Annotated in this window: 110 protein-coding genes and 1 riboswitch (2 of these 111 cut by a window edge); of the genes, 52 read left to right on the top strand and 58 right to left on the bottom strand. The window is 60.2% G+C overall.

Going from position 1 to position 112,866, the window contains the following annotated elements:
• Positions 1–968, bottom strand: partial view of a DUF2868 domain-containing protein gene (locus tag K0F88_RS10605; RefSeq protein ID WP_219095037.1) — the 5' portion only. The gene continues 412 nt to the left of window position 1, outside the view; only the first 968 of its 1,380 coding nucleotides appear in the window; its start codon is at positions 966–968; its stop codon lies off the left edge, out of view.
• A gap of 85 nt (positions 969–1,053) precedes the next feature.
• Between K0F88_RS10605 and K0F88_RS10610 the strand changes: the two genes are divergently transcribed.
• Positions 1,054–1,566 (top strand): dihydrofolate reductase, encoded by a 513-nt coding sequence (locus K0F88_RS10610; protein ID WP_219095038.1) that lies wholly within the window; start codon positions 1,054–1,056, stop codon positions 1,564–1,566.
• Between the two features lie 120 nt (positions 1,567–1,686).
• Here the strand turns inward: K0F88_RS10610 and K0F88_RS10615 are convergent, their stop codons facing one another.
• The gene (locus tag K0F88_RS10615; protein ID WP_219095039.1) at positions 1,687–3,078 is read right to left on the bottom strand and encodes an L-cystine transporter; all 1,392 of its coding nucleotides are present in this window, start codon (positions 3,076–3,078) and stop codon (positions 1,687–1,689) included.
• Between the two features lie 242 nt (positions 3,079–3,320).
• Here K0F88_RS10615 and K0F88_RS10620 point away from each other — a divergent pair, with 242 nt between their 5' ends.
• Positions 3,321–4,376 (top strand): haloacid dehalogenase-like hydrolase, encoded by a 1,056-nt coding sequence (locus tag K0F88_RS10620; protein WP_219095040.1) that lies wholly within the window; start codon positions 3,321–3,323, stop codon positions 4,374–4,376.
• A gap of 186 nt (positions 4,377–4,562) precedes the next feature.
• Here K0F88_RS10620 and ilvD read toward each other — a convergent pair whose 3' ends face one another.
• The 5 genes from ilvD to K0F88_RS10645 all read right to left on the bottom strand — a co-directional run bounded on the left by ilvD (position 4,563) and on the right by K0F88_RS10645 (position 11,537).
• The gene (gene ilvD, locus K0F88_RS10625) at positions 4,563–6,404 is read right to left on the bottom strand and encodes a dihydroxy-acid dehydratase (protein WP_219095041.1); all 1,842 of its coding nucleotides are present in this window, start codon (positions 6,402–6,404) and stop codon (positions 4,563–4,565) included.
• A gap of 258 nt (positions 6,405–6,662) precedes the next feature.
• Complete coding sequence (locus K0F88_RS10630) at positions 6,663–7,868, bottom strand: MFS transporter (RefSeq protein WP_094470152.1); 1,206 nt, start codon at positions 7,866–7,868, stop codon at positions 6,663–6,665.
• Positions 7,861–8,838 (bottom strand): diiron oxygenase, encoded by a 978-nt coding sequence (locus tag K0F88_RS10635; protein WP_094470153.1) that lies wholly within the window; start codon positions 8,836–8,838, stop codon positions 7,861–7,863. Before K0F88_RS10635 ends, K0F88_RS10630 begins: the two co-directional genes overlap by 8 nt.
• Positions 8,835–9,914: a SagB family peptide dehydrogenase gene (locus K0F88_RS10640; protein WP_094470154.1), complete on the bottom strand. Its 1,080-nt coding sequence runs from the start codon at positions 9,912–9,914 to the stop codon at positions 8,835–8,837. The genes K0F88_RS10635 and K0F88_RS10640 overlap by 4 nt, the downstream gene beginning before the upstream one ends.
• Before the next feature lie 426 nt (positions 9,915–10,340).
• Positions 10,341–11,537 (bottom strand): class I SAM-dependent rRNA methyltransferase, encoded by a 1,197-nt coding sequence (locus tag K0F88_RS10645; RefSeq protein WP_003195152.1) that lies wholly within the window; start codon positions 11,535–11,537, stop codon positions 10,341–10,343.
• A gap of 312 nt (positions 11,538–11,849) precedes the next feature.
• Here K0F88_RS10645 and K0F88_RS10650 point away from each other — a divergent pair, with 312 nt between their 5' ends.
• Genes K0F88_RS10650 through K0F88_RS10660 form a run of 3 tightly spaced genes read left to right on the top strand, consistent with a single transcriptional unit; the run spans position 11,850 to position 13,907 of the window.
• A complete protein-coding gene (locus tag K0F88_RS10650) occupies positions 11,850–12,665 on the top strand; it encodes an HDOD domain-containing protein (RefSeq protein ID WP_219095113.1) in 816 nt (271 codons plus the stop codon).
• 45 nt (positions 12,666–12,710) lie between these two features.
• Positions 12,711–13,523, top strand: a complete 813-nt coding sequence (gene mutM / locus K0F88_RS10655) for a bifunctional DNA-formamidopyrimidine glycosylase/DNA-(apurinic or apyrimidinic site) lyase (protein WP_017341303.1) — start codon at positions 12,711–12,713, stop codon at positions 13,521–13,523.
• 54 nt (positions 13,524–13,577) lie between these two features.
• The gene (locus K0F88_RS10660) at positions 13,578–13,907 is read left to right on the top strand and encodes a multidrug transporter (RefSeq protein ID WP_094470158.1); all 330 of its coding nucleotides are present in this window, start codon (positions 13,578–13,580) and stop codon (positions 13,905–13,907) included.
• A gap of 128 nt (positions 13,908–14,035) precedes the next feature.
• Here K0F88_RS10660 and K0F88_RS10665 read toward each other — a convergent pair whose 3' ends face one another.
• The 5 genes from K0F88_RS10665 to K0F88_RS10685 all read right to left on the bottom strand — a co-directional run bounded on the left by K0F88_RS10665 (position 14,036) and on the right by K0F88_RS10685 (position 18,734).
• Positions 14,036–14,287, bottom strand: a complete 252-nt coding sequence (locus tag K0F88_RS10665) for a YfhL family 4Fe-4S dicluster ferredoxin (protein ID WP_048722619.1) — start codon at positions 14,285–14,287, stop codon at positions 14,036–14,038.
• 102 nt (positions 14,288–14,389) lie between these two features.
• Complete coding sequence (gene coaD / locus K0F88_RS10670; RefSeq protein ID WP_007945531.1) at positions 14,390–14,869, bottom strand: pantetheine-phosphate adenylyltransferase; 480 nt, start codon at positions 14,867–14,869, stop codon at positions 14,390–14,392.
• 115 nt (positions 14,870–14,984) lie between these two features.
• Positions 14,985–16,580: a GMC family oxidoreductase gene (locus K0F88_RS10675; protein ID WP_219095042.1), complete on the bottom strand. Its 1,596-nt coding sequence runs from the start codon at positions 16,578–16,580 to the stop codon at positions 14,985–14,987.
• A 150-nt stretch (positions 16,581–16,730) separates the two neighbouring features.
• The gene (locus K0F88_RS10680; protein WP_219095043.1) at positions 16,731–17,276 is read right to left on the bottom strand and encodes a twin-arginine translocation pathway signal protein; all 546 of its coding nucleotides are present in this window, start codon (positions 17,274–17,276) and stop codon (positions 16,731–16,733) included.
• Positions 17,277–17,303: 27 nt separating this feature from the next.
• Positions 17,304–18,734, bottom strand: a complete 1,431-nt coding sequence (locus K0F88_RS10685; protein WP_219095044.1) for a coniferyl aldehyde dehydrogenase — start codon at positions 18,732–18,734, stop codon at positions 17,304–17,306.
• 147 nt (positions 18,735–18,881) lie between these two features.
• Between K0F88_RS10685 and K0F88_RS10690 the strand changes: the two genes are divergently transcribed.
• Positions 18,882–19,553, top strand: coding sequence for a TetR/AcrR family transcriptional regulator (locus K0F88_RS10690; RefSeq protein WP_219095045.1), 672 nt, complete (start codon positions 18,882–18,884; stop codon positions 19,551–19,553).
• Positions 19,554–19,586: 33 nt separating this feature from the next.
• Positions 19,587–20,441 carry a sulfurtransferase gene (locus K0F88_RS10695; RefSeq protein WP_219095046.1) on the top strand — a complete coding sequence of 285 codons (855 nt, stop codon included), beginning with the start codon at positions 19,587–19,589 and terminating at the stop codon, positions 20,439–20,441.
• 116 nt (positions 20,442–20,557) lie between these two features.
• On the opposite strand, the gene K0F88_RS10700 is transcribed toward K0F88_RS10695, so the two are convergent.
• The 5 genes from K0F88_RS10700 to K0F88_RS10720 are packed head-to-tail and all read right to left on the bottom strand — an operon-like array spanning position 20,558 to position 25,896.
• Positions 20,558–21,388: an AraC family transcriptional regulator gene (locus tag K0F88_RS10700; protein WP_094470163.1), complete on the bottom strand. Its 831-nt coding sequence runs from the start codon at positions 21,386–21,388 to the stop codon at positions 20,558–20,560.
• A gap of 3 nt (positions 21,389–21,391) precedes the next feature.
• On the bottom strand, positions 21,392–22,390 hold the full coding sequence (locus K0F88_RS10705; RefSeq protein ID WP_094470164.1) for a hydrolase: 999 nt from the start codon (positions 22,388–22,390) through the stop codon (positions 21,392–21,394).
• Between the two features lie 56 nt (positions 22,391–22,446).
• Positions 22,447–23,058 (bottom strand): 16S rRNA (guanine(966)-N(2))-methyltransferase RsmD, encoded by a 612-nt coding sequence (gene rsmD / locus K0F88_RS10710; protein WP_219095047.1) that lies wholly within the window; start codon positions 23,056–23,058, stop codon positions 22,447–22,449.
• Positions 23,058–24,548 (bottom strand): pitrilysin family protein, encoded by a 1,491-nt coding sequence (locus tag K0F88_RS10715; RefSeq protein ID WP_219095048.1) that lies wholly within the window; start codon positions 24,546–24,548, stop codon positions 23,058–23,060. Before K0F88_RS10715 ends, rsmD begins: the two co-directional genes overlap by 1 nt.
• Positions 24,541–25,896, bottom strand: coding sequence for a pitrilysin family protein (locus K0F88_RS10720; protein ID WP_219095049.1), 1,356 nt, complete (start codon positions 25,894–25,896; stop codon positions 24,541–24,543). Before K0F88_RS10720 ends, K0F88_RS10715 begins: the two co-directional genes overlap by 8 nt.
• A gap of 344 nt (positions 25,897–26,240) precedes the next feature.
• On the opposite strand from K0F88_RS10720, the gene ftsY reads away from it, so the two are divergent.
• The 4 genes from ftsY to rpoH all read left to right on the top strand — a co-directional run bounded on the left by ftsY (position 26,241) and on the right by rpoH (position 30,395).
• Entirely contained in the window at positions 26,241–27,740 is a 1,500-nt protein-coding gene (gene ftsY / locus K0F88_RS10725; RefSeq protein ID WP_219095050.1) for a signal recognition particle-docking protein FtsY, read from the top strand.
• Positions 27,737–28,408, top strand: a complete 672-nt coding sequence (ftsE, locus tag K0F88_RS10730) for a cell division ATP-binding protein FtsE (RefSeq protein ID WP_010466809.1) — start codon at positions 27,737–27,739, stop codon at positions 28,406–28,408. The genes ftsY and ftsE overlap by 4 nt, the downstream gene beginning before the upstream one ends.
• The gene (gene ftsX, locus K0F88_RS10735; protein ID WP_219095051.1) at positions 28,405–29,427 is read left to right on the top strand and encodes a permease-like cell division protein FtsX; all 1,023 of its coding nucleotides are present in this window, start codon (positions 28,405–28,407) and stop codon (positions 29,425–29,427) included. Before ftsE ends, ftsX begins: the two co-directional genes overlap by 4 nt.
• A 113-nt stretch (positions 29,428–29,540) precedes the next feature.
• Positions 29,541–30,395: an RNA polymerase sigma factor RpoH gene (gene rpoH / locus K0F88_RS10740; protein WP_007897890.1), complete on the top strand. Its 855-nt coding sequence runs from the start codon at positions 29,541–29,543 to the stop codon at positions 30,393–30,395.
• A 140-nt stretch (positions 30,396–30,535) separates the two neighbouring features.
• On the opposite strand, the gene mtgA is transcribed toward rpoH, so the two are convergent.
• Positions 30,536–31,258, bottom strand: coding sequence for a monofunctional biosynthetic peptidoglycan transglycosylase (mtgA, locus tag K0F88_RS10745; protein WP_219095052.1), 723 nt, complete (start codon positions 31,256–31,258; stop codon positions 30,536–30,538).
• 74 nt (positions 31,259–31,332) lie between these two features.
• Here mtgA and K0F88_RS10750 point away from each other — a divergent pair, with 74 nt between their 5' ends.
• From K0F88_RS10750 to trmB, 4 genes are all read left to right on the top strand, one after another.
• On the top strand, positions 31,333–31,704 hold the full coding sequence (locus tag K0F88_RS10750) for a DUF423 domain-containing protein (protein WP_094470174.1): 372 nt from the start codon (positions 31,333–31,335) through the stop codon (positions 31,702–31,704).
• 90 nt (positions 31,705–31,794) lie between these two features.
• Positions 31,795–31,995, top strand: coding sequence for a sulfur carrier protein ThiS (thiS, locus tag K0F88_RS10755; RefSeq protein ID WP_008026157.1), 201 nt, complete (start codon positions 31,795–31,797; stop codon positions 31,993–31,995).
• A gap of 60 nt (positions 31,996–32,055) precedes the next feature.
• Entirely contained in the window at positions 32,056–32,850 is a 795-nt protein-coding gene (locus K0F88_RS10760) for a thiazole synthase (RefSeq protein ID WP_008068101.1), read from the top strand.
• Positions 32,851–32,859: 9 nt separating this feature from the next.
• Complete coding sequence (trmB, locus tag K0F88_RS10765) at positions 32,860–33,585, top strand: tRNA (guanosine(46)-N7)-methyltransferase TrmB (RefSeq protein ID WP_083375541.1); 726 nt, start codon at positions 32,860–32,862, stop codon at positions 33,583–33,585.
• Between the two features lie 65 nt (positions 33,586–33,650).
• Here the strand turns inward: trmB and K0F88_RS10770 are convergent, their stop codons facing one another.
• The 10 genes from K0F88_RS10770 to K0F88_RS10815 all read right to left on the bottom strand — a co-directional run bounded on the left by K0F88_RS10770 (position 33,651) and on the right by K0F88_RS10815 (position 40,651).
• Positions 33,651–33,974 (bottom strand): DUF3392 domain-containing protein, encoded by a 324-nt coding sequence (locus tag K0F88_RS10770; RefSeq protein ID WP_131061120.1) that lies wholly within the window; start codon positions 33,972–33,974, stop codon positions 33,651–33,653.
• 22 nt (positions 33,975–33,996) lie between these two features.
• Positions 33,997–35,202 carry a radical SAM family heme chaperone HemW gene (gene hemW, locus K0F88_RS10775; RefSeq protein ID WP_257605227.1) on the bottom strand — a complete coding sequence of 402 codons (1,206 nt, stop codon included), beginning with the start codon at positions 35,200–35,202 and terminating at the stop codon, positions 33,997–33,999.
• Entirely contained in the window at positions 35,199–35,795 is a 597-nt protein-coding gene (gene rdgB, locus K0F88_RS10780; RefSeq protein ID WP_219095053.1) for an RdgB/HAM1 family non-canonical purine NTP pyrophosphatase, read from the bottom strand. Before rdgB ends, hemW begins: the two co-directional genes overlap by 4 nt.
• A complete protein-coding gene (locus tag K0F88_RS10785) occupies positions 35,792–36,226 on the bottom strand; it encodes a DUF4426 domain-containing protein (protein ID WP_094470180.1) in 435 nt (144 codons plus the stop codon). The genes rdgB and K0F88_RS10785 overlap by 4 nt, the downstream gene beginning before the upstream one ends.
• A gap of 26 nt (positions 36,227–36,252) precedes the next feature.
• Positions 36,253–36,873 (bottom strand): methionine biosynthesis protein MetW, encoded by a 621-nt coding sequence (metW, locus tag K0F88_RS10790; RefSeq protein ID WP_010466828.1) that lies wholly within the window; start codon positions 36,871–36,873, stop codon positions 36,253–36,255.
• A gap of 7 nt (positions 36,874–36,880) precedes the next feature.
• Positions 36,881–38,020 (bottom strand): homoserine O-acetyltransferase, encoded by a 1,140-nt coding sequence (locus K0F88_RS10795; RefSeq protein WP_219095054.1) that lies wholly within the window; start codon positions 38,018–38,020, stop codon positions 36,881–36,883.
• A gap of 183 nt (positions 38,021–38,203) precedes the next feature.
• Positions 38,204–38,500: a DUF167 domain-containing protein gene (locus tag K0F88_RS10800; protein ID WP_094470183.1), complete on the bottom strand. Its 297-nt coding sequence runs from the start codon at positions 38,498–38,500 to the stop codon at positions 38,204–38,206.
• A complete protein-coding gene (locus K0F88_RS10805) occupies positions 38,500–39,087 on the bottom strand; it encodes a YggT family protein (RefSeq protein WP_010466835.1) in 588 nt (195 codons plus the stop codon). Before K0F88_RS10805 ends, K0F88_RS10800 begins: the two co-directional genes overlap by 1 nt.
• Positions 39,088–39,111: 24 nt before the next feature.
• Positions 39,112–39,930, bottom strand: a complete 819-nt coding sequence (gene proC / locus K0F88_RS10810; protein WP_219095055.1) for a pyrroline-5-carboxylate reductase — start codon at positions 39,928–39,930, stop codon at positions 39,112–39,114.
• A 34-nt stretch (positions 39,931–39,964) separates the two neighbouring features.
• Positions 39,965–40,651 (bottom strand): YggS family pyridoxal phosphate-dependent enzyme, encoded by a 687-nt coding sequence (locus K0F88_RS10815; RefSeq protein WP_219095056.1) that lies wholly within the window; start codon positions 40,649–40,651, stop codon positions 39,965–39,967.
• 56 nt (positions 40,652–40,707) lie between these two features.
• Here K0F88_RS10815 and K0F88_RS10820 point away from each other — a divergent pair, with 56 nt between their 5' ends.
• Positions 40,708–41,742: a type IV pilus twitching motility protein PilT gene (locus K0F88_RS10820; RefSeq protein ID WP_094470186.1), complete on the top strand. Its 1,035-nt coding sequence runs from the start codon at positions 40,708–40,710 to the stop codon at positions 41,740–41,742.
• A gap of 139 nt (positions 41,743–41,881) precedes the next feature.
• On the opposite strand, the gene K0F88_RS10825 is transcribed toward K0F88_RS10820, so the two are convergent.
• The gene (locus K0F88_RS10825) at positions 41,882–42,499 is read right to left on the bottom strand and encodes a C40 family peptidase (RefSeq protein WP_219095057.1); all 618 of its coding nucleotides are present in this window, start codon (positions 42,497–42,499) and stop codon (positions 41,882–41,884) included.
• Between the two features lie 249 nt (positions 42,500–42,748).
• Here K0F88_RS10825 and K0F88_RS10830 point away from each other — a divergent pair, with 249 nt between their 5' ends.
• The gene (locus K0F88_RS10830; RefSeq protein WP_219095058.1) at positions 42,749–43,180 is read left to right on the top strand and encodes an NINE protein; all 432 of its coding nucleotides are present in this window, start codon (positions 42,749–42,751) and stop codon (positions 43,178–43,180) included.
• Between the two features lie 109 nt (positions 43,181–43,289).
• Here K0F88_RS10830 and K0F88_RS10835 read toward each other — a convergent pair whose 3' ends face one another.
• The 7 genes from K0F88_RS10835 to gshB all read right to left on the bottom strand — a co-directional run bounded on the left by K0F88_RS10835 (position 43,290) and on the right by gshB (position 49,309).
• Positions 43,290–44,561, bottom strand: coding sequence for a dihydroorotase (locus K0F88_RS10835; protein ID WP_219095059.1), 1,272 nt, complete (start codon positions 44,559–44,561; stop codon positions 43,290–43,292).
• Positions 44,558–45,577, bottom strand: a complete 1,020-nt coding sequence (locus K0F88_RS10840; RefSeq protein WP_219095060.1) for an aspartate carbamoyltransferase catalytic subunit — start codon at positions 45,575–45,577, stop codon at positions 44,558–44,560. The genes K0F88_RS10835 and K0F88_RS10840 overlap by 4 nt, the downstream gene beginning before the upstream one ends.
• 27 nt (positions 45,578–45,604) lie before the next feature.
• The gene (pyrR, locus tag K0F88_RS10845; RefSeq protein ID WP_219095061.1) at positions 45,605–46,108 is read right to left on the bottom strand and encodes a bifunctional pyr operon transcriptional regulator/uracil phosphoribosyltransferase PyrR; all 504 of its coding nucleotides are present in this window, start codon (positions 46,106–46,108) and stop codon (positions 45,605–45,607) included.
• 80 nt (positions 46,109–46,188) lie between these two features.
• The gene (ruvX, locus tag K0F88_RS10850; RefSeq protein WP_219095062.1) at positions 46,189–46,626 is read right to left on the bottom strand and encodes a Holliday junction resolvase RuvX; all 438 of its coding nucleotides are present in this window, start codon (positions 46,624–46,626) and stop codon (positions 46,189–46,191) included.
• A complete protein-coding gene (locus K0F88_RS10855; RefSeq protein ID WP_077747229.1) occupies positions 46,626–47,198 on the bottom strand; it encodes a YqgE/AlgH family protein in 573 nt (190 codons plus the stop codon). Before K0F88_RS10855 ends, ruvX begins: the two co-directional genes overlap by 1 nt.
• 180 nt (positions 47,199–47,378) lie before the next feature.
• The gene (locus tag K0F88_RS10860; RefSeq protein WP_219095063.1) at positions 47,379–48,278 is read right to left on the bottom strand and encodes an energy transducer TonB; all 900 of its coding nucleotides are present in this window, start codon (positions 48,276–48,278) and stop codon (positions 47,379–47,381) included.
• Between the two features lie 77 nt (positions 48,279–48,355).
• The gene (gene gshB, locus K0F88_RS10865) at positions 48,356–49,309 is read right to left on the bottom strand and encodes a glutathione synthase (protein WP_219095064.1); all 954 of its coding nucleotides are present in this window, start codon (positions 49,307–49,309) and stop codon (positions 48,356–48,358) included.
• 234 nt (positions 49,310–49,543) lie between these two features.
• On the opposite strand from gshB, the gene pilG reads away from it, so the two are divergent.
• The 6 genes from pilG to K0F88_RS10895 all read left to right on the top strand — a co-directional run bounded on the left by pilG (position 49,544) and on the right by K0F88_RS10895 (position 59,524).
• Entirely contained in the window at positions 49,544–49,948 is a 405-nt protein-coding gene (pilG, locus tag K0F88_RS10870; RefSeq protein ID WP_219095115.1) for a twitching motility response regulator PilG, read from the top strand.
• A 57-nt stretch (positions 49,949–50,005) separates the two neighbouring features.
• Entirely contained in the window at positions 50,006–50,371 is a 366-nt protein-coding gene (gene pilH / locus K0F88_RS10875; RefSeq protein ID WP_027926574.1) for a twitching motility response regulator PilH, read from the top strand.
• Positions 50,372–50,381: 10 nt separating this feature from the next.
• Positions 50,382–50,921 carry a chemotaxis protein CheW gene (locus K0F88_RS10880; RefSeq protein WP_094470197.1) on the top strand — a complete coding sequence of 180 codons (540 nt, stop codon included), beginning with the start codon at positions 50,382–50,384 and terminating at the stop codon, positions 50,919–50,921.
• 143 nt (positions 50,922–51,064) lie between these two features.
• Positions 51,065–53,122, top strand: a complete 2,058-nt coding sequence (locus tag K0F88_RS10885; protein WP_219095065.1) for a methyl-accepting chemotaxis protein — start codon at positions 51,065–51,067, stop codon at positions 53,120–53,122.
• A gap of 53 nt (positions 53,123–53,175) precedes the next feature.
• Positions 53,176–59,076 carry an Hpt domain-containing protein gene (locus K0F88_RS10890; RefSeq protein ID WP_219095066.1) on the top strand — a complete coding sequence of 1,967 codons (5,901 nt, stop codon included), beginning with the start codon at positions 53,176–53,178 and terminating at the stop codon, positions 59,074–59,076.
• Complete coding sequence (locus K0F88_RS10895; RefSeq protein WP_094470200.1) at positions 59,069–59,524, top strand: chemotaxis protein CheW; 456 nt, start codon at positions 59,069–59,071, stop codon at positions 59,522–59,524. The genes K0F88_RS10890 and K0F88_RS10895 overlap by 8 nt, the downstream gene beginning before the upstream one ends.
• Before the next feature lie 112 nt (positions 59,525–59,636).
• Here K0F88_RS10895 and K0F88_RS10900 read toward each other — a convergent pair whose 3' ends face one another.
• Positions 59,637–60,020: a DUF6124 family protein gene (locus K0F88_RS10900; protein ID WP_219095067.1), complete on the bottom strand. Its 384-nt coding sequence runs from the start codon at positions 60,018–60,020 to the stop codon at positions 59,637–59,639.
• 782 nt (positions 60,021–60,802) lie between these two features.
• Between K0F88_RS10900 and mdcA the strand changes: the two genes are divergently transcribed.
• From mdcA to madM, 9 genes are all read left to right on the top strand, one after another.
• Positions 60,803–62,473, top strand: coding sequence for a malonate decarboxylase subunit alpha (gene mdcA / locus K0F88_RS10905; protein ID WP_010466882.1), 1,671 nt, complete (start codon positions 60,803–60,805; stop codon positions 62,471–62,473).
• Positions 62,473–63,330 (top strand): triphosphoribosyl-dephospho-CoA synthase, encoded by an 858-nt coding sequence (locus K0F88_RS10910; RefSeq protein ID WP_219095068.1) that lies wholly within the window; start codon positions 62,473–62,475, stop codon positions 63,328–63,330. Before mdcA ends, K0F88_RS10910 begins: the two co-directional genes overlap by 1 nt.
• On the top strand, positions 63,330–63,629 hold the full coding sequence (locus K0F88_RS10915) for a malonate decarboxylase subunit delta (RefSeq protein WP_008026217.1): 300 nt from the start codon (positions 63,330–63,332) through the stop codon (positions 63,627–63,629). The genes K0F88_RS10910 and K0F88_RS10915 overlap by 1 nt, the downstream gene beginning before the upstream one ends.
• Positions 63,622–64,473: a biotin-independent malonate decarboxylase subunit beta gene (locus tag K0F88_RS10920; RefSeq protein WP_219095069.1), complete on the top strand. Its 852-nt coding sequence runs from the start codon at positions 63,622–63,624 to the stop codon at positions 64,471–64,473. Before K0F88_RS10915 ends, K0F88_RS10920 begins: the two co-directional genes overlap by 8 nt.
• A complete protein-coding gene (gene mdcE / locus K0F88_RS10925) occupies positions 64,470–65,273 on the top strand; it encodes a biotin-independent malonate decarboxylase subunit gamma (protein ID WP_094470205.1) in 804 nt (267 codons plus the stop codon). Before K0F88_RS10920 ends, mdcE begins: the two co-directional genes overlap by 4 nt.
• Complete coding sequence (locus K0F88_RS10930; protein WP_094470206.1) at positions 65,267–65,878, top strand: malonate decarboxylase holo-ACP synthase; 612 nt, start codon at positions 65,267–65,269, stop codon at positions 65,876–65,878. The genes mdcE and K0F88_RS10930 overlap by 7 nt, the downstream gene beginning before the upstream one ends.
• Positions 65,875–66,786: a malonate decarboxylase subunit epsilon gene (mdcH, locus tag K0F88_RS10935; protein WP_094470207.1), complete on the top strand. Its 912-nt coding sequence runs from the start codon at positions 65,875–65,877 to the stop codon at positions 66,784–66,786. Before K0F88_RS10930 ends, mdcH begins: the two co-directional genes overlap by 4 nt.
• A gap of 64 nt (positions 66,787–66,850) precedes the next feature.
• Complete coding sequence (gene madL, locus K0F88_RS10940; RefSeq protein WP_219095070.1) at positions 66,851–67,267, top strand: malonate transporter subunit MadL; 417 nt, start codon at positions 66,851–66,853, stop codon at positions 67,265–67,267.
• A 1-nt stretch (position 67,268) separates the two neighbouring features.
• Complete coding sequence (gene madM, locus K0F88_RS10945; RefSeq protein WP_095127101.1) at positions 67,269–68,033, top strand: malonate transporter subunit MadM; 765 nt, start codon at positions 67,269–67,271, stop codon at positions 68,031–68,033.
• 183 nt (positions 68,034–68,216) lie between these two features.
• Here madM and K0F88_RS10950 read toward each other — a convergent pair whose 3' ends face one another.
• Positions 68,217–69,137: a LysR substrate-binding domain-containing protein gene (locus K0F88_RS10950; RefSeq protein WP_219095071.1), complete on the bottom strand. Its 921-nt coding sequence runs from the start codon at positions 69,135–69,137 to the stop codon at positions 68,217–68,219.
• Positions 69,138–69,266: 129 nt separating this feature from the next.
• Between K0F88_RS10950 and K0F88_RS10955 the strand changes: the two genes are divergently transcribed.
• On the top strand, positions 69,267–69,884 hold the full coding sequence (locus tag K0F88_RS10955; RefSeq protein ID WP_219095072.1) for a hemolysin III family protein: 618 nt from the start codon (positions 69,267–69,269) through the stop codon (positions 69,882–69,884).
• A 110-nt stretch (positions 69,885–69,994) separates the two neighbouring features.
• Here K0F88_RS10955 and K0F88_RS10960 read toward each other — a convergent pair whose 3' ends face one another.
• A complete protein-coding gene (locus tag K0F88_RS10960; protein ID WP_219095073.1) occupies positions 69,995–70,714 on the bottom strand; it encodes a 16S rRNA (uracil(1498)-N(3))-methyltransferase in 720 nt (239 codons plus the stop codon).
• Between the two features lie 92 nt (positions 70,715–70,806).
• Positions 70,807–72,213: an adenosylmethionine--8-amino-7-oxononanoate transaminase gene (locus tag K0F88_RS10965; RefSeq protein ID WP_219095074.1), complete on the bottom strand. Its 1,407-nt coding sequence runs from the start codon at positions 72,211–72,213 to the stop codon at positions 70,807–70,809.
• A gap of 222 nt (positions 72,214–72,435) precedes the next feature.
• Here K0F88_RS10965 and K0F88_RS10970 point away from each other — a divergent pair, with 222 nt between their 5' ends.
• From K0F88_RS10970 to K0F88_RS10980, 3 genes are all read left to right on the top strand, one after another.
• Complete coding sequence (locus tag K0F88_RS10970) at positions 72,436–74,196, top strand: flavin monoamine oxidase family protein (RefSeq protein WP_094470216.1); 1,761 nt, start codon at positions 72,436–72,438, stop codon at positions 74,194–74,196.
• A 265-nt stretch (positions 74,197–74,461) separates the two neighbouring features.
• Positions 74,462–75,013 (top strand): cytochrome b, encoded by a 552-nt coding sequence (locus K0F88_RS10975; protein ID WP_219095075.1) that lies wholly within the window; start codon positions 74,462–74,464, stop codon positions 75,011–75,013.
• Between the two features lie 32 nt (positions 75,014–75,045).
• Entirely contained in the window at positions 75,046–75,630 is a 585-nt protein-coding gene (locus tag K0F88_RS10980) for a YceI family protein (protein WP_219095076.1), read from the top strand.
• Between the two features lie 249 nt (positions 75,631–75,879).
• Here the strand turns inward: K0F88_RS10980 and K0F88_RS10985 are convergent, their stop codons facing one another.
• The 5 genes from K0F88_RS10985 to ahcY all read right to left on the bottom strand — a co-directional run bounded on the left by K0F88_RS10985 (position 75,880) and on the right by ahcY (position 82,469).
• Complete coding sequence (locus tag K0F88_RS10985) at positions 75,880–77,757, bottom strand: DEAD/DEAH box helicase (protein WP_219095077.1); 1,878 nt, start codon at positions 77,755–77,757, stop codon at positions 75,880–75,882.
• A 222-nt stretch (positions 77,758–77,979) separates the two neighbouring features.
• Entirely contained in the window at positions 77,980–78,783 is an 804-nt protein-coding gene (locus K0F88_RS10990; RefSeq protein ID WP_219095078.1) for an ABC transporter substrate-binding protein, read from the bottom strand.
• Positions 78,784–78,870: 87 nt separating this feature from the next.
• On the bottom strand, positions 78,871–79,953 hold the full coding sequence (locus K0F88_RS10995) for a hypothetical protein (protein WP_219095079.1): 1,083 nt from the start codon (positions 79,951–79,953) through the stop codon (positions 78,871–78,873).
• Between the two features lie 78 nt (positions 79,954–80,031).
• Complete coding sequence (gene metF / locus K0F88_RS11000) at positions 80,032–80,877, bottom strand: methylenetetrahydrofolate reductase [NAD(P)H] (RefSeq protein WP_219095080.1); 846 nt, start codon at positions 80,875–80,877, stop codon at positions 80,032–80,034.
• Between the two features lie 182 nt (positions 80,878–81,059).
• Entirely contained in the window at positions 81,060–82,469 is a 1,410-nt protein-coding gene (ahcY, locus tag K0F88_RS11005) for an adenosylhomocysteinase (RefSeq protein WP_219095081.1), read from the bottom strand.
• 23 nt (positions 82,470–82,492) lie between these two features.
• A riboswitch (S-adenosyl-L-homocysteine riboswitch) is annotated at positions 82,493–82,595 on the bottom strand.
• A gap of 198 nt (positions 82,596–82,793) precedes the next feature.
• On the opposite strand from ahcY, the gene K0F88_RS11010 reads away from it, so the two are divergent.
• A complete protein-coding gene (locus tag K0F88_RS11010; protein ID WP_219095082.1) occupies positions 82,794–83,198 on the top strand; it encodes a hotdog domain-containing protein in 405 nt (134 codons plus the stop codon).
• Positions 83,199–83,426: 228 nt separating this feature from the next.
• Entirely contained in the window at positions 83,427–84,314 is an 888-nt protein-coding gene (locus K0F88_RS11015) for a formate/nitrite transporter family protein (protein WP_219095083.1), read from the top strand.
• Between the two features lie 19 nt (positions 84,315–84,333).
• Here the strand turns inward: K0F88_RS11015 and K0F88_RS11020 are convergent, their stop codons facing one another.
• Entirely contained in the window at positions 84,334–85,503 is a 1,170-nt protein-coding gene (locus K0F88_RS11020) for an MFS transporter (protein WP_094470226.1), read from the bottom strand.
• 304 nt (positions 85,504–85,807) lie between these two features.
• Here K0F88_RS11020 and K0F88_RS11025 point away from each other — a divergent pair, with 304 nt between their 5' ends.
• Both K0F88_RS11025 and K0F88_RS11030 read left to right on the top strand, forming a co-directional pair.
• Positions 85,808–86,641 (top strand): EamA family transporter, encoded by an 834-nt coding sequence (locus K0F88_RS11025; RefSeq protein WP_094470227.1) that lies wholly within the window; start codon positions 85,808–85,810, stop codon positions 86,639–86,641.
• A gap of 40 nt (positions 86,642–86,681) precedes the next feature.
• Positions 86,682–87,065, top strand: coding sequence for an MAPEG family protein (locus tag K0F88_RS11030; protein ID WP_219095084.1), 384 nt, complete (start codon positions 86,682–86,684; stop codon positions 87,063–87,065).
• 116 nt (positions 87,066–87,181) lie between these two features.
• Here K0F88_RS11030 and K0F88_RS11035 read toward each other — a convergent pair whose 3' ends face one another.
• Positions 87,182–88,366 (bottom strand): murein transglycosylase A, encoded by a 1,185-nt coding sequence (locus tag K0F88_RS11035; protein WP_219095085.1) that lies wholly within the window; start codon positions 88,364–88,366, stop codon positions 87,182–87,184.
• Positions 88,367–88,494: 128 nt separating this feature from the next.
• On the opposite strand from K0F88_RS11035, the gene K0F88_RS11040 reads away from it, so the two are divergent.
• Positions 88,495–88,944, top strand: a complete 450-nt coding sequence (locus tag K0F88_RS11040) for a cytochrome c (protein WP_219095086.1) — start codon at positions 88,495–88,497, stop codon at positions 88,942–88,944.
• A 42-nt stretch (positions 88,945–88,986) separates the two neighbouring features.
• Here K0F88_RS11040 and K0F88_RS11045 read toward each other — a convergent pair whose 3' ends face one another.
• The 4 genes from K0F88_RS11045 to K0F88_RS11060 form a co-directional block, all read right to left on the bottom strand.
• Positions 88,987–89,382 carry a DUF1090 domain-containing protein gene (locus K0F88_RS11045; protein ID WP_219095087.1) on the bottom strand — a complete coding sequence of 132 codons (396 nt, stop codon included), beginning with the start codon at positions 89,380–89,382 and terminating at the stop codon, positions 88,987–88,989.
• 96 nt (positions 89,383–89,478) lie between these two features.
• Positions 89,479–91,152 (bottom strand): NAD-dependent DNA ligase LigB, encoded by a 1,674-nt coding sequence (ligB, locus tag K0F88_RS11050; RefSeq protein WP_094470232.1) that lies wholly within the window; start codon positions 91,150–91,152, stop codon positions 89,479–89,481.
• Between the two features lie 181 nt (positions 91,153–91,333).
• Positions 91,334–92,524 (bottom strand): methionine adenosyltransferase, encoded by a 1,191-nt coding sequence (gene metK / locus K0F88_RS11055; RefSeq protein WP_010466931.1) that lies wholly within the window; start codon positions 92,522–92,524, stop codon positions 91,334–91,336.
• An 18-nt stretch (positions 92,525–92,542) separates the two neighbouring features.
• Positions 92,543–93,538 (bottom strand): metalloregulator ArsR/SmtB family transcription factor, encoded by a 996-nt coding sequence (locus K0F88_RS11060; RefSeq protein ID WP_219095088.1) that lies wholly within the window; start codon positions 93,536–93,538, stop codon positions 92,543–92,545.
• Positions 93,539–93,811: 273 nt separating this feature from the next.
• On the opposite strand from K0F88_RS11060, the gene tkt reads away from it, so the two are divergent.
• From tkt to fba, 6 genes are all read left to right on the top strand, one after another.
• Complete coding sequence (tkt, locus tag K0F88_RS11065) at positions 93,812–95,809, top strand: transketolase (RefSeq protein WP_219095089.1); 1,998 nt, start codon at positions 93,812–93,814, stop codon at positions 95,807–95,809.
• A gap of 150 nt (positions 95,810–95,959) precedes the next feature.
• Entirely contained in the window at positions 95,960–97,024 is a 1,065-nt protein-coding gene (epd, locus tag K0F88_RS11070; RefSeq protein ID WP_219095090.1) for an erythrose-4-phosphate dehydrogenase, read from the top strand.
• A gap of 17 nt (positions 97,025–97,041) precedes the next feature.
• A complete protein-coding gene (locus K0F88_RS11075) occupies positions 97,042–98,205 on the top strand; it encodes a phosphoglycerate kinase (protein WP_077747250.1) in 1,164 nt (387 codons plus the stop codon).
• 34 nt (positions 98,206–98,239) lie between these two features.
• Positions 98,240–98,461 (top strand): hypothetical protein, encoded by a 222-nt coding sequence (locus K0F88_RS11080; protein WP_010466937.1) that lies wholly within the window; start codon positions 98,240–98,242, stop codon positions 98,459–98,461.
• Positions 98,462–98,517: 56 nt separating this feature from the next.
• Positions 98,518–98,850: an MliC family protein gene (locus tag K0F88_RS11085; RefSeq protein ID WP_094470238.1), complete on the top strand. Its 333-nt coding sequence runs from the start codon at positions 98,518–98,520 to the stop codon at positions 98,848–98,850.
• Positions 98,851–99,100: 250 nt separating this feature from the next.
• Positions 99,101–100,165 carry a class II fructose-bisphosphate aldolase gene (gene fba / locus K0F88_RS11090; protein WP_219095091.1) on the top strand — a complete coding sequence of 355 codons (1,065 nt, stop codon included), beginning with the start codon at positions 99,101–99,103 and terminating at the stop codon, positions 100,163–100,165.
• Between the two features lie 493 nt (positions 100,166–100,658).
• On the opposite strand, the gene K0F88_RS11095 is transcribed toward fba, so the two are convergent.
• On the bottom strand, positions 100,659–101,015 hold the full coding sequence (locus tag K0F88_RS11095; RefSeq protein ID WP_219095092.1) for a hypothetical protein: 357 nt from the start codon (positions 101,013–101,015) through the stop codon (positions 100,659–100,661).
• A 416-nt stretch (positions 101,016–101,431) separates the two neighbouring features.
• On the opposite strand from K0F88_RS11095, the gene K0F88_RS11100 reads away from it, so the two are divergent.
• Positions 101,432–101,671: a ubiquitin-like protein gene (locus K0F88_RS11100; RefSeq protein WP_219095093.1), complete on the top strand. Its 240-nt coding sequence runs from the start codon at positions 101,432–101,434 to the stop codon at positions 101,669–101,671.
• Between the two features lie 128 nt (positions 101,672–101,799).
• Here K0F88_RS11100 and K0F88_RS11105 read toward each other — a convergent pair whose 3' ends face one another.
• A complete protein-coding gene (locus K0F88_RS11105) occupies positions 101,800–102,093 on the bottom strand; it encodes a fructose-bisphosphate aldolase (RefSeq protein ID WP_219095094.1) in 294 nt (97 codons plus the stop codon).
• Between the two features lie 592 nt (positions 102,094–102,685).
• Positions 102,686–103,354, bottom strand: a complete 669-nt coding sequence (locus tag K0F88_RS11110; RefSeq protein WP_094470242.1) for a polysaccharide lyase family 7 protein — start codon at positions 103,352–103,354, stop codon at positions 102,686–102,688.
• Positions 103,355–103,677: 323 nt separating this feature from the next.
• Between K0F88_RS11110 and K0F88_RS11115 the strand changes: the two genes are divergently transcribed.
• The 3 genes from K0F88_RS11115 to K0F88_RS11125 are packed head-to-tail and all read left to right on the top strand — an operon-like array spanning position 103,678 to position 106,649.
• Positions 103,678–105,801: a bifunctional diguanylate cyclase/phosphodiesterase gene (locus K0F88_RS11115; protein WP_219095095.1), complete on the top strand. Its 2,124-nt coding sequence runs from the start codon at positions 103,678–103,680 to the stop codon at positions 105,799–105,801.
• A 46-nt stretch (positions 105,802–105,847) separates the two neighbouring features.
• Positions 105,848–106,339 carry a M48 family metallopeptidase gene (locus K0F88_RS11120; protein WP_219095096.1) on the top strand — a complete coding sequence of 164 codons (492 nt, stop codon included), beginning with the start codon at positions 105,848–105,850 and terminating at the stop codon, positions 106,337–106,339.
• Positions 106,340–106,352: 13 nt separating this feature from the next.
• On the top strand, positions 106,353–106,649 hold the full coding sequence (locus K0F88_RS11125) for a helix-turn-helix domain-containing protein (RefSeq protein WP_090178776.1): 297 nt from the start codon (positions 106,353–106,355) through the stop codon (positions 106,647–106,649).
• A 126-nt stretch (positions 106,650–106,775) separates the two neighbouring features.
• On the opposite strand, the gene K0F88_RS11130 is transcribed toward K0F88_RS11125, so the two are convergent.
• Positions 106,776–107,228 carry a GNAT family N-acetyltransferase gene (locus K0F88_RS11130; RefSeq protein ID WP_094470245.1) on the bottom strand — a complete coding sequence of 151 codons (453 nt, stop codon included), beginning with the start codon at positions 107,226–107,228 and terminating at the stop codon, positions 106,776–106,778.
• 257 nt (positions 107,229–107,485) lie between these two features.
• On the opposite strand from K0F88_RS11130, the gene K0F88_RS11135 reads away from it, so the two are divergent.
• Entirely contained in the window at positions 107,486–108,223 is a 738-nt protein-coding gene (locus K0F88_RS11135) for an ABC transporter substrate-binding protein (RefSeq protein ID WP_094470246.1), read from the top strand.
• A gap of 42 nt (positions 108,224–108,265) precedes the next feature.
• On the opposite strand, the gene yccS is transcribed toward K0F88_RS11135, so the two are convergent.
• The 3 genes from yccS to dbpA form a co-directional block, all read right to left on the bottom strand.
• Positions 108,266–110,449, bottom strand: coding sequence for a YccS family putative transporter (yccS, locus tag K0F88_RS11140; RefSeq protein ID WP_219095097.1), 2,184 nt, complete (start codon positions 110,447–110,449; stop codon positions 108,266–108,268).
• Between the two features lie 232 nt (positions 110,450–110,681).
• Positions 110,682–111,860, bottom strand: a complete 1,179-nt coding sequence (locus K0F88_RS11145; RefSeq protein WP_219095098.1) for an NAD(P)/FAD-dependent oxidoreductase — start codon at positions 111,858–111,860, stop codon at positions 110,682–110,684.
• 160 nt (positions 111,861–112,020) lie between these two features.
• Positions 112,021–112,866, bottom strand: the 3' portion of a protein-coding gene (gene dbpA / locus K0F88_RS11150) for an ATP-dependent RNA helicase DbpA (RefSeq protein WP_229801809.1). It continues 492 nt past the right edge of the window; the window shows 846 of its 1,338 coding nt (coding positions 493–1,338); the start codon falls outside the window, past its right edge; it ends in the stop codon at positions 112,021–112,023.

Here is a 112,866-nt window from a genome sequence, read left to right on the forward strand (position 1 = left end):
TGCAGTTGCGCAGGTGCGGCATCACTGATGCCGAGGCGTTCGCTGGTGGGCATCAGGCGTTCGCGCAATTGGGCGTAACCGGGCAGGTTCAAATCCAGGCGCAAAGCGGCTTGGCCGGAGGTCCAGCGCCAGCGGCAGAACAGCACCAGCACCAGACGCGGCAACACGCCGTAGACCAGCAACACGCCCACCAGCCATGCGGCCCAGGCCTGACGAGCGCTTTCGATGTTCAGCGCGGCATCGCCACTGGCGCGGATCATCTCCACGCTGGGCACGCTGAAACCGAGCAGGGCTGGCAGGGCGCCTAGGGCCTGGGTCATGGCGACGAAGGTGTCGCCACGCAGAATGGTGGTTTCCCAGACAAAGCCGTAGCGTCGGGTTGCCATCAGCATCAGCACGATAACCAGCGCACTGAGCAACGCCAGCAACCACAAGCCGTTGACCAGCACGCCGATCGCCCAGCGATTGAGTTTGCGTCGCTGCAGTAACAGCAGGAGGGCGGGTGCCAGTTGCGCGGCTTTGGCATCGCGAGCAAGTTTTTCGCTGAGCCACAGCCACAAACGCCCAAGGCTGGCACCGTGTTCACCGGCAAACACCAGCCCCAATGCCCAGCTCAACAGCAGAATCAGATTGAGCCCCAGCAGACTGCCCAGGGCCCAGAACACATTTACCGGGGTCTGGCCGTCACCCAGTGCGGCAAACGCAAGACCAGCGCCGCTGACGACGGCGAGCACCGCCATCACGATCAGCGCCAGTCGCGCGCCTTGCAGCCAGTGTTTGAGGGCGTCGGCCAAACCATCGCGCTCGGCCAGCCACACGGCCCGGCGCTGAATGCGCATCGGCAGATCGCCGCCGGCGCTGCGGGCCAGTCGGTTGGCTTCCAGATCATCCAGGGGGCCGGCGTGTTCTTCACGCAGGCGCACCGTCTCGGTCAGCCAGAGGTTTTGCAGTGGAGTCAGTTCAGTCACGCGGCATCCCGTCGCTCAAATGAGCTGTGAGCATAACCGCTGTGGCGCTTATCGGGGTACGGGAGGCTCTGGTATCCTCGCTGGCATGACTAAATCACTCCCCCTCAGCCTGATCGCAGCCCTCGGTGAAAACCGTGTGATCGGCGTCGACAACAGCATGCCCTGGCACTTGCCGGGGGACTTCAAATACTTCAAGGCCACCACCCTCGGCAAGCCGATCATCATGGGGCGCAAGACCTGGGACTCCCTCGGTCGTCCGCTGCCGGGCCGCTTGAACATCGTGGTCAGCCGTCAGGCGGATCTGCTGCTGGAAGGTGCGGAGGTTTATCCGTCGCTGGAGGCCGCCGTGGTTCGCGCGCAGGAATGGGCGAAGGAGCAGGGCGTCGATGAGGTGATGCTGATTGGCGGCGCGCAGTTGTATGCGCAAGGGCTGGCGCAGGCGGATCGGTTGTATCTGACCCGAGTGGCGTTGAGCCCGGACGGGGATGCGTGGTTTCCGGAGTTTGATGTGGGGCAGTGGAAACTGGTGTCGAACATTGAGAATCCGGCTGTGGATGATAAGCCGGCGTACAACTTCGAAGTCTGGGAAAAAGCCTAAAAGCATCGCGGGCAAGCCCGCTCCCACAGTGGTCGAGGTGAAACACAAATTATGTGAACACCTGCGATCCCTGTGGGAGCGGGCTTGCCCGCGATGAGGCCCGCGCAGACAATTACAGTCTTAAGCGTGCGCCAACTCCGCATGCTCATCGGCATCCAGCAGTTCTTTATCCGTCTGCTGCATGATCTGGCTGGTAATCGCCCCGGCCGTGATCGAACCACTCACGTTCAACGCCGTGCGGCCCATATCGATCAGCGGCTCAACCGAAATCAGCAACGCCACCAATGACACCGGCAAACCCATCGCCGGCAGCACGATCAGCGCGGCAAACGTCGCACCACCCCCCACGCCCGCCACGCCGGCCGAACTCAAGGTCACAATCGCCACCAGCGTTGCGATCCACAACGGGTCCAGCGGATTGATGCCGACCGTGGGCGCCACCATCACCGCCAACATCGCCGGGTACAAACCGGCACAGCCGTTCTGGCCAATGGTCGCGCCGAACGACGCGGCGAAACTGGCGATGGATTGCGGGATGCCCAAGCGGCTGGTCTGCGCTTCGATGCTCAGTGGAATCGTCGCCGCGCTGGAGCGGCTGGTGAAGGCAAACGTCAGCACCGGCCAGATCTTGCGGAAGAACCGCAGCGGGTTGATCCCGGCCGCCGACACTAGCAGGCCATGAACCACAAACATCAGGCCCAGGCCGATGTAGGAAATCACCACGAAACTGCCGAGCTTGATGATGTCTTGCAGGTTGGAACCGGCGACCACTTTGGTCATCAGCGCCAATACGCCGTAGGGGGTCAGCTTCATCACCAGACGCACCAGACGCATCACCCAGGCTTGCAGGGTGTCGATGGCGTTGATCACTTTCTGACCTTTCTCGACATCGTCCTTGAGCAGTTGCAGCGCCGCGACACCGAGGAACGCTGCGAAGATCACCACGCTGATGATCGACGTCGGCTTGGCGCGGGCGAGGTCGGCGAACGGGTTTTGCGGAATGAACGACAGCAGCAGCTGCGGCACATTCAGGTCGGCGACCTTGCCCGCGTAGTCGTTCTGGATGGTTTGCAGACGGGCCATTTCCTGGGTGCCGGCGACCAGGCCTTCGGCGGTCAGGCCGAACAGGTTGGTCAAGCCGATACCGATCAGCGCCGCGATGGCGGTGGTGAACAGCAGCGTGCCGATGGTCAGGAAGCTGATCTTGCCCAACGACGACGCGTTGTGCAGACGCGCCACGGCGCTGAGGATCGAGGCGAACACCAGCGGGATGACGATCATTTGCAACAACTGCACGTAACCGTTGCCCACCAGATCGAACCAGCCGATCGAGGCTTTCAGCACTGGGTTGCCGGCACCGTAAATCGTGTGCAAAGCGACACCAAACACCACGCCCGACACCAGCGCGAGCAGGACTTTTTTAGCTAAGCTCCACGTCGTGTGACGGGTTTGCGCCAAGCCAAAGAGCAGGGCGAGGAATACCAGCAGATTGAGGATCAGCGGCAGATTCATGTGAACTCCGAAAGTGACTTGTGCCAGCCACCTTCCGGGGCAGCTGCGGATCGCGAAGCCTAACAGCTTGATTTCCAATGAATTAATATCAAAAAAGTCTGATAACTGTCGTTTTTGGAATAAGCCGGTGTCGCTGTCGGGGATGCACTTGGCGCGAAAGGGACGCGAGCGGTCGCTGGCAGGCGAGAGCTGTCACACTTATTTGTTAGCGTCGATATCTTTGGATCAGGGAGAAACCGCCGATGAAACTCGCACCGAAATTTCTCGCAGCAGCACTCTGTCTTGGCCTCGCCGGTCAGGTCTTCGCCACGGATTTGAAACACTGGCCAGCCGATCAGGCCAAGGCGCTGGACGCGATGATTGCGGCCAACGCCAACAAAGGTAACTACGCGGTGTTCGACATGGACAACACCAGTTACCGCTACGACCTCGAAGAGTCGTTGCTGCCGTACATGGAAAGCAAAGGCCTGATCACCCGCGAGAAACTCGACCCCTCCCTGAAACTGATCCCGTTCAAGGACACCGCCGACCATAAGGAAAGCCTGTTCAGCTACTATTATCGCCTCTGCGAAATCGACGACATGGTGTGCTATCCATGGGTCGCGCAAGTGTTCTCCGGTTTCACCCTCCAGGAACTCAAAGGCTACGTCGATGAGCTGATGGCCTTGGGCAAGCCAGTGCCGGCGACCTATTACGAAGGCGATGTGGTCAAGAACCTCGACGTCAACCCGCCGAAAATCTTCACCGGTCAGAAAGAGCTCTACAACAAGCTGATGGAGAACGGCATCGAGGTCTACGTGATGACCGCCGCCTCCGAAGAGCTGGTGCGCATGGTCGCTTCCGATCCGAAGTACGGCTACAACGTCAAACCGCAAAACGTCATTGGCGTGAGCTTGCTGCTCAAGGACCCCAAGTCTGGCGAACTGACCACGGCGCGCAAGCAAATCACCGCGGGCAAGTATGACGAGAAGGCCAACCTCGGCCTCGAACTGACCCCGTACCTGTGGACCCCGGCGACCTGGATGGCGGGCAAGCAAGCGGCGATCCTGACCTACATCGATGAATGGAAAAAACCGGTGCTCGTGGGCGGCGACACCCCGAGCAGCGACGGTTTCATGCTGTTCCACAGCGTCGACGTGGCCAAGGGCGGCATCCACTTGTGGGTCAACCGCAAGGACAAATACATGACCCAGATTAACGGCATGATGGCCAAGCACGCAGCGGCCCAGGCCAAGGAAGGGTTGCCGGTGACGGCGGACAAGAACTGGGTGATCGTCAAGCCTGAAGAGATTCAGTAAGCACCGAAGATCCAATGTAGGTGCGAGCCTTCTCGCGAAGACGGTGGGTCATTCAGCATTGATGTTGACTGACCCGGCGCTTTCGCGAGCAGGCTCGCTCCCACAGTTGATCTCCATTGGCTGAGGGATTTTGGTCAAAAAAATGCCCCGCACTTGGCGGGGCATTTTTTGTTCGGCAGTTAAGGTTTACAACCCGTCGAGCATCGCCTTGTTACGCACAGCACCCTTGTCGGCGCTGGTTGCCAGCAGGGCGTAAGCCTTCAGTGCAGTGGTCACCTTGCGTGGACGTTTTTCCACAGGCTTCCAGCCTTTCTGATCCTGCTCGGCACGGCGGCCGGCCATTTCTTCGTCGCTGATCAACAGGTTGATCGAGCGGTTCGGAATGTCGATCAGCACCTTGTCGCCATCCTGCACCAGACCAATCGCGCCGCCCGCAGCGGCTTCCGGCGAAGCGTGGCCGATGGACAGGCCCGAGGTGCCGCCGGAGAAACGGCCGTCGGTGAGCAGGGCGCAGGCTTTGCCCAGGCCCTTGGATTTCAGGTACGACGTCGGATAGAGCATTTCCTGCATGCCCGGGCCGCCTTTCGGGCCTTCGTAACGGATGATCACAATGTCGCCGGCCTTCACTTCGTCGGCGAGGATGCCGCGAACGGCGCTGTCCTGGCTTTCGAAGATCTTCGCGTTGCCTTCGAAGACGTGGATCGACTCGTCGACGCCTGCGGTTTTCACCACACAGCCGTCCAATGCGATGTTGCCGTAGAGAACGGCCAGGCCGCCTTCTTTCGAGTAAGCGTGCTCGACACTGCGGATGCAGCCGTTCTCACGGTCATCGTCCAGTGTTTCCCAGCGGGTCGACTGGCTGAACGCGGTTTGCGTCGGAATGCCTGCAGGACCGGCCTTGAAGAAGTGATGCACGGCTTCGTCGTCGGTCTGGGTGATGTCCCACTTGGCGATGCCTTCGGCCAGGGTCTTGCTGTGCACGGTCGGCAGGTCGGTGTGCAACAGACCGCCACGGGACAGCGAGCCGAGGATACTGAAGATCCCGCCGGCACGGTGTACGTCTTCCATGTGGTACTTCTGGATGTTCGGCGCGACTTTGCACAGTTGCGGCACGTGACGGGAGAGACGGTCGATATCGCGCAGGTCGAAATCGATCTCGGCTTCCTGGGCGGCGGCCAGCAAGTGCAGGATGGTGTTGGTGGAACCGCCCATGGCGATGTCCAGCGTCATGGCGTTTTCGAACGCCTTGAAGTTGGCGATGTTGCGTGGCAATACCGATTCGTCGTTCTCGCCGTAATAACGTTTGCACAGCTCGACGATGGTGCGGCCAGCCTGCAGGAACAGCTGTTCGCGATCGCTGTGAGTGGCCAGGGTCGAACCGTTGCCCGGCAATGCCAGGCCCAGGGCTTCAACCAGGCAGTTCATCGAGTTGGCGGTGAACATGCCGGAGCACGAGCCGCAGGTCGGGCAGGCGCTGCGCTCGTACTCAGCGACTTTCTCGTCAGAAGCGCTGGAGTCGGCGGCGATGACCATCGCGTCGACGAGGTCGAGACCGTGGCTGGCCAATTTGGTCTTGCCGGCTTCCATCGGGCCGCCGGAAACGAAGATCACCGGGATGTTCAGGCGCAGGGCGGCCATCAGCATGCCAGGGGTGATCTTGTCGCAGTTGGAGATGCAGACGATGGCGTCGGCGCAGTGGGCGTTGACCATGTATTCGACGGAGTCGGCGATGATCTCGCGGCTCGGCAGCGAATAGAGCATGCCGTCGTGGCCCATGGCGATGCCGTCATCCACGGCAATGGTGTTGAATTCTTTTGCCACACCGCCGGCGCGTTCGATTTCGCGGGCGACCAGCTGGCCGAGGTCCTTGAGGTGGACGTGGCCCGGTACGAATTGGGTGAACGAGTTGGAAATGGCGATGATCGGCTTTTTGAAGTCGTCATCTTTCATCCCCGTGGCGCGCCACAGTGCGCGGGCGCCGGCCATGTTGCGGCCGTGGGTGGACGTTTTCGAGCGGTAATCAGGCATGAAGCACTCCGGGCGGCTAATCAGGTATCAAAAGGGAAGTGAGCTTCTATTGACGTCTGGAGCACCCAGAAATGGCCGTGTGTCCGGAAGTTGCCGATAACTTTGCGGGATCGCCGCGCGCTTCAGCTTGAGCTCATAAACCCGCCGGGGGATGACTGGCGATGAATGTCGCGATTCTACACGGCTGGCGTCAGGAGGGAATGCCGGGAAGCGTTGATCCGGCGCTGGCGCAACGTGCGGGATGACGACTGGCAGGTTTCAGCCCGTCTTCAGCGCCAGATGCCGTCGTGTAATCAAGACATTCAGGCCAAGACCCGTGGCACTCAAGGACAGGAAACACAGGGCAAGCGCCGTGGTCAGGTCTTCGGAAGCGAGGTTGATCACCACGCTGATCACACCGCCGCACATGAAAATAAGCACGCCGCCGACCGAGGTCGAGGTTCCGGCATTCTGTGGGTAGAGACTCATGGCTTTGGAGTTGGCGATGGGCCTGGCAATGGTGGTGCCCGCCGTACAGATCAGCATGGGTATCAGCACCGCTGCCGCAGAGAGCCCGAACTGATCCGCCAACCACAGCATGACCAGCCCTGACAAAGCGATCAGGCCCAGGCCAATGACTATTTGCGTGTTGGCCTGCAGGTGCCGGTGCAGAGCGCTGGCGACAATCCCGCCAAACACATAGGCCACGCCATACAGCAACAACGCCCAGGCAAATGCGTAAGGCGACAACGCCAGCCGCTCCATGAAAATGATCGGTGAAATGACGATGAACGAAAAATGGCAGGCAAAGGCCAAGGCTGAAATCAACCAATACCCCATGAATCGTATATCCGAACACAGCCGCCAATAAGCGCTGAAAAAACGTTCATGTGCGGTGGTATGAAGGTGAGGGTTTTCCCTGAGCAGAAAAAAGGCTTTAAACCAGACAATGATGGCCAGGCTGATAAACACATAAAAGCTGCCCTGCCAGCCTAGCTGTAATTGCAACCACGTCCCTAGCAGCGGCGAAATGGAAATGAACACCCCGCCGCCGGTCACCATCCAGATTCTGATTCGCTCCTGCTCCTTGCCGACGAACAGATCCTGAACCAGTGCCTGTGACAGGACAAAGGACCCGCAACCAACGGCCTGGACCACCCGGAAGAACAAAAACCAGCTGTATTCGCTGGACACCACACACCCTGTGGCTCCGACCACCGCAATCGCGATACCGGCCAGCAGTAGTTTTTTGCGCCCCCACAAGTCTGACAAGGGGCCGACCAACACCACGGACAACGCCAGGCCAATGGCGAACACGCTAACGGACAGGGCGATGTCGGACGGTGAGGTCCGAAAGTAGTCAGAAAGATCGGGAAAGGAGGGGAGCACCACATCCAGGGGAAAGACGCCGAGCAGCGTCATGGTCATCAACAGAATGACCATGGCACGTTGTTCGCCCCGGGCTACCTGTTTTCCGTCATTCATCGAGCAGCCCTGCCCTGGAGAACAGTTGCCGATTGGCAGGCAGATCGAAGAACCCCGCTTTTTTCATTGCATTGAGCGTCGCCCCTGCACCCGACCGGGCGCGCAGGCGCTGTGCTTGCTCGCCGGTCAAATCACCCAGGATCTGCGCGACAGACGCTTCACTCAGGCCGGCACTGCGCAGGCTTTCGCCAAGCCAGCGTTCATCGACTTCAAAGAAAAGCAGCAGGATTTCCAGGAGCGACCTGGCGGTGAATGTGCGTTGGCCGCAACTCAATTGCAGCCACAGATAATGGAACACTTCGCAAAAGTAGCGACTGTGCCGTGCCTCGTCGGCCAGGTGGTCCCTGAGCATTTCCTGAACGCTGCTCACCAGCGTGTCGCGGCAAACGTCGAGCAGTTCCTTGGCGATGATCGTCTCCGAAACGAAGCCGACGAGAATCCACGCCAGTGCTTTGTGCTTGTCCGGCGTGCGGTCGAGCAGGGCGTTCAGCCGGGCGATCCGCTGGGGCAGGACCGGGCGTTCAGTCATGCCGTAAATATCGGCAATCTGCTCGGCGAGGCTGTTGGAGAACAGCGCGTGATAAGCCTCATCGGTGTAGAGCTGCAGCGCGGCGGTTTTCATCCGTGGGGGGATGGAAACCCCCAGTTCGTTGTGCACGATGGTTTCCACGGAGCGGTTGACGATCCGGTGTTCGAGCAGGGTGGTGTAGTCGAGGAAATACACCAGATGGTTGGCGGACAGACGATGAGCGACTGCTCTGCCGGCTGCTTTGATTGCCGGATGATTCAGGTAAGGCAGAAACTCCGGCGCAAACCAGTGGCGGGTTTCCAGTTGCCGTTTCAGGTCCGGTGGCAATTGGTAGGTGTGTTCGCTGACCCGCACCGAGGCTCGGGTGTTCCAGTCTCCAAGGGTGAAGCGATGGGCCCATGAGGCTGGGGTTGACGCAGGGTCGATGAGGGGCTCGCTCATTGTTCCGCCCCCCGATTGCTCAGCAGCGCTTTCAACTCCTTGCACATCACTTGCCCGTCGCTCTGGCCGCAGCCGACAAAGAACAACGGTTGCTCTGCGCTGTTCTCAAGTCCAAGCAGCGCTTCGACCCGATCATCTGTCAATGCACCGGTCAGCCAGGTGTTCAATCCCAGCGAGGTGGCCGCCAGTTGAAAGGTCTGGGAAATATGGCCGGCCTCGACGTAGGCCATTCGGTACGCCCGCGAGTGTTCATATTTCCACCACAGCTTGTCGAATCGGCTGGTGATGAACAGGCCTGCGGGCAGGTTATTGATGAAGTGTTGACCACTCATCAGTTGTCCCAAGGGTTGGGAAGGCAGCGGATTAACCAGACTCAGTGAGTGCCCGGTGGGGTGATAGGCGTAGACACCGGGTGGCAGGCCGCTGACGTTTTGCACCAGCAAAAAGCCTTCGCAGGCATTCAGTCCGCCACCGGACGGGCTGCTGCGCCGGGCGCCGAGGCCTTCGACGATGCTTTCGTCGACGTCGTTTTCGCGCTCATGCAGATAGCCGAGGGACAGGTACAGCAACGTACTGACGGCCTCGAGGGAAACGGCTTCACCCGTGAAGGTGCGGCAGGTTTTCCGATTGACCAAGGCGTTTGCCAGGGAGCCTTCCGGCAGGCAGGAAGGTTTTGGCAGGGTAATCAGCTCGCATCCCAGGCGTTCCGAGCGCCTGGCTTTCGGTGAAGGCGTGCTCAGTACGTCGGTGCAATGATCAAGGTATTGTTTTGACCATTCATTAATGTTTTGCGGAATGTGTTCGCAAGGAATGTTCTTGGTGCCGATATGGAATATCTTCGACAGTTCGTCCCAGCCCCACTCGGTAATATCTGTTATTGCCGTTGTCAGTATTCCAGCACCCAGTAGCTGAGTGTCAATGGTATTGAGTTCGTTGAACTTTTCGGGATTGTCGATAAGTTCGGCCAGTCGAGTGGAATACTTCAGGTTCAGTTCAAACTGCTTGTGGTTTTTGTAATCCCAGACTATTTGGCCGGGCGTGCGAGGAAGTATGAATAAATGAGGGCTGATCTGCATGATGGGGGGTTCGCTCTGGGCAATGCCATAGAAAACGCTGGGTAGCCGGCACTCCCCAGCGTCTCATTTACTTAGCGGGCTTTAGGGGCAACCAGAAAAGCCAGATTGGCGATGCTGTTAGCTTCCAGAGTAATTGCTTTCATTTTGAACTCCTTGTAATTGAAAGTAAGTGTCACTTCGTGGTGACACGCTCAATCATAGAGTGTAATGAGCGCTTATCAAGGCGATATTGGGTAGGAAACTTCCAGTAATTTCGTCAGATCGATCTTGGTTATGAACAAGTTTTGTCAGTCAAATGTTAAATAGTGAAAGGCGCAGCGAAACGTCCTGCAAGTCCGTAGGATCGCAAGTGTAGGAAGTTTGAGCGGAATTCAATAACAGATAATAAAACGGGGAGCCATCTGGCTCCCCGTCAAACCGGTGTCATCAGCTGTTTGGCAGCAACCGGCAGGTGATGCTCTTGATGTAGCGGGTTTCGGCGATGGCCGGGTGGACCGGGTGATCCGGGCCCTGACCGCCACGCTCGAGCATCTGGATGTTGCGATCCAGGTGGCGGGCGCTGGTCAGCAGGATGTTCTGCAGATCGTCTTCCGGCAGGTGCATCGAGCACGACGCGCTGACCAGGATGCCGTCCTTGCTGAGCAGGCGCATGGCTTGTTCGTTCAGGCGACGGTAGGCACCTTCACCATTCTTCATGTCTTTCTTGCGCTTGATGAAGGCGGGCGGATCGGCAACGATCACGTCGAAGCGTTCTTCGCTGGCTTTTAGCTCTTTGAGGGCTTCGAACACGTCTCCTTCGATGCAGGTCATTTTCTCGGCGAATCCGTTCAGCGCGGCGTTGCGCTCGACGCCGTCGAGGGCGAAGGCCGACGCATCGACGCAGAACACTTCACTGGCGCCGAACGCGGCCGCTTGCACACCCCAGCCGCCGATGTAGCTGTACAGATCCAGCACGCGTTTGCCTTTGGCATAAGGCGCCAGGCGGGCGCGGTTCATGCGGTGGTCGTAGAACCAGCCGGTTTTCTGACCCTGGATGACCGGTGCTTCGAACTTCACGCCGTTTTCTTCCAGTGCCACCCATTCCGGTACCAGGCCGAACACGGTTTCGACATAACGGTTGAGGCCTTCGGCATCACGGGCCGCGGAGTCATTCTTGAACAGAATGCCGCTTGGCTTGAGCACTTGGGTCAGCGCGGCGATCACGTCTTCTTTATGGGCTTCCATGGTCGCCGAAGCGATCTGCACCACGAGGATGTCGCCAAAGCGGTCGACCACCAGACCTGGCAGCAGGTCGGAGTCGCCGTACACCAGGCGATAGAACGGCTTGTCGAACAGGCGATCGCGCAGGGACAGCGCAACGTTCAGACGGTGAACCAGCAGCGACTTGTCCAGCGGCAACTTGATGTCGCGCGACAGCAGACGGGCGCAGATCAGGTTGTTCGGGCTCATGGCCACGATGCCCAGCGTCTTGCCGCCGGCGGCTTCGAGGATCGCCTGGTCGCCGGCTTGAAAACCGTGCAAAGGGGTCGCCGCTACATCGATTTCGTTGCTGTAGACCCACAAGTGGCCGTTTCGCAGGCGACGGTCGGCGTTGGCTTTGAGGCGCAGGCTAGGCAGGGACATGACGTCGCTCCGGAAAAAAGAGCGGGAGTATAGCGTGTTGAGTGTGGTGGCGGGCCGGGCGAGCGATGAAACGCTGATGACGCCATCGCGAGCAGGCTCGCTCCCACAGGGTTAGCGCATGACTTGTAAGAGCGAGGCTTGCCCGCGAAAGCGATTTCGAATGCTATGCAGAAATGAAACTTTCGCCAATGTGTCGGCCGGTGTGTCGGATCCAACTTTTAGAAGCTAGAATCTGCGCCTGGCCCAGAGTGTGTACTTATGTCCCAAGAGCTGACTTCCGAACAGATTCAACAGTCCCTGCAAGGCATCAGTGTGCCTGCCCAGCCGCAAATCATGGTGGATTTGCAGATGGAGCAGTACATGCCCGACCCGGATCTGGAAGTGATCGCAAAGCTGATCTCCCAGGACCCGGGACTCTCTGGCGCTCTGCTGAAGATCGTCAACTCGCCGTATTACGGCTTGAGCAACAAGATCGCCTCGATCCAGCGTGCGGTGAACTTGCTGGGCAGCCGCTCGATCATCAACCTGATCAATGCGCAGTCGATCAAGGGCGAGATGAACGACGACACCATCGTCACCCTGAACCGGTTCTGGGATACGGCTCAGGACGTGGCGATGACCTGCCTGACGCTGGCCAAGCGCATCGGCGCCCAGGCCGGCGACGAAGCGTATGCACTGGGGCTGTTCCACGACTGCGGCGTGCCGCTGATGCTGCAACGCTTCCCCAACTACATGACCGTTCTGGAAGAGGCTTACGCTAACGCCAGTGCCGAATGCCGGGTGGTCGACACCGAGAACCGGGTGTTCAACACCAACCACGCGGTGGTTGGTTATTACACGGCCAAGTCGTGGCGCCTGCCGGAGCATGTGACCGCCGCGATCGCCAATCACCACAATGCCCTGGCGATCTTCAGCGATGAATCGTCGCGCAACGCCCAGCTCAAGAACCTGCTGGCGATCCTGAAGATGGCCGAGCACATTTGTGCGTCTTACCGGGTGTTGGGTAATCAGACCGAAGACCATGAGTGGAACAGCATCGGGCATCTGGTGCTCGATTATGTCGGCCTCTCGGACTACGACTTCGAGACCCTCAAGCAAACGATTCGTGACCTCAGGACTCACCACTGAGCATCAGCGGCTTCATTTATTCGAGAACCCTGATGCGAGAACACCATGCCTGAACTGCCGGAAGTCGAAACCACTCGCCGCGGGATTGCGCCACACCTGGAAGGCCAGCGCGTCAGCCGGGTGATCGTGCGTGACCGTCGCTTGCGCTGGCCGATTCCTGAAGACCTCGATGTGCGCCTGTCGGGCCAGCGTATCGTGCTGGTGGAACGCCGCGCCAAGTACCTGCTGATCAATGCCGAAGTGGGCACGCTGATCAGCCATTTGGGCATGTCGGGCAATCTTCGGTTGGTGGAAGTCGGTATGCCGGCGGCCAAGCATGAGCATGTGGACATCGAACTCGAGTCCGGCCTGGCCCTGCGCTATACCGACCCGCGCCGGTTTGGCGCGATGCTCTGGAGCCTCGACCCGCTCAACCACGAACTGCTGATCCGCCTGGGGCCGGAGCCGTTGACCGACCTGTTTGATGGCGAGCGTCTGTTCCAGCAGTCTCGGGGGAGATCCATGGCGGTCAAGCCGTTCATCATGGATAACGCGGTGGTGGTCGGCGTCGGCAATATCTACGCGACCGAAGCGCTGTTCGCCGCCGGCATCGACCCGCGTCGCGAGGCCAAGAGCATTTCCCGGGCACGCTATTTGAAGCTGGCGATCGAGATCAAACGCATTCTGGCTGCCGCTATCGAGCGTGGCGGTACGACGTTGCGGGACTTTATCGGCGGCGACGGTCAGCCGGGGTATTTCCAGCAGGAATTGTTCGTCTACGGCCGGGGCAGTCAACCGTGCAAAGTCTGTGGCACCGAGCTGCGGGAAGTGAAGCTGGGGCAGCGCGCCAGCGTCTTTTGCCCACGCTGCCAGAGCTGAGACGTCCGACGGTCTATAGTCAGTGTTCTCACTGCCTAGCCGAAGGACCGTGCCATGAATTCGTTTCGAACCCTTGTTGTTGCGCTGCTGCTGAGCGTCGGTGCGCCAGCGCTGGCGGCAAGCAGCGGCAGCGGCAGCGGTGACCCGCGCTACACCATCCAGAATCCCCCGGCCTACGCCATGCTCGGCGACTTGCTGATCGCCCGACCCTTGCTGGTCGTGGCGACGGTGATCGGTGCCGGGGCGTTTGTGGTGTCGTTGCCGTTCACTGCCTTGGGCGGCGGTATTGGCGATGCAGGACAGGCGCTGGTGGTTGATCCGGCGAGGGCTGCGTTTGTGCGGTGCCTGGGGTGTATCGGGGAGGGGTTTGAGCAGCGGGAGTGAAGTCAGTTACTTCTTCGATGTACCTGATGGCTTCATCGCGAGCAAGCTCGCTCCCACATTAGACCGCGATCAACTGTGGGAGCGAGCTGCTCGCGATGAGGCCGGCACAGACGCTGCAACGACCAGACTCAAGCCTTGCCGGTAATAACCCGATACTTCGCCATCAACTGCTCTTCAGTCTCCGGATGCGCTTCATCCAGCGGAATGCAATCCACCGGGCACACCTGCTGGCACTGAGGTTCGTCGTAGTGGCCAACGCACTGCGTGCACAGGTTCGGGTCGATCACGTAGATCTCTTCGCCTTGGGAAATGGCGGCGTTCGGGCACTCGGGTTCGCAGACGTCGCAGTTGATGCAATCGTCGGTGATGATCAGGGACATGCTAACTCCAGCCGGGGCGGAAGGCCCGGGCGCAATAAACCAATGCGCGCAATTGTGCCGCATTGGCGCCCGCAGTGCACGCGGGCGCCGCTTGAGCGGTCGTTACTTCTTGAAGCGTTCGGTGAGGGCATCCGCCACCGCAGGGTGGACGAACTTGGTGATATCGCCGCCCAACGCTGCGATTTCACGGACCAGTGTCGAGGAAATGAACGAATAACGCTCGGACGGGGTAAGAAACAGACTTTCCACATCCGGCGCCAGTTGGCGGTTCATGTTGGCCAGCTGGAATTCGTATTCGAAGTCCGACACCGCGCGCAAACCACGCAGGAACACGTTGGCGTTCTTCTCTTTGGCGAAATGCGCGAGCAGCGTCGAGAAGCCGACGACTTCTACGTTCGGCAAATGTTTAGTGACCTCGCGGGCCAGCTCCACTCGTTGTTCCAGGGGAAACAACGGGTTTTTCTTCGGGCTGGCAGCGACGGCGATGATCACATGATCGAACAGGCGCGCGGCGCGTTCGACCAAGTCGCCATGGCCCTTGGTAATAGGGTCGAAGGTACCTGGGTACAACACTCGGTTCATCGCGTCGTCCTGGCGGGAGTCCGTTGGGGAGTCGGATGGTATCGCAGCCTTCCCGGTCGGCCAAGTCGCCTGTTGGGTAAGAAAGCACTATAGACGATTGGAATATTCTCCGTTTTCATGGGTTTTTCAAACGTTCGGCCAGCGAAGTCGCCAGTTGCGCCGTCAACCCGTAGACCGATAATTGCGGGTTTGCGCCAATGCTGGTGGGGAACAGCGAGCCATCGTGGATCGACAGATTGCTGATCTGGTGATGCCGGCCAAGGCTGTCGGTCACGGCGTTTTTCGAGTCTTCACCCATGGCACAACCGCCCATCACATGAGCACTGCCCAGGCGGGTGCGATACAACTCAAGGCTCAAACCGTCGATCAACGTGCGCGCTTCGGCCAGGGTTTTCACGTAGCGCGCGTCGGCGTGCATCGGCATCACCGCGTTGGCGCCGCCGGCGAACTGGATCTCGGCCATGCTGTGAAAGGCCCGGCGCAAGCCGTCCCAGGCATAAGGTGAAACCTGATAGTCGAGCACCGGCGTGTTGTCGCCGCGCAATTCGACACTGCCGCCGGGGCTGTCCGGATGGAAGCCGTCGCGCAACAACGCCAGCATCGCGTGGGTGTGGGGCAGATTTTCCATGTGCCCGGCGTTTTCCTTGCCGAAACCGCCGAGCAGGGTGGAGGCCAGCGCCGGGTGCAGCGGCGGCACCTCCAGTTTGTAGGACATCTTGCCGGTGGTCCCGTCCTGCCATTGGAAGTGGTCGGAATAGATCGACTGCGGCGCACCGTAGAACGGGTTGATCACCTCATCGAACAGCCCTGCGGACATGTTTACCAGGTGCAGGAACGTGCGTTTGCCCAGCCGCTGGTGCGGATCGGGCGCTTCCGAGCGCAGGAGCAGCGCCGGGCTGTTGATCCCTCCGCCCGCCAGCACGTAATGCCGCGCCTTGACCGTGATCGTGCGCCCGGTTGGCGCCACGCAACGGTCGTCCATCGCCACACATTGCAGGCCCGTGACCTTGCCGTCCTTGATCGAAAGTTTTTCGGCGCGGGCCAGGTACAGCAGCTCACCGCCTTTTTCCAGGGTCGCGGGAATGGTCGTGACCATCATCGACTGCTTGGCGTTGGTCGGGCAGCCCATGCCGCAATAGCCAAGGTTCCAGCACCCGCGCACGTTGCGCGGGATCACATGCCAGGTGTAGCCGAGTTGCTCGCAGCCTTTGCGGATCACATCGTTGTTGGCGTTGGGTGGCACCAACCACGGCGCGACGCCCAGGCGTTGTTCCATTTTCTCGAACCACGGCGCCATCTCGGCCGGGCTGTGGCCTTTGACGTCATGCTCCTTGGCCCAATGCTCGAGCGTCGGCTCGGGTGTGCGAAAGCTCGATGTCCAGTTGATCAGCGTGGTGCCGCCCACTGCCCGGCCCTGGAGGATGGTGATCGCGCCATCCTTGCTCATCCGACCGATGCCCTCCTGATAGAGGCTGGTGTAGGCCTGATCTTCGAGCATCTTGAAGTCGCTGCTGGTCTTGAGCGGACCTTCTTCGATCAGCAACACCTTGTAACCGGCGGCGCTGAGGATTTCCGCGGTGGTCCCGCCACCCGCGCCGCTGCCGATGATCGCCACGTCCGCTTCGAGGGTCAGGTCCTGGGTCAGTTGCGAGCCGTCGTAGGTTTTCCAGCCTCGGGCCATGCCTTCGCGAAACGGGTCGGGTACGGGCATTCTCAGGTTCTCTTATTGTTTTGGATTCGGTTGTGACGCATCTGACGCCTTCGCGGGCAAGCCCGCTCCCACAGGTTTTGAGGTGGGCCAACCTTATGTGAGCGACTCGAAAGTGGGAGCGTGGCTGCCCGCGATAGGGTCGACTCAGTCTTAAACGGTGGGCGGCCCCGGATACCCGCAATGCACCCACGATTCCGCGCGGGTGTACCACGCCATCATCACCAGTTGCAGCAACGAGCTGTGCCCCATGCGTAACAGGCTCAACGAACTGTTTTCCCAGCGATCGAGAAAGTGCCGGATCTCATCGGCACTGGCGTTTTCCCAGCTGCCCCAGATCCCGGTCAGCGGCCCGCGGGTCACCGCCATACTCAGCACATCGAACAATTGCTGAGTGAGCTTGAGCATTTCCGGTGACAGGTGATTCAGGCTGTTATCCAGGCAGTGCAGGGTTTCATCGACTGCCGTCGGCATCTTCCCGGCCGCCACGGCGCCTTCGAGCATCACCGGGATCAGCGCCCGCAGAAACAGCAAATCGCCGCTGCGCAGAATCGCGAAACCACTGGCCGGGATGCTCGATGAGCAACCGCTGAGGCTCGCGCCCAATCCGGCCGTGGCCAGAAACGCACTCGCGCCGAGGCTGAATTTAAGCAGGCCGCGCCGTGACAGCGCGGGTGTATCGGACAGGCTTGGGCTCATTATTGTTATTACCCGACGGTGCGATTGTTAGCGGATAAACAGCTTCTGGATCAGTTTCTGAATGGATTTTCCATAGGGCGGGTAAATCAGTTTCGCCGCGTTGAAGCGTTGCTTGATCAGCACGCCTTTGGCCTTGCTGAAGGTCAGGAAACCTTCGTGGCCGTGGTAATGGCCCATGCCCGACGCGCCGATGCCACCGAACGGCATATCATCTTGGGCAACGTGTAGCAGTGTGTCGTTGAGGCACACGCCACCGGAATGGGTTTCGTGGAGTACGCGATTTTGTTCGCGCTTGTCGTAGCCGAAGTAATACAGCGCCAGCGGACGAGGTCGTTGATTGATGTAGGCAAACGCCTGATCGAGATCCTTGTACGGAACGATCGGCAGCAGCGGGCCGAAAATTTCGTCCTGCATCACGGTCATGTCGTCGCTGACGTTGAGCAGCACGCTATGACCCATGCGCCGGCCCTGCCCCTGATCGAACAGCGGAATCAGCAGCGCGCCCTTGCTGGTGGCGTCGCTGACGTAGTTATTGAGTCGCGCCAGTTGCCGGTCATTGATGATTGCCGTGTAGTCCGGGTTGTCGGTCAGTGTCGGATAAAACCCGCGCACCGCGTGGCGATAGGCTTCGACGAAAGCGCCGATACGATCTTCCGGCACCAGCACGTAGTCCGGGGCCACGCAGGTTTGCCCGGCATTGAGCGTCTTGCCGAATGCGATGCGTTCGGCGGCGTCCTTGAGCGGCACGTCGAGGGACACGATGGCCGGGGATTTGCCGCCCAGCTCAAGGGTCACCGGCGTCAGGTTCTCGGCCGCCGCGCGCATCACGTGTTTGCCGATGCTGGTGGCGCCGGTGAACAGCAGGTGATCGAAACGCAGTCGGGAGAACGCGACACCGATATCAGCTTCGCCCAGCACCACGCAGACCAGGTCTTGCGGGAAGATCCGGCCGAGCAACGCCTTGAGCAGCAAACCGGTCGCGGGGGTCGACTCACTCAGTTTGAGCATCACCCGATTGCCCGCCGACAACGCACCCACCAGCGGGCCTATGGCCAGATACAGCGGGTAGTTCCACGGCACGATCACGCCGACTACGCCTAGGGGTTGGTAAACCACTTTCGCCGAAGCCGGCTGAAACGCGATACCGACCTTACGCCGCGAGGCTTTCATCCAGCCTTTGAGGTGCTGACTGGCGTAATGAATACCGTGCAGGCTGGGCATCAGTTCGGCGAGCAGGGTTTCATCGGCGCTGCGGTGGCTGAAATCCTGGCTGATCGCCTCGATCAAGGCCAGACGTTCATTGCTCAGCAGGTCGCGCAGGGCTTTGAGCCATTGCTGACGCTGGGCGGCCGGTGGCATCGGGTTGGCCGCATACGCCGCACGCTGCGCATCGAACAGGGCCTGGAGTTCCTCCAGCGGCTGTTGCAGGTTCTGCAGATAAGCGATGTCGGCGGTCATGATCGGCTCCGGTTTTTATTGTAATGAGGCACTTTTTAGAGTCTATGCTCTAGAAAGTCAAATGACATCCTGGTGCAGCTTTGTTTTATCCACTCGCCGATAGGTCGTAAGATGCCCGCCAACGCACTCTGAATTAAAGCTCAAGCCATGGCCCCTCGGATCAAAACCAGCGAGCGCATCGTGCAGAACAGCCTGGAGCTGTTTAATCAACAGGGCGAGCGCAGCATCAGCACTAACCACATTGCTGCCCACATGGAGATTTCTCCGGGCAACTTGTACTACCACTTCCCCAACAAGCAGGCGATCATCGCCGTGCTGTTCAGTGAGTACGAAAGCCTGGTGGACAGCTTCCTGCGCCCGCCCCAGGGCCGAGCGTCCACGGTGGAAGACAAACGCTTCTACCTTCAGGAACTGCTGGCGGCGATGTGGCGCTACCGGTTTCTGCATCGCGATCTTGAGCATTTGCTCGACAGCGATCCCGAACTGGCCGCCCGTTATCGGCGCTTCTCCCAGCGCTGCCTGATCCATGGCACCCACATCTACGCCGCCTTCGTCGACGCCGGCATCCTGCAAATGGACAAAGTCCAGATCGAATCCCTGACGCTCAATGCCTGGATTATCCTCACGTCCTGGGTGCGTTTCCTGTGCACCACACGGGAAAACTCCAATCACCTGAGCGAGCAGGCGATCAAGCGCGGGGTGTATCAGGTGCTGGTGCTTGAGGCCGGTTTCGTCACGGAACAGTCTCGCGACGCGGTCAACGCGCTGTACGAAGAGTTTTACGTGCCACTGGCCCAGGCGCTGGAAGAAGTGCAGTAGGATTCTAGACCGACTTAATCACAGGAGCCCGTTATGCCCATTGCGCAACTGATCAGCCCGCAAGCGTTGGACCTGAAAAAGGATGCACCTGGGCTGGTGATTCTGGATTGTCGTTTTGCCCTCGAAGACCCGGACTACGGCCAGCGCAGCTATGCCGAAGGGCATATCGCCGGGTCGAGCTTTGCCGATCTTGAGCGTGATTTGAGCGGGGCAGTCGTCAAGGGCGTGACCGGGCGCCATCCGCTGCCTGAACCTGAAGACTTGATCGAGCGCCTGCAAGCCTGGGGCATCAATGCCGACAGCGAAGTGGTTTTGTATGATGACGGCCCCGGTGCCTACGCGGCGCGGGCCTGGTGGTTGCTGGCCTGGCTGGGCAAGCGTGACGGCGTGTTTATTCTGGATGGCGGGCTCAAGGCCTGGCATGCGGCCGGGTTGCCGCTGAGTCTGGATGCGTGCGACATCAAGCGTGGCACCTTCAGCGGGACGGCGGACGACGCGCTGATCTTGAGCGCCGAACAGCTCCAGCAGCGTCTCGGCCAACCCGCGCTGACCTTGCTCGATGCTCGCGCCTTGCCGCGTTTCAAAGGCGAAGTCGAACCGATCGACCCGGTTGCCGGGCACATCCCCGGTGCGCAGTGCGCAGCCTTTACCGAGAACCTGGGCAGTGACGGGCGTTTCCTGCCGGCCGAGCAGCTCAAGCAACGCTTTGCCGCGAAACTCGGTGACCGTTCGCCAACTGATCTGGTGGCGTATTGCGGTTCCGGCGTGACGGCGTGCCATAACCTGTTCGCACTGTGCCTGGCGGGTTATCCGTTGGGCTCGTTGTACGCCGGGTCGTGGAGCGAGTGGATCAACGATCCCGCACACGGCATCGCAACCGGCGAATAAACAACTATCCCCTGTGGGAGCGAGCTTGCTCGCGATGACGGACTGTCAGTCAACATCATTGTTGAGTCTGATGGCCTCATCGCGAGCAAGCTCGCTCCCACAGGGTTATGGGGGTTTCAGAATTGCCGCGCACTGCGATACGCCCCTGGCCCAACCCCGTAAACCTGCTTGAACTGCCGACTCAGATGGCTCTGGTCGGCAAACCCCAACTGCATCGCGACTTCCAGCGGCAAACATCCGTTCTGTAACAGCGCCCTTGCCTGCGCGATGCGTTGCTGCATCAACCAGGTATGCGGCGGCATGCCCGTGGCGCGGCGAAAGACCCGGGCGAAGTGGAACGGTGACAGGTTGACCCGTGCCGCCAGTTCTTCCAGCGAGGGCGGTGCCGCCAATTGTGCTTGCAGCACATCCTTGGCCAGCGTCACCGCGCGGTGCTCCTTGCCGGGTTTGCCGGCGATCGGCACGGCGGCATGACGTTGCAGCAGTAACAGCATCATCTCGCGCCAGACCGTTTGCTGTTGCAGGGCGGTGGATGGACTTTCCAGCAAGCGATGCAGTTGGCAGAAACCCGTCACCAGATCCGGGTCACGATACAACGTCGCGCCAAACCCCGGCAGGTTATTGGTCGGCAGCTCAAGTTCGTCGAGCAGCGACAGAATCTGCCCGCTGTCCGGATAAAACGCACGGTACATCCAGCCATCCTCCGTGCCTTTGTGGCCGGTGTGCAGTTCATCAGGATTGATCAACACCAGCGTGCCGCTGCCGGCCAGGTGTTCGGCACCGCGATAGCGATAACGCTGGGCGCCGGCCATGATCATGCCGATCACATAACCGTCATGCACATGGGGCGCGAAACGATGTTCGATGTAGCGCGCCGACAATAACTCGACGCCGGCCAATGGCGCCGTTTGCCAGAAGCGGATCGACTCGCCCTGATCGGCGTCCATGGTTTACCCGCGACCCACAGCGCTCAACCACTGCGGAATGCGTCGTTCGAGGTAATAACCCGGCTGGCGGAACGAGCCATCGACAAAGCCGACATGCCCACCCTTGGCTTGCAACTCGAATTGAGTGGAGGCGGACAACTCCATCGCCTGCGGCAGACTGTGGGGGAACACGAAGGGATCGTCGGCCGCCTGAATGATCAGGGTCGGTGTGCGAATCTCTCCAAGGAAATACCGGCTCGAAGCGCGGCGATAGTAATCCTCGGCATCGACGAAACCATTGAGCGGTGCCGTGACCCGGCCATCGAAATCCCAGAAGGTGCGCATGTTCTCCAGCGAGCCCAGCGCCGCCAACGCCGCCAGTCCATCCTCGCGCCCGTCATGCTGGAACTGGCGCTGCTTGTTCTTGATGTAAGCCACCATCTCGCGCATGAAATGCGCCTGATAGACCTTCGAGAAACCCTGGCCGATGCGATCAGCGCATTGATCGAGACGAAACGGCACCGACACCGCCACCGCACCTGAGACGCCGCTGGCACTGCCGGTTTCGCCCAAATGCTTGAGCAAGACATTGCCGCCCAAGGAATAGCCGACCGCATACAGCGGTGCGAGAGGGCGCTTGGCCCGCAGGTGCTTGATGGCTTCGGCCAGGTCTTCACTGGCACCGGAATGGTAGCTGCGCGCCAACAGATTCGGCTCGCCGGAGCAGCCGCGCCAGTTCAACGCGACGCTGGCCCAACCCTGGGCAGCGAGCGCTTTCTGCACCCCGGCCACGTAAGGCGAATTTGAAGAGCCGGTCAGCCCGTGCAACACCAGCACCAGCGGCGCATCGGCAGTGTGCGGGCCGTGCCAGTCCATATCGAGAAAGTCGCCATCCTCAAGCCACAAGCGTTCGCGCTCGCGTTCGATGTGCGTGGTTTTGCGCCACAGCGGTCCCCACAAGGTTTGCAGGTGCGGGTTGCCGAGGCCGAAGGCGGGGGTGAAGCGTTCTGACGGAAAGGACACGATTGCTCTCGATGCAGCGGTGCGCAACCGGTGCGCACCTTTTTCAGGCCGGTCGGTTAACCGGCGATCTCTGCCATACGTTGCCACAACGCGTAATACACCCGCCCGGATTTCTGCTCCCGGTGCAGGCGCCAGTTGCCTGGCAAGCCGAGGCTCGACGGCGCGTTTTCGCTTTCAGTGTAGATCCAGGCTTCATTGGCCAGCCACTGACGCTCTTCAAGCAGCGTGCAGACCGTCGGCAACAGGTCCTGGTTGAACGGCGGATCGAGGAACACCACGTCATAAGCGCTCGCGGTCTGGGTCTCCAGATAGCGCAAGGCATCGGCCGTCTGAATCTGGCCGGTGGTGCAGCGCAGAGTGCCCAGATGTTCCTTGATGCTGGAAACCGCGATGTTGCTGGCGTCCAGTGCCTGGCCCATCGCCGCGCCACGGGACAGCGCTTCAAGGAACAACGCGCCGCTGCCGGCGAATGGATCAAGTACCTTGGCGCCGGCGATGTAAGGCGCGAGCCAGTTGAACAGGGTTTCGCGCACCCGGTCCGGGGTCGGGCGCAGGCCCGGGGCGTCGGGGAAGCTCAGCTTCCGGCTGCCCCATTCGCCGCCGATGATGCGCAGTTGGTTCACGCCGTTGTGGACGTTGTGAACAGGTTTCTTAGGACGAGTGGCCATCAATGCTCCGGAACCCCGAGCGGCTGCTCGGCAGGTTTATCAGTTGGGGCCGGTAACGGCTTTTGCGGCACGGTCGGGCCAGCGCTGACGATGACCATTTTGTCCGTGCTCAAGTGTTTGTTCAGTGCGGCTTTGACCTGTTCGACGGTCAGGCTCTGCGACTCACGCATGAAGTCGTTCAGATAACTCAGCGGCAGGTTGTAGAAACCCATGGCGCCGAGCTGGCCGACGATATCGGCGTTGCTGGCCGTGGACAGCGGGAAGCTGCCCGCCAGTTCACGCTTGGCGTCGTCGAGTTCTTTCTGGGTCGGGCCGGTTTTAAGGTAGTCGGCGAGCACGTCCTGCACCAGTTTCAGCGTGCCTTCACTCATCTCGGCGCGGGTTTGCAGGTTGATCATGAACGGGCCGCGTGCCTGCATCGGGGTGAAACCCGAATAGACGCCGTAGGCCAGGCCACGCTTCTCGCGCACTTCGCTCATCAAACGGGTGCCGAAACCACCGCCGCCGAGGATCTGGTTGCCCAGGGACAGCGCTGCGTAGTCCGGATCGTCACGGTCGATGCCCAGTTGCGCGAGCATCAGGTTGGTCTGCTTGGACGGAAACTCGATGTGACCGATGCTGGCTTTTGGCTCTTCAGGCTGCGGGATTTTCGCCAGGGCCGGGCCTTTCGGCAGCGCGCTGGAGACCTGCGCGGCAATCGCCTCGGCTTCAGCGCGGGACAAATCACCCACCAGCGCAATCACCACGTTGCCGGCCGCGTAGGCTTTCTCGTGGAACGCCTTGAGTTGCGCCACGGTAATCGCCGGGACAGTTTTCGCCGTGCCGTCGCTGGAATGCGCGTAAGGGTGATCGCCGTACAAGCGGTTCATCAGTTCCAGGCTCGCCAGTTTGCCCGGGTTCTGTTTCTGGTATTCGAAACCGGCAAGCATCTGGTTCTTGATGCGCGCAAAGGAGTCGGCGGGAAAGGTCGGTTTGCCGACGACGTCAGAGAACAGCTTCAGCGCAGGCTCGCGCTTGTCTGCGGCGCTGAGGCTGCGAAGGGAAGCGAGTGCCATGTCTTTAAAGGCGCCGTTGCCAAAGTCTGCGCCCAGGCCTTCGAAGCCTTGAGCGATGGCGCCGACATCTTTACCGGCCACACCTTCGTTGAGCATCGCGTTGGTCAGCAGTGCGAGACCGGGTGCGTTGCCGTCCTGACTGCTGCCTGCGGCGAAGATCAGGCGCAGGTCGAACATCGGCAGCTCGCGGGCTTCGACGAACATTACCTTGGCGCCTTCGGCGGTGTTCCAGGTCTGTACGTCGAGCGAACGGTGGCTTGGCGCCTTGCCGTCGAGTTCGGCAAGCGATTGCAGCTTCTGGCTGGACTTGGCCTTGTCGAGGGCTTCGCTGGCCTTGGTGTCATCGCTTTTCGACAGATAAAACGCAGCGGAGCCGATCAGTACGGCTGCGATCAGGCCGATCAGGGCCAGACGGGGCTTTTTACGCTCACTCATGAGTCGTCTCCAGTGGCAGTACATGGGCGACGCTGAGACGTTCGCGGGTGAAATACAGCTTGGCGGCTTTCTGGATGTCTTGCGGTGTCACGCTTTCGAGGTCGGCGAGTTCGGTGTCCATGAGTTTCCAGGACAGGCCGACGGTTTCCAGTTGGCCGATGGAGGTGGCCTGGCTGGTGATCGAATCACGCTCGTAGACCAGGCCGGCGATGACCTGTGCGCGGACGCGTTCCAGTTCTTCGGCTGACGGCGCGGTGGTTTTCAGCTGTTCGAGCAGCTTCCACAAACCGGCTTCGGCCTGGGCCATGGTTTTCTTTTTCTGGGTGTTCGGCGTGGCCGACAAGGTGAACAGACTGTCGCCGCGAGTGTAAGCGTCGTAACTCGACGAACCACCAGACACCAGCTCTTCGCCGCGTTCCAGTTGCGTCGGGATGCGTCCGCTGTAGCCGCCGTCGAGCAGGGCCGAGATCAGGCGCAAGGCGTTGACCGAGCGCTTGTCTTCGGCGGTGGCGATGCTCGGTACGTTGAAGCCCAGCATCAGGCTCGGCAACTGGGTCTGTACGTGCAGGGTGATCTGGCGCTCGCCAGGCTCGGCCAGTTCCAGCGGGATTTTCGCCGGTGGCACATCGCGTTTGGCGATCGGGCCGAAGTAACGCTGGGCCAAGGTTTTGACTTCGTCCGGGGTCACGTCGCCGACCACCACCAGCGTGGCGTTGTTCGGCACGTACCAGGATTGGTACCAGTGGCGCAGCTCTTCGACTTTCATGCGGTCCAGGTCAGCCATCCAGCCGATGGTCGGCGTGTGGTAACCGCTGGCCGGGAAAGCCATGGCCTTGAAGCGTTCGTAGGCCTTGGACATCGGCTTGTCGTCGGTGCGCAGGCGACGTTCTTCCTTGATGACTTCTATCTCGCGGGCGAACTCGTCGGCCGGCAGGCGCAGGCTGGCCATGCGGTCGGCTTCCAGCTCGAAGGCCACGCCGAGGCGGTCGCGGGCCAGCACCTGGTAATAAGCCGTGAAGTCATCGCTGGTGAAGGCGTTCTCTTCGGCGCCGAGGTCGCGCAGGATCAGCGACGCTTCACCGGGGCCGACTTTCTCGCTGCCTTTGAACATCATGTGTTCGAGGGCGTGGGACAAGCCGGTCTGGCCCGGCGTCTCGTAACTCGAGCCAACCTTGTACCAGACTTGGGAAACCACCACTGGCGCACGATGGTCTTCGCGCACAACGACCTTCAGGCCGTTATCCAGAGTGAATTCGTGGGTGGGTTGTGGATCGGCAGCCAGGGCCGAGAGGGGCAGACAAACTGTGCTGAGCAGCAGGCCTGCAGCGCGGCGGGCTAAAGCATTCATTCGTTTTTAAACCTTTGGGGCTGCCCGCTTGTTCTTAGCGTCAGCGGGCGAGAGGGTGCTAGGATACTGATCCGTTTTACTGGCGGCCACGCCTATCAGGCCTTTGATCGGCCGGAAGGTTGCATGGGTTACCTGCGGAAGCTTTGGGTTTGTCAGCTAAACTCTGCGTTTTCGCCGACGATGCCGTTCCAGTCCTTCGTATTAGTCGACCTTTGAGGTGCTGTTTGCACCTCGACAAAATGTTGCGCGTGAACAAGCTGGGTCAATCGCAGTCTGTTCTGCATCGAATATTTATTTGCCGGGGCGCCCTTTGGCGCGTCGCTACCGTGAGATAGCCGTCCTCCATGTTTGGTTCCAACGACGACAAGAAGACCCCAGCTGCGGCTGGCGAGAAGAAAAGCCTGTTCGGATGGCTGCGCAAAAAGCCGCAGGAACCCGTCGTCGAACAGCCACAGCCAATTCCTGAGCCAACACCCGCGCCGGTAATAGAAGAAGAGCCGGCGCCGGTTGTCTTGCCGATTGCCGAGCCGGTGCTGCAACCGGTCGCCGAGGCTGAACCCGAAGTCATTGCCGAGCAACCGCTGGCACCCGCTCCAGAGCCGTGGCTGACGTTGCCAGTGGCGGAAGAGCCGGTGGCCTTGGTCGAAGATGAGCTGGCGCCGCATGTGACGCCGCCGATTCCTGCACCGACTGCCTTTGCCCCTGAGCCCGTTCAAGCGCCGATTATTGAGCCTGTCGTTGCGCCGGTAGTCGTGGCCGAGCCTGAGCCGGTTGTTCCGGAGCCTGTGGTTCCTGCGTTCGTCGCTCCTGTGGTTGAAGTGCCTGCGCCTGCTCCCGTGGTTGCCCCGGTAGTCGCCGCGCCCGCAGTTCCCGCCGAAGTCCCGGCAGAGCAGCCTCGTACCGAAGAAACCAAAGCCGGTTTCTTCGCCCGCCTCAAGCAAGGCCTGTCCAAGACCAGCGCCAGCATCGGCGAAGGCATGGCCAGCCTGTTCCTGGGCAAGAAAATCATCGATGACGAGCTGCTCGAAGACATCGAAACCCGTCTGCTGACCGCTGACGTTGGCGTCGAGGCAACCTCGGTAATCATCCAGCGCCTGACCCAAAAGGTCGCGCGCAAAGAGTTGGCCGATGCCGATGCGCTGTACAAATCCCTGCAAGCTGAACTCGCCGCGATGCTCAAGCCTGTCGAGCAGCCGCTGAAAATCACCTCGCAGAACAAGCCTTTCGTGATTCTGGTCGTGGGCGTCAACGGTGCCGGCAAGACCACCACCATCGGCAAGCTGGCGAAGAAACTGCAACTTGAAGGCAAGAAGGTCATGCTCGCGGCTGGCGACACCTTCCGCGCTGCCGCCGTCGAGCAATTACAGGTCTGGGGCGAGCGCAACAAGATCCCGGTCATCGCCCAGCACACCGGCGCCGACTCCGCTTCGGTTATCTTCGACGCCGTGCAAGCCGCCAAGGCCCGTGGCATTGACGTACTGATCGCCGACACCGCCGGTCGCCTGCACACCAAAGACAACCTGATGGAAGAGTTGAAGAAGGTTCGCCGGGTCATCAGCAAACTCGACGCCGACGCGCCGCACGAAGTGCTCTTGGTGCTCGACGCCGGTACTGGCCAGAACGCCATCAGCCAGGCCAAGCAATTCAACCAGACCGTCGAACTGACCGGCCTGGCGCTGACCAAGCTCGACGGTACCGCCAAGGGCGGAGTGATTTTTGCCCTGGCCAAGCAGTTTGGTTTGCCGATTCGCTACATCGGCGTCGGTGAAGGCATCGATGACTTGCGTACTTTTGAAGCAGAACCCTTTGTCCAGGCACTGTTTGCCGAGCGGGAGCGTTCATGATTCGTTTCGAACAGGTCGGTAAACGCTACCCGAACGGTCACGTCGGCTTGCATGAGCTGAGCTTTCGAGTCCGTCGGGGCGAATTCTTGTTTGTAACCGGCCATTCCGGCGCCGGTAAAAGCACCTTGTTGCGCCTCCTGCTGGCGATGGAACGTCCGACCACCGGCAAATTGCTGCTGGCCGGCCAGGACCTCGCCACCATCAGCAATGCGCAGATTCCGTACTTGCGCCGGCAGATTGGTGTGGTGTTCCAGAATCACCAGTTGCTGTTCGATCGCACGGTGTTCAACAACGTCGCTTTGCCGTTACAGATCCTTGGTCTGTCCAAGGCCGAGATCGTCAAGCGCGTGGATTCTGCGCTTGAGCGCGTGGCGCTGTCGGATAAAACCGATCTGTACCCCGGCGACCTGTCCACCGGGCAGCAACAGCGCGTCGGCATCGCCCGCGCCATCGTCCACCGTCCGGCCTTGCTGTTGGCGGACGAACCGACCGGTAACCTCGACCCGCGTCTGGCGGCCGAGATCATGGGCGTGTTCGAAGACATCAACCGCTTGGGCACCAGCGTGCTGATCGCCAGTCACGACCTGGCCCTGATCGCCCGCATGCGTCATCGCATGTTGACCCTGCAACGCGGCCGATTGATCGGCGACGGGGAGGCGGGCGTATGAGTGCGACACGCAGCCCCAAGGTTTCCGAGCGCGTGGCGCCGAAAGCCGCCGATCCGCAACCGCAGAAGAAAAAACACGACGATGACGACGGCCCGGATTTCGCCACGTTGTTTCGCGCCTGGGTTGAAAGCCATCGCGCCAGTCTGCTGGACAGCCTGCGTCGGTTGGGCAAACAGCCCATCGGCAGCTTTTTCACCTGCATGGTGATGGCGGTCGCCCTGAGCTTGCCGATGGGCCTGTCACTTTTGCTAAGTAATGTCGAGCGTCTGGGCGGTTCCTGGCAGCGTGCGGCGCAGATTTCCCTGTACCTGCAACTCGAGGCCAGCCCGGCTGAAGGCGAGTCGTTGCGCGAGCAGATCAAAGGCATGCCTGGCGTAGCCGATGCGGAATATGTCGGTCGTGATCAGGCGCTGGAAGAGTTTCAGCAGCAGTCCGGTCTGGGCGAAGCGCTCAAGGAACTGCCGGAGAACCCGCTGCCTGGCGTGGTGCTGGTGACCCCGAACGAGGTGGACAAGCCCGCGCTTGAAGCATTACGACAAAAACTTTCCGAGCTGCCGAAGGTACAACAGGCACAACTTGATCTAGTCTGGGTCGAGCGTCTGGCAGCGATCCTCAAGCTGGGTGACCGTTTTGTCTTCGGTCTGACCGTGCTTCTGGTTTCTGCATTACTTTTGGTGATAGGCAATACCATTCGTCTTCATATTGAAAACCGCCGCACAGAGATAGAAGTGATTAAACTCGTCGGCGGCACGGACAGCTATGTGCGCAGGCCCTTTCTGTATATGGGCGCGTTGTATGGCTTCGGTGCGGGGATTCTTTCCTGGGGTGTATTGGCGTTTGGCCTTGATTGGCTGAACGACGCCGTTGTCGGGCTGGCCGGTTTGTATGGCAGTGATTTCGCGCTGGCCGGAGTGCCAGTTGCCGACGGTCTGTCTCTCTTGCTTGGCGCGGTGCTGTTGGGGTATATCGGTGCATGGATTGCAGTCGCACGCCACCTGAGGGAGCTTGCGCCTAAGTAATATCATTTTGCTCGTATTGACCTTTCAGCGTTTATGGGAACTTGTCTTTCGGTTTTCGGTCAATTTTCGCAGTGCTGAACTGCACGAGTTATGTAAGTCGGAGGTTTTTTCGTATGACCAATTCTTTGCAACCTGCATATGCTCTGGTCCCGGGTGCGAACCTGGAGGCCTATGTGCACACCGTGAACAGCATTCCATTGCTGACTCCGGAGCAGGAGCGTGAACTGGCCGAGAGTCTCTATTATGAGCAGGATTTGGGGGCGGCTCGGCAGATGGTGCTCGCCCACCTGCGTTTTGTTGTGCATATCGCCCGTAGCTATTCCGGCTACGGCCTGGCTCAGGCTGACCTGATCCAGGAAGGTAACGTCGGCCTGATGAAGGCGGTGAAGCGCTTCAACCCGGAAATGGGTGTGCGTCTGGTTTCGTTCGCGGTGCACTGGATCAAGGCGGAAATTCACGAGTTCATCCTGCGCAACTGGCGCATTGTGAAAGTCGCGACCACCAAGGCCCAGCGCAAGCTGTTCTTCAACCTGCGCAGCCAGAAGAAACGCCTGGCGTGGCTGAACAACGAGGAAGTCCACCGTGTGGCGGAAAGCCTCGGCGTAGAGCCGCGGGAAGTGCGCGAGATGGAAAGTCGCCTGACCGGCCATGACATGGCCTTCGATCCGGCCGCGGAAGCGGACGACGACAGTGCTTTCCAGTCGCCGGCCAACTATCTGGAAGACCACCGGTACGACCCGGCCCGTCAACTGGAAGATGCCGACTGGAGCGACAACTCCAATCACAACCTGCACGAAGCGCTCGAAGTGCTGGACGACCGCAGCCGTGACATCCTCTACCAGCGCTGGCTGGCGGAAGAAAAAGCCACGCTGCATGACCTGGCGCAGAAGTACAACGTGTCGGCCGAGCGTATTCGTCAGCTCGAGAAGAGCGCGATGAACAAGCTCAAGTTGTCGATCGCGGCTTAACTCAGCGAACAGGCAATAAAAAACGCCCCGATCAGTGATGATCGGGGCGTTTTTGTGTGTGCCCATTTTCTGCAGCACCTTGGCCCCTGTGGGAGCGAGCCTGCTCGCACACAGTGGATCTTCGGTGCTCAGGAAATCGGCTACTGCGCCCAAGGCGCCCGACGTGAATCGTTGAGGCCAACCAGATAACTGTCCCCACCCAACTGGCTCATCTGCTGCCGGATCCAGCCAGCCCGCCGTGCGACATAGTTGGTGGGATGACTAGCACTCCAAACCCGTGGGTTCGGTAATACGGCGGCCAGCAGGCTCGATTGTTGACGGCTGAGACCTTTAGCACTCACTCCAAAGTGATGCCTGGCCGCCGCTTCTGCGCCAAACACCCCGTCATCCCACTCGACGCTGTTCAGGTACACCTCAAGAATCCGCTGCTTGGGCCACAGCACCTCGATCAACCCGGTGAACCACGCTTCCAGTCCTTTACGCAGCCAACTGCGGCCGGACCACAAAAACAGATTCTTCGAGACTTGCTGGCTCAGGGTGCTGGCGCCGCGAATCGAACCGCCGAGCTCGTTATGGGCCAACGCTTTCTGGATCGCCCCAAAGTCAAAACCCCAATGCTCCGGGAATTTCTGATCCTCGCCCGCGATCACCGCGACTTTCAGGTCGTCAGAAATTTCATCCCAGGGCTTCCAGGTGCGTTGCAGGTCGATGGGCTCGCCGTCGAACCAGGATTCGACCTTGCGCTCGACCATCAGCGCCGTTCCCGGTGGCGGGACCACTCGAAAAATCAGTACCAGCAATACGCTGCCGCCCGCGAACCAGAGCAGGGCCTTTGTGAATCGTCGCAAAAATAAACGCAGCATAGAGATGGCTTGGCCGAACCCGTTGAGCGGGCCATTATACAGACCCTGTGGATCGAGTCTGACTGGAGTTCTTCATGCTGCGTGGCTTTCTGATGCTGGCCGCTTTCTTCGGCTTCACCGGCGTTGCCCTTGGCGCGTTCGCCGCCCACGGCCTGAAAAACCGTCTGACCCCCGAGTACCTGGCGATTTTCCATACCGGCGTCACCTACCAATTGGTGCACACCCTGGCGCTGCTGGGCGTGGCGCTGCTGGCCACGCAAATTCCGGGACGCTTGGTCACTTGGGCCGGCGCCTCGTTTGCCATCGGCATCCTGCTGTTTTCCGGCAGTCTGTACCTGCTGACCCTGACCGGCGTCAGCAAGCTCGGGATCATCACACCCTTCGGCGGCCTGGCATTCCTGGTCGGCTGGTTCTGCCTGGGGCTTGCCGCCTGGCGGTTGAGCTGACCGGGCGGTCCATTTCATGACGAATGGCTTGGGTCGCCAAGACTGATCGGGCTAGAATGCCAGCCCCTAAAAATGATGGCGGCATTCGGTATGCGCATTCAGTTGAACGGCGAATCCCTTGAACTGCCCGACGGTGAAACCGTTGCGGCCCTGCTGACCCGTCTGGAACTGACCGGACGCCGGGTGGCGGTCGAACTCAATCTGGATATCGTCCCGCGCAGCCAGCATGCAGACACCACGCTGAACGACGGCGACAGCGTCGAAGTCGTCCACGCCATCGGCGGCGGCTAGCCGCCCGGCCCGCAAGGGCACAGAATTCTGCAAGAACCTCACCCCTACAGAGGATTTCCCATGAGCATCGTTCGTAGCGACAAGCCCTTCGTACTGGCCGGTCGTACTTACCAGTCGCGTTTGCTGGTAGGCACCGGCAAGTACCGCGACATGGAAGAAACCCGCCTGGCCATCGAGGCCTCGGGTGCCGAGATCGTCACCTTCGCCGTGCGCCGTACCAACCTCGGCCAGAACCCGGGCGAACCGAACCTGCTCGAAGTCCTGTCGCCGGATCGCTACACCTTCCTGCCAAATACCGCCGGTTGCTTCGATGCGACCGAGGCTGTGCGCACCTGTCGCCTGGCCCGTGAGCTGCTTGGCGGCCACAACCTGGTGAAGCTGGAAGTGCTGGCGGACCAGAAAACCCTGTTTCCCAACGTGATCGAAACCCTCAAGGCCGCCGAAGTGCTGGTCAAGGAAGGTTTCGACGTGATGGTCTACACCAGCGATGACCCGATCATTGCCCGTCAACTGGCGGAAATCGGCGTTATCGCGGTGATGCCGCTGGCCGGTCTGATCGGCACGGGCCTGGGGATCTGCAACCCGTACAACCTGCAGATCATCCTCGAAGAAGCCAAGATTCCCGTGCTGGTGGATGCCGGTGTCGGTACCGCCTCCGACGCCACCATCGCCATGGAACTGGGTTGCGAAGCGGTGCTGATGAACTCGGCCATCGCCCATGCCCAGCAGCCGATCATGATGGCTGAAGCCATGAAACACGCCATCGTCGCGGGCCGCCTGGCTTACCTCGCCGGCCGCATGCCGAAAAAACTCTATGCCAGCGCGTCCTCGCCGCTGGATGGTCTGATCAAGTAAGAGCCATTGATGACTGAATCAAACGACACGCCAATCCAGACGGAAGAAGGCGACGAGCGCCAACACCGCCGCATCAAGAGTTTCGTGATGCGCGCCGGGCGCATGACCGAAGGCCAGCAACGCGGCCTGGACCAGGGCACGCCGCTGTTCGTGCTGCCATTGGCTGACGCGCCGGTGGACTTCGACCAGGTGTTCGGCCGCTCGGCGCCGCGCTCGCTGGAAATCGGTTTCGGCATGGGCCACTCGCTGCTGGAAATGGCCGCGGCCTCGCCGGAACAGGATTTCATTGGCGTGGAAGTGCACCGTCCGGGTGTCGGCGCGTTGCTCAATGGCGTGCTTACTCAGGGCCTGACCAACCTGCGCGTCTACGATTGCGACGCGATCGAAGTGCTCAACCGTTGCGTGGCCGACAACAGCCTCGACCGCCTGATGCTGTTTTTCCCGGACCCGTGGCACAAGAGCCGTCACCACAAACGCCGTATCGTTCAGGCCTCGTTCGCTGAGCTGGTGCGCAGCAAGTTGAAGGTCGGCGGCATTCTGCACATGGCCACCGACTGGGAACCCTACGCCGAGTACATGCTGGAAGTGATGAACGTGGCCCCGGGTTATCGCAACCTGGCCGAAGACGGAAAATGCGTCCCGCGCCCGACTGAGCGCCCGATCACCAAGTTCGAACGCCGCGGCGAACGTCTTGGGCATGGCGTTTGGGACCTGAAGTTCGAAAAACAGTCCTGAACCCCACGCTATAAACCTGTAGGAGCCAGCAAGCAGGCTCCTACAGGTTTTTTTGTGTCCGGAAATCAGCGACGGTCGGCGACGACGCCGATCAGCACCAACACCACCAGCAACACTGGCGCCAGGCTGTAGTTGTTGAACTGGCTCAGGCCTTTGATGATCCACGGCGTGGCGTAGATCAACGCCACGCCGCTGCCGATCATGCACACCAGAGCGAGCAACGGCACGCGCAACGCACCGGCGATGCTGCCCAGGCGTTGGTCGACCCAGCCTTTGATATCGGCGCCAAACAACACCAGCAGACAGCCCACCAGCGCCAGAGAGATTTCCGACAGGTTGCTGCGGCTCCAGCGGGAGACGGTGGCGAGCAGGTCGAGTATCAAATCCATTCGTTTTCCCCTAAGGCTGAAATCAGCTCAGAAATGTTTGCAGCAAGTCATTGAGAAACAGCTGTCCGCGATCGGTCGCCGCCAGACGTGACGGTTCGACCTGCAACAGGCCGCTTTGTTCGGCGACCCGGCGGCCTTCGGCGAGGCTGTCCAGGCTCAGTCCGGTGCGTTCCGGATACAGTCGCGATTCGACGCCCTCGGTCAGGCGCAAGGCGTTCATCAGGAAATCGAACGGCAGTTCTTCATTGGTCAGGGCTTTCTCGCCAGCCTTGAAGCTTTTCGCCGGGTTCAGGTAATCCTTTGGCAGGCGCGTCTTCCAGGTACGGACGATGCGCCCGTCCGGATGGCTGAGCTTGCCGTGGGCGCCGGCACCGATGCCGATGAAGTCGCCGAAGCTCCAGTAATTGAGGTTATGCCGTGCCGGGCGGCCAGGTTGCGCATAGGCCGAGACTTCGTATTGCGCGTAACCGTGTTCGGCAAGCAGCGCCTGGCCGGCTTCCTGAATGTCCCACAGCGTGTCGTCTTCCGGCAGCGTCGGCGGCTGGTTCCAGAACACCGTGTTTGGCTCCAGCGTCAGCTGATACCAGGACAGATGCGTCGGCTTCAGGGCGATGGCCTGGCGCAGGTCGCTCAACGCGTCGTCCAGCGACTGATCCGGCAAGCCGTGCATCAAGTCCAGGTTGAAGTTGTCGAACCCGGCCTGACGCGCCATGCCTGCAGCACGCACCGCTTCGTCGCCGTTGTGAATTCGCCCCAGGGCCTTGAGCTTTTCTTCCTGAAAACTCTGGATGCCGATCGACAGGCGATTGATGCCCAGCTCGCGGTAGGCGACGAATTTCTCTTGCTCGAACGTTCCCGGATTGGCTTCCAGGGTGATTTCGATGTCGCTGGCGAACGGAATCCGCTGCTCGACGCCTTTGAGCAAACGGCCCAAGGCCTCGGCGCTGAACAGGCTCGGCGTACCGCCACCGAAAAAAATCGAGCTCAGCTCACGGCCATAGACGGCGTGCAGGTCCTGATCGAGATCGGCCAGTAAGGCGTCGACATACTCTTGTTCCGGCAACACCGGGCTGGCGGTGTGGGAGTTGAAGTCGCAATAAGGGCATTTGCGCACACACCACGGGATGTGGATGTACAACGCCAGGGGCGGCAGCACGGGGAGCGCCGCCCGAGGCGAGGGGGCGGCACCGCCGAAAATCAGCGGTGACGCGGATGAGTCGTGGGTCATATCAGGCCTAGACGCTGGCGCAGCAGATCCATTGCACGGGCGCGGTGGCTGATGAGGTTCTTTTCGCTCGGGCTCAGCTCGGCGCTGGAGCAATCGCGCGACGGCACCCAGAAAAGCGGGTCGTAGCCAAACCCGTGTTCACCGCTGGCGGCGTGCAGGATTCGTCCTTGCCACAGGCCTTCGCAGAGGATCGGCAACGGATCGTCGGCATGTCGCACCAGCGCCAGCACACAGACGAACTGTGCGCCGCGTTCAGCTTCCGGCACATCCTTCAACGCATCGAGCAGTTTGGCGTTGTTCGCCGCATCGCCCTGGCCATCCGCGTAACGAGCCGAATAGATACCCGGCGCACCGCCAAGGAAATCCACCGCCAGCCCGGAATCGTCGGCCAGCGCCGGCAGACCGGAGATGCGTGCAGCATTGCGGGCCTTGAGGATGGCGTTCTCGACGAACGACAGGCCGGTTTCTTCAGGCTCGACGCTGCTGAACTCGCCGATCGAGCGCAGTTGCACCGACTCGCCGAGCATGGCCTGGAGTTCCTTGAGTTTGCCGGCGTTATGGCTGGCCAGTACGAGTTGCGTGAAGTTCATCATTCGCCGGGGAAAAGCTCTTGGTTGAAATTGATGGTGTTGATTTTATCGCCGTTCTGCACCTTGATCTCGAAGGTGCGGATTTCCTGCTGATCCACCGGGAACTGGGCGATGTAGTAGATCGCGCCTTGTTCGGTGATCTGTTTGAATTTCAGCGGCACGCTTTGGCTGGTCAGGTCTTTGACCGTACCACTGACTTGAGCCATCAGCGGTTTGCCTTCCTTGATCACCGAAACGTTGATCACGCCTTGGTTCTTGCTGCGGGTGAGCTCCGCGGCTTTGGCGATATCAGGGGTCAGGAAGGTCGAGTTGAAGGTGTTGTAATGCACCGTCACATCACCAAACTTTTCCTGACGATCACCTTTGATGATGTCGGCGGCCATGGCCGTGACGCTCAGGCAGGCAGTAAGTACAAACAGCGCTAGACGACCCATGATCGTTCTCCTTGGAATGTCGTGGTTCAGACCGCGATTTTGTGATCCTGCAACCCAGGGCTGCTGACGCGGTAAATACCGATTTCACCTAATAGATTAGGCCATAGCTTACTGGCCCACCCGTGACGGTGCTGTTGATCCACGGCCAGCCGATCAATGACCTTCGCTTCACGTTCGCGACAAAGTGCTTCAAAGTCTTCGAAAGTGCAGAAGTGGATGTTCGGCGTGTTGTACCAGGTGTACGGCAGAAACTCGGACACCGGCATCCGGCCCTTGCTCGCCAGGTACCAGCGGCAGCGCCAGTGACCGAAGTTGGGAAAGGTGATGATGCACTGGCGGCCGACCCGCAGCATTTCGTCGAGGATCCTGTCCGGGTAATGCACGGCTTGCAGCGCCTGGGTCATGACCACGACGTCGAAGCTGTTGCTGGCGAAGTTGCCGAGGCCCTTGTCCAGGTCCTGCTCGATCACATTGATGCCCTTGGCCACGCATTCGGCGATGTTGTCCGGGTCGTTTTCCAGGCCATAGCCGGTCACTTGTTTGTTATCGCGCAGCCAGGTCAGCAGTTCGCCGTCGCCGCAACCGAGGTCGAGCACGCGGCTGCCGGCGGGGATCCATTCCTGGATGATTTCCAGATCAGCTCTCATGGCTTTCTCACAACGTAATGCGGTTCATGTAATTGCTGAAGGCCTGCAAGTAGCGCGGGATCGGAATCAGGAAGGCGTCGTGGCCTTGCGGAGCGTCGATCTCGAGGTAGCAAACGTCCTTCTTGGCCGCCATCAGCGCGTCCACCAGTTCCCGCGAGCGGGCAGGGGAGAAGCGCCAGTCGGTGGTGAAAGACATCACGCAGAACTTGGCCTGGGCATGGGCGAAGGTTTTCGCCAGGTCATCGTCGAAGTTGGCAGCCGGATCGAAGTAGTCCAGCGCCTTGGTCATCAGCAGGTACGTGTTGGCGTCGAAGCGCCCGGAGAACTCTTCGCCCTGATAACGCAGGTAGCTTTCGACCTGGAACTCGACGCTGTGGAAGTCGTAGTTGAGCTTTTCGCTCTTCAGGCCGCGGCCGAATTTCTCACCCATCGAGTCATCGGACAGATACGTGATGTGCCCGACCATCCGCGCCAGCATCAAACCGCGCTTGGGGATCACGCCCGCTTCCTGGAACGAACCGCCGTGGAAATCGGGGTCGGTGAGGATCGCCTGGCGCGCCACTTCGTTGAAGGCGATGTTCTGCGCCGACAACTTGGGGGCCGAGGCGATAGCCAGGCAGTGACGAATGCGATCAGGGTAAGTGATGCTCCATTGCATCGCCTGCATGCCGCCGAGACTGCCGCCAATCACCGCGGCCCATTGGCGGATGCCGAGCAGGTCGGCCAGGCGCGCCTGGCTGTGCACCCAGTCTTCCACGGTCAGGACCGGGAAGTCGGCGCCAAACGGCTTGCCGGTCTCCGGGTTGACGCTGCTCGGGCCGGTGGAACCATTGCAGCCGCCGAGGTTGTTCAGGCTGACCACGTAGAACTTGTTGGTGTCGATCGGCTTGCCGGGGCCGATGCAGCTGTCCCACCAACCGGGTTTTCGGTCGTCGGGGCTGTGGAAGCCGGCAGCGTGATGGTGACCCGACAAGGCGTGGCAGATCAGCACGGCGTTGCTCGCCGTGGCGTTCAGCGTGCCGTAGGTTTCGTAAATGAGGTCATAAGCTGGGAGCGAACGGCCGCAGGCCAGGGCCAGGGGTTCACTGAAGTGCGCCACTTGCGGCGTCACCAGACCAACAGAATCGGCGGGAAAGGCAGTTGGCATCGACCCTGCTCTCGTTGAAATGAGGCGTAAGTCTAAAGACCGCTGCCCCTAGCAGCAAGCAAAGGGCTGGCCTGATTTCATTCAGTTAGACCGAGGTGTAACCATCGCGGGCAAGCCCGGCTCCCACAGGGGAATGCGTACCCCTGTGGGAGCGTGGCTTGCCCGCGAAGAACGATAACGCGGTTAACCTGCCGGACGCAGCAGATCCGGTAAATCCGGCAGCTTCTTCGGCGAACAGATCCGCACCCGCTTCTGCCGGTTCAGCTCGCCGCTGACCAAGCTGACCTGACTCTTGGACACCCCAAACGCCTTGGCCAAAAACGCCATCAGATACGCATTGGCCTTGCCTTCTACCGGCGGCGCCGTGAGGCGAATCTTCAGTCGATCCCCGTGCAGCCCGCAGAAATCATCGCTGCGGGCTGCCGGTTGCAGGTGACATTCCAGAATCAGGTCGTCACCGTCCCAGCGAAAGTAGCTCATCAGATCAGGCCGAGCAGTCCCATTGGCATGAGGGCGAAGTTCGCAAGGCGCGGGATCAGCCAGCTTTGCAGCAACTGGATCACGATAAACGCGAAGATCGGCGAGATATCGAGGCCACCCAGGTTCGGAATGATCCGACGGAACGGGGCGAGGACCGGTTCAGTGATCTGCGCGACCAGCTCGGCGCCCGGATTGTGGCTCCCCGGGGCGACCCACGACAGAATCACGCTGATGATCATCGCCCAGAAAATAATATTCAAAAACAGCGAGAAGAGCGCGATCAGGGCCCACGGCACCAGGAACAGCCAGTCGACCATGAAGCCTTTGAGCAGCAGGATCACCGCGATCAGCAGCATTTGAATGATCAGCGCCAATACCAGTGACGACATGTCCAGCCCGAACATGCTCGGGATGACCCGGCGCAGCGGCTTGAGCAGCGGTTGGGTGGCTTTCACGATGAACTGGCAGAGCGGGTTGTAGAAATTCGCCCGAACCAATTGCAGGATGAAGCGCATCAACACGATCAGCAGGTACAGGCTGCCCAGGGTTTTAATTATGAAAATGGCAGCGTCATTGAGTCCAAGCATCATTAATTCCTTTGTAAGAGCTGATTAGCGGCCAAGTTGCTCAGCCATCTCGGCCGAACGGTGCGCAGCGGCGCCGAGTGCTTTTTCCACCAGCGCTTCGAAGCCGCCGGCCTGGAACGATTTGATTGCCGCTTCCGTGGTGCCCGCAGGGGACGTCACGCGACGACGTAATTCAGCGGCGTCGACATCGCTGGCAACCGCCATGTGCGCGGCACCCAGCGCGGTTTGCACCGTCAGTTGGGCGGCGATGTCCGCAGGCAGACCGAGCTTCACGCCGGCGGCGGTCATGGCTTCGATCAACAGGAAGAAGTACGCCGGACCCGAGCCGGAAACGGCGGTGACCGCGTCCAGTTGCTGTTCTTCGTCGAGCCACAGGGCAATGCCGACCGCCGACAACAGCTCTTCGGCGTGCTGGCGTTGCTCAGCGTTGACTTCGGCCGTGGCAAACAAACCACTTACGCCCTGACGCAGCAGCGCCGGGGTGTTTGGCATGCAACGCACGATCGGCTGGGCGCCGAGCCAGTTGTTCATGCTGGCGCAGGTGATGCCGGCCGCGATCGAAACCACCAGTTGATTCGGTTTCAGGCTTGGGCGAATCGCTTCGCACACGGCTTTCATGGCCTGCGGCTTGACCGCCAGCACCACCACGTCAGCGTCTTGAATGGCATCGGCATTGTCGGCGAATACTTCAACGCCATGTTCAGCCTGCACCTTGGCGCGGGTTTCGGCGCCCGGGTCGCTGGCGCGGATCTGTGCGGCGTCCAGGCCTTTGGCGCGCAGGCCGCCGATGAGGCTGGCGGCCATATTTCCGGCACCGATAAAGGCAATACGAGTCTTGCTCATGTCAGGTCCTTATAAAGAGAGGTGTCAGCCATTGTCATGGTTGACCGTAATCGCGGGCGCCAAACAGGGCCGTACCGATGCGGACCCACGTGGCGCCCTGGGCGATGGCCGACTCGAGGTCGTGGCTCATGCCCATGGAAAGTGTGTCGAGCGGCAGGTTCAGGCTGGCTTGCAGGCTTTGCACGGCAGCAAAAGCAGCGTCCTGGGCGGCGCGATCGTCAGTCGGCTCAGGGATCGCCATCAACCCGCGCAACTGGATGCGCGGCAATTCGCTGATGGCCTTGGCCAGGGCCGGCAGGTCGGCCGGGGTGCAGCCGGATTTGCTGGCTTCACCGCTGACATTGACCTGGATGCAGATGTTCAAGGGCGGCAGATCGGCAGGGCGTTGTTCGGACAGGCGTTGTGCGATTTTCAAGCGATCCACGGAATGCACCCAGGCGAAGTGCTCGGCGATAGCGCGAGTCTTGTTCGATTGAATGGGGCCAATGAAGTGCCAGATCAAGGGCAGATCGGCCAATTCGAGCTGTTTGCCCAGGGCTTCCTGCAAGTAATTCTCGCCAAAATCGCTCACGCCTGCGGCATACGCCTCGCGCACGGCCTCGGCAGGCTTGGTCTTGCTCACCGCCAGCAGTTGAACGCTGTGCTCGTCGCGGTGGGCGGCAAGGGCGGCGGCGCGGATGCGCGAACTAACCTGAAGAATGTTGTCTGCTATCGTGGACATCAAGAGGCGCCGGCGGTTTGAAGGTTGGCGGCATTCTACTGGAATTGAGGAGCGCTATGGATATCACTGAGCTGCTGGCCTTCAGCGCTAAACAGGGCGCGTCCGACCTGCACCTGTCTGCCGGCCTGCCACCGATGATTCGCGTCGACGGCGACGTGCGGCGCATCAACCTGCCGGCCCTGGACCACAAACAGGTGCATGAGCTGATCTACGACATCATGAACGACACCCAGCGGGTGGACTTCGAGAAACACCTGGAAACTGATTTTTCCTTCGAAGTGCCCGGCGTGGCGCGTTTCCGGGTCAACGCCTTCAACCAGAACCGGGGGGCGGGTGCGGTGTTCCGGACCATCCCGTCGAAAGTCCTGAGCATGGACGACCTCGGGATGGGCGAGGTTTTTCGCAAGATCACCGAGGCTCCGCGGGGCCTGGTGCTGGTGACGGGCCCCACCGGTTCCGGCAAGTCCACCACTCTGGCGGCGATGATCGATTACCTGAACAACCATCGCCATCACCACATCCTCACCATCGAAGACCCCATCGAATTCGTCCACGAATCGCGTAAATGCCTGATCAACCAGCGCGAAGTCCACCGTGATACCCGCAGCTTCGCCACGGCCCTGCGCTCGGCGCTGCGGGAAGACCCGGACGTGATTCTGGTGGGGGAGATGCGTGACCTGGAGACCATTCGCCTGGCACTGACGGCCGCCGAGACCGGTCACCTGGTGTTCGGCACGCTGCACACCACGTCGGCGGCAAAGACCATCGACCGCGTGGTGGACGTGTTTCCGGGGGACGAGAAGTCGATGGTGCGGTCGATGCTGTCCGAGTCGTTACTGGCGGTGGTGTCGCAGACCCTGATCAAGAAGATCGGTGGCGGGCGCATTGCGGCGCACGAAATCATGCTCGGCACGTCGGCGATCCGTAACCTGATCCGCGAAGACAAGGTGGCGCAGATGTATTCGTCGATTCAGACCGGGGGCAACCTGGGGATGCAGACGCTGGATATGTGCTTGAAGGAATTGGTGGCCAAGGGCTTGATCAGCCGGGAGCATGCACGGGAGAAGGCGCGGTCGCCGGATAACTTCTGAGGATGGAATATTGATCGTTCCCACGCTCTGCGTGGGAATGCCTCAATGGACGCTCCGCGTCCGTTTCGGCAGGGACGCGGAGAGCGTCCCGGGCTGCATTCCCACGCGGAGCGTGGGAACGATCAAGGGTGTCAGCAGATCAGCGCTGAACAACTTGAAGGGTGTTCTTCTCTTTCGGCAGAACCCGCTTGGCAACCACGTAGTGGCTTTCCCAGTACGGTTTCTTCAGGGTGTCGATGGTCACCGACTTGCCACGGCGCGGTGCGTGGATAAAACGGTCGTTGCCCAGGTAGATGGCAACGTGATTGACTCGACGGCTCTTGATGTTGAAGAAAATCAGGTCGCCCGGCTTCAGATCCTTGCGATCGACTTTCTCGCCATGACCGCTGGCCATGGCATTGGACGTGCGTGGAAGGTCAAACGTGGCGTCGTTGAACGCGTATTTCACCAGGCCGCTGCAATCGAACCCTTTACTTGGGCTGCTGCCGCCCCAACGGTAAGGTGTACCGAGGACGTTGACGGCGCGACTCAGCACGTTGCTGCTTTCCTTGGTCGCCATCGGCGGAACAAGGCCGCTTTTGCTAGCCAGCTGTGGAACACGTTTTTCGGTTTTCTTGTTTTTGCTCGAAGGAGCAGAAACATGGGTTTTTTGGGTGTAACCATTAACGTTTGGAAGACGTTGCTCACGATTGGTGGCGTGGGCGGCCAGTGGCATCAAAAGGCAAATGGTTAGCCATGTCTTGAAAAATGGACGCATTAGGCAAGGCTCATATGGGTTAGCGCGCAACTTTATAACAGCTTTTTTTGTCCTTCCGAGGCCGTTGGTCGATTCAACTTGTGGTCAACGGAACCAAATAAGCGGCAAATGGACGCCATTGTCGGACAGAAGTCAGGTGGTATAAGGCTTTGACGGAAACGAAGGTAGCATGTGCCATACGTCGGCAACCTGTAAAAAAGTCACAAAGAATTCAAGAATATTTATCTATCGTGTGAATCGAGGCCCTACATGAACACCTATCAACAGGCTGGCCAGCAGCAAGACACGCACAGCAAAGTAATCGGCTACCTGCTGTGGATTTTTGGTTTTACCGGGGCTCACCGCTTCTATTACGGCAAGCCGGTAACCGGGACGATCTGGTTTTTCACGTTTGGATTGCTGGGCATTGGCTGGCTGATCGACGTGTTCCTGATTCCGGCCATGGACCGTGAAGCGGACCTGCGTTTTACCGCCGGGCCCATCGAGTACAACGTGGCGTGGATTCTGCTGACGTTTCTCGGGGTATTGGGCGTACACCGGATGTATCAGGGGAAGTGGATCAGCGGATTGCTGTACCTAGTGACGGGCGGGTTGTTCTTTCTGGGGGTTTTGTATGACTTCTGGACGCTGAATGACCAGGTGTCCGTGCGCAACGCGCAGAACAGAGGCACCTTCCAGTAAGCCATCGCGGGCAAGCCCGCTCCCACAGGGTTATCAGTTGGCCGCAAGTTTGTGGCCTCACACAACCATTGTGGGAGCGGGCTTGCCCGCGATTGGGGTCGACGCGGTCTTACGCTTGGTGGCTGATCCGCCCATCCACCAACGTGTAACGCACCACGCTTGGCAGGCTATGCCCAATGAATGGGCAGTTCTCACCCTTGGACAGCCAGGTCTCACCGGCCACGGTTGAAGCCGCCGGATCAAACAGCACGATGTCCGCCGGCCCACCTACCGCCAATTTGCCCGCCGGCAAGCGCAACGCCTCGGCAGGCCCGTTGCTGAGCCGCGCCAACAACGTTGGCAGATCCAGCAACCCATCCTCCACCAGCGTCATCGCCAGCGGCAGCAGCAGTTCAACACTGCTGATGCCCGGCTCGGTCGCGCCGAACGGTGCCAGTTTGGCATCCCGTTCGTGGGGCTGGTGATGGCTGGAGATGGCCGAAACCACGCCCGACTTCACCGCTGCACGCAAGCCATCGCGGTCGGCGCGGGTGCGCAGCGGCGGCTGGACGTGATAGAGGCTGCTGAAGTCGATCAGCGCTTCGTCGGTCAGGATCAGTTGATACAACGCCACATCGGCGGTCACCGGCAGGCCACGGGCCTGGGCCTGAGCGATCAGGGCCACGCCGCGAGCGCTGGTGAGCTGGCTGAAGTGCGCACGCACGCCGCTTTGCTCGACCAGCAGCAGGTCCCGGGCCAGGGCCACGGTTTCAGCGGTTTCCGGAATGCCCGGCAAGCCGAGGAAACTGGCGGTCGGGCCTTCGTGGGCCAAACCACCTTCGGCCAGATCATGATCCTGAGAGTTGAAAATCACCGTCAGGTCGAAGGTCGCCGCGTATTCCAGCGCCCGGCACAACGTGCGGGTGTTGCGGAAGCTCTCCAGGCCGTTGCCGAAGGCCACGCAGCCGGCATCGCGCAAGGCGACCAGTTCGGCCAGCTGTTCGCCGTCCAGGCCTTTGCTCAGGGCACCGATCGGGAAAACCTTGGTGTTGCCGGCCTCGCGGGCACGGTCGAGGATCAGTTCGGCCACGGCCGAAGTATCGAGCACCGGTTTGGTTTTCGGCGGGCAGCACAGACTGGTCACGCCACCGGCCGCAGCGGCGCGGGTTTCGCTGACGATCGAGCCTTTGCGGCTGTAGCCCGGCTCGCGTAGGGCGACGTTCAGATCAACCAGCCCGGGGGCGGCCACCAGGCCTTTGGCATCAATGGTGTCGACGGGCACAAAACCGGCGGGCGCGGCGCCAAGGGCAACGACCTTGCAGGCTTCAATATGGATATCGGTAACTTGATCCAGACCTGTGGCCGGATCGATGACACGTGCGCCGAGAATGCTGAGCTTCACTGGGCGTTCTCCTGCTCGAATTGGCCTTGCTCGAATTGACGTTGCGCAGTCTGCCCGCTCATGGCCATGGACAACACGGCCATACGAATCGCGATGCCGTAGGTGACCTGGTTGAGGATCACCGAGTGCGGACCGTCGGCCACCGCCGACTCAATCTCCACCCCGCGGTTGATCGGCCCCGGGTGCATGACGATGCAATCCGGTTTGGCTCCGGCCAGGCGCGCGGTGGTCAGGCCGAACAGGCGATAGAACTCGCCTTCGCTCGGCAACAAACCGCCGGTCATGCGCTCACGTTGCAGGCGCAGCATGATCACCACATCGACGTCTTTCAGGCCTTCGGTCATGTCGGTGTAAACCTTCACGCCGTACTGCTCGACGCCGATCGGCAGCAGGGTTTTCGGCGCGATGACGCGGATGTCCGGGCAGCCGAGGGTTTTCAGCGCGAGCATGTTCGAGCGCGCCACCCGCGAGTGCAGGATATCGCCGACGATGGCCACGGAGAGGTTTTCGAAACCGCCCTTGTGCCGGCGGATTGTCAGCATGTCCAGCATGCCCTGGGTCGGGTGGGCGTGACGGCCGTCGCCGCCGTTGATGATCGCTACTTGCGGGCAGACATGTTCGGCGATGAAGTGCGCAGCGCCGGAGTCACCGTGACGCACGACGAACATGTCGGCCGCCATGGCTTCCAGGTTGCGCAGAGTGTCGAGCAGGGTTTCGCCCTTGCTCGCCGACGAAGTCGACACGTTCAACGTGATCACGTCGGCCGACAGGCGCTGGGCTGCCAGCTCGAAGGTGGTGCGGGTGCGGGTGGAGTTCTCGAAGAACACGTTGCACACGGTCTTGCCGCGCAGCAACGGGACTTTCTTCACCGCCCGGGCGCCGACTTCGAGGAACGAGTCGGCGGTGTCGAGGATTTCCGTCAACAACTCGCGGCGCAAACCGTCGAGCGAGAGGAAGTGGCGCAGCTGGCCCTGATCATTGAGCTGCAGCGGGCGCTTGGTTTCTAGAGGCGTCATCGCGAGGGGGACTCTCAATAGGGCGAATTAAAGGGCGAGGTCTTGCAGTTCGAGCTTGAGCTCCGGGCCGGACAGTTTCACCCGCTCGTGGGCCGCAAGCGCCAGCGTCGCACCGACCACGTTCGGGCGGATCGGCAACTCGGCGGCGTCAAGGTCCAGCAGGCACACCAGCGTCACGCTGGCCGGGCGGCCGTAGTCGAACAGTTCATTCATGGCGGCGCGGATGGTCCGGCCGCTCATCAGCACGTCGTCGATCAGCACCAGGTGCTGGCCTTCGATCTCGAATGGCAGGGCGGAGGGGCGCACTTGAGGGTGCAGGCCGTTCTGGCTGAAATCGTCGCGGTAGAAGGACACGTCCAGGGTGCCGAGGGGCGAGTCGCTGCCCAGTTCATCGAGCAACGCCTGGGCGACCCAGACGCCGCCGGTACGAATGCCGATGTAGCGCGGTTCGCTGATGCCACGGTGTTCCAGATGTGCCTTGAGACGGATCGCCATCTGGCTGATCAGTTCGGCGGGATTGGGCAGGCTCATGGTTGCTCCTTCTTGGGCCCGAGCCGGTGCGTGCGGGGTTTGGCTCGGGTTGTCGCTAAGAGAGACGCTTTGACGGCGCTTCAGGATTCGAACAGTGCGGTGTTTTCGTCGAGCCAGCCTTGCAGCAGCAGGGCGGCGGCGATGGCGTCGACCGGGTTGTCGCGGTAGCTGCCCTTTTGTCCGCCACGATCACGTCGTTCGCCCTTCGCTTCGAAGGTGGTCAGGCGCTCATCGTGGGTATAGAAGGGCAAGTTGTAGCGGCCATTGAGGCGGCGGGCGAATTTCTCCGCGCGCAGGCACATGTCGCTCGTCGTGCCGTCCATGTTCAAGGGCAGGCCAACCACCACAGCATCGGGTTTCCACTCTTTAATGAGGGCTTCGACCTGATTCCAGTCGGGAATACCGTTCTGTGCCTTCAAGGTGCACAGCTCGCGGGCCTGGCCGGTAATCACCTGGCCGACCGCAACGCCGATCTGTTTGGTGCCGTAGTCAAAACCCAGAATCAGTCGCAGGGCCATCAGGCGTGGCCCGCCTGGCTGGTCAGCAGGCTGAGATTGACCCCGAGGTGCTTGGCCGCCGCGTCCAGGCGCAGTTCGCTGCTGGTGTTGAACAGGATGTCGGCGTCGAACGGGCAGGTCAGCCAGGCGTTCTGCGCCAGCTCGGCTTCGAGCTGCCCGGCTTCCCAACCGGCGTAGCCGAGGGCGATCACGCTTTTGGCCGGGCCGACGCCGTCAGCGATGGCGAACAGCACGTCCTGGGAGGTAGACAAGGAAAGGTCGCCTTCCAGATCAACGGTCGCCTGAAAGGTCTTGCCCGAAGGGTGCAGGACGAAGCCGCGATCGGTCTGCACCGGGCCGCCGATAAAGATCGGCACATGCTGGCAGAGCACGGGCGGTTCGATGTCGGGGCGCAATTGCTCGAGGATATCGGCCAGATTCAGGTCTTGCGGGCGGTTGACCACCAGCCCCATGGCACCATTGGCCGTGTGCTCGACGATGTAGGTCAAGGTGTGCGCAAAGTTCGGGTCGGCCATGTGAGGCATGGCGATCAGGAAGTGATGCTTGAGGTAGCTGGGGCTGACGTTCTTCATGAGCGCTAGTGTGGCGTTGGAGGGGCGAACTGACAAGCTGGGGATGCCGCAATTTGGCAGCCAACTCGGATCAAATGTGGGAGCGGGCTTGCTCGCGAATGCGGCGTGTCAGTCGACATCAATACTGAATGACACACCGCATTCGCGAGCAAGCCCGCTCCCACAGGGGATTTGTGGTGGTCAGTTGCTTGAGAGTCTGTCCCCACGAGCGAATTTCCAGGTGCGGATGATTTCCAAACGGTCTATATCCGACAAATCCCCGGTAAACGGTGAAAACGGTGCCGCCAGCCGCACAATCCGCTGTGCCGCCTGATCCAGCAGCGGTTGCCCGGAGGACTCCAGCACCAGCACTTCATACAGCGAGCCATCGCGATTGATCGAGACCATCAGGCGCAAATTGCCGTAGATCTGCTGGCGCCGCGCTTCGTCGGGGTAATTCAGGTTGCCGATGCGCTCGACCTTTTTGCGCCATTCGTCCTTATACCAGGCGCCCTTGTCTTTCATGGTCGAAGCAGCGCTCAGGCGGTGGATGCGCGGGCGCTTGGCGTACAGCTGTTGTTCGTTGGCCAGTTCTGCTTCCAGGCTGGCAATGTCGCTGGACAGCTGTTCAGTGTCGAAAGTCGGTGCCGCCACCGCAGGCTTGGTTATCGGCTTGATCTCTTCGTTCTTCGCCGGGGCTTTTTTCGGCTTCGGCGCGACCGTGGTCACGGCAGCTTTGGGCGCTGCTTCCGGCACTGGCGGCTTGGCGGCCGGCGGCGGTGTGACTTTCTGCACCTTGTTGTCCTGGAAGGGCGCGACCTCAGTGGTCTTGGGAATTGCCTTTTTATCCAGGGTGCCACTGCCTTCCTGATTTTCCTGGGCGAGGAAATCAGCTTTCGCAGGCTTTTTTTCACTTTTGAAGGTGGCGAGGGTGATTTCCAGGGTTTTGCTGATCTGCTTGGGTTCAACCATCGTGAACCCGACGCCCAACAGCAAGGCCAGGTGAATCAACGCCGCGAGAAACAGGGTAAATCCGAGGCGATCGGCTGGGCGCACGCCACGATGGGCGAGTTCAGCGGGCAGATCGGACGGAAGTGTCATGACAAGGAAACCAACATCGCGTTTTTCACAGGCCGCGCATGATAACGCAATGTTGGTTCAATCTTGGCTGTTCTATATCAACGAGCCTTGAGCTTCTGATCGATGGCATCCATCAACATCCCGCCAATGTCGGTGCCGAACGCATTATCAATCTCGCGAATGCAGGTCGGGCTGGTGACGTTGATTTCGGTCAGGTGCTCGCCGATCACGTCCAGGCCCACGAACAACAGGCCTTTTTCACGCAGGGTCGGGCCGACTTGTGCGGCAATCCAGCGATCCTTTTCGCTCAGCGGACGGGCTTCGCCACGGCCACCGGCCGCGAGGTTGCCACGGGTTTCGCCGGCGGCCGGGATGCGTGCCAGGCAGTAATCCACCGGCTCGCCGTCGATCATCAGGATGCGTTTGTCGCCGTCCTTGATCGCCGGCAGGTAGGCCTGGCCCATGATCTGCTGGGTGCCCAGCGCGGTCAGGGTTTCCAGAATCACCGACAGGTTTGGATCGCCCGCGCGATGACGAAAGATCGAAGTGCCGCCCATGCCGTCCAGCGGCTTGAGGATCACGTCGCCATGTTTGGCGGCGAACTCACGCAGCACGTCGGCGCGGCGGCTGACCACGGTCGGCGGCGTGCACTGCGGGAACAGCGTGGCGAACAGCTTTTCGTTGCAGTCACGCAGGCTTTGCGGCTTGTTGACCACCAGCACGCCAGCGCGTTCGGCTTGTTCCAGCAGGTACGTGGAGTAGACGAACTCCATGTCGAACGGCGGATCCTTGCGCATCAGGATCACGTCCAGATCGCTCAGCAACGCGTCGGTCTCGGCTTCCAGTTCGAACCATTTTTCCGGGTTGGCGAAGACTTTCAGCGGACGCATCCGCGCCCGGGCTTCGCCTTCACCCTGATACAAATCGCGCTGTTCCATATAGAACAGTTCCCAGCCGCGCTTCTGTGCGGCCAGCAGCATGGCCAGCGAGCTATCCTTTTTATAGGAGATGCTGGCAATAGGATCCATGACAATCCCGACGCGAACGCTCATGGGTTTTTCCTCGAATTTGGGTGGTCCGGTTGGACACGAAAAAGTGGCGTCAGATTGGCGCGCAGTGTGTTCCCGGTCAAGGAAAAACCACCGCGCCAGTCACCCGATAGATTGCATTTGGAGACTGTGCTAAAAAGGCTGCCATATCGTTCCGGCCCTTAAACATCAAGGGTTTCGAGCCTCCGATTATCGGAAATGGACAATTTGATTCGCAAAGGCGACGGCAGAGCATTTATGGACCAGCATTCCAGCGCCTTGAAGGTCATGGTGATCGACGATTCGAAGACGATTCGCCGCACCGCCGAAACGCTGTTGAAGAACGTGGGTTGTGAAGTCATCACGGCCATCGATGGTTTCGATGCCCTGGCCAAGATTGCCGACAACCACCCCGGCATCATCTTCGTCGACATCATGATGCCGCGCCTGGATGGCTATCAGACCTGCGCGCTGATCAAGAACCACAGTGCGTTCAAGTCCACGCCAGTAATTATGCTGTCGTCCAAGGACGGGCTGTTCGACAAGGCCAAGGGGCGCATCGTCGGCTCCGACCAGTTTTTGACCAAGCCTTTCAGCAAGGAAGAACTGCTGAACGCGATCCAGGCCCATGTACCGGGCTTCGCCGCCGTTTTGCCGCAGTAGGACACGCACAGTGACGCTCGGCCAGCGGGCCCGGCGTTGACAAGAATGGGGAAGACCATGGCACGTATTCTGATCGTCGATGATTCGCCGACCGAAATGTACAAACTGACCGGCATGCTGGAAAAGCACGGTCATGAAGTGTTGAAAGCCGAAAACGGCGCCGACGGCGTGGCCCTGGCCCGCCAGGAAAAACCTGACGCGGTGCTGATGGACATCGTCATGCCCGGCCTCAACGGTTTCCAGGCGACCCGCCAGCTGACCAAAGACCCGGACACCGGGCACATCCCGGTGATCATCATCACCACCAAGGATCAGGAAACCGACAAAGTCTGGGGCACGCGCCAGGGCGCCAAGGATTACCTGACCAAGCCGGTCGACGAAGAGACCCTGATCAAAACCCTGAACAACGTGCTGGCCGGTTGATCGTCCGGCCATGACCGAGTCGCTGACGGCTTTCGAACTGCTGCTGCAGATCGACCAGCGCTGTCGTCTGCTGGCGGCGGATCTGCCGTCCCAGCCGACCCGACAGGACCGCTGGAGCGGCATCGGTTTTCGCTTGGGCGAAAACTGGTACGTCGCGCCCATGGGCGAAGTCAGCGAGGTCCTGCACGAACCGCGTTTCACCCAATTGCCGGGCGTCAAACCCTGGGTCAAGGGTGTGGCCAACCTGCGCGGGCGATTGCTGCCGATCATGGATTTGTGCAGCTTCTTCGGTCATGAACAGTCGACCCTGCGCAAACAGCGGCGGGTGTTGGTGGTGGAACACGGCGAAGTGTTTGCCGGGTTGATGGTCGACGAAGTCTTCGGCTTGCAGCACTTTGCCCAGGACACTCTGGAACCGGTGTCGACGGCCGATCTCCACGGGCCGATTGCCGCGTTCGTCCAGGGCCGGTTTCAGCGTGAGCAGACGTGGCAAATATTCAGTCCGTTTACGCTGGTGCAGTCACAAAGCTTCATGCATGTAGCGCTGTAAACGCGAACCCTGTGGGAGCTGGCTTGCCTGCGATGGCATCACCTCGGCTAGAAGTGAGACCGTGTCGCCTGCATCGCGGGCAAGCCCGGCTCCCACAGGGTCCGTAGCAGGTTTCAAGAGTGTGGGTTAACAGGCGAGGACCGATGATAAAAACAAAAACAGGCAAGCCAGAAGGATCGCGCAGCCGCTCGCAGATCATCGTGCTGTTCATCGCGCTGATCATCTTCATCATGCTGCTGTTCGCCAACTTCGCTTACCTCAACACGCAAGCCACGTATGACAAACAGTACATCGGCCACGCCGGCGAGCTGCGCGTGCTGTCCCAACGCATCGCCAAAAACGCCACCGAAGCCGCTGCCGGCAAGGCTGCCGCGTTCAAGTTGCTGAGCGATGCACGCAACGACTTCGCCCAACGCTGGGGTTACCTGAAGAAGGGCGACCCGGCCACCGGCCTGCCACCGGCGCCGTCCACCGTGCGCCCGGAAATGCGCGCCGTGCAGCTGGACTGGGAACGCCTGCTGAAAAACACCGACGCCATCCTCTCCAGCGAGCAGACCGTGCTGTCGCTGCATCAGGTCGCCGCAACGCTGGCCGAAACCGTGCCGCAGTTGCAGGTCGAATACGAAAAAGTCGTCGAAATCCTCTTGCAGCGCGGCGCGCCGGCCGCTCAGGTGGCCATGGCCCAGCGTCAGTCGCTGCTGGCCGAACGCATCCTGGGCGCGGTGAACACCGTGCTGTCCGGTGATGAAAATTCGCAACAGGCCGCCGACGCGTTCGGTCGTGACGCGGCACGGTTCGGCCAGGTGCTCAACGGCATGCTCCAGGGCAATACGTCGCTGCGGGTCAGCCAGGTCGAAGACCGCGATGCGCGTGCCCGCTTGACCGAGATTTCCGAGCTGTTCGAATTCGTCTCCGGCTCCGTGGATGAAATCCTCGAAACCTCGCCGGAGCTGTTCAAGGTTCGCGAATCGGCGACCAATATTTTCACCTTGTCACAAACCCTGCTCGACGAAGCCTCGCACCTGGCCACCGGGTTCGAAAACCTTGCCGGCGGGCGCGACACCGACACCATTGGCGGCTATGTGCTGGGCCTGTTGGCGCTGATGTCGATCATCCTCATCGGCCTGGTGATGGTTCGCGAAACCAATCGCCAGCTGCGCGAAACCGCCGAGAAGAACGAGCGCAACCAGACTGCGATCATGCGCCTGCTCGACGAGATCGAAGACCTCGCCGACGGCGACCTCACCGTGACCGCCTCGGTCACCGAAGACTTCACCGGGACCATCGCCGACTCGATCAACTATTCCGTCGATCAACTGCGCGACCTGGTGGCGACCATCAACCTCACCGCCGGCCAGGTCGCCGCCGCCGTGCAGGAAACCCAGGCCACCGCCATGCACCTGGCCCAAGCGTCGGAACATCAGGCGCAACAGATCAGCGAAGCCTCCACCGCGATCAACGACATGGCGCAGTCCATCGACCAGGTCTCGGCCAACGCCGCCGAGTCCTCGGCGGTGGCCGAACGTTCGGTGGAGATTGCCAACAAGGGCAACGAGGTGGTGCACAACACCATCCACGGCATGGACAACATCCGCGAGCAGATTCAGGACACGGCCAAGCGCATCAAGCGCCTGGGCGAGTCCTCTCAGGAAATCGGCGACATTGTCAGCCTGATCGATGACATTGCCGATCAGACCAACATCCTCGCGCTCAACGCTGCGATCCAGGCCTCGATGGCCGGTGACGCCGGGCGCGGTTTTGCGGTGGTGGCCGACGAAGTGCAACGTCTGGCCGAGCGCTCGTCCGCCGCCACCCGGCAGATCGAAACCCTGGTGCGGGCTATCCAGACCGACACCAACGAAGCGGTGATTTCCATGGAGCAGACCACCACCGAAGTGGTGCGCGGCGCGCGTCTGGCGCAGGATGCCGGAGTGGCCCTGGAAGAAATCGAAGGTGTATCGAAGACCCTGGCAGCGCTGATCCAGAGTATTTCCAACGCCGCGCAGCAACAGACGTCTTCGGCCGGTCAGATTTCCCTGACGATGAACGTGATCCAGCAGATCACCACGCAGACGTCATCGGGTTCGACCGCCACCGCCGAGAGCATCGGCAACCTGGCGAAAATGGCCAGTCAGCTGCGGCGCTCGGTGTCCGGTTTCACCTTGCCGGCGGCCAAGGCGCAGGCTGCGGATAAAGTGTGAAGCGCCCGCAGGCGTTTGCGTTTTTTTGAGTAGAGCAGTGATTTGGAGTGGTTATGGGTGATCGGCACGACTATGTGGCCCTCGAATGGGTCAAAGGCGAGATTGCCGAAACGCTGAAAGTGGCTCATCAAGCCATCGAAACCCTGCTTGATGACCCTCAGGCGACGCACGCCCTGAGCGATTGCCTGGCGTGCATCCATCAGGTTCACGGCAGTTTACAGATGGTCGAATTCTACGGCGCGGCCCTGCTCGCCGAAGAAATGGAACACCTGGTCATCGCCTTGCAACAGAACCGCATCGGTCATCGCGACGAGGCGCTTCACCTGCTGCTGCAAGCCCTCGGGCAGCTGCCGATTTACCTCGATCGGGTGCAAGGCGCGCGGCGTGACCTGCCCTTGGTGGTGCTGCCATTGATCAACGATTTGCGCAGTGCCCGGGGCGAAAGCCTGTTGTCGGAAACCAGTCTGTTCAGCCCGCAATTGCTCGACCTGCCGGGGTTGGACGAAGAATCGCTGGCCCTGCTGGAACCGGCGGATCTTCCCAATGTGCTGCGCAAGTTGCGGCAGATGCTGCAGATGGCGTTGGTCGGGTTGCTGCGCGAGCAGGATGACGAGACTAACCTCGGTTATCTGACCAAAGTTTTTTCACGCCTGGAAGGACTGTGCGGCAACGCGCCTTTGAGCCCGTTGTGGCAAGTCGCCTCGGCGCTGGTCGAAGGCATGCGCGGTGGCTCGATTGCCAACAGCCCGGCGCTGCGCAGCCTGTTCAAGGACGCCGACAAAGAACTCAAGCGCTTGCTCGAACAGGGCATTCGCGGCATCAATCAGCCGGCGCCGCCGGAGTTACTCAAGAGTTTGCTGTTCTACATTGCCAAGGCCGAACATCCCACCGGGCAGATGCTGACCATGAAAGATCGTTACTCACTGGACGACGCGCTGCCTGACAGCGCAATGGTCGACGAAGAACGCGCCCGCCTGGCCGGCCCTGACCGTGACGCCATGCGTTCGGTGCTGGCCGCACTCTGTGAAGAACTGGTGCGGGTCAAGGAACGCCTGGACCTGTTCGTGCGCAGCGACCGCCAGCACACCTCGGACCTCGAAAGCCTGCTGGCGCCCCTGCGGCAAATCGCCGACACCTTGGCGGTGTTGGGTTTTGGCCAGCCGCGCAAAGTCATCATCGATCAACTGGCGGTGGTGCTGAGTCTTGCCCAAGGCCAGCGCGAACCCAACGACGCCATTCTCATGGACGTCGCCGGGGCCCTGCTCTACGTCGAAGCGACGCTGGCCGGCATGGTCGGCACCGTTGAGCCGGAGAGTCAGGAAGAAAGCCGCCTGCCGACCACCGACCTGACGCAGATCCATCAGATCGTGATCAAGGAAACGCGTATCTGCCTGCAACAGGCCAAGGACATGATCGTCGACTACATCGACGCCGACTGGGACCGCCAGCATTTACAGGCCTTGCCGGCGTTGCTGACCCAAGTGCGTGGTGCGCTGTCGATGATTCCGTTGGGCCGTGCGGCGAGCCTGATCGAAGCCTGCAACCACTTCATTCGCGAGCATCTGCTGCTGGACCCGGGTCAGCCCGGCTGGCAGGAACTGGACAGCCTGGCCGACGTCATCACCAGCATCGAGTATTACCTGGAGCGTCTCAGCGACGACCCCGAGGCTCCCGGCGAACAGCTGCTCGACGTGGCGGAAAAGAGCCTGGCGTCACTCGGCTTTTTCCCCAGCGAACAGCATGTGCCGATGCTCGAGGATGTGCTGAGCCCGAGTGAAGCTCAGGTGATGCAGGACCTGCAAGAACTCGATGACCCCGATACCGTGCAGTCGCTGGCCGATGTCCTCGCCAGCCCGGTCTCTTCGGTCAATCCGCCGGCCCTGACCACCCCGGGCAGCCTGCTGCCACCGCCCGCCGGCGAAGAGCCGGTGGACGATGAGCTGCGGGAAGTCTTCCTCGAAGAAACCGATGAAGTCCTGGAAATCCTCCGGGAATACTTGCCGCGCTGGACGGCCAATCCGGACGATAAAGCCGCGTTGAGTGAATTGCGCCGTGCGTTCCACACCTTGAAAGGCAGTGGCCGGATGGTCCGTGCGCTGGTGCTGGGTGAGTTGGCGTGGGCCGTGGAAAACCTGCTCAACCGCGTGTTGGAACACAGCGTTGCGCCTGGGGCGGCGGTGCAACAATTGCTCCGCGATGCACTGGAGCTGCTGCCGGCGCTGGTGGCTGAATTTGCCGCCAATGCCCAGCGCCAGTGCAATCAGGTCGACCAACTGGCCGCTCGCGCCCATGCCCTGGCCAAGGGCGATACGCCCGCCAGCGATGAAGACACCCAGGACGTTGCGGCCCTCGATCCGCTGTTGCTGGAGATCTTCCGCAAGGAAGCCGAGACCCATCTCGCCAGCCTCAACCGTTTCCTCGATCAAGCCGCCGAGCAGGTGCCGTTGCAAGCCAGCGACGAGTTGCAGCGGGCGTTGCACACCTTGAAGGGCAGCGCGTCGATGGCCGGCGTATTGCCGATCGCCGAGCTGGCGACGCCGCTGGATCAACTGGCCCGCGAATACAAGGCGCACCTGATCGCCCTCGACCTCGACGAAGTCGAACTGCTGCTGGAAGCCGAAGGTCTGTTCCGCCTCGGGCTGCGGCAACTCAAGGATGATCCGCTGGCCGAAATACCGGATGCTGATTTGCTGATCGAGCGCACCAAGGCGTTGCTCTCCGAGCGTCTGGACGCGCTGTTGAAAGCGCCGAACACTGCGCTGCGAATCAAGCGTGATCCGCAACTGATCAACAACTTCCTGGCCCAAGGCATGGACATCCTGCTGGACGCCGAAAGCCTGTTGCAGCGCTGGCAGCAGCACCCCGGCGAGCGTCAGGAGCTCAGCGCGTTGCTGGACGAATTGACCACCTTGGGCGAAGGCGCACACCTCGCCGATCTGCACCCGGTGGACGAACTTTGCGAAGCGTTGCTCGACTTGTATGGCGCGGTGGAAGAAAGCAGCCTGGCGGTCAGCGACCGGTTTTTCCACGAGGCGCAAAGTGCCCACGAAGCGCTGATCAACATGCTCGACGAACTGGCCGCCGGCCAGGAAGTCAGCCCGCAACCGGAACGCATCCGGGCCTTGCGCGGCTTGCTCGACGAAAGCCTTGATCCGTCGTCCATGGGCCTGATCCGCAGCGATGGCAGCCGCACCCTGAGCATCCGCGAACTGGGCAGCGCCACCGCGGAACTGGAACAGACCGCGACCCAGGTCGAGCTGGACGATGAGATCGTCTCGATCTTCCTCGAAGAAGCGGTGGATATCCTCGAAAGCGCTGGCCAGGTCTTGCAGCGCTGGCTGAGCGACCCGGACAACGCCGCGCCGCTGTCGTCCTTGCAGCGTGACTTGCATACCCTCAAGGGTGGCGCACGGATGGCCGAGGTCCAGCCGGTCGGCGACCTGGCCCATGAATTGGAAAGTCTTTACGAAGGCCTGGTGGACCGCCGTTACAGCCACAGTGAAACCCTCGCGCAGTTGCTGCAACAGAGCCATGACCGGCTCGCGGTGTTGCTCGAACAGCTGAAGAACCAGCACACCCTGGGTGCTCCGAACGAACTGATCGAAGCGATTCGCAAGTTCCGTCAGGGCAACGCCAACACCGCCGAAGTGGCGGAACCTGCGCCGGCCAATGACTCGCCGGGCCACGACCCCGAGCTGCTGGAGATCTTCCTCGAGGAAGGTTTCGACATCATCGAAAACTCCGGCACGGCGCTGGTGCGCTGGCAAGCCGAACCGTCGAACCGTCAGGAAGTGGAAACCCTGCTGCGCGACCTGCACACGCTCAAGGGCGGCGCGCGGATGGTGGAAATTGCCCCCATCGGCGACCTCGCCCATGAGCTGGAATTTCTCTACGAAGGCTTGTCCGCTGGCGTGCTGCAACCGACCCCGGCGCTGTTCGCGTTGCTGCAAAGCAGTCACGACCGACTGGCGCAGATGCTCGATGCCACCCGCGCCGGTCAGCCCTTGCCGCCGGCTGATCGGTTGATCGACGCGATCAAGAACTTCAGCCATCCCGCTGTTCTCGATGCGCCGGTGGTGCTGCCCGCCACGCCGAAACCCGACACCCCGGCGCCGCAAGCCGAAGTGGGGGCCGACATGGTCAAGGTCTCGGCAGAATTGCTCGACGATCTGGTCAACCTGGCCGGTGAAACCTCGATCTTCCGTGGCCGTATCGAGCAACAGGTCAGCGATGCGCGGGTGGCCCTGAGCGAAATGGAAACCACCATCGAGCGGATGCGCGATCAGTTGCGCCGGCTCGATACTGAAACCCAGGGCCGGATTCTCAGCCGCCAGCAAGTCGAAGCCGAACGCCTGGGCTACGAAGAATTCGATCCGCTGGAAATGGACCGTCACTCGCAGCTGCAGCAGTTGTCGCGGGCGCTGTTCGAGTCCGCCTCCGACCTGCTCGACCTCAAGGAAACCCTCGATCGACGCAATCAGGATGCGGAAAACCTGCTGCAACAACAGGGCCGCATCAACACCGAATTACAGGAAGGCCTGATGCGCACGCGCATGGTGCCGTTCGAGCGCATGCTGCCGCGCTTGAAACGCATCGTCCGCCAGGTCTCCAGTGAGCTGGGCAAGGACGTTGAGTTCGTGGTCGGCAACGCTGAAGGCGAGATGGACCGCAACGTGCTCGAACGCATGGCGGCCCCGCTGGAACACATGCTGCGCAACGCCGTGGACCATGGTCTGGAATCGACCGAGGTGCGTATCGCGGCCGGCAAACCGGCCCAGGGCCGGATCACCCTCGACCTGTCTCGCGAGGGCGGCGACATCATTTTCGACATTCGCGACGACGGTGCGGGCGTGCCGCTGGACGCGGTGCGGCGCAAGGCGATCAAGCGCGGTTTGCTGGCTGCGGACGCCGATATCAGCGACCGCGACGTGCTGCAATTCATCCTGCAACCGGGGTTCTCCACTGCCGAGAAAATCACTCAGATCTCCGGGCGTGGCGTGGGCATGGACGTTGTTCACGAAGAAGTCCGGCAGCTCGGCGGCACCATGGTCATCGACTCGACACCGGGGCAGGGCGTGCACTTCCGGATTCGCCTGCCGTTCACCGTGTCGGTCAACCGCGCGCTGATGGTGCAGTGCCTGGAAGATCAATACGCGATCCCGTTGAACACCATCGACGGCATCGTTCGTGTGCTGCCCAACGAACTCGAAGGGCATTACCGGCTCGATCCGCCGACCTACGAATACGCCGGGCAGACGTATGAGCTGTGTTATCTGGGCGAACTGCTAAAAACCAGCACCCGTCCGAAACTGCTGGGCCAGAGCCTGCCACTGCCGGTCTTGCTGGTGCAATGCAACGAGCGGCACATCGCCGTGCAGGTTGACTCCATGGCCGGCACGCGCGAGATCGTGGTCAAAAGCCTCGGCCCGCAATTTGCGTCGGTGCAGGGTTTGTCCGGGGCGACGATTCTGGGCGACGGCCGGGTGGTGCTGATTCTCGATTTGCTCGCGCCGATCCGCGCCATGCAGGCCCAGGCGCCGCAACGCACGCAAACCCAGGACGCGGAGGTCGAGCCGCATAAACCGCTGCTGGTGCTGGTGGTCGACGATTCGGTCACCGTGCGCAAGGTCACCAGCCGTCTGCTGGAGCGCCACGGCATGAACGTGCTGACCGCCAAGGATGGGGTTGACGCCATGCTGCTGCTTGAAGACCACCTGCCCGACGTGATGCTGCTCGACATCGAAATGCCGCGCATGGACGGCTTCGAAGTGGCGACTCAAGTGCGCAGCGACGAACGTTTGCAGCACTTGCCGATCATCATGATCACCTCCCGCACCGGCCAGAAACACCGCGACCGCGCCATGGCCATCGGCGTCAACGACTATCTCGGCAAGCCGTACCAGGAATCGGTGCTGCTCGACAGCATCGCGTTGTGGAGCAAAACCCATGCTTGAGCACCGCACCAGCAATCTCACCGGGCTGCTGCTGCCCCTGGCCGACCGCAACCTGATCCTGCCCAACGTGGCGGTGGCGGAGTTGATCGACTATCAACCGGGGGCGTTCGATCTGGACACGCCTCCGTGGTACCTGGGGTTGGTGAAGTGGCGGGACCGGCAGATTCCGTTGCTGAGTTTCGAGTCGGCGTGCGGCAATAAAATCGTCATCGGCGAGCGTGCGCGGATCGTGATTCTCAATGCCCTTGGTGGGCGGCCAGAGCTGAAGTTCATTGCGTTGCTGGTGCAGGGGATTCCGCGGTCGTACAAGCTGGATAGTCAGTTGAGCTATGTGGATGTGCCGTTGTGTCCGCTGGAGCAGGCGGCGGTGCAGGTGGGGGAGCAAGTGGCGAAGGTGCCGGATTTGCTGGCACTTGAGCAGTTACTTGTGAGTGCTGGGTTGGTCTGACTGGCCCCTTCGCGAGCAAGCCCGCTCCCACATTGGATTTGCGGCGTACACAAAACCTGTGGGAGCGGGCTTGCTCGCGAAGGCGGCCTTCAATTCACCTCAAACATGACGGTTAAACCTTGGCCTGAGTCCGCATCTGCATCTGCAACGCCTCGTTATGGTCCAGCGCCCGCTCCACCAACAACTGCACCCCATCGGCCATTCGACTGAGCGCCAGGGCTACCGAGCGGCGCGAGCCTTCTACATCGTCCGCCAGATCAGCCGCAATGGCGCTGATGGACAGCAAGTCTTCAGAGGCATTGGCCAGCAGGGCTTCGGTATCGATATCCGGGGAGACGGTGAAGAGAGGATGTTTGCGGCGCTTGCCCGGTTTTTCGTGGGCTGGGGGGAAGTAGTAAGAGAAGACGCGGTCGGCGGCTTCTTTGAGTTTCTCGGCTTCGAGGGATGCGTCGGAACCGGTGTCGGTTTCCGGGGGATTGGGAGTGGCTTTGAACATTGTGAATCTCCAGTAATGAGTTTCAGCTGCTCCCTCGGTTCCAGCCGAAGGGGTGGCAGCTGTACGCGGGCTGGAACCCGAGGTGGAGAAAACCCGGTAGACCCGAAAGTCTCCCGCGCACAGCCGCCATAACGGAGTACACACATTAAAGGTGCGCAAGCATACGTCATGAGGGGGCGCATTTGCGCCTTCTACACCTCGGGGGTCCAGACCCGGTCGCTGAATTGGCAGCGACCCGTAAACGATAAAGATCAACGCAAAACCGCACCAGTCAGCGGCTTCCGGCATTGCTGTAGGCAGCGACGCCGGACTACGTAGCCTCTCACCGTTACTGCGGACAAACTTTTAAACACAAATCCCCATTTGGCTGGCGACGGTTGAAGAGTCCCAAAAAGGGACTGATCGGTCCTTTTTTGGGACTTACCGCTGATTGCTGTGGAGCGTTCTGAGGACAGATGTTTCAACACAAAAACTGGGTGTGTTCGAAATCCACCCCTCACCCCAGCCCTCTCCCCAGAGGGGAGAGGGGGAAAGGGAGCCGATCTTCAAGCTTTTCAAAACTTGAGTTCGACTCGGTTTTTCAGGTCGATGTATAGCGTAAGACACCTCGGTCAGTCCCCTCGTCCCTCTGGGGAGAGGGTTAGGGTGAGGAGTGGATCTAACACCCACCCAACATTTCAAACCATTACCCTAACCGTAACAATCCACCACTCTGCTTGATTGATGCCGCCCACCCAACCCTCCTAAGGTGACTCCCACGACAGCGAACCCGTGGAGTGGTCATGACAACAACAATATCCCCCGACTCGCGATGGACGCGGCGGCGCAGCGAAAAGCAGCGGCGTCTCGAGCTTGTGCGAGGTCTGGCCGACGGTGTGGTGCTGCCCACCGACAACATCGTTGCAGCGCTGGAGGCCTTGATCCTGCCCGGCGACCGCGTGGTGCTGGAAGGCAATAACCAGAAGCAGGCGGATTTCCTCTCCCGTTCCCTGGCCAAGGCCGATCCCGCCAAGCTGCATGACTTGCACATGATTATGCCCAGCGTCGGCCGCTCCGAGCACCTGGACCTGTTTGAGCGCGGCATCGCCCGCAAGCTCGACTTCTCCTTCGCCGGCACCCAGAGCCTGCGCATCAGCCAGCTACTGGAAGATGGCCTGCTGGAAATCGGCGCGATCCACACCTACATCGAGCTCTATGCGCGGCTGGTGGTCGACTTGATTCCCAACGTCGTGCTCTCGGCCGGTTTCATGGCCGACCGCGCCGGCAACATCTACACCGGCCCCAGCACCGAAGACACCCCCGCATTGATCGAACCGGCCGCGTTCAGCGACGGCATCGTCATCGTCCAGGTCAACCAACTGGTGGACGATGTCAGCGACCTGCCGCGCGTCGACATCCCCGCGTCTTGGGTCGATTTCGTGGTGGTGGCCGACAAGCCGTTCTACATCGAGCCGCTGTTCACCCGCGACCCACGGCACATCAAGCCTGTGCATGTGCTGATGGCGATGATGGCGATCCGTGGGATCTACGAAAAACACAACGTCCAGTCCCTGAACCACGGCATCGGTTTCAACACCGCCGCCATTGAATTGATCCTGCCGACCTACGGCGAATCCCTTGGCTTGAAGGGCAAGATCTGCCGCAACTGGACGCTCAATCCGCACCCGACCTTGATCCCTGCGATCGAAAGCGGCTGGGTCGAAAGCGTGCATTGCTTCGGCACTGAACTGGGGATGGAAAACTACATCGCCGCTCGGCCCGACGTGTTCTTCACCGGACGTGACGGTTCCCTGCGTTCCAACCGGATGTTCTGCCAACTGGCCGGGCAATACGCGGTGGACCTGTTCATCGGCGCAACCCTGCAAGTCGATGGCGACGGTCATTCTTCCACCGTGACCCGCGGGCGCCTCGCCGGTTTCGGCGGCGCACCGAACATGGGCCACGACCCGCGCGGTCGCCGTCATAGCACGCCGGCCTGGCTCGACATGCGCCATGACGACGCGCCCGAAGCCTTGCTCGAACGCGGTAAAAAACTCGTGGTGCAAATGGTCGAGACGTTCCAGGAGGGCGGCAAACCAACCTTCGTCGAAACCCTCGATGCGATAGAGGTGGCGAAAAAAAGCGGCATGCCGCTGGCACCGATCATGGTCTACGGCGACGACGTCACCCACCTGTTGACCGAAGAAGGCATCGCCTATTTGTACAAGGCCCGCTCGCTTGAAGAACGCCAGGCGATGATCGCCGCCGTCGCCGGAGTGACCGCCATCGGCCTGCGCCACAACCCGAAAGACACCGCGCGCATGCGCCGCGAAGGCCTGATCGCCTTGCCCGAAGACCTCGGCATCCGCCGCACCGACGCCACCCGCGAATTGCTCGCGGCCAAAAGCGTGGCCGATCTGGTCGAGTGGTCCGGTGGCCTCTACAACCCGCCCGCCAAGTTCAGGAGTTGGTAATGCACGCATTCAACCTGCAACCGAAAACACTCTCCCTGGCTGAACAGCTGGCGGACCTGGCGGTGGACGCGCTGATCGACGAAGCGGACCTGTCGCCGAAACCGGCGTTGGTCGACCGTCGTGGCAATGGCGCTCACACCGATTTGCACCTGGGGCTGATGCACGCCTCGGCGCTGTCCTTGTGGCCGGCATTCAAGGAAATGGCGGAAGCGGCCATTGAGTGTGGCGAAGTCGGCGTGCCGCTGCGTGAAGCCGTTGGCCGGATCGGTCGGGAAGGGGAGCAAGCGATGCTCGCCACGACGGGCGGCGTGAACACCCATCGTGGGGCGATCTGGGCCTTGGGCCTTTTGGTCACGGCCTGCGCGCTTGAGCCTGAATCCGGTGCCGCCGGCTCGATGGCTTTGCGTGCTGCACGCCTCGCGTTACTCGATGACCGTTACGCACCACGGCCACTCAGCCATGGCGCTCAAGTCGCCCAACGCTACGGCGCTCACGGTGCCCGTGAAGAAGCCCAGCTCGGCTTTCCTTCGGTGCTGCACCGCGCACTGCCACAACTCAAACGCAGTCGCGCCTTGGGCCATGGCGAGCAGAACGCCCGGCTCGATGCCTTGCTCGCGATCATGACGAACCTGGCCGACACCTGCGTGCTCTACCGCGCCGGCGAACACGGCCTGCACACCATGCAGCTTGGTGCCCAAGCGGTGCTCGATGCGGGCGGCAGTGCCAGCCTCGCCGGTCGCCGCCGCCTGCACGAATTGGACGAACAATTAATCGCATTGAATGCGTCGCCCGGCGGTGCAGCGGATTTGCTCGCCGCCTGCCTGTTTATCGACCGCATCGAGTCGGGAGCTTTCTGATGGAAACCTTATCCTTTGAATTCCCCGCCGGGCAGCCGCCACGGGGCCGCACGCTGGTGGGCTGTGTCGGCTCGGGCGATCTGGAAGTGCTGATCGAACCGGGTCAGGCCGGCAAATTGACGATCAAGGTGCAGACCTCGGTCAATGGCGCGGAGCAACGCTGGCAGCACCTGTTTGCACGGATGTTCGACGGTCAGACACCGCCCGCCATGGCTATTGATATCCATGATTTCGGCGCGACACCGGGCGTGGTGCGCTTGCGTCTGGAACAAGGCTTCGAGGAGATCGGTCATGACTGACAGTACAGAACTCCTTCACAAGCACAGCTTCGTCGAACTCGGCGCCCGGCAACGGGCGAAAGCCTTGCTCGACGCCGGCACCTTCCGTGAATTGCTCGACCCGTTTCAACGCGTCATGTCGCCGTGGCTGTCGCGCCAGGGCGTAGTGCCGCAAGCCGATGACGGCGTGGTGATCGCCAAGGGCAGCATCGGTGGATTGCCGGTGGTCATCGCCGCCATCGAAGGCGCGTTTCAGGGCGGCAGCCTCGGCGAAGTCGGCGGGGCGAAAATGGCCGGTGCACTGGAATTGGCCGCCGAAGATAACCGCAACGGCATTCCAACCCGCGCCGTGCTGCTGCTGGAAACCGGCGGCGTGCGCTTGCAGGAAGCCAACCTCGGGCTGGCGGCGATTGCCGATATTCATGCGGCGATTGTCGATCTGCGCCAATACCAGCCGGTGGTGGGTGTCGTTGCCGGCAGCGTCGGCTGCTTTGGCGGCATGTCGATTGCCGCCGGGTTGTGCAGCTATTTGCTGGTGACTCAGGAAGCGCGGCTTGGTTTGAATGGTCCGCAAGTGATCGAGCAGGAGGCGGGGCTTGAGGAATATGACTCCCGCGACCGTCCTTTCATCTGGAGCCTGACCGGTGGCGAGCAGCGTTTCGCCAGTGGTTTGGTGGACCGTTATGTCGCCGACGACGTGGCGCAGATTCAGCAGCAGGTCGGTGAGTTGCTCAAGCAAGGTTTGCCGGAACAACAACGCAGCCGTCAGGCCGACCTGTTCCTGCAACGGCTGGCTCGTCTGGACGCTACGCCGCAAATCGATCCGGCAACGGTTCGCGATCTGTATCAAGGAGAGCGCTCATGAGTTCGTATTCCCTGAGAGGTTTGAACTGGTTCAACGCCTTGAGTGCAGGTGCGAAACCGGTTGATGGTTTGCCCTCTTCTTTGAAGGTGGCCGACGGTGTGTTGGGTGATCAGCCTGTTCGCTTTATCGCGGTGGTGGCTGATCCCGATAACCGCTTCGTCCGTGCGCGCAATGGCGAGGTCGGTCTGCTGGAAGGTTGGGGCCTGGCGAAGGCGGTGGATGATGTCATCGCCGCAGACACGGATAAACCGCACAAACGCGCCTTGGTCGCCATCGTCGATGTGCCGAGCCAGGCTTACGGTCGGCGCGAAGAAGCGCTCGGCATTCATCAGGCCCTGGCCGGGGCGGCGGACAGTTATGCCCGCGCCCGGTTGGCCGGCCATGCGGTGATCGGTTTGTTGGTGGGCAAGGCGATGTCCGGGGCGTTTCTGGCCCATGGGTATCAGGCCAATCGCTTGATTGCCTTGCGTGATCCGGGCGTCATGGTGCATGCGATGGGCAAGGCTTCAGCGGCGCGGGTGACCTTGCGCAGTGTCGAGGAGCTCGAAGCCCTGGCTGCAAGCGTTCCGCCGATGGCGTATGACATCGATAGCTATGCGAGCCTGGGATTGCTTTGGGAAACCTTGTCGGTGGAGCAGATCGAGCAGCCGACAACGGCGGATCTGGCGCGGGTGACTGAATGCCTGAACCTTGCCATTGACGATGTTGCCACCAGCGGACGTGACCTGAGCAGCCGCTTGGGCGCGACCAACCGTTCGGCATCAAGCACCGTTCGCGAACTGCTGAGAGCGCAGTGGTGAATACGATTCTGGCCCACGACCTGCTCTGGGGCATGACGCCAGAGCAGCTGCCGGTCGACGCACCTGCGTGGGTGGTCGAGTCGATCCGCGCGGGTCAGCCGGTGGTGGTTCGGCGTGCTTTGAGCGCGCCGGATTGCATCGCGGTCGGGGTGCGTGGGCGGTTGCGTGAGCAGCGCTTTGCAACGGTGATGTTGATCGATGCGATTGCTCACCGCGTCAAACCGGAAGACCTTTGTCATGTCTTGATTGACCGGGATTTGCCGGCAGTGCACGCCCTCAATGATTTGCGGCCGATGCTCGATGCTTGCGGTTGGGTGTGGGGCGTCAGCGGCAGCGCCGGGTTTGAATTGGCCAGCGGTATTCAGGCGTTGCACGAGGGCAGTGATCTCGACTTGATCCTGCGCACCCCGCAACCAATGGATCGATTGAAGGCGCAGGCGCTGGTGAAAATGCTGGACGCTGCCGCATGTCAGGTGGACATGCAGTTGCAGACGCCTTTCGGCGCCGTCGCCCTGCGGGAATGGGCCGGTGCTGCCCGTCGGGTATTGCTGAAAAACGCCCGTGAGGCCAGCCTGGTGATTGATCCTTGGGAGCAAGCAGCGTGAGCAGTTTGCTGGTGTTCCCCGGCCAGGGCGCGCAGCAGCCGGGCATGCTCCACCGTTTGCCTCTCGAAACGGTGACCGAGGCCAGTGAAGTGCTCGGCGAAGATGCTTTGCTGCTGGATTCCGCCGAGGCGTTGAAGTCGACAAGGGCTGTTCAGCTTTGCTTGTTGATCGCCGGTGTCGCGTCGTCGCGCCAGTTAGCCATGGCGCCGGATTACGTCGCGGGCTTATCCATCGGCGCTTATCCAGCGGCAGTGGTGGCGGGCGCGCTGAGCTTCAGCGATGCGCTGCATCTGGTCAGCCTGCGCGGCGAGCTGATGCAGCAGGCTTATCCACAGGGCTACGGCATGACCGCGATCATCGGTCTGGATCTGGCGGCGGTGGAAGGGTTGCTGGCGCAGGTTCACAGCGTCGATACGCCGGTTTATCTGGCCAATATCAATGCTGATAACCAGGTGGTCATTGCCGGCAGCGATGTGGCAATGAAAGCCGTCGCCGGGTTGGCGAAAGTTCGCGGTGCCGGTCTGGCAAAACGGTTGGCTGTCAGCGTGCCGTCGCACTGTCCTTTATTGGACGTCCCCGGTCAAACCCTGGCCAAAGCCTTCGCCAGCGTGCAACTGAAAACACCGACATTGGGTTACCTGAGCGGCAGCCGCGCCCGGCCGATCATCAATATTGAAGCCTTGCGCGACGACCTCGCTTTCAACATGTGCCGCGTGGTGGATTGGCGCGGCACCGTGCAAAGCGCTTACGAGCGCGGCGTGCGTCTACAGATCGAACTGCCACCCGGTGCGGTGCTGACCGGGCTGGCGCGCCGGGTGTTCGAGCAGGGCACCGTGATTGCCTTCGACGGTGCTCGCCTTGATACCTTGCAGGCGCTGTTGCGTGAGGAGGGAAGCCGCCAACCCTAGACACCGACTCAGGCCTTCGAACAACAAAAACAACATTCGACGATGCACTTTGAGGATAACAACAATGATTATTTACGGTGTGGCGCTCCTCGCGATCTGTACGCTGGCAGGGGTGATCATGGGCGATGCGCTTGGCGTGTTATTGGGCGTCAAATCCAACGTGGGCGGGGTCGGGATCGCGATGATCCTGTTGATCTGCGCGCGGCTGTGGATGCAAAGACATGGCGGCATGACCAAGGATTGCGAGATGGGCGTCGGCTTCTGGGGCGCGATGTACATTCCGGTGGTGGTCGCGATGGCCGCGCAACAGAACGTCGTGACTGCGTTGCACGGCGGCCCGGTGGCGGTGCTGGCGGCGATTGGTTCGGTGGTGATCTGCGGTTGCACGATTGCGCTGATCAGCCGCACTCACAAAGGTGAACCCTTGCCCGATGAGCCCGAGGAAATCACCCCGGTCGGCACGCCAGTAGGAGGTCGCTGATATGTGGGATCTCATCGAGAAAGGCCTGGAACATAACGGCTTGGTCACAGCGTTCGCATTTGTCGGCGTGATCATGTGGGTGTCGGTGGTGTTGTCCAAACGCCTGACGTTCGGGCGGATTCACGGTTCGGCGATTGCCATTGTCATCGGGCTGGTGCTGGCCTGGGTCGGCGGCACCATGACCGGCGGGCAAAAAGGCCTGGCGGACCTGACGCTGTTCTCCGGCATTGGTTTGATGGGCGGTGCGATGTTGCGTGACTTCGCCATCGTCGCCACCGCGTTCGAAGTGCAGGCCACCGAAGCGAAGAAGGCCGGGTTGATTGGCGTGATTGCGCTGCTGCTGGGCACGATCCTGCCGTTCATTGTCGGCGCGAGCATGGCCTGGGCGTTCGGGTATCGCGATGCGATCAGCATGACCACCATCGGCGCGGGTGCGGTGACGTACATCGTCGGGCCGGTGACCGGCGCGGCGATTGGTGCGAGTTCGGACGTGGTGGCGTTGTCGATTGCCACCGGGTTGATCAAGGCGATTTTCGTGATGGTCGGCACGCCGATGGCGGCGCGCTGGATGGGGCTGGATAACCCGCGCTCGGCGATGGTGTTTGGCGGGTTGGCGGGCACGGTGAGTGGTGTGACGGCCGGGCTGGCGGCAACGGATCGGCGGTTAGTGCCGTATGGCGCGTTGACCGCGACGTTCCATACCGGGCTTGGGTGCTTGTTGGGGCCTTCGTTGTTGTACTTCATTGTTCGCGGGATTGTGGGGTAGGACTCGAAAACCACCCCTCACCCTAACCCTCTCCCCAGAGGGTAGAGGGGACTGACTGAGTTGTTCTTGGAGCTACATCGACCTGAAGTATCGAGTCGAACTCAGGTCTTGAAAGGCCCCCAATCTGCTCCCTTTCTCCCTCTCCCCTCTGGGGAGAGGGCTGGGGTGAGGGGTGGTTCTTAGTCACACCGCAGCATTCCGATTGGCATACATCCGACACTCCGCCAGCAACGCCAACAAATTCGGATCGCGCTCCTTGGCCTTTAGAAACACCACGCCGATGTGCTGCTGCAACCTATACCGTTCCTGTAACGGGATCAGCCTCACCCGGTTCTCATACACCGCCGCAATCCGCCCCGGCAGCAGCGCATAACCCACCCCCGAGCTGACCATGCTCAGCAGGGTGAAGATGTCGTTGACCTGCATCGCCACTTTCGGCTCGAACCCCGCTTGCTTGAACACCCGATTGCCGTCCTGGTGCGTGGCAAAGCCCTGGGTCAGGGTGATGAAGGTTTCGTCGCGCACTTCGGCCAGGTCAACTTCCGCCCGTTGGGCGAACTTCGAATCCGCCGGCGTGGCGAGGAAGATGTCATCGGAAAACAGCGGAATCTGCTCGCAGTCCGGGTCGTTGACGCTGTCGTCCAGGGACACCAGGATTGCGTCGACTTCCATGTTCTTGAGCTTGTACAGCAGGTCGAAATTCGAGCCGAGGATCAGGTCGATGTTCAGCTCGCTGCGGCGGATCTTCAGGCCCATGATCAGCTGCGGCACGGTCTTCACCGTCAGCGAATACAACGAGCCGAGCTTGAAGCGTTCAGCCGAGAAACCGGCCGCTTCGCGGGTCAGGCGCACGGTTTCGACCACGTCGTGAATCAGCTTCTGTGCGCGCTCTTCCAACACATAAGCGCTTTCCAGCGGTGTCAGGTTTCGGCCTTCGTGTTTGAACAGCGGGCAGCGCAAGGCGCTTTCCAGCGAGTGAATGGCGCGGTGCACGCTGACGTTGCTGGTCTGCAACTCGGCAGCCGCTCGGGCCAGGTTGCCGGTGCGCATGAAGGCGAGGAACACCTCGAGTTTTTTCAGGGTCAATTCTTCGTCGATCAGCATGGCGCGGACTCTTATTCGAATGGCTCGATTGTGCACGTATGAGGGGATTTTTGATCTGAAACATTGCGCTTTTAAGCTCAAGGCCTGAGCCTTGCGCAATGTTGTAACGAATGTTGAGGTGAGCAACACATGTATCACGGGGAACGATTGAACGCCTGGACGCATTTGGTCGGGGCGGTGGCGGCGACGGTCGGGGTGGTGTGGATGCTGGTGATTGCCAGCATGGACGGCAGCCCGTGGAAGATTGTCAGCGTGGCGATTTACGGGTTTACCTTGATGGTGCTTTACAGCGCCTCGACCGTTTACCACAGCGTGCGCGGGCGCAAGAAAGCGATCATGCAGAAGGTCGATCACTTTTCGATCTACCTGCTGATTGCCGGTAGCTACACACCGTTTTGCCTGGTGACCTTGCGCGGGCCGTGGGGCTGGACGTTGTTCGGAATTGTCTGGGGATTGGCGCTGATCGGTATCCTGCAAGAGATCAAGCCGCGTTCGGAAGCGCGGATTCTGTCGATCGTGATCTACGCGGTGATGGGCTGGATCGTGCTGGTGGCGGTCAAGCCGTTGCTCGCGGCGTTGGGCAGCACGGGTTTTGCCTGGCTGGCGTCGGGCGGCGTGTTGTACACCGTGGGCATTGTCTTTTTTGCGCTGGACAGTCGTTTGCGCCATGCCCACGGGATCTGGCATCTGTTCGTGATTGCGGGGAGTGTGCTGCACTTCGTGGCGATCACGTTTTACGTCCTTTGAACCGTGTCGCGGCCATCGCCGGCAAGCCGGCTCCCACAGGTTACGTGTGGCACACAAAATTCATGTTCAACACTGAACCCTGTGGGAGCTGGCTTGCCAGCGATGGGGCCTTAGAAGTCACCCCACAATTGCTGGGCAACCGCAAGCGCAACCACTGGCGCAGTCTCGGTGCGCAACACCCGAGGACCGAGGCGGGCAGCATGAAATCCGCGAGCCTTGGCCTGCTCGACTTCAGCGTCGGACAACCCGCCTTCCGGGCCGATCAAAAACGCCAGCGTCGCCGGCTTCGCATGACTTACCAACGGCTTAGCCACCGGATGCAGCACCAGTTTCAATTCAGCCTCGGTCTGCTTCAACCAGTCCGCCAACAATAGCGGCGGATGAATTACCGGCACCCGCGAACGCCCGCATTGCTCGCACGCGCTGATCGCCACCTGGCGCCAATGCATCAGGCGTTTGTCGGCGCGTTCGTCCTTCAGGCGGACTTCACAGCGGTCACTGAAGATCGGGGTGATTTCGGTGACGCCCAGTTCGGTGGCTTTCTGAATCGCCCAATCCATCCGCTCGCCTCGGGACAAGCCCTGGCCGAGGTGGATCTGCAAGGGCGACTCGATTTGCCCGGCGAAGCTTTCATCAATCTGCACGACGACGCGCTTCTTGCCGACCTCCACCAGCGTGGCGCGAAACTCCTGTCCCGAGCCGTCGAACAACTGCAGCGCATCACCCTCGGCCATGCGCAGCACACGGCTGATGTAATGGGCCTGGGCCTCGGGCAATTCGTGTTCGCCGGTGCTCAAGGGGGCGTCGATAAAGAAGCGGGACAGTCTCATCTTGGATCTCTGTAAAAGTCGAATATAGCCGCGTGCTCAATCAGCTTTTGTGGCGAGGGAGCAAGCTCCCTCGCCACAGGGTTTTCGGTGACTCAGCCCGGATCGCGGAAGCCGGGATGGAAGTCTTTCGGCACCGACACGCTGATGCCTTCACGGGTCGCGATGTCGATGCCTTCACTGGCCACTTCTGCCAGAAAATCGATCTGCTCCGGTGTAATCACATACGGCGGCAGGAAATACACCACGCTGCCCAAGGGTCGAAGTAAAGCACCGCGCTCCAGCGCGTGCTGGAACACCTTCAAGCCGCGACGCTCCTGCCACGGATAGGCTTCCTTGGTCGCTTTGTCCTTGACCATCTCGATGGCCAGCACCATGCCGGTCTGGCGCACTTCCGAAACGTTCGGGTGATCGACCAAATGCGCGGTGGACGTCGCCATGCGCTGGGCCAGAGCCTTGTTGTTCTCGATGACGTTGTCTTCTTCGAAGATGTCCAGCGTCGCCAAAGCCGCCGCGCACGCCAGCGGATTGCCGGTGTAGCTGTGCGAATGCAGGAAGGCGCGCAGGGTCGGGTAGTCGTCGTAGAACGCGCTGTAGACGTCCTCGGTGGTCACGCACGCCGCCAACGGCAGATAACCGCCAGTCAGGGCCTTGGACAGGCAGAGGAAGTCCGGTCGGATGCCGGCCTGTTCACAGGCGAACATCGTGCCGGTGCGGCCGAAGCCGACGGCGATTTCGTCGTGGATCAGGTGCACGCCATAGCGGTCGCAGGCTTCGCGCAACAGTTTGAGGTACACCGGGTGGTACATGCGCATGCCGCCGGCGCCCTGAATCAGTGGCTCGACGATCACTGCCGCGACGGTGTCGTGGTTCTCGGCCAGCGTCTGTTCCATGGCCGCGAACATGTTCCGCGAGTGTTCTTCCCAGCTCATGCCCTCTGGGCGCAGGTAGCAATCGGGGCTCGGCACCTTGATGGTGTCCAGCAGCAACGCCTTGTAGGTTTCGGTGAACAGCGGCACGTCGCCCACCGACATCGCCGCCATCGTTTCGCCGTGGTAGCTGTTGGTCAGGGTGACGAAGCGCTTCTTGTTCGGCTGGCCGCGGTTGAGCCAGTAGTGAAAGCTCATTTTCAGCGCGACTTCGATGCAGGACGAACCGTTATCGGCGTAGAAGCACCGGGTCAGGCCTTCCGGCGTCATCTTCACCAGGCGCTCCGACAGCTCGATCACCGGCTGATGGCTGAAACCCGCCAGAATCACGTGCTCCAGTTGATCGACCTGGTCCTTGATGCGCTGGTTGATGCGCGGGTTGGCGTGGCCAAACACGTTGACCCACCAGGAGCTGACGGCGTCGAGGTAGCGTTTGCCTTCGAAGTCTTCCAGCCACACGCCTTCACCGCGCTTGATCGGGATCAGCGGCAGCTGTTCGTGGTCTTTCATCTGGGTGCAGGGATGCCACAACACCGCGAGATCGCGTTGCATCCACTGATTATTCAGGCCCATGTTCAGTCTCCTCGAGGCGGCTCGCTGGTTTCGCGGGCAAACAATCGCGCAAGCCTATGCAATGCATCGCACGGGGACAACCCATTGTGTCGATTGAGCTACTTTGTATAGGTCGATAGACGTTGCTGGCGGCCTTTTGATGGCTGACGTATTCTTCGCGGTTCTTTGAGCCGACAGGCTCGCAAAACCGCTATTTTCTCGTGTATTTCCGGAGTTCGCTGAATGTCTGCTGGTTGGCTGCGCGCCTGTGCGCTGGTGATGTTGGGGCTGTTCAGCGTGTCTGCGCTGGCCAAGGATAAAACAGCGATCGTGATCGGCGGCGGGCTCTCGGGCCTGACGGCAGCTTACGAACTGCAGAACAAAGGCTGGCAGGTGACCCTGCTGGAAGCCAAGCCGAGCCTGGGCGGTCGCTCCGGCATGGCCACCAGCGAGTGGATCGGCAACGACAAGACCCAACCGGTGCTGAACAAATACGTATCGACCTTCAAGCTGAGCACCACGCCAGCCCCTGAATTCGTGCGGACCCCGAGCTACCTGATCGATGGCGTGTATTACACCGCCGCCGACCTGGCCACCAAAGAGCCGGCCACCGCCGAAGCACTCAAGCGCTACGAAAAGACCGTGGATGATCTGGCGCGTTCGATCGAAGATCCGCAGAACCCGGCGGCCAACAACACGCTGCACGCTCTGGATCAGATCAACGTCTCCAACTGGCTCGACCGTCTGACCTTGCCAGCCACGGCGCGTCAGTTGGTGAACCAGCAGATTCGTACCCGTTATGACGAACCTTCGCGTCTGTCGCTGCTGTACTTCGCACAGCAGAGCCGTGTTTACCGTGGCGTTTCCGACCGTGACCTGCGTGCCTCGCGCCTGCTCGGCGGCAGCCCGGTACTGGCCCAGGCCTTCGTCAAACAGCTGAAAACCATCAAGACCAGTTCCCCGGTCTCGTCCATCACCCAGGACAAGGACGGCGTGACCGTCAAAGTCGGCAGCGTCGGCTATCAGGCTGACTACGTGGTGGTGGCCGTGCCGTTGCGCGCCCTGAACAAGATTCAGATGATCCCGGCGCTGGATGCCCAGCACCTGGGCGCGATCAAGGGCACCAACTACGGCTGGCGTGACCAGATCCTGCTGAAGTTCAAGACGCCAGTGTGGGAAAGCAAGGCGCGCATGTCCGGCGAGATCTACAGCAACACTGGCCTGGGCATGTTGTGGGTAGAGCCGGCGCTGAAGGGTGGCGCCAACGTGGTGATCAACCTGTCCGGCGACAACGCACGCGTCATGCAGGCGTTCGGCGACAAGCAGATGGTCGACCAGGTGCTGATTCGTCTGCACGCGTTTTATCCACAAGCGCGCGGTTCGTTCACCGGTTATGAAATCCGCCGCTACAGCACCGACCCGTCAATGGGCGGCGCTTACCTGGCCTTCGGTCCGGGCCAGATCAGCAAATACTGGCGCCTGTGGGAACGTCCGCTGCAGCGCGTAGCGTTCGCTGGCGAACACACCGACACCTTGTACCCGGGCACGCTGGAAGGCGCATTGCGCACCGGTCAGCGCGCGGCCAGTCAGGTTGAAGACCTGGCGGCGGGCAAGTCGTTTGAGCCTGCGAAGGTTGTTCCGGCGGCGACTGCTGTAGCGGCGGGTGCAGTGGCGGCGAAGAAAGGTAACTTCTTCACCAACCTGTTTGGTGGTTCGTCCGATGACGAGAAGAAGCCGGAACCGGTCAAGGCGCCAGAACCAGCAGCTCCGGTAGCACCGGTTCCTGCTCCAGCGCCAACTCCGGCCCCCGCACCGGTTGAAGCGCCGAAGCCCGCGACCCCGGTGAAAGCCGAGCCGGCCAAGAAAGCCCCGGTGAAAAAGCCTGCTGCCAAGACCGAAGCCAAAAAAGCGCCGGCCAAAGCCCCAGCGAAGAAAGCTGAAACGGCGAAAAAAGCAGCGGCCAAACCCGCTGCGACCCCGGCAACGGAAACCAAAGCGCAGTAAGCTTTTGGCACTCAAAGAAACGCGGCAGAAATGCCGCGTTTTTTTATGCCTGAAAGAAACGCATCACAAGAATCGAATAAACCTTGTGGCGCAGGTGTTCCTTGGTTGGACTTCATCTTTTCTCACACATTGGTCTTTAATCTTTCCTTAACGACTCTATTTCAGACTCTTGATCGTATTTCTCGATATTTCAAAGCGAAATTTTCCGCTTTAATTCGATAGATAACTCGATAGTCTTGGTCGCAGTTCTCACAGGATTTGGGCAATGCAGCTACGTAACTCTTCTTCGCGCTACGGTTGGGTCAGCATCTTCATGCACTGGGGCGTGGCGCTGGCAGTCTTCGGTTTGTTCGCGTTGGGCTTGTGGATGGTCGGTCTCGACTACTACAGCACCTGGCGCAAAGACGCGCCGGAATTGCACAAGAGCATTGGCCTGGTGTTGTTGGCTGTCATGGTCCTGCGGGTGTTGTGGCGCTTTATCAGCCCGCCACCCCCGACACTGGAAACGTATAGCCGCATGACGCGTCTCGGCGCCAAGTTCGGTCATTCGTTTCTGTACTTCGGTCTGTTTGCTGTGATGATTGCCGGATACCTGATTTCCACCGCAGACGGTGTCGGGATTTCGGTGTTTGGCCTGTTTGAAGTTCCTGCACTGGTTTCCGGACTACCGGACCAGGCAGACACCGCCGGTGTGATTCATCTGTATCTCGCGTGGGTGCTGGTAATTTTTTCCGGTCTCCATGCGTTGGCAGCATTGAAGCACCACTTTATCGATCGTGATGCGACCCTCACTCGTATGCTGGGCCGCAAAGCCTGAAGTTCAACCTCGACTCCAAAGGAATAGAAAGCATGTTGAAAAAAACACTCGCTGCTCTGGCAATCGGTTCGGCTCTGCTGTCCGCCAACGTGATGGCGGCTGACTACGTTGTCGACAAAGAAGGCCAGCACGCCTTCGTTGACTTCAAGATCAGCCACTTGGGCTACAGCTACATCACCGGTACCTTCAAGGACATCGACGGCAAGTTCAGCTTCGACGCTGCCAAGCCTGAAGACAGCAAGATCGAGTTCAACGTGAACACCGCCAGCGTGTTTACCAACAACGCCGAGCGCGACAAGCACATCTCCAGCAAAGACTTCCTGGACGGGTCTAAAGCCAAGTTCGTCTCCATCAGCGTCAAATCCACCGGCAAGAACGCCGCTGGCAAAGACACTGCTGACGTGACTGGCGACCTGACTATCCTGGGCGTGACCAAACCAGTGGTGGTCAAGGCTACCTTCCTGGGCGAAGGCAAGGATCCATGGGGCGGCTACCGTGCCGGCTTCGAAGGCACCACCAGCATCAAGCGTTCCGATTTCGGCAAACAGAAAGACCTGGGCCCATCGTCCGATGCGGTCGATCTGTACGTGACGTTTGAAGGTGTGAAAGCGAAGTAATTTTCGCCGCCTGAACAAAAACGCCCCCGGCCTTATGGTCGGGGGCGTTTTTTATTGCCTGGCAAAACCTTTACAGGCGATGCCAATCCTTGTGGGAGCGGGCTTGCCCGCGATAGCGGTGGGTCAGGCAACATGGATGTTTGCTGAACTGACGCCATCGCGGGCAAGTCCGCTCCCACAGGATTTTTGTCAGGAAAAAAAAATGCCCCGGTTCTTGCGAACCGGGGCATTTTTCATGGCAGCGATAACTCAGCGATTGCGGGTCAGCAACGCTGGCTTCTCACCGCGCGGACGGCCTGGCAGTTGATCAAGTTGCTCTGGAGTCGGGAAGCGATCGGTTTTCGACTCCTTGTGAATGATCTTCGGTGCCGGGCCGCGCGGGTTTTGCACGGCCGGTTCCGAGCGCGGCTGGTCGTCGGTGCGAGCCGGGCGACGATTGCGCGACTCTTCGCGGCGGGCCTGGCCGTCACGTGGAGCGCCGTTGCGTGGACCGCTGCGCTTGGCCGGTGGCGTGCCGGTGGTGGCGCCGTCGCTGCTGCGCGGACCGCTTTGGCGACCCTGAGGCTTGCCGCCGGTGCGTGGAGCACCTGCGCCGGCTGCCGCGCCTGGTGCCGGAGCACCCGGACGGCGGCCACGGCCCTGAGCCGGTTTGGCTTGAGGCACGTAGTCAACGCGGTTACCGAAGTTATCCACATCGTCGTCCAGGAACTCATCCGGAGCACGATCAGCGGCAGCACGAGGGGCCGGACGCTGTTGCTCGCGAGCCGGAGTGCCTTCGCGTGGCTTGTGTTCGCGGGCCGGGCGATCGCCACGACCAGTGGCAGGCGCTTTTTCCTTGCCGCCCTTGTCCTTGCCCTTGTCTTTACGACCGCCGCCACCGCCGGTGCCGTTCGGGCCGTCGCCGCGCGGGCCACGTGGGTTGCGCGGGTTACGCACATCTGGACGCTCGCGCACTTCAGGCTTCTCGGCTTCTACTGCGCTGGAGTCGAAGCCCATCAGGTTGCCGTCGGCAATCTTCTGCTTGGTCATGCGCTCAATGCTTTTCAGCAGCTTTTCTTCGTCTGGGGCAACCAGAGAGATTGCCTCACCCGAACGACCGGCGCGGCCGGTACGGCCGATACGGTGAACGTAATCTTCGTCGACGTTCGGCAGTTCGAAGTTGACCACGTGTGGCAACTGGTCGATGTCGAGGCCGCGAGCGGCGATGTCGGTGGCGACCAGAATGCGCACTTCACCGGCCTTGAAGTCTGCCAGGGCTTTGGTGCGGGCGTTCTGGCTCTTGTTGCCGTGGATCGCGACGGCGCTGAGGCCGTGTTTGTCCAGGTACTCGGCCAGACGGTTGGCGCCGTGCTTGGTGCGGGTGAACACCAGGACCTGTTCCCAGGCGCCAGCGGTGATCAGGTGCGCCAGCAGCGAACGCTTGTGGTTGGCTGGCAGGCGGAAGACGCGTTGCTCGATGCGCTCGACCGTGGTGTTCGGTGGCGTGACTTCGATGCGTTCCGGGTTGTGCAGCAGCTTGCCGGCAAGGTCGGTGATGTCTTTGGAGAACGTCGCCGAGAACAGCAGGTTCTGGCGTTTGCTCGGCAGACGAGCCAGGACCTTCTTCACGTCATGGACAAAGCCCATGTCGAGCATGCGGTCGGCTTCGTCCAGTACGAGGATTTCCACGTGGGACAAATCGACGCTGCCTTGGCCAGCGAGGTCGAGCAGGCGGCCAGGGCAGGCCACCAGCACGTCAACACCACGGGACATGGCCTGAACCTGCGGGTTCATGCCGACACCGCCGAAGATGCAGGCGCTGACGAACTTCAGGTCACGGGCATAGACCTTGAAGCTCTCGTGTACTTGAGCCGCGAGTTCGCGGGTAGGGGTCAGGACCAATACGCGTGGTTGGCGCGGGCCGTGACGCTGGGATTTGTCCGGGTGACCGTTGGGGAACAACCGCTCCAGAATCGGAAGGGCGAAGCCGCCGGTTTTACCAGTACCTGTCTGAGCCGCAACCATCAGGTCGCGACCTTGCAACACGGCGGGAATAGCCCGCTGTTGCACCGGAGTAGGCTCGGTATAGCCCGCTGCCTCGATGGCGCGGACTAAAGCCTCGGAGAGACCGAGGGAAGCAAAGGACATGAGTAATCCTGTTTTAGTTAGGGCTTGGCCCAATGGGAGTCTTGCCTGGCGCGAATGGCGTTTAAGAGGAACGCAATCCCGTCCGGTCCTGCTGGGCCTCGAAGGCTCGTCTGGAGCGCTCGCGCGGGCTGAAAAGCTGCGCTGTAGCGGATCGAGATGCCTTGAACAAGTCCGAGCGTCCGGGCGTGAGCCTGGCGGGAAGGCCGGAGTATAACAGAGCAATCACTGCGCGCCGCTTTCCTGCTGCTCAACGGTTTTTACGGTGGAGGTGGCGGCGGCTTGCACCCCCGGGCCTGCGCCATAACGGGCGCTGAGCTCAGCGTAGGCGGGCTCGCGCTTGAAGCGCTTGAGCTCGGCACCAAAACGCTGCACCAGCAAATCCATGCCGGCGTTACGGCGTACTGCCAAAAACTGGCTCTGGTGGCTGATGACGGTTGGGTTTTCGGTGATCTTGTCGCGGATGCCCAATTCGTCGAGCAAGTGCTGCCCGACCCGGCGATCAGTGATCAGCAGGTCGATCCGCCCGCGCACCAGTTTGCCGAAGTTGGCTTCATGAGTCGGTGCCGGCTCCCGAGTGAACAGGGTCGATTCGCTGAAATCCTTGCTATAGAGATAGCCCGGCGAGGTGCCGACGGTCAGGCCTTTCAGGTCGTCCAGGGTGCGGAAGGGATGGGGGCGCTCGTTGGCGTAGAACATCACAAACTCGACTTCCGACAGCGGTTCGCTGGGGTAGAGCAAGGTGGCGTCGCGTTCATCGCTGTGAAAAATGTCCAGCGCGCCATCCGCCTGGCCCGTTTCAAGCATCGACAAGCAGCGTTTCCACGGCAGGAACTGCCAGTCCACTTCGATCCCCAGGCGCTTGAAGACAATCGCCGTGGTTTCGTAGTCCAGTCCCAGGGACTTGCCATTTTCTTCATACACGTAAGGCGCCCATGGCTCGGTGACAATGCGCAGTTTCTCGCCCCAAGCGGCGAAGCTCAGGCAAGTAAAAAGCGCAACGGTCAGCAGCTGGACAATGATCGGCATCGCCTGAGGTTAGTACGCTGAACGCCTAATGAGAAGCTCTGGCTTGCCTGTTTGGCGCGGTATATGAGCAGATTGGGTGCGACGTCTCTATTTGCTCGACGTATTGAGCAAGTGTTCGTGAATCGACTTATGCCGCCCGCCAAGGATTAGTTTAACCAGGCCGTTGTTGAACCAATCTTCAAGCAGGTGCTGACAAACAGGAGTGCCGAGGCGTTCCTGCTGATTCTGTAGCGCCTTGTCCCACCAGACCGGTCCGCAGGCTCTGTCGAACTCGTTGAGGTGTTCATAGCAGCCGTAGAGGATCTCGCGAATGAACTGGCGCAGATGCCTTGGCAGCATCAGGGTGATGACTTTGTAGAGCATTCGCTGGGAACGCGGTGGCCGCGGAAGCTGGGCCGACACGCGGCTGGTGTCGTCCAATGCTGCCTGACCGGTCGGTGCATCGGCATGTTTGTTAATCCAGGCCTGGACCTTGGCCCTGAACAATTGCTTGCGGCTCCAGTAGTGATGGATCAGGTCAGGGCACTTTCTGACGTTCAGCGTCCGGTAGGCTGCGACGGACAAACAGAACTCTTCAAGGGTGTATACCCCCCGTGCTGACGGAAACAATTCGTCGATCAGTGCAATCGAGCGATCAAGCACGTGTGCATCCTGCTGGTACAAGCCGATGACGCCGGAGTTGAGCAGCATCATTTGATCGTCAGCCAGGCCTCTTTCCAGGAGGGGCGCCGCGAGCGCACGGTAGAGCACGTTTTCTTTGTTGTTGCCGTAGTGGGTGTAGTAGTCATTACACAGCAGGGTGCCGGGTTGCATGCGTTCGAACAATTTGACCGGCGAGCAGTGGAAAAACGTGTCGGTGTCGATTAGCAGAGCCGTTTCGGATTCTTCAAGAACTGTACGCAACGCGACATGTTTGGCACGGAAGTGATAGCCGTGGGGTTCGTTCCAGCGTCGGCGGGTAGCCTCGTCGAGAGGGCGTACGCGGACCGGCAGATTTATATAGGGTTGCGGGTTGTCGCTGAACACCTGAATGTCGAGTGCGGCATCTGGCGTTTCACGCAGCCTGGCCAAGGCACTGGCAATGCTGAACACGGCTTCCTGGTGGTAGGTCTGGGAGCCGAAAACCAGATAGACGAGTTGAGGGCGTGGTGTCGAGGGCACGGTCGTCATTAAGTACACATTCCAAAAGTTCTTTTGAATGTACAAAGGCCCTCGCAAGAGGGCCCTTGTTTTGCTGCGTGGAAACGATCAGCGCGGTAGCTTGAGGTTGTTCCACACGGCCAGGCTCGGTTCAGCTTGGTTAAGAGTATAGAAATGCAAGCCCGGTGCGCCCCCTTGCAACAGGCGTTCGCACATCTCGGTGATGACTTGCTCACCAAAGCCTTGAATGCTCTGGGTGTCGTCGCCGTAGGCTTCCAGTTGCTTGCGGATCCAGCGCGGGATTTCCGCACCGCAAGCGTCGGAGAAACGCGCGAGCTTGCTGTAGTTGGTGATCGGCATGATCCCCGGCACGATCGGGATGTTCACGCCCATCGCCCGTACACGCTCGACGAAGTAGAAGTAGCTGTCGGCGTTGAAGAAGTACTGGGTGATCGCACTGTTGGCGCCAGCGTTGGCCTTGCGCACGAAGTTGTTCAGATCGTCTTCGAAATTGCGCGCTTGCGGATGCATCTCCGGGTAGGCAGCGACTTCGATGTGGAAATGATCGCCGGTTTCTTCACGAATGAATTGAACCAGGTCGTTGGCGTGGCGCAATTCGCCGCTGGCCATGCCCATACCCGAAGGCAGGTCACCGCGCAGGGCAACGATACGCTTGATACCGGCGGCCTTGTATTGAGTCAACAGGCCGCGCAGGTCGTCCTTGCTGTCGCCAACGCAAGACAGATGCGGTGCGGCCGGGACTTTCACTTCGCTTTCTAGCTGCAACACGGTGTTGAGCGTGCGATCACGGGTCGAACCGCCAGCGCCATAGGTGCAGGAGAAGAAATCGGGGTTGTACGTGGCCAGCTGACGGGCAGTGGCGAGTAGCTTTTCATGCCCAGCGTCGGTCTTCGTAGGGAAGAACTCGAAGCTGTAGCGACGGTCTTGGGACATGGTCATATCCTTTAAAACGCGTAAGCCTGTGGGGCCGGTTTGTCCGCAATCGCCAGCAAGCCGGCTCCTACAGGGTTTGCGTCGTACACGTTACTCACGTACGACCGCTCCCCTGTAGGAGCCGGCTTGCTGGCGATGCAGGCAACGCGGTGTATCAGAACACCGCTATTGCCGTCAGCGAATCAGTAGCGGTAAGCGTGCGGCTTGAACGGACCTTCGACAGTCACGCCGATGTAGTCGGCCTGGGTCTTGGTCAGTTGAGTCACGACGCCGCCGAAACCGCGGACCATTTCCAGGGCCACTTCTTCGTCGAGTTTCTTCGGCAGTACTTCAACGGTCAGGCGCTCGGCTTTCTGGGCTGGCGACAGGTCGGCGTACTTCTGGCCGAACAGGAAGATCTGCGCCAGCACCTGGTTGGCGAACGAACCGTCCATGATGCGGCTTGGGTGACCGGTAGCGTTACCCAGGTTAACCAGGCGGCCTTCAGCCAGCAGGATCAGGTAGTCGTCGTTCTGGGCATCGAATGCGCCAGGGCCGGTACGGTGGATCTTGTGAACCTGTGGCTTCACTTCTTCCCATGCCCAGTTCTTGCGCATGAAAGCGGTGTCGATTTCGTTGTCGAAGTGACCGATGTTGCAGACAACAGCGCGCTTCTTCAGGGCTTTGAGCATGTTTGCGTCGCAAACATTGACGTTACCGGTGGTGGTCACGATCAGGTCGATCTTGCCCAGCAGGGCTTTGTCGATGCTGGCTTCGGTGCCGTTGTTGATACCGTCGATGAACGGCGAAACCAGCTCGTAGCCGTCCATGCAGGCTTGCATGGCGCAGATCGGATCGACTTCGGAGACCTTGACGATCATGCCTTCCTGACGCAGGGACTGAGCGGAGCCCTTGCCCACGTCACCGTAACCGATGACCAGCGCTTGCTTGCCGGACAGCAGGTGGTCAGTACCACGCTTGATCGCATCGTTCAGGCTGTGACGGCAGCCGTACTTGTTGTCGTTCTTGCTCTTGGTTACCGAGTCGTTGACGTTGATGGCCGGGATTTTCAGCTCGCCCTTGGCCAGCATGTCCAGCAGGCGGTGAACGCCAGTGGTGGTTTCTTCGGTGACGCCGTGGACGCGGTCCAGGATCGCCGGGTATTTCTTGTGCAGCAGCTCGGTCAGGTCGCCGCCGTCGTCGAGGATCATGTTGGCATCCCAAGGCGCGCCATCTTTGAGGATGGTTTGCTCCAGGCACCACTCGTACTCTTCTTCGGTTTCGCCTTTCCAGGCATAAACCGCGATACCGGCAGCAGCGATAGCAGCAGCGGCCTGGTCTTGAGTCGAGAAAATGTTGCAGGACGACCAACGCACTTCGGCACCCAGGGCAACCAGGGTTTCAATCAGCACGGCAGTCTGAATGGTCATGTGGATGCAGCCGAGGATCTTGGCGCCTTTGAGTGGCTGCTCACCGGCGTATTTGCGGCGCAGACCCATCAGGGCAGGCATTTCGGATTCGGCGATGATGGTTTCGCGACGGCCCCAGGCAGCCAGGGACATGTCGGCGACTTTGTAATCGGTAAAATCTGCAGGCGTGATAACAGCGCTCATGATGAGCCTCCATTCGTAATGTATGCGAATGGGCGCCGTTGTGCGTTTAGTGTCCGGCCGATCATGGCCAGTCAACGCCCCATCCGAGCCTGACAGGTCGAGCCTGCTGCAGCGCCCCTCGGACAGGTGGCGGGAAAACGGTAGCAAGTGAACGTTACCGTTTTGAAACGGTGGCGATTATAGCGGGCTATTCTTATCTTCCAAAGCGTTTCTGTCAGTCAATGTCCGAACGGTAATCGAGACCATAGTCGATGCTCAATAGAGCTCTAGGCCGGGCTCTGCCATGATGCCCCCCATCATTCGGCAAGACGCTCAGGAGGGAATATGAATTTCCACACCCGCAAATGGGTAAAACCCGAAGACCTCAACCCCAACGGCACGCTGTTCGGCGGCAGCCTGTTGCGCTGGCTTGACGAAGAAGCGGCGATCTACGCCATCGTCCAGCTGGGCAATCAGCGAGTGGTCACCAAGTACATTTCCGAGATCAACTTCGTCAGCGCCTCGCGCCAGGGCGACATCATCGAACTGGGCATCACCGCCACCGAGTTCGGTCGTACCTCGATCACCCTGAAGTGCGAAGTCCGCAACAAGATCACCCGAAAAAGCATCCTGACGGTGGATAAGATTGTCTTCGTCAATCTGGGTGAAGACGGCTTGCCCGCGCCGCACGGGCAGACCGAGATCAAGTACGTCAAAGACCAGTTCAAGGACGACGGCATCCACGAATAAACGCGTCATCTGTGGCGAGGGAGCTTGCTCCCGTTCGGCTGCGTAGCAGTCGTAAATCCATCGATGTGGTTTGCCCCCCAAGAATTTCGTGGCAGGTTTTGGGGCCGCTTTGCGCCCCAACGGGAGCAAGCTCCCTCGCACTAGGTTTTAATTCGTTTTTGGGGGCACTGAACAGCTCCGAGCCGCGCGTGTCGTACCTACATGACACACCACCGGTTCCGGAGCGCTATGGACATCAAGCAAGACGGCAAGACCCCAAACCTGTCGCCGGAAGAACGGCACGAGGTCGACAAGAACCAGCCACCGCGCGCCGCGGTGCTGCACGAAATCATCCGCACCCAGGGTGATCAGGAACTCGAGCGCAGTGTTGCCGCCTTGTGGTGGTCGGCACTGGCCGCCGGCCTGACCATGGGGTTGTCGCTGATGGCTATGGGATTGCTCAACTCCCGACTGCCGGACGGCGAAGGCTTCAAGGTGATCGCCAGTTTCGGTTACTGCGCCGGCTTTCTCGCGGTAATCCTCGCCCGTCAGCAGTTGTTCACCGAGAACACCTTGACGGCCGTGCTGCCGATCATGACCAAACCCACACTGAACAATTTCGGCCGATTGCTGCGCCTGTGGTCAGTGGTGCTGGTGGGCAACCTCTGCGGCACGCTGCTCGTGGCCTACGTGATGCTCAATCTGCCGATTTTCGACAGCAAGACCGACCTGGCCTTCCTCGATATCGGGCGCAAGATCATGGAAAACGACGCCAGCCAGATGTTCGCCAAAGGCATCGTCTCGGGCTGGATGATTGCCACCATGGTCTGGATGATCCCATCCATGGAGAGCGCGAAGATGTGGATCATCATCCTCATCACCTACCTCATGGCGCTGGGGGATTTCACCCACATCGTGGTCGGTTCGGCCGAGGTCTCGTACCTGGTGTTTGCCGGCGAGTTGCCGTGGAAGGATTTCTGGCTGGTGTTCGCCGGGCCGACGCTGGCGGGGAACATCATCGGTGGCAGCTTCATCTTCGCGCTGATCAGCCACGCGCAGATTCGCAGCGAGAGCGGCCCGCCCAAGAAGACGACGGAGCAGGGTTCGGAGCCTGATCCGCAGAAGAGCAAAAAGTAATCAATGATGCCGGGCCTGTTCAGCCGGACACATTGACCGCAGCCACTGCGCGACGTTGCAGGTAGATATAGAGCAGCGCGGTCAGCACCGTCAGGCCACTGACCAGCGCGCCGGTCCACGGTAGATCCGCCAGATCCGCACCGCTGGCAACCACCAGCCCGCCGATCCAGGCACCCGCCGCATTACCGAGATTGAAGGCGCTCTGGTTCAGCGTCGAGCCAAGGTTCGGCGCTTCATGCGCCTGATCGATGATCAGCAGTTGCAGAATCGGGCACAGGGCAAACGCGAAAATCCCCCATAGCACTAGCGTGATCGCCGCCGGAATCACCGAGTGACTGGTCTGGCTAAAGGCAGCCAATACCACCGCGACGGCCAGCGCCATGCCCACCAATGAAGGCAGTAATCGACTGTCCGCCAGGCGACCGCCCAGCATGCTGCCTGCCGTCAGGCCGACGCCAAACAACAGCAGCATGATTGTCACGCCGTGCGGACTGACTCCGGTGATGTCCTGCAGGATAGGCGCGATGTAGGTGAACACGCTGAAGAGGCTGGTCGACGCCAGCACGCTCATGCCCAAGGCCAGCAACACATTGACCTTGCCCAGCACTTTGAACTCGCTGGCGAGGTTGGCCTTGTCCATCGCGATGTCCTTCGGCAGCCAAAGCCACTGCGCGAGGGCTGCAATCACGCCGATCACCGAGACCGCCCAGAACGTCGAACGCCAACCGGCGTATTGCCCGAGCGCGGTGCCCAATGGCACGCCGAGCACGTTGGCCAGCGTCAGGCCGGTGAACATCATGGCGATGGCCTGCGCCCTTTTGTTCGGCGCGACCAGGCCGGCCGCGACCACCGAGCCGATGCCAAAAAACGCACCGTGGCACAACGCGGTGACCACTCGCGCGGCCATCAACGTGGCGTAGTTCGGCGCCAATGCGCACAGCACGTTGCCGAGGATGAACATCAGCGTCATGCCTAACAGCGTGGCTTTGCGCGGCATGTTGGCGGTGCCGATCGCGAGGATCGGCGCGCCGAACACTACGCCCAGGGCGTAGCCGGTGATCAGCAGGCCGGCGTGGGGAATGCTCACGGCGAGGTCGCGGGCGACGTCGGGCAGCAGGCCCATGATGACGAATTCAGTGGTGCCGATGCCGAACGCGGCAACAGCGAGGGCGAGCAGGGCGAGTGGCATGCGCAAGGTCTCTGTCGGTAGTCTTGACGCTCTGATCAGGCATGCGCGTGCCGATGGCCGTTCTCGATGAGCGCGGGCAGGGGCAGAAATTATTGGAATTAGTCTGTGCGCAACTGAGTGCGGCGTGGTCGCTTGCAGTATAAACAGCTGCTGACCTATGGCGAATCAATTATCCCTCGCCCCTTGTAGGAGCCGGCTTGCTGGCGATGCAGGCACTGCGGTCCAACAAACGGACCGCGTCATCGTTCATCGCCAGCAAGCCGGCTCCTACAGGGCACGGGGATCAATAAAAAAGGAGTGTGTTGTGCTTGCGACGGCTTTGGTGTTGGTGGCGGCGCTGTTGCACGCGACGTGGAATACCCTGATCAAATTCAGCGCCGAACGGCTGCTGGTGGTGGCCTGCATGGACAGCGTCGCGATGCTGTTTGTCGCCCTGATGCTGCCGTTCGTGGCGCTGCCACCGATTGAAATCTGGCCGTGGATTCTGGCGTCGGCGGCGTTCGAACTGCTCTATCGCTATCTGCTGATCCAGGCGTATCGGGTCGGCGACCTCGGGTTGGTCTATCCGTTGATGCGTGGGCTGTCGCCGCTGGTGGTGCTGGCACTGACGCTGATCTTCGCTGGCGAAGTGCTGACGAATCAGCAGATCTTCGGAATCCTGTTGATCCCGTTCGGCATGCTGTGCCTGCTCTGGCAGGGAGGTGGTGGTGCGCGTCTGCCGTGGTCGATGTTGCCGGTGGTGGCGCTGATCGGCCTGTGCATCGGCTGCTACACCTTCATCGATGGCCAGGCGTTAAGGCGCTGGTCGCACCCTCTGGACTATCTGGTCTGGGTTACGTTGCTCAGCGCCTGGCCGTTCCCGTTGCTGGCGTTGGTGCGCAAGCGCCCGGCGTTCATGCTGTTCTGGCGTGAACAGTGGCGACTGGGGCTGGCGGTCGGGTTCTGCGTGTTGTTCAGCTACGCTTTGGTGCTGTGGGCAATGCAGCTGGGGTCGATTGCCGAAGCGGCGGCGTTGCGCGAGATCAGCGTGATTCTGGTGGTGCTGTTCGGCATGCGTTACCTGAAAGAACCTTTCGGCAGGCCAAGGCTCTTAGCCTGTGGGCTCGTACTGATCGGTATTTTGGTCATGAAGTTCTGACGGGTACTCAACATTCTAAAATTGAAGAAAGGACTGCTTTATGACGGTTGCTCTATGGTGCGTTTTGATCGCGATTTTCCTGCCCTATCTTTGCACGGTCATCGCCAAGGTCAGTGGCAGGTTCAGGCTGCAAGACAACCATGACCCTCGGGACTTTCTCGAGTCGCTAAATGGTCTGGGTAGACGCGCGCATGCGGCGCAACTGAACAGTTTTGAAGTGACCCCGGCGTTCGCGACGGCGGTGATTGTTGCGCACCTGGTGGGCACGGCGCAGCTGGTGACGGTCAACGTGCTGGCGGTGCTGTTTATCACCAGTCGGCTGCTGTACATCATTTGCTACCTGGCGGACTGGGCGATATTGCGGTCGCTGGTGTGGTTTGTGGGGATGGGGTTGATTGCCAGTTTCTTTGTGGTGTCGGTCTGAACATTCTTCGGTGATTGTGAGGGCCTCATCGCGGGTAAGCCCGCTCCCACAGGGTCAATGCGGTCCTTGTGGGAGCGGGCTTGCCCGCGATTGCTATTTATCAGTCACCGCAGAATTCAAGGTTTGGCTTTGACCGCATCGGCAACTTGAGGCACTTGCGGCAACGCCGCGCCTTTGGGCCACAGCATCCAGATCTGCCCTTGCTGTTTCATATCCCCGGCCAATTGCCCAGCCGCCTCGCCAGTGCCCCAGAACAGATCCGCACGTACTTCGCCGGCAATCGCACCGCCGGTGTCTTGCGCCGCCACGGGCCGTACCAGTGCAGTACCGTCCGGTTTTGTCGTGGATAACCACAACAGGCTGCCCAGCGGAATCACTTTGCGGTCCACTGCCGCGCTGTAACCTGCCGTCAACGGAACGTTCAGCGAGCCGCGTGGCCCTTCGTTGCTGTCCGGGTTGCGAGTGAAGAACACATAACTCGGGTTGCTGCCCAGCAGTTGCGGAATACGCGATGGATTGGCCTTGGCCCACGTGCTGATCGCACCCATGGTCACGTCTTCTTTCTTCAGTTCGCCTTGCTCCACCAGCCAGCGCCCGATGGGACGGTACGGATGGCCGTTCTGGTCAGCGTAAGCGATGCGCAACTGACGACCGTCGTTGAGCTGAATGCGCCCCGAACCCTGGATTTGCAGGAATTGCAGGTTCATCGGGTCGGTCAGCCACGCAACCACTGGCGCCTTGACTCCATTGGTCTCGATCGTTGCCGCATCGTCATAAGGTTTGAGTACGCGACCTTCTAGGCGTCCGCGCAGGCGTTTGCCTTTGAGTTCCGGGTAGATGCTGTCCAGCGAGACGATGATCATGTCCTCGGGCACGCCGTACACCGGAATGTTCGCCACTTCGGTCTGGGTCAGGCTGCCAGGGTAGACCGGCTCGTAATAGCCGGTGATCAAACCGTTGGGATTGTCATTAGCTGCGCGCAGGCCGTAGACATCGAGGTTCTGCTTGAGGAAGCCGCGAATGTCGCTGGCGGTCTGCGGCACATTGGCGGAAGCCGCGCAGGTCGAACCCCAGACCGGGTCAGCCTTGAGTCGGTTGCAGGCGCTGCGCCATGAGCCGAAACCGGCGACAAGATCGGTGTCGGATACCGCCGGCAGCGCTTCCCAAGTGGCACTGGAGTAGGTTGCGAGCGCGTGGGTCTTGGGGGTGTTTTTATCGCCGCCGGTGCAGCCGGCGAGCACGGCCACCATTGGAAGAGTCCACACGAGGTGGTGACGCCATGCCTTGAAGCGGCTGTTCATGGAGTAATTCCTTTGCCGGTTGCCTGAGTGCTCCATGCGCTCAAACAACCCGTATTGATAATAGGGCTATTGGTCTTTGCTGATGACACGAGGATACTGGCCGCCGTTTCCCGTGACCTGAAGCCACCATGACTCTTAAAAGACTTTCTGTTGTATTGCTGGCCTGCCTGACTTTGTCTGCCTGCGGTGGGGTTGATCCGAATTCGCCGCTGGGACAACGCAAGGCGATCTTCAAACAGATGCTCAAGACCGGGGAAGACCTGGGTGGCATGTTGCGTGGTCGTATCCCGTTCGACGGTCCGAAATTTGCCGAAGGCGCCGTGAAGCTCGACACCTTGTCCCGTGAGCCTTGGAAGCATTTCCCGCAGGTGCGTGAAGAAGATCACACCAGCGCCAAGGACAATGTGTGGCAGCAGCAGGCACGCTTCCAGGACATGGTCCGCACCCTTGAAGCCGCCACCGGTGAATTGGTGATTGCCAGCAAGGTTCAGCCGTACAAGGCCAGTAACCTGGGCCCGGCGGTGCAGAAAGTCGAAGATGCCTGTAGTGCCTGTCATAAAGAGTTTCGGGATCATTGATTCTCGGGTGTGGACTGGGCAAGCCCCTGATTCAGTGGGGTGTTACTTATCCAGCTCGTCGAGCGCGTCCTGCAATTCCTTGCGGGACTCGGCGAGTTTGTCTTTGCGTTTGTTGATCTTGTCCGGATCGCCTTTCTTCATGGCTTTGTCCAGGTCGGCCTGACGCTTGCTGACTTCATGCTTGGCGTCGAGCACCTTGTTTTCCCGTTCCTTCTTCAGCGACGCGTCGGTGCAATGGGCGGTGACTTCGCTCAGGGCCGTTTCGAGGCCGGCCTGCTGTTCGGCGTTGCCGTGGGATTTGGCCAGCTCGATCTGATTGATGATCCCCTGTTTCTTGGCGGCGCAGCCGGTCAGTTCCGGGGCTTCTTCGGCGGCCATCAGGGGAGCGGCCATCACGCTGCAAAGGGTCAGTAAGGCGAGCGGTGAAAGAAATTTCATAAAAGCTCCATGTGCAAAGACAATCGGGTCGATGTGGCGATGGGCGTTTGAGCCCGTCGGCACCTTTGGGTTCCCGGGCTGCCAGGGGCTCGGCGTTTAAAAGCCGTCAATCCCGGCCATACGTAATGTTTGACTCAGTGCCAGGACGTGTGGGTCGCGGAAAAAGGCGCTCAATTGCGCCGCGCGTCCCGGGCCGATACCTGCTTCTGCCTGCCATTGTTCGGTGTTTCTATTCGCCAGTTCCTGCCATGAATCGGCAAGCCGTGCCTGGCCGGTCGGCGGCAACCCCAAGGCTTTGAGCCAGCGAGCGAACGGACGTTGCCGGGCGCTGTTGAAACTGTTTAAAAGGCGAGCCGCGCTGTGTTCGCCGAAGCCATCAATGTTAGCAAGCTCTTGAGCATCGAGGGTCAACCAATCCAGCAGGCTGTTGAGGCGGCCTGTTTCGAAAAGTTTCTCCCAGGTGCCAGGGCCGAGATGGGGCAAAGCCAGTCCTTGCTTGCCGCTGAGCCAGGTCAGGCGTGCAAGGAATTGGCTCTCGCAGCCTGATGTCGGTTGCCAGCAACTCAAATGATGAAAGTCTGCTGCCGATGGCACGTTCAATTCAGTGCGTTCGGTACTGCGCAGCACGACGCCATCGAGCCTTGGAATGGTCAGTCCGGCCAGGCTGATGGACACCTGATCCCCGGGGCGGACATCCAGCTCTTCCCAGCGCCTAAGGGAGCTGACGCTCACGCGTTTGATCTGACGGTCATCAAGCTTCACCGGCGTGAGGTCCAGCACCGGTGTAATCCGCCCCGTCCGACCAATCTTGAAGTGGACCTTGCGCACTTCGGCCAGTGCCTGGGCGAACGGATACTTCCAGGCAACGCTCCAGAAGGAGGGGTGCGCCTGCCAGCGTTCGGCCGGTGGTCGCTGGCTCTGACGCAAAACGACGCCATCACTGGCGAAGGGCAAGGGCGTGCGATACCAGTGATCGCGCCATCGTTCAGCGTCGGCGAATACCTTGATCGGCTGACTGTAAGGCGCAGTGCCCGGAAAACCCATTTCATCGAGAGCGGCCACCCGGGCCGGCAGGCTTGCCGGACCTTGCGGCCAATCCCAGACAAACAAACCGATACCCCTTGCCTGTTCGGCGTTCAGCTCCTTGCGCGCCATCAACCCGGCCACCGTGGAGCGGGCGTTTAGGCTGCCTGCCTTGGCTTGCACATGGTCGGTCAGGTGCCAATAGAGTTCGCCTTGCACCAGCAAATCCAAGGGTTGCGGCAGTTGCCGGGGGATGGCCTCGATCAGTCGGGCCGAGGCGGTCCAGTCCTGGCCGTTCAAGCCGTCACCTCGACTGATCGCTTGATGCAGTGAGCCGTTGCGATAGATCAGCGTCACGGCCACGCCGTCGACTTTGGGTTGTATCCAGATGTCATCGCGCTCGCGTAGCCAACGCTCGACTGCTCTGCCATCACGGAGTTTTTCCAGGCCCGTGTGGGCGATGGGGTGGGCCATCTTGCCGCCCGCCGTGCGCAAGGGGTCGGGCGCCAGACTCAAATCAAAACACTCACGCCATTCGTTCAATCGCGCGCGGGATTGATCATAAATTTCATCGGCGACCAGCGAGCGTCCGTGGCGGTGATAGTTGTCGTCCCAGAAATCGATTTGTTTTTGCAGGGCGGTGATTTCGTCCAAGGCGCGGGCGGGCGACCAGTCGGGGCAGTCGGCAGCGTTTGAGCTCAGGCAAAGCAGGGTCAGGAACAAAGCGGAAAACAGGCGCAGCAGCATCGTGAGCGTCCTTGCTCAGGGGGAATGCTTGAAGGTTAGCCAGCTTTCGAGTGGCGGCTTCGAGGATGTTTTTCGGTGTGTTTCGAGACAAAAGAACGCAGCCTCGTTTCACTCGAATGGCGCGCAATAAAAAACCCCGCACGGCGAACCGTGCGGGGTTTTGGGTACCGCCAGGAAAGTCTTACAGGCCGGCTGCAGTGCGCAGGTCGTCGGCGCGGTCGGTCTTTTCCCAGGTGAACGTGGTGAACGTGTCTTCGCCCACAGTCTTGGTTGCCGGGGTACGACCGAAGTGGCCATACGCAGCGGTTTCCTGGTACATCGGGTGCAGCAGGTCCAGCATGGTGGTGATCGCGTATGGACGCAGGTCGAAAATTTCGCGAACCAGTTTGACGATCTTGTCGTCGCTGATCTTGCCGGTGCCGAAGGTGTTCAGCGAGATCGACGTAGGCTGGGCAACACCGATCGCGTAGGAAACCTGAATCTCGCAACGCTCGGCCAAGCCAGCAGCAACGATGTTCTTGGCAACATAACGACCCGCGTAGGCTGCCGAACGGTCAACCTTCGATGGATCTTTACCGGAGAACGCCCCGCCGCCGTGACGGGCCATGCCGCCGTAGCTGTCGACGATGATCTTGCGACCGGTCAGGCCGCAGTCGCCCACCGGGCCACCGATGATGAACTGGCCAGTCGGGTTGATGTGGAACTGGGTGTCTTTGGTCAGCAGTTCGGCAGGCAGTACGTGCTTGACGATCAGCTCCATCACGCCTTCGCGCAGGTCTTTGTACGACACTTCAGGGTTGTGCTGGGTCGACAGAACAACGGCGTCGATACCGACCACCTTGCCGCCTTCGTAACGGCAAGTCACTTGCGACTTGGCGTCCGGGCGCAGCCAAGGCAGCAGGCCGGATTTACGGGCTTCGGCCTGGCGCTGCACCAGTTGGTGCGAGAAGGTGATCGGTGCTGGCATCAGCACGTCGGTTTCGTTGCTGGCGTAGCCGAACATCAGGCCCTGGTCGCCGGCGCCCTGATCTTCAGGCTTGGCACGGTCGACGCCCTGGTTGATGTCAGGGGACTGCTTGCCGATGATGTTCATCACGCCGCAAGTGGCACCGTCGAAGCCGACATCGGAGCTGTTGTAGCCGATGTCCAGAATGACGTTACGCACGATTTCTTCCAGGTCGACCCAGGCCGACGTGGTGACTTCACCTGCGATAATTGCCACGCCGGTTTTAACCAGGGTTTCGCACGCTACGCGGGCGAACTTGTCTTCAGCAATGATGGCGTCCAGCACCGCATCGGAAATCTGGTCGGCGATTTTGTCCGGGTGCCCTTCGGACACGGACTCGGAGGTGAAGAGGGAGTATTCGCTCATCTCGATTTTTTCCTGAATTTACCGATGGTGGGTGTCGCCAGCCGGTCGCTGAAAATGGCGGACCTGGATCTGGAAACCATTACGTAAGCCTACATAGAGGCTTTCCCCGGGAACGAGTCCCGCAGCGGTGGCCCAACGGGCCAAATCGTCCTGTTCAAACCCCAACCACAGATCACCGCAGGCCTCCCTGGCCCAACTCTGGTTGTGGCTACATAACTCTGTCACGAGCAGGCTACCGCCCGGTTGCAGCAAGTCGGCCATGTGCTTGAGCGCTTCGGCCGGCGCGGCGAAATGGTGCAGCACCATGTTCAGTACAACGCAATCGGCCTGAAGGCTGACGCCATTCAATGCATCGGCCAGTTGCAGGCTGACGTTAGCCAGCGTTTCACGTTCGCAGACCTGACGCGCCAGTTCGAGCATCGCCGGGCTGTTGTCCAGCGCCGTGACCTCGGTGAAGCGGCGCGCCAGTTCCGGCAGGAATTCACCGTCGCCGGGGCCGACTTCAATGGCCGTCGCGCCGTCTCTGAAACTCAGCTTGTCGAGCAGCGCCACCACGCTTTCGCGGTACTGCGGCAGGCCGGCGATCAAGTCTTGTTGGGCGCGGAATTTCTCCGCCACCCGTGAGAAAAAGTCCTGGCTGGCCGCCGCGCGTTGCCCATGGACCTGAGCGATCCGCGCCTGCACATCGGCCGGCAACGTCAGGTTGTCCACTTCTTCGAGCAAGGCGGCGTGCAGCTTGCCGCCCAGCAGGTCGGTGTGAGGCAGGGCGCGACGGTAGAAAATCGCGTTACCTTCACGGCGGGTCGCCACCAGGTCGGCCTGGGCCAGGACCTTGAGGTGGTGACTCATGCCGGACTGACCAATCCCGAAGATCTGCGCCAGTTCCAGTACGCCAAACGAATCGTTGGCCAGCGCGCGCAATACATTCAGCCGCAGAGGATCGCCGCCGGCCTTGCACAGGGCCGCCAGCTCATCGCAATCGTCATGTCGAATGGAAGGCACACGTAAATTCATAAGGCCAGCAGTCTAGTGACGCTCAGAAATCACCGCAAGGGCAATATCAAAAAGTTTTGATATTGGTCGATAGATGGCACTTCCAGACGTTAGGTTCAGTCAACAAACGAACTGCAGAAAGGTTTCATCAGTCGAAACCGCTGTTAACAATTGGAAAAACGCCTCCAGATGACTATCTGTCATTGCCCCGAGGCGGCCCGGTGAGGGAAAATGCTCGCCTTTTTTCCGATTCGTTTTATTCACTCTCGATTCAGAACCCGCAGGAGAACAGCGATGCCCAGCCGTCGTGAGCGTGCCAACGCCATTCGTGCCCTCAGCATGGATGCCGTGCAAAAAGCCAACAGCGGCCATCCCGGTGCCCCGATGGGTATGGCGGATATCGCCGAAGTACTTTGGCGTGACTACCTGAAGCACAACCCGAGCAATCCATCGTTCGCCGACCGTGACCGCTTCGTGCTGTCCAACGGTCACGGCTCGATGCTGATCTACTCGTTGCTGCACCTGACCGGCTACGACCTGTCGATCGATGACCTGAAAAATTTCCGCCAATTGCACAGCCGCACTCCGGGTCACCCGGAATTCGGCTACACCCCGGGCGTTGAAACCACCACCGGTCCGCTGGGCCAAGGCCTGGCCAACGCCGTCGGTTTCGCCCTGGCTGAAAAAGTCCTGGCCGCGCAGTTCAACCGTCCTGGCCACAATGTTGTCGATCACCACACCTACGTGTTCCTGGGTGATGGCTGCATGATGGAAGGCATTTCCCACGAAGTCGGCTCCCTGGCCGGTACGTTGGGCCTGGGCAAGCTGATCGCTTTCTATGACGACAACGGCATCTCCATCGACGGCGAAGTCGAAGGCTGGTTCACCGATGACACGCCGAAGCGTTTCGAAGCCTATAACTGGCAGGTGATCCGCAACGTCGACGGTCACGACCCGGAAGAGATCAAGACCGCGATCGAAACCGCGCGCAAAAGCGATCAGCCAACCCTGATCTGCTGCAAGACCACCATCGGTTTCGGTTCGCCGAACAAGCAAGGCAAAGAAGACTGCCACGGCGCCCCATTGGGTGACGCGGAAATCGCCTTGACCCGTGCTGCTCTGAAATGGAACCACGGTCCGTTCGAAATCCCGGCTGACATCTACGCCGAGTGGGACGCCAAGGAAGCCGGCCGCGCGGCCGAAGCCGAGTGGGATCAGCGTTTCGCTGCCTACTCCGCAGCTTTCCCTGAGCTGGCCAACGAACTGGTCCGTCGCCTGGGCGGCGATCTGCCGGAAGACTTCGCGGAAAAAGCCTCGGCTTACATCGCTGAAGTCGCGGCCAAGGGCGAAACCATCGCCAGCCGTAAAGCCAGCCAGAACGCACTGAATGCCTATGGCCCGCTGTTGCCTGAACTGCTGGGCGGCTCCGCTGACCTGGCCGGTTCCAACCTGACCCTGTGGAAAGGTTGCAAAGGTGTTTCGGCTGAAGACGCCAGCGGCAACTACATGTACTACGGCGTTCGCGAATTCGGCATGAGCGCGATCATGAACGGCGTGGCCTTGCACGGCGGTCTGGTGCCTTACGGCGCCACCTTCCTGATGTTCATGGAATACGCTCGCAACGCCGTGCGCATGGCTTCGCTGATGAAGAAGCGCGTGGTGTTCGTCTACACCCACGACTCCATCGGTCTGGGCGAAGACGGTCCGACTCACCAGCCGATCGAGCAACTGACCAGCCTGCGCAGCACGCCGAACCTCGACACCTGGCGTCCAGCCGATGCCGTTGAATCGGCCGTTTGCTGGAAAGCAGCCATCGAGCGCAAGGACGGCCCTTCGGCGCTGATCTTCTCGCGTCAGAACCTGCAGCACCAGGATCGCAGCGCGCTGCAGATCGCTGACATCGCCCGTGGCGGTTACGTGTTGAAGGATTGCGAAGGCGAGCCTGAGCTGATCCTGATCTCTACCGGTTCGGAAGTGGGCCTGGCGGTTCAGGCTTACGACAAGCTGACCGAGCAAGGTCGCAAGGTGCGTGTTGTTTCGATGCCATGCACCAGCGTGTTCGATGCCCAGGATGCTGGCTACAAGCAAGCGGTTCTGCCGTTGCAGGTTAGCGCCCGTATCGCCATCGAAGCCGCGCACGCGGACTACTGGTACAAGTACGTGGGCCTGGAAGGCCGCGTGATCGGCATGACCACGTACGGCGAGTCGGCGCCTGCGCCGGCCTTGTTCGAAGAGTTCGGCTTTACCCTGGAAAACATCCTGGGTCAGGCTGAAGAGCTGCTGGAAGACTGATCCAGAAAATGTGTCGTCTGAGCTGACGCCATCGCGAGCAGGCTCGCTCCCACAGGATTGATGCAGTCCTTGTGGGAGCGAGCCTGCTCGCGATAGCGTCGGTTCAGGCAATACTGAATCAAAGGATTCACCACGGTAATCGAGAACCCCATGCCTCAACCGCGTCCTTACAAAGTTGCACTCAACGGCTACGGCCGGATTGGTCGTTGCGTCTTGCGTGCGTTGTTTGAGCGAGGCTCGACGGCCGGGTTTGAAATTGTCGCGATCAACGATCTGGCTGACATGGCCAGCATCGAATACCTAACACGCTTCGACTCCACTCACGGGCGATTTCCCGGCGAAGTGCGAGTAGAGGGCGATTGTCTGCATATTAATGGTGACTGCGTGAAAGTCCTGCGCAGTGCCACCCCCGAAGGGATCGATTGGGCGTCCCTGGGCGTCGATCTGGTGCTGGAGTGCTCCGGCGCTTACCACACCCGTGCCGATGGCCAGCGCTTCCTTGATGCCGGCGCGCCGCGTGTGCTGTTTTCCCAGCCGATGGCCAGCGAGGCGGATGTCGACGCCACCATCGTCTACGGCGTGAACCAGGATTGCCTGACCGGCGACGAGCTGCTGGTTTCAAACGCGTCCTGCACCACCAACTGCGGCGTGCCGCTGTTGCGCCTGCTGGATCAGGCCATTGGTCTGGAATACGTGTCGATCACCACCATTCACTCGGCGATGAACGATCAGCCGGTCATCGACGCCTATCATCACGAAGACCTGCGCCGCACGCGTTCGGCGTTCCAGTCGGTGATTCCGGTGTCCACTGGTCTGGCTCGTGGCATCGAACGCCTGCTGCCGGAACTTGCCGGGCGAATTCAGGCCAAAGCCGTGCGGGTGCCGACGGTTAACGTGTCTTGCCTCGACATTACGATGCAGACCGTGAGCGACACCGATGCCACCGAAGTCAATCGGATTCTGCGCGAGGCCGCCACCAGCGGCCCGCTCAAGGGGCTTCTGGCCTACACCGAGCTTCCCCATGCAAGCTGTGATTTCAATCATGACCCACATTCGGCCATCGTCGATGCCAGTCAGACCCGAGTTTCCGGCCCACGGCTGGTGAACATCCTGGCCTGGTTCGATAACGAATGGGGGTTTGCCAACCGAATGCTGGACGTTGCAGAACACTATCTGCAAACAGCTTCTCCACTCTCTGTTTCTCAGAAACCGTAACTCAGGAAATGCGACCCATGACCGTGTTGAAGATGACCGACCTCGATCTGCAAGGTAAGCGTGTACTGATCCGCGAAGACCTCAACGTCCCAGTCAAGGACGGTGTAGTCACCAGCGATGCGCGAATCCTGGCTTCGCTGCCGACCATCAAGCTGGCCCTCGAAAAAGGCGCGGCCGTAATGGTTTGCTCGCACCTTGGCCGTCCGACCGAAGGCGAGTTCTCGGCCGAGAACAGCCTCAAGCCCGTCGCTGACTACCTGAGCAAGGCCCTGGGCCGTGAAGTGCCGCTGGTCGCTGACTACCTGGGCGGCGTCGACGTCAAGGCCGGCGACATCGTGCTGTTCGAAAACGTGCGCTTCAACAAGGGCGAGAAAAAGAACGCTGACGAACTGGCCCAGCAATACGCCGCCCTGTGCGACGTGTTCGTGATGGACGCCTTCGGCACCGCTCACCGCGCCGAGGGTTCGACCCATGGCGTGGCCAAGTTCGCCAAAGTCGCCGCCGCTGGCCCGCTGCTGGCTGCTGAGCTGGACGCACTGGGCAAAGCCCTTGGCGCCCCGGCCCAGCCGATGGCTGCCATCGTTGCCGGTTCCAAGGTCTCGACCAAACTCGACGTGCTGAACAGCCTGAGCCAGATCTGCAACCAGCTGATCGTCGGCGGCGGTATTGCCAACACCTTCCTGGCCGCTGCCGGTCATCCGGTCGGCAAGTCCCTGTACGAACCAGACCTGCTCGACACCGCTCGCGCCATCGCCGCCAAGGTCAGCGTGCCGCTGCCGGTCGACGTGGTGGTTGCCAAGGAATTCGCTGAAAGCGCGACCGCTACCGTCAAGCTGATTGCTGACGTGGCTGCCGACGACATGATCCTGGACATCGGCCCGCAGACCGCGGCGAATTTCGCCGAGCTGCTGAAGTCGTCGAAGACCATCCTGTGGAACGGCCCGGTGGGCGTGTTCGAATTCGACCAGTTCGGTAACGGCACCAAAGTGCTGGCCCAGGCCATCGCGGAAAGCTCGGCGTTCTCGATCGCTGGCGGCGGCGACACCCTGGCTGCCATCGATAAATATGGCGTTGCCGATCAGATCTCCTACATTTCTACCGGTGGCGGCGCGTTCCTCGAGTTCGTGGAAGGCAAGGTTTTGCCTGCCGTTGAAGTCCTGGAAAGCCGGGCCAAAGGCTGAGGTCATTCATTTGGCCACGCAAAGGAGTGTTCTCATGGTCAAGCCATTAGCGCTGTTGATCGCCGCGGGTATGCTGGTGGCTTGCGGGAGTAACCCGAAAGCCAAGCCGGAACCTGCGCCGCAGTCGGTGGAAAAAGGCTGCTACCAGGCCGACTGGCAAGCGGAAACCAACCCGGTGATCAACAAGCGGTCCGGGCCTGATGGCCTGGAGAAATACGAGACCCAGACCCCGGCCAAGGAACATGGTTGCCCTTGACGGGTCAGACTCTTTACTCAGGGCTGGCGGCGTGCGCCGTCAGTCGAGGAACATGGATGAAAGGTTTTATCGCCGTTACGGCGTTGGCATTGCTGGCCGGTTGCTCGAATTTCAACCTGTTCAAGCCTGCCGAATCGACGGACAACTGGACCACCTGGACCTGCGACAGCCAGGCCAAAGTGCTCTGGCGCTACACCGACGACAGCCGCAAGCAAGTCGACGTGCGCCTCGGCGGGGCCGATCAGGTCTACCGCTTGAAGCTTGAACCGGGCGCCGAAGGTTCGCTGTACAGCAACGACATGTTGGCGTTTCACGTAAAAGGTGAGGAAGGCCTGGTGTACTGGGTCGCCACCAATGATTTGATTGGCCGCGGTTGTAAAGCGCAGTAATTGAAACACCACGGACCTAATGTGGGAGCGGGCTTGCTCGCGAAAGCGGTGGGTCAGCTTGCATTAATGTTGTATGTGCATCCGCATTCGCGAGCAAGCCCGCTCCCACAGGGTTCTGTGCAGTATTGAAGATTTTGCACCACCGAATTCGCAGCCCGGGCCAACCCCCGATCTGCAATAACTTGAATAGCCGCCGCCGCTCCGGCAGGCTGGCACGATTAACGACCCTCAACCGGGAGAGACACACACAATGGCACTTATCAGCATGCGCCAGATGCTGGACCACGCAGCCGAGTTCGGCTACGGCGTTCCAGCCTTCAACGTCAACAACCTTGAGCAGATGCGCGCCATCATGGAAGCCGCTGACAAGACTGACTCCCCGGTGATCGTCCAGGCCTCGGCCGGTGCTCGCAAATACGCCGGCGCCCCATTCCTGCGTCACCTGATCCTGGCGGCAATCGAAGAATTTCCGCACATCCCGGTGTGCATGCACCAGGACCACGGCACCAGCCCTGACGTCTGCCAGCGCTCCATTCAACTGGGTTTCAGCTCGGTGATGATGGACGGTTCCCTGGGCGAAGACGGCAAGACCCCGACCGACTACGACTATAACGTGCGCGTTACCCAACAAACCGTGGCCCTGGCTCACGCCTGCGGCGTATCGGTAGAAGGCGAGCTGGGCTGCCTGGGTTCTCTGGAAACCGGTATGGCCGGTGAAGAAGACGGCATCGGCGCCGAAGGCGTTCTGGATCACAGCCAAATGCTGACCGACCCGGAAGAAGCCGCTGACTTCGTCAAACGCACCCAGGTCGACGCCCTGGCCATCGCTATCGGCACCAGCCACGGCGCGTACAAATTCACCAAGCCACCTACCGGCGACGTGCTGGCCATCGACCGCATCAAAGAAATCCACAAACGCATCCCGAACACCCACCTGGTGATGCACGGTTCGTCTTCGGTTCCACAAGACTGGCTGGCGATCATCAACCAGTACGGCGGCGACATCAAAGAAACCTACGGCGTGCCGGTTGAAGAGATCGTTGAAGGCATCAAGCACGGCGTGCGTAAGGTCAACATTGATACTGACTTGCGTCTGGCTTCGACCGGTGCGATGCGTCGGTTGATGGCGACCAATCCGAGCGAATTCGACCCACGCAAATTCTTCGGCGCGACTGTTACTGCCATGCGTGATGTGTGTATCGCACGTTATGAGGCTTTCGGTACTGCCGGTAATGCTTCGAAGATCAAGCCGATCTCGTTGGAAGCGATGTATCAGCGGTATTTGAAGGGTGAGTTGAACGCTAAGGTTAACTAAGTTCTCGGTTATAAAAAACCCGCAGCGATGCGGGTTTTTTATTGGCAGAATAAAGAATGGCAAAAGATTTTCCTTCGCTAACAACGCTTATTTTTTTTTGAGCGTGTATTCCTTGGATGCTAAAGAGTCGTCTTCGACTTTATATGATCTTATGCCCCAAATTTCAGTGCATGGCCTACCTGCATTCATGGTCCACGTGTCCTCTACCCCTGAGTTCTCCGTTGTGAAATTTATAATGGTAAGGCTAGGTTTGACGTGCTGGTACCAACCATTCACTGTGTAGTGATACCCGTTTTCCTTTAGTATTCCCTTCATTTTTCCAGTGCTTTCATTGGCGTATGTGATTTCTATACAGACACCTTTAGCATTGTCGCAAAACTCTCCGTTGGGTCCGGCCATATTTTTATTCTCCAGATAGTGTTGAAAGGCGCTTTGTTGCGATTTTGAAACAAGTGGCTTTATTTTTCGATTTTTCTCCTGGTTGTATTGCGTATTAAGGACAGGCGCCGGTTCTCAAATCTCCATTGCAGTTGACGATTGATTTTACAAAGTTGAAAGGGAACGATCTGGTTGTTTCAATTCTGTTATTTACTTCCCTGGTGTTCCAACTGTTTTCTTGTTCTGGATGTGTTCCGCCAGAGAGGCAGGAGACATGAATGTCGCAGTTAAAATCACTGTAACGGTCGCTAGGAGGTGCGGTCGGTATTGGTTGCGTCTTCAAGGAGCAGTATTTGCTTGCCGAACTCTGATACCAATCATCGTCGCACTGCCCGGCTAAGGTGTTGCCTGCACCGGTTATGGAGGCAAACATACTAATAAAGAAAACGATGTTTTTTGTATGCGTGCGCATGGCAGATACCTTCAGAAGTTATGGGGGTAACTGAGTTGTTTGTGTGTCCGATTCTATTTTCATGTATTGCGTAGGCCAGATTAGCTTGATGAGTAGGTGGGGTCACCTGTAAGAGTTGACAGTTTTTAATGTCTTTTTGCTATAGGCACGATTAAAACAGTGAAAGTGGAGTGGGTTTATTTGGGCGGTATGGTCTAAAAGTAGATGCGTTTTCTTGGTCAGTGCAATGGTGTGTCTGGCGATATATGTTATTTCGAAATTGTATGAAAAACTGGCATTTATTACAGGTGATGTAACGCGGGCTGCTGGCTATCGTTTGGCTTCCTAATTCGATAAAAAGGAATGAGGCGGATTAATAGAGTTGTTCCAATTTGATGTGTTCGCTTTATTTTCTACTTGTTTTTAAGAGAGGGTGTATGAAAGTTGTAGTTCAGCAAGTCCAAGGCTCCGTAACAAATGTAGTCAAGACGGTAACGTTGGAGGTTCAGCCGTCGGACACTATCGAAAATGTAAAAGCCCGTTATCAAGATAAAGAAGGCATTCCACCGGACCTGCAGCGTTTGATTTTTTCCGGTAAGCAACTTGAAGACGGGCGTACATTGGCGGATTACAATATTCAGCCAGATTCGACACTGCAGTTAGTGGTTCGATTGTGAAAAAAAGGAAATAAAAGGGAGTGCCCATTAACCGGTCTCAATCTGATATAAATATATCTACGGCCCTTGTTCCACCTTCGTTCCATAAAAACCCGCATAAATGCGGGTTTTTATTACCTGAATATCGGCTACTTAGCTTTAGGTGTATCAAACCCGCGCTGTTCAATCACCCCAAATACATCGGCAATGTCCTGAACCATGATTCGGGCAACGTTGGTGACGGTGTTGATGTCGTTCTCGGCATAGTCCGGCAGGCTGGTACAGGCCATGAGGTTCAGGTATTTGAGAACGGCATTGAGGCGTTCGCTGACGCAGTTGTGGAGCTCGCGTAGCGGGGCGTCGCTGTCGATGAGCAGGACGGGGTAATCGGTGGTGAGTTGGGACATGGGGGTGAAGCGGCGGGGCGGGTTGTTCATTGTCATAAGTAAAGCTCCTCGAATCTAAAAGAAGAGCTACTGCCGTTCGCTGCGAAACGAATTAGGTGGTAGCTATGTGCGGGTTCGCAGACCAGGGATACGAGGAACCCGGCAGACCCGAAGGTCTCCCACACACAGCCACCATAAAAAAGAGGGCGAGCGTTTACGCGCCCCTTCTTTCGAGGCGCTAGGTTACTACACGTATCGTCAGGGCTGCGAAACCCTATCGCCAACAATGGTCAGCGACAGGCCAACTTTAGGCAGCAATTTTGGCAGTCGCAACCGGGCTGTAGGACGTGTATGCGGTCATTGTGGCAAGGGCACTCGCTCCTGTTCGGCGACGCAGGCGCCGTAAATCGGGGGGGTGGTGTGTCTGGGGGAATCAGGTGGCAGGATTTGGGGCTGCTTCGTAGCCCAGCGGGAGCAAGCTCCCTCGCCACAGTCGGAGGCGTCCTACACTTTTTTCGGACGCTGTAGCAGCTGTAGCAGCTGTCGAGGCTGCGTCCGGCTGCGCAGCAGTCGTCAAGAGATTGCGAGGACTTCGTCCTCGGACGCAGCCTCGCGTTGCTCGACAGCGGCTACAGAGGCAGAGGTGTTTTTACTTGTCGTGATCAATATCCAGCTTGCTGAACGTCACTTTCCCGCCTTCGCTGGTGTACCCGGTGTGATCTTGCACATAGACCCCGGCCTTGAAGTACAGCGGCTTGTCGCGCCAGGTCTTGCTGATGTCGGTGTCCCACTGGTAACCCGCCGCACTGATGCCCAGCGCGCCGCCCGGGCTCAGGTGGATGAGGTAGGAAAACTCCCGGTCAAGTTTCACCCCGGTGGCGATGGTGATGACCCGCCCTTCACCGTCATCCGGGCGCATTCGCACCTTGGCGACGATGTTTCCGGACTGCGTGCTGGTCTTGTACTGATACTCGAGCTTCACCAAGGGTTTCTGGCTTTCATAGGCGTGGATCTGGCCGATGACGATTTTGCCTGAGCTCGGTACCTGGTTGACCGCGAGGGTGGCACGCAGTGAGTTGTCGGCGTCCGGGTAGAGCCAGTTTTTCAGGGTGCCGTTGCTGTAGGTTTCGCGCAGTTCGGTGCGTGGGTATTTTGCGTTTTCAGTTTTGGAACCGGTGACCGGGGACCAGAAAAACAATGTGCCGGTGTCGGAATGGAAGTATTGATCCTTGAAGCCTTTCACCAGTTTGGGGGTGTCAACGGTGTACGGCGGATTGCCAACGGGAACACTCAGGTTCCAGGTTGCGAGATCGATCATAGTCAAAAGCTTCCACGATTTTTTTGCTGCACGCCCGTGCCAGAAGCTCTGGCACGCGCCTTGGGGGCAATCCTTATAAGCGCAGAAGTTCAATTTGTTAATGCGTAAATGACAGATGGATGGCGTCAAAATCCTGTTAAAAGGCCATCTTTCCCGGTTTCAGGGGGCTGTAGAAGCGACCGTTAGTCGGCAAATGTACGTGATGGTTAAATGATGGCGCACTGACAGCTTCTGCTTTTGCGGATCCCGGTCTAGAGTGAAGGCTCAGTATTTGTCCGGTTTTCACGAGAAACCGGCCTGACGCCCCGAATAAGAGAAGCAGCATGGAATGCGCGCAACACACGCCAGCTGAAGGCAGCTCGATCCTTTTAATCGTCGATGATTACCCTGAAAACCTGATCAGCATGCGCGCGTTGCTCCAGCGCCAGGATTGGCAGGTCATTACCGCGAATTCCGGTTTTGAAGCCCTCAGTCTTTTACTCGAGCACGATGTCGACCTGGTGCTGCTGGATGTGCAGATGCCCGGCATGGATGGTTTTGAAGTGGCGCGCCTGATGCGCGGCAGTCAGCGAACCCGCCTCACACCGATTATTTTCCTGACCGCCAACGAACAATCCCAGGACGCCGTGATCAAGGGCTATGCCAGTGGTGCGGTGGATTACCTGTTCAAGCCGTTCGACCCGCAGATTCTCAAGCCAAAAGTTCAGGCGTTGCTCGAGCATCAGCGCAATCGCCGTGCGTTGCAGCGCCTGAGCCGCGATCTGGAGGTCGCGCGTGCGTTTAATGCCTCGGTGCTGGACAACGCCGCCGAAGGCATCCTGGTGGTGGGTGAGGACGGTCTGATCCGCTTTGCCAACCCGGCGATGTCGCGGTTGCTCAATGCCACAGTGCAAGACCTGCAAGGCCGGGAATTTCTGGATTTCCTGCAAAAGCCGCACATCCCGGTCTGGGCAGACTCTGACTTTTACACCGGCTACAAGCGCGGCGAAACCCTGCGCCTGCACGACGCGCTGCTGCGAACGGCGCCCGGCCAGCAAGTGCCGGTGGCGCTGTCTTGTGCGCCATTGCCCAGCGAACAACATGCGATGGTGGTGACGGTGCTGGATATGTCGGTGGTGCGCCATCTGCATCAGCAACTGGAATTCCAAGCGGTGACGGATCCGCTGACCGGGCTGCTCAATCGTCGCGGCTTTTACCAGACGGTGGAGAATCTGCTGTTGCGCGGTGAACGGTCCGACAGCGCCTGGGTGCTGCTGTACCTGGACCTCGACGGCTTCAAGCGCGTCAACGATTCCCTCGGCCACGATGCCGGCGACCGGGTGCTGCGTTGGGTGTCCGAGCAATTGAAAGCCTGTCTGCGCCCCTTCGACATTCTGGCGCGCATGGGTGGCGATGAGTTCACGGCGCTGCTGGATCTGGAGTTCCCGGAGCAAGCGGCGAAGATCGCCGAGAAGCTCATTGAACGGGTGTCGATCTGTCAGCAGATTGATGGTCTGGATATCGCCTTGGGCGCCAGCATCGGCATCGCCACGTACCCGGATTGCGGTTCGAACCTCGACGGCTTGCTGCGTGCGTCGGACATTGCCATGTACGAAGCCAAACGAGCCGGCCGTCAGCAATACCGTTTCTACGACCACGACATGAATGGCCGGGCGCGCTCGCGGCTGATGCTCGAAGAAAGCGTTCGCGCCGCCATTGAGAACCGTGATTTCAACCTCGTGTATCAGCCGCAGGTGGCGATAGACAGCGGGCAGATTCGTGGTTTCGAAGCGCTGCTGCGCTGGCAGCACCCGAGCGTCGGCGACGTGCCGCCGGGGCTGTTTTTGCCATTGCTGGAAGAGGCGCGGCTGATCAGTCGTCTGGGCAGCTGGATTTACCATCGCGGGGCCGAGCAGCGCAAAGCCTGGGAAACCTTGTTTGCCGAAGATCTGGTGCTGGGCGTCAGTTTGAGCAGCACCCAGTTCGGCATGCCCAACCTGGTCACTGAGTTGCGCCAGGTGCTTGAGCGTCATGGCTTGCAGCCGCGTTATCTGGAAGTCGAAGTGACGGAAGAAGCGTTGATGCAAAACCCCGAAGAAACCCGCAAGACCCTGCGCTTGCTGCGCAATCTCGGGGTGCGGGTGGCGCTGGATGACTTCGGCTCCGGACCTTGCTCGCTGGCGCATCTGCGCGACCTGGAGCTGGACACGCTTAAGTTTGATCGGCATTTGATCGCCCGATTGCCGGCGTCCGAACGAGATGCGGCACTGGTGCGCAATGTGATCGACCTGTGCAAGCAATACGGGATGCTGGTGATTGCCGAAGGGGTGGAAACCGTTGCGCAATATGAATGGCTGCAAGCCAACGGCTGCCAGTACGTGCAAGGTTTTCTGGTGGGGCGACCGATGATGGCCGAGGATGCCGGCGACTTTGTGGCGCCGTTTGACTGGAGCGCGCTGACCCGCTGAATTCGCTACACTGGCGACCTTTTCGTGATTCGTGTTGCCGACCCTGATGACCGCGTTGAAATACCTCCAGGCCTATCCCGCTGCGTTGCAGGACCAGGTGCGCCAGCTGATCGCCGAAGGTCGGCTGGGCGACTACCTGAGCCAGCGCTACCCGGAAAAACACGCGGTGCAGAGCGACAAGGCGCTGTACACCTTTGCGCTGGACCTCAAGCAGGAATACCTGCGCAACGCGCCGGCCATCGACAAGGTGCTGTTCGACAACCGCCTCGACCTGACCCATCGCGCCCTTGGCCTGCACACGACAATCTCGCGGGTGCAGGGCGGCAAGCTCAAGTCCAAGAAGGAAATCCGGGTGGCCTCGTTGTTCAAGGAAGCGCCCTCCGAGTTTCTGAAAATGATCGTGGTGCATGAGCTGGCGCACTTTAAAGAGTCGGATCACAACAAGGCGTTCTACAAGCTCTGCGAACACATGTTGCCGGGGTATCACCAGGTGGAATTTGACCTGCGGGTGTACCTGACGTGGCGGGATATGCAGTAAAGGGAGTGTTTGAATGGATGTAAGCAAGACCAAGAGCAGCTTCTATCGCCGGTTGTACGTGGCGTACCTGATCGACAGCGGGTTGGCCAGCAGCGTCCCGGCGCTGACCGAAGTGACCGGCATGCCCCGGCGCACGGCGCAGGACACGATTGCCGCGTTGGCGGACCTGGACATCATTTGCGAGTTCGAACAGGAAGAGGGCGCGCGCAATCATGCGGGGCGCTATCGGATTCGCGAGTGGGGGGCGATTGATCGGGGGTGGATCGAGCGCAATTTGCGGCAGATTAAAGCGGTGCTCGAGTATCCCTGAGATTTTCAGTGTTGCCGCTGACGCTATCGCGGGCAAGTCGAATCGTCGCACCGCCGCTCCCACAGGTACGGTGAAATTCCTGTGGGAGCGGCGGTGCGACGATTCGACTTGCCCGCGAAGAAGCCCTTAAGGACGACGCATCCCGATATGCGGAATGTCATCCTCCAGAAACTCCTCACCCGACACCACAAACCCGTACCGTCCGTAATACCCCTGCAAGTGCGCCTGGGCCGAGAGATAGATCGGCACCTCAGGCCAGCGTTTCCCGGCCTGCTTCAACGCCTGGGCCATCAACTCGTGGCCCAGCCCGGTGCCACGGGCGCCAGGCGCAATAATCACCCGCCCGATCACCACGTCGCCGCCCTGTGTTTCCGGGTCGAGCAAGCGCAGATAGGCCACCAGCCGATCCTCGTCCCACGCCATCAAATGGCAGGTGTCACCTTCCAGATCCTGGCCATCGACATCCTGATAGACGCATTTCTGTTCAACGACGAACACTTCCGCGCGTAACTGGAGAATGGCGTACAGCTGCTCTTTCCCCAGATCGCTGTGGTGTTTGCAGACCCAATCGATTGTCATCTTCACTTTCCTTGAGCAACGTCCTTCGGATACTAGGCGTCCTGGCGATAGATGTCTTTATGGCGGAGAAATCTGTGACAAAGGCCAAAATGCCATCATTCATTTCGCGCGGCGCTGTCTTCTTTGTGTAATCTGCGATTGAGCGCAGTGCAGTGGCTCCAATGAGCTAATGTTGAGTACCTGGGTGCTGATACATGTGTCTTGGAGTTTTGGCTGAAAAACACGCCGGGCAGCCCGCCCGCTAAGGATTTTCTGGCATGCCGCGATTGCATCGAGCGTTTGCTTTGATCGTGCTGCTGTTGCTGACACAGAGCGCGGCAGCAGAAAAGCTGCGTCTGGTCGCCGACGCCTGGCCGCCGTTTACAGACGCCACGCTGGTCAACGGTGGCTTGGCCACCGACATCGTCAGCACTGCGCTGGCACGGGCCGGTTACGCCAGTGATTTCGAGCAGGTGCCCTGGGCGCGAGCGTTGCTCGGCGTCGGCGAGGGCCGTTACGACGTGCTGGTCAATGCCTGGTACACCGATGATCGCACCAAGCTGGGCCAGTTCTCGGGCGAGTATCTGCTCAACCGTGTGCGCTTTCTCAAGCGCAAAGACGCGCCCATCGAATACAACAACTTGCAGCAATTGCACACTTACCCGATTGCAGTGGTGCGCGGTTATGCCTATTCATCAGAATTCGACGACGATGTGTCGTTGCAGAAAGTCCCGGTGCATAACTTCGCCATGGCCGTGCGCATGGTCGCGGCGGACCGGGTCAAGTTGACGCTGGAAGACGAATACGTCGCCCGTTATTACCTGGCTCGGGAATCATCCAAAGTGCGCAATGCCGTGGAGTTCTTGCCCAAGGCGTTGAGCGAGAACAGCTTGCACATATTGGTCAGCCTGAAAAATCCGCAGCATGAACAGATCGTCGCCGGTTTCGATCGCGAGATTGCCGAGATGAAGGCTGATGGCAGTTATGAGCGGTTGATGAAGCAGCATGGGATGTAGAGCCGAAGATGTGTGATAGGGCCCGTCCAGTCACGACAAACCTCAAGCTTCGCTGGTGTCCTTGATGAGATGCGCCGCCAACGTCCGCAACGGCCCCAACTGCCGGCAGATCAACGCCAACTGCGTCTGTACCAACCGCTGCCCTTCATCGATCTCATCCGGCATCTGCTCCAGCTCATTGGCCAGCGCCTCTTCGGCATCGCTCTGAATTGCAATCGGCTGTTTGCTCGCCAACCCTTGGGCGATCTCGTCGATGCTGGCCGCCAGGCTCACGCCCGCGCCGTCGATCAAATGCTCGCGAACATCCGGCGGTAACTGGGTTTCACGGTGCGCACCCAAGCCCGACAAGTAGCTGAGCAAGGTGTGCGACAGCACCAGGAAGCGAAACCCGACATCCGCTTCCTTACGGAAATGCCCCGGCTCCATGAGCATGTTGGCCAGCGTCGTCGACAATGCCGCGTCAGCGTTGTGCGCATTGCGACGGGCCAGGCGATACGCCAGGTCGTCGCTCTTGCCGGCGGCGTACTGCTGCATGATCTGGCGCAGGTAAATGCTGTTGCAGGTCAGTGTATTGGCCAGCACTTTGTTCAGTCGTCGGCCCTGCCAGTCCGGCAGGAACAGGAACACCGCCAGCCCGGCGATCAAGCTGCCGAGCAAGGTATCGAACAATCGCGGCAGGAACAGCCCGTAACCATCACCGACCTGATTGAAGCAGAACAGCACCATCAAGGTGATCGCGGCCGTGGCCAACGTGTAGCGGGTGGTGCGGTTGATAAAGAACACCACCCCGGCGGCGATCGCGAAGCACGACTGGATCAGCGGATTCGGGAACAGGTCGAACAACGCCCAGGCCACCGTCAGGCCAATCGCGGTGCCGATGATCCGCTGTCCGAGTTTGCGCCGGGTAGCGCCGTAGTTCGGCTGGCAGACAAACAGCGTGGTGAGGATGATCCAGTAACCCTGCGACGGGTGAATCAAGTGCACCATGCCATAGCCGATGCTCAAGGCCAGGGGCAGGCGCAGTGCATGACGGAACAGCAGCGAGGTCGGCGTCAGCTGCGTGCGCAAGCGGATCCACACATCCTTGAGGTTGCGCGGCGAACGGTCGAGCAGGCTGCTGTCGGTGGCGTCGGCCAGGGCGTCGGGGTTGCTGGCGTCGCTGAGCAAACGGTCGAGGGTGCCGAGGTTGGCCGCCAATGCCCGCAAAGAGCGCAGCAGACCGCGCCAGGCCGGGTTGCTCTGGATGCGCAAGTGTTCGATGGAGGCGTGCAGGTCGCTCAGCGCTTCGGCGAAGCTGGCGTCATAGATGAACGGCTGGCGCATCTGGATCGATTCCGCCAGCGCCCGGCAGGCTTTGCCTTGCTGGCGCAGCAGGCGCTGGCAGCGAAACAGCACGTCGCTGTGGAAGAACGCCTCGGCCAGCGCGTTGTAAGGGTAGTGCGACGAGCTGGCGCGCTCGTGGATGTCCTGAGCGAGGAAGTACAGCTTGAGGTAGCGGCTGACTTTCGAGCCCGGCCGTCCATTGCCGACCCGGTGCAGGATGATTTCCTTGGCGGCGTTGAGTGCCGCGACAACTCGACCGTTTTGCTGCGCCAGTTCCAGTCGACGCGCTTCCACGTCCATCTGGCGGATCGGCTCGAACAGCGACGCTTTGAGTTTCAGGTAATAACCCAGTTCACGGAACAATCGCGCCAGGCTCTGCTGCACCGGCTGATTGGAAAACATCGCCTGCCACAGCACCGAGAGCAAGCCGTACCAGGCGGCGCCGGCCACCAGCAGCACCGGTTCGTGCCAGAAGTCGGTGACCGCACCGCCGCGCTGATCGACGCCGATCATGGTGTAGACCGACAGAATCAACGTCGCCGAGGCAATCGCGCCATAGCGTTCGCCGAGGGCGCCGAGCATGGTCAGGCAGAAGGCGGCGAGGGCGAAGGCGATGATGAAAAAGATGGGATAAGGGAACAGCAGCTCGACCGATAACGCGGCGACCAGAAAACACACCAGCGTCACAGCCAGCGCGTTGAGACGGCCCTGCCAACTGTCGTCGGTCTCGGCCAGGGCACTGGCGATAATCCCCAGGAACAACGGGATCAGCAGCCCCATTTCATCCTGATACCAACAGACGGCCATGCTGCCGGTCAGGGCGATGAACACCCGCACGCTGTAGCTGAATTTATCCAGCGCCCAGAGACGGCGCAGAGACTGACGAAATGAGGTCGATGACATGAAGTGCGAAGGCCTTCCGAGGCAATGCCGCTAAATTGAGCCAGTAATGACGCCGACGCAATGGCGCCGATCACATCTGACAGCAAAATCTGTTCCTTAAGTTCCGTGTCGTCTGCCAGGACGCCTTCGCCAGCAAGCCGGTTCCTACAGGGTTTGCGTCATGCCCGGATTTTGTGGCGAACGCAAAACCTGTAGGAGCCGGCTTGCTGGCGAAGAACGATGACGCGGTGTATCAGACGTACTGCGCGGCAGCGTAACCGGAGGCCCAGGCCCACTGGAAGTTGAAACCGCCCAGATGCCCGGTCACGTCGAGCACTTCGCCGATGAAATACAGGCCAGGGCTTTTCAGCGATTCCATGGTCTTGGATGACACTTCATGAGTGTCGACGCCGCACAAAGTCACTTCCGCAGTGCGGTAGCCTTCTGTGCCGGCAGGAACCACTTTCCAGCTCGCCAGTTTTTCGGCGATGTCGGCGATTTCCGCGTGGGTGTACTGCTTCATCGGTTTGGAGACGAACCAGTTGTCCGCCAGCAGGTTGGCCATCTTCTTGGTGAAGATTTCACCGAGCAGGGTTTTCAACTCGCTGTTCGGGCGTTCGGCTTGCTGCTGTTGTAGCCAGCTTGGCACGTCGTGGTCCGGCATCAGGTTGATCTCGACCGTGTCGCCGGATTCCCAGAACGAGGAAATCTGCAAAATTGCCGGACCACTGAGGCCGCGATGGGTGAACAGGATGTTCTCGCGAAAACTCTGCTCGTTGCAGCTCACCAGGCAATCCACCGAGGTGCCGGACAGCTCGGTGCACAGTTCCTTGAGCTGATCGGTGATGGTGAACGGCACCAGGCCGGCGCGGGTCGGTAGCAGGTCGTGACCGAACTGCTTGGCCACTTGATAACCGAAACCGGTAGCGCCCAGGGTCGGAATCGACAGACCACCCGTGGCGATCACCAGGGATTCACAGGTCAGTTGACCGAGCGTGGTGTCCAGCAAGTAACCGCTTTCGAGCTTCTCGATGGTCTGGATCGAGGTGTCCAGGTGCAGGCTGACGCCGACCTGATCGCATTCAGTGAGCAACATCTCAAGGATGTCGCTGGATTTGTTATCGCAGAACAGCTGGCCGAGTTTCTTCTCGTGGTACGGCACGCCGTGCTTGGCGACCATGCCGATGAAGTCCCACTGGGTGTAGCGCGCCAGGGCGGATTTGCAGAAGTGTTCGTTCTGCGAGAGGAAATTGCCCGGTTCGGTGTACATGTTGGTGAAATTGCAGCGGCCACCGCCCGACATCAGGATTTTCTTGCCGGCCTTGTTCGCATGGTCGAGCAACATCACCTTGCGCCCGCGCCCGGCGGCAGTCAGCGCACACATCAACCCTGCGGCGCCAGCGCCAATGATCACGACTTCGGTAGAGCGCAAAACGGTGTCCTCATACAAATATTAAATTCACCGGGAAACCAATGTGGGAGCGAGCTTGCTCGCGATGGCGGACTGTCAGACAACATCAATGTTGAATGTACTGGCCTCATCGCGAGCAAGCTCGCTCCCACAGTTTGATCTCTGTCGGGCAGACGATCTCTTACAAGATACGAACGCGCAACGAACGGCCTTTGATCTTGCCGTCGTTCAGGCGCTGCAAGGCTTGCTTGGCGATCCCGCGTTCAACAGCCACATAGGCCTGGAAGTCGAAAATCGCGATCTTGCCGACCTGAGCGCCCGGAATACCGGCATCGCCCGTCAACGCACCCAGAATGTCACCCGGACGCACTTTGTCTTTACGGCCCGCGCCGATGACCAGCGTGCTCATCACCGGCAGCAGCGGTGCGCCGCCCTGGGATTTGAGGTTGTCCAGCTGATCCCAGCTCAACGGCGACTTCTGCAGTAGCTCGATGGCCTGGGCGCGGTGCGCTTCGGACGGCGCTACGAGGCTGATCGCGATGCCTTTCTCGCCAGCACGACCGGTACGGCCGACGCGGTGAATGTGGATTTCCGAATCACGGGCCAGTTCGACGTTGATCACCATGTCCAGCGCATCGATGTCCAGGCCGCGAGCGGCAACGTCGGTAGCGACCAGAACCGAAGTACTGCGGTTGGCGAACATGGCCAGCACCTGGTCACGGTCACGCTGTTCCAGATCGCCGTGCAGGCCGACGGCGGAAATGCCTTTGGAGGTCAGGTGGTCGACGGTTTCCTGAACCTGCTGCTTGGTGAAGCAGAAGGCGACGCAGGACGCCGGACGGTGATGCGCGAGGACTTTGACCACCGCGTCCATGCGCTCTTCCGGCGATATTTCGTAGAAGCGCTGCTCAATCTGCGTATCGTCGTGGAACGCTTCGGCTTTCACGATCTGCGGGTTACGCATGAATTTCGCCGCCAACTGCTTGATGCCCGTCGGGTAGGTGGCGGAGAACAGCAGGGTCTGGCG

This window comes from Pseudomonas sp. UMAB-40, from assembly GCF_900095275.1.
Classification (GTDB): Bacteria; Pseudomonadota; Gammaproteobacteria; order Pseudomonadales; family Pseudomonadaceae; genus Aquipseudomonas; species Aquipseudomonas mandelii_B.

Coding starts and splice junctions, on each gene's coding strand:
- K0F88_RS10610 (WP_219095038.1), top strand. CDS start 1,054: ATGACTAAATCACTCCCCCTCAGCCTGATCGCAGCCCTCGGTGAAAAC.
- K0F88_RS10615 (WP_219095039.1), bottom strand. CDS start 3,078: ATGAATCTGCCGCTGATCCTCAATCTGCTGGTATTCCTCGCCCTGCTC.
- K0F88_RS10620 (WP_219095040.1), top strand. CDS start 3,321: ATGAAACTCGCACCGAAATTTCTCGCAGCAGCACTCTGTCTTGGCCTC.
- ilvD (WP_219095041.1), bottom strand. CDS start 6,404: ATGCCTGATTACCGCTCGAAAACGTCCACCCACGGCCGCAACATGGCC.
- K0F88_RS10630 (WP_094470152.1), bottom strand. CDS start 7,868: ATGAATGACGGAAAACAGGTAGCCCGGGGCGAACAACGTGCCATGGTC.
- K0F88_RS10635 (WP_094470153.1), bottom strand. CDS start 8,838: ATGAGCGAGCCCCTCATCGACCCTGCGTCAACCCCAGCCTCATGGGCC.
- K0F88_RS10640 (WP_094470154.1), bottom strand. CDS start 9,914: ATGCAGATCAGCCCTCATTTATTCATACTTCCTCGCACGCCCGGCCAA.
- K0F88_RS10645 (WP_003195152.1), bottom strand. CDS start 11,537: ATGTCCCTGCCTAGCCTGCGCCTCAAAGCCAACGCCGACCGTCGCCTG.
- mutM (WP_017341303.1), top strand. CDS start 12,711: ATGCCTGAACTGCCGGAAGTCGAAACCACTCGCCGCGGGATTGCGCCA.
- K0F88_RS10660 (WP_094470158.1), top strand. CDS start 13,578: ATGAATTCGTTTCGAACCCTTGTTGTTGCGCTGCTGCTGAGCGTCGGT.
- K0F88_RS10665 (WP_048722619.1), bottom strand. CDS start 14,287: ATGTCCCTGATCATCACCGACGATTGCATCAACTGCGACGTCTGCGAA.
- coaD (WP_007945531.1), bottom strand. CDS start 14,869: ATGAACCGAGTGTTGTACCCAGGTACCTTCGACCCTATTACCAAGGGC.
- K0F88_RS10675 (WP_219095042.1), bottom strand. CDS start 16,580: ATGCCCGTACCCGACCCGTTTCGCGAAGGCATGGCCCGAGGCTGGAAA.
- K0F88_RS10680 (WP_219095043.1), bottom strand. CDS start 17,276: ATGAGCCCAAGCCTGTCCGATACACCCGCGCTGTCACGGCGCGGCCTG.
- K0F88_RS10685 (WP_219095044.1), bottom strand. CDS start 18,734: ATGACCGCCGACATCGCTTATCTGCAGAACCTGCAACAGCCGCTGGAG.
- K0F88_RS10690 (WP_219095045.1), top strand. CDS start 18,882: ATGGCCCCTCGGATCAAAACCAGCGAGCGCATCGTGCAGAACAGCCTG.
- K0F88_RS10695 (WP_219095046.1), top strand. CDS start 19,587: ATGCCCATTGCGCAACTGATCAGCCCGCAAGCGTTGGACCTGAAAAAG.
- K0F88_RS10700 (WP_094470163.1), bottom strand. CDS start 21,388: ATGGACGCCGATCAGGGCGAGTCGATCCGCTTCTGGCAAACGGCGCCA.
- rsmD (WP_219095047.1), bottom strand. CDS start 23,058: ATGGCCACTCGTCCTAAGAAACCTGTTCACAACGTCCACAACGGCGTG.
- K0F88_RS10715 (WP_219095048.1), bottom strand. CDS start 24,548: ATGAGTGAGCGTAAAAAGCCCCGTCTGGCCCTGATCGGCCTGATCGCA.
- K0F88_RS10720 (WP_219095049.1), bottom strand. CDS start 25,896: ATGAATGCTTTAGCCCGCCGCGCTGCAGGCCTGCTGCTCAGCACAGTT.
- ftsY (WP_219095050.1), top strand. CDS start 26,241: ATGTTTGGTTCCAACGACGACAAGAAGACCCCAGCTGCGGCTGGCGAG.
- ftsE (WP_010466809.1), top strand. CDS start 27,737: ATGATTCGTTTCGAACAGGTCGGTAAACGCTACCCGAACGGTCACGTC.
- ftsX (WP_219095051.1), top strand. CDS start 28,405: ATGAGTGCGACACGCAGCCCCAAGGTTTCCGAGCGCGTGGCGCCGAAA.
- rpoH (WP_007897890.1), top strand. CDS start 29,541: ATGACCAATTCTTTGCAACCTGCATATGCTCTGGTCCCGGGTGCGAAC.
- mtgA (WP_219095052.1), bottom strand. CDS start 31,258: ATGCTGCGTTTATTTTTGCGACGATTCACAAAGGCCCTGCTCTGGTTC.
- K0F88_RS10750 (WP_094470174.1), top strand. CDS start 31,333: ATGCTGCGTGGCTTTCTGATGCTGGCCGCTTTCTTCGGCTTCACCGGC.
- thiS (WP_008026157.1), top strand. CDS start 31,795: ATGCGCATTCAGTTGAACGGCGAATCCCTTGAACTGCCCGACGGTGAA.
- K0F88_RS10760 (WP_008068101.1), top strand. CDS start 32,056: ATGAGCATCGTTCGTAGCGACAAGCCCTTCGTACTGGCCGGTCGTACT.
- trmB (WP_083375541.1), top strand. CDS start 32,860: ATGACTGAATCAAACGACACGCCAATCCAGACGGAAGAAGGCGACGAG.
- K0F88_RS10770 (WP_131061120.1), bottom strand. CDS start 33,974: ATGGATTTGATACTCGACCTGCTCGCCACCGTCTCCCGCTGGAGCCGC.
- hemW (WP_257605227.1), bottom strand. CDS start 35,202: ATGACCCACGACTCATCCGCGTCACCGCTGATTTTCGGCGGTGCCGCC.
- rdgB (WP_219095053.1), bottom strand. CDS start 35,795: ATGATGAACTTCACGCAACTCGTACTGGCCAGCCATAACGCCGGCAAA.
- K0F88_RS10785 (WP_094470180.1), bottom strand. CDS start 36,226: ATGGGTCGTCTAGCGCTGTTTGTACTTACTGCCTGCCTGAGCGTCACG.
- metW (WP_010466828.1), bottom strand. CDS start 36,873: ATGAGAGCTGATCTGGAAATCATCCAGGAATGGATCCCCGCCGGCAGC.
- K0F88_RS10795 (WP_219095054.1), bottom strand. CDS start 38,020: ATGCCAACTGCCTTTCCCGCCGATTCTGTTGGTCTGGTGACGCCGCAA.
- K0F88_RS10800 (WP_094470183.1), bottom strand. CDS start 38,500: ATGAGCTACTTTCGCTGGGACGGTGACGACCTGATTCTGGAATGTCAC.
- K0F88_RS10805 (WP_010466835.1), bottom strand. CDS start 39,087: ATGCTTGGACTCAATGACGCTGCCATTTTCATAATTAAAACCCTGGGC.
- proC (WP_219095055.1), bottom strand. CDS start 39,930: ATGAGCAAGACTCGTATTGCCTTTATCGGTGCCGGAAATATGGCCGCC.
- K0F88_RS10815 (WP_219095056.1), bottom strand. CDS start 40,651: ATGTCCACGATAGCAGACAACATTCTTCAGGTTAGTTCGCGCATCCGC.
- K0F88_RS10820 (WP_094470186.1), top strand. CDS start 40,708: ATGGATATCACTGAGCTGCTGGCCTTCAGCGCTAAACAGGGCGCGTCC.
- K0F88_RS10825 (WP_219095057.1), bottom strand. CDS start 42,499: ATGCGTCCATTTTTCAAGACATGGCTAACCATTTGCCTTTTGATGCCA.
- K0F88_RS10830 (WP_219095058.1), top strand. CDS start 42,749: ATGAACACCTATCAACAGGCTGGCCAGCAGCAAGACACGCACAGCAAA.
- K0F88_RS10840 (WP_219095060.1), bottom strand. CDS start 45,577: ATGACGCCTCTAGAAACCAAGCGCCCGCTGCAGCTCAATGATCAGGGC.
- pyrR (WP_219095061.1), bottom strand. CDS start 46,108: ATGAGCCTGCCCAATCCCGCCGAACTGATCAGCCAGATGGCGATCCGT.
- ruvX (WP_219095062.1), bottom strand. CDS start 46,626: ATGGCCCTGCGACTGATTCTGGGTTTTGACTACGGCACCAAACAGATC.
- K0F88_RS10855 (WP_077747229.1), bottom strand. CDS start 47,198: ATGAAGAACGTCAGCCCCAGCTACCTCAAGCATCACTTCCTGATCGCC.
- K0F88_RS10860 (WP_219095063.1), bottom strand. CDS start 48,278: ATGACACTTCCGTCCGATCTGCCCGCTGAACTCGCCCATCGTGGCGTG.
- gshB (WP_219095064.1), bottom strand. CDS start 49,309: ATGAGCGTTCGCGTCGGGATTGTCATGGATCCTATTGCCAGCATCTCC.
- pilG (WP_219095115.1), top strand. CDS start 49,544: ATGGACCAGCATTCCAGCGCCTTGAAGGTCATGGTGATCGACGATTCG.
- pilH (WP_027926574.1), top strand. CDS start 50,006: ATGGCACGTATTCTGATCGTCGATGATTCGCCGACCGAAATGTACAAA.
- K0F88_RS10880 (WP_094470197.1), top strand. CDS start 50,382: ATGACCGAGTCGCTGACGGCTTTCGAACTGCTGCTGCAGATCGACCAG.
- K0F88_RS10885 (WP_219095065.1), top strand. CDS start 51,065: ATGATAAAAACAAAAACAGGCAAGCCAGAAGGATCGCGCAGCCGCTCG.
- K0F88_RS10890 (WP_219095066.1), top strand. CDS start 53,176: ATGGGTGATCGGCACGACTATGTGGCCCTCGAATGGGTCAAAGGCGAG.
- K0F88_RS10895 (WP_094470200.1), top strand. CDS start 59,069: ATGCTTGAGCACCGCACCAGCAATCTCACCGGGCTGCTGCTGCCCCTG.
- K0F88_RS10900 (WP_219095067.1), bottom strand. CDS start 60,020: ATGTTCAAAGCCACTCCCAATCCCCCGGAAACCGACACCGGTTCCGAC.
- mdcA (WP_010466882.1), top strand. CDS start 60,803: ATGACAACAACAATATCCCCCGACTCGCGATGGACGCGGCGGCGCAGC.
- K0F88_RS10910 (WP_219095068.1), top strand. CDS start 62,473: ATGCACGCATTCAACCTGCAACCGAAAACACTCTCCCTGGCTGAACAG.
- K0F88_RS10915 (WP_008026217.1), top strand. CDS start 63,330: ATGGAAACCTTATCCTTTGAATTCCCCGCCGGGCAGCCGCCACGGGGC.
- K0F88_RS10920 (WP_219095069.1), top strand. CDS start 63,622: ATGACTGACAGTACAGAACTCCTTCACAAGCACAGCTTCGTCGAACTC.
- mdcE (WP_094470205.1), top strand. CDS start 64,470: ATGAGTTCGTATTCCCTGAGAGGTTTGAACTGGTTCAACGCCTTGAGT.
- madL (WP_219095070.1), top strand. CDS start 66,851: ATGATTATTTACGGTGTGGCGCTCCTCGCGATCTGTACGCTGGCAGGG.
- madM (WP_095127101.1), top strand. CDS start 67,269: ATGTGGGATCTCATCGAGAAAGGCCTGGAACATAACGGCTTGGTCACA.
- K0F88_RS10950 (WP_219095071.1), bottom strand. CDS start 69,137: ATGCTGATCGACGAAGAATTGACCCTGAAAAAACTCGAGGTGTTCCTC.
- K0F88_RS10955 (WP_219095072.1), top strand. CDS start 69,267: ATGTATCACGGGGAACGATTGAACGCCTGGACGCATTTGGTCGGGGCG.
- K0F88_RS10960 (WP_219095073.1), bottom strand. CDS start 70,714: ATGAGACTGTCCCGCTTCTTTATCGACGCCCCCTTGAGCACCGGCGAA.
- K0F88_RS10965 (WP_219095074.1), bottom strand. CDS start 72,213: ATGGGCCTGAATAATCAGTGGATGCAACGCGATCTCGCGGTGTTGTGG.
- K0F88_RS10970 (WP_094470216.1), top strand. CDS start 72,436: ATGTCTGCTGGTTGGCTGCGCGCCTGTGCGCTGGTGATGTTGGGGCTG.
- K0F88_RS10975 (WP_219095075.1), top strand. CDS start 74,462: ATGCAGCTACGTAACTCTTCTTCGCGCTACGGTTGGGTCAGCATCTTC.
- K0F88_RS10980 (WP_219095076.1), top strand. CDS start 75,046: ATGTTGAAAAAAACACTCGCTGCTCTGGCAATCGGTTCGGCTCTGCTG.
- K0F88_RS10985 (WP_219095077.1), bottom strand. CDS start 77,757: ATGTCCTTTGCTTCCCTCGGTCTCTCCGAGGCTTTAGTCCGCGCCATC.
- K0F88_RS10990 (WP_219095078.1), bottom strand. CDS start 78,783: ATGCCGATCATTGTCCAGCTGCTGACCGTTGCGCTTTTTACTTGCCTG.
- K0F88_RS10995 (WP_219095079.1), bottom strand. CDS start 79,953: ATGACGACCGTGCCCTCGACACCACGCCCTCAACTCGTCTATCTGGTT.
- metF (WP_219095080.1), bottom strand. CDS start 80,877: ATGTCCCAAGACCGTCGCTACAGCTTCGAGTTCTTCCCTACGAAGACC.
- ahcY (WP_219095081.1), bottom strand. CDS start 82,469: ATGAGCGCTGTTATCACGCCTGCAGATTTTACCGATTACAAAGTCGCC.
- K0F88_RS11010 (WP_219095082.1), top strand. CDS start 82,794: ATGAATTTCCACACCCGCAAATGGGTAAAACCCGAAGACCTCAACCCC.
- K0F88_RS11015 (WP_219095083.1), top strand. CDS start 83,427: ATGGACATCAAGCAAGACGGCAAGACCCCAAACCTGTCGCCGGAAGAA.
- K0F88_RS11020 (WP_094470226.1), bottom strand. CDS start 85,503: ATGCCACTCGCCCTGCTCGCCCTCGCTGTTGCCGCGTTCGGCATCGGC.
- K0F88_RS11030 (WP_219095084.1), top strand. CDS start 86,682: ATGACGGTTGCTCTATGGTGCGTTTTGATCGCGATTTTCCTGCCCTAT.
- K0F88_RS11035 (WP_219095085.1), bottom strand. CDS start 88,366: ATGAACAGCCGCTTCAAGGCATGGCGTCACCACCTCGTGTGGACTCTT.
- K0F88_RS11040 (WP_219095086.1), top strand. CDS start 88,495: ATGACTCTTAAAAGACTTTCTGTTGTATTGCTGGCCTGCCTGACTTTG.
- K0F88_RS11045 (WP_219095087.1), bottom strand. CDS start 89,382: ATGAAATTTCTTTCACCGCTCGCCTTACTGACCCTTTGCAGCGTGATG.
- ligB (WP_094470232.1), bottom strand. CDS start 91,152: ATGCTGCTGCGCCTGTTTTCCGCTTTGTTCCTGACCCTGCTTTGCCTG.
- metK (WP_010466931.1), bottom strand. CDS start 92,524: ATGAGCGAATACTCCCTCTTCACCTCCGAGTCCGTGTCCGAAGGGCAC.
- K0F88_RS11060 (WP_219095088.1), bottom strand. CDS start 93,538: ATGAATTTACGTGTGCCTTCCATTCGACATGACGATTGCGATGAGCTG.
- tkt (WP_219095089.1), top strand. CDS start 93,812: ATGCCCAGCCGTCGTGAGCGTGCCAACGCCATTCGTGCCCTCAGCATG.
- epd (WP_219095090.1), top strand. CDS start 95,960: ATGCCTCAACCGCGTCCTTACAAAGTTGCACTCAACGGCTACGGCCGG.
- K0F88_RS11075 (WP_077747250.1), top strand. CDS start 97,042: ATGACCGTGTTGAAGATGACCGACCTCGATCTGCAAGGTAAGCGTGTA.
- K0F88_RS11080 (WP_010466937.1), top strand. CDS start 98,240: ATGGTCAAGCCATTAGCGCTGTTGATCGCCGCGGGTATGCTGGTGGCT.
- K0F88_RS11085 (WP_094470238.1), top strand. CDS start 98,518: ATGAAAGGTTTTATCGCCGTTACGGCGTTGGCATTGCTGGCCGGTTGC.
- fba (WP_219095091.1), top strand. CDS start 99,101: ATGGCACTTATCAGCATGCGCCAGATGCTGGACCACGCAGCCGAGTTC.
- K0F88_RS11095 (WP_219095092.1), bottom strand. CDS start 101,015: ATGCGCACGCATACAAAAAACATCGTTTTCTTTATTAGTATGTTTGCC.
- K0F88_RS11100 (WP_219095093.1), top strand. CDS start 101,432: ATGAAAGTTGTAGTTCAGCAAGTCCAAGGCTCCGTAACAAATGTAGTC.
- K0F88_RS11105 (WP_219095094.1), bottom strand. CDS start 102,093: ATGACAATGAACAACCCGCCCCGCCGCTTCACCCCCATGTCCCAACTC.
- K0F88_RS11110 (WP_094470242.1), bottom strand. CDS start 103,354: ATGATCGATCTCGCAACCTGGAACCTGAGTGTTCCCGTTGGCAATCCG.
- K0F88_RS11115 (WP_219095095.1), top strand. CDS start 103,678: ATGGAATGCGCGCAACACACGCCAGCTGAAGGCAGCTCGATCCTTTTA.
- K0F88_RS11120 (WP_219095096.1), top strand. CDS start 105,848: ATGACCGCGTTGAAATACCTCCAGGCCTATCCCGCTGCGTTGCAGGAC.
- K0F88_RS11125 (WP_090178776.1), top strand. CDS start 106,353: ATGGATGTAAGCAAGACCAAGAGCAGCTTCTATCGCCGGTTGTACGTG.
- K0F88_RS11130 (WP_094470245.1), bottom strand. CDS start 107,228: ATGACAATCGATTGGGTCTGCAAACACCACAGCGATCTGGGGAAAGAG.
- K0F88_RS11135 (WP_094470246.1), top strand. CDS start 107,486: ATGCCGCGATTGCATCGAGCGTTTGCTTTGATCGTGCTGCTGTTGCTG.
- yccS (WP_219095097.1), bottom strand. CDS start 110,449: ATGTCATCGACCTCATTTCGTCAGTCTCTGCGCCGTCTCTGGGCGCTG.